This is a genomic window from Pseudomonas sp. LRF_L74, from assembly GCF_965644255.1.
Lineage (GTDB): Bacteria > Pseudomonadota > Gammaproteobacteria > Pseudomonadales > Pseudomonadaceae > Aquipseudomonas.
In genome coordinates this window covers 1-112,912 of record NZ_CBFFRH010000013.1, presented here as the reverse complement: position 1 = coordinate 112,912, position 112,912 = coordinate 1, and the positions used below count along the sequence as shown (strand labels likewise).

Annotated in this window: 111 protein-coding genes (1 of these 111 cut by a window edge); 21 read left to right on the top strand and 90 right to left on the bottom strand. The window is 63.1% G+C overall.

Annotation, left to right across the window (positions count from 1 at the left end):
• Both nirB and nirD read left to right on the top strand, forming a co-directional pair.
• Positions 1-1,744, top strand: partial view of a nitrite reductase large subunit NirB gene (gene nirB, locus ACSZPK_RS24940; RefSeq protein ID WP_437884315.1) — the 3' portion only. It extends 830 nt beyond the left edge of the window; the window shows 1,744 of its 2,574 coding nt (coding positions 831-2,574); its start codon lies beyond the left edge, outside the window; its stop codon occupies positions 1,742-1,744.
• Positions 1,744-2,142 (top strand): nitrite reductase small subunit NirD, encoded by a 399-nt coding sequence (gene nirD, locus ACSZPK_RS24935; protein ID WP_437884314.1) that lies wholly within the window; start codon positions 1,744-1,746, stop codon positions 2,140-2,142. Before nirB ends, nirD begins: the two co-directional genes overlap by 1 nt.
• Here nirD and ACSZPK_RS24930 read toward each other — a convergent pair.
• Positions 2,121-2,786 (bottom strand): M24 family metallopeptidase, encoded by a 666-nt coding sequence (locus ACSZPK_RS24930; protein ID WP_437884313.1) that lies wholly within the window; start codon positions 2,784-2,786, stop codon positions 2,121-2,123. The two genes, nirD and ACSZPK_RS24930, sit on opposite strands and share 22 nt — an antisense overlap.
• Positions 2,787-2,996: 210 nt before the next feature.
• Here ACSZPK_RS24930 and ACSZPK_RS24925 point away from each other — a divergent pair, with 210 nt between their 5' ends.
• The 4 genes from ACSZPK_RS24925 (at position 2,997) to ACSZPK_RS24910 (ending at position 6,008) form a co-directional block, all read left to right on the top strand.
• On the top strand, positions 2,997-4,238 hold the full coding sequence (locus tag ACSZPK_RS24925) for an acyl-CoA dehydrogenase family protein (RefSeq protein WP_437884312.1): 1,242 nt from the start codon (positions 2,997-2,999) through the stop codon (positions 4,236-4,238).
• Between the two features lie 119 nt (positions 4,239-4,357).
• The gene (locus tag ACSZPK_RS24920) at positions 4,358-4,516 is read left to right on the top strand and encodes a hypothetical protein (RefSeq protein ID WP_437884311.1); all 159 of its coding nucleotides are present in this window, start codon (positions 4,358-4,360) and stop codon (positions 4,514-4,516) included.
• Between the two features lie 34 nt (positions 4,517-4,550).
• Positions 4,551-4,961 carry a carboxypeptidase-like regulatory domain-containing protein gene (locus tag ACSZPK_RS24915; protein ID WP_437884310.1) on the top strand — a complete coding sequence of 137 codons (411 nt, stop codon included), beginning with the start codon at positions 4,551-4,553 and terminating at the stop codon, positions 4,959-4,961.
• 156 nt (positions 4,962-5,117) lie between these two features.
• Entirely contained in the window at positions 5,118-6,008 is an 891-nt protein-coding gene (locus tag ACSZPK_RS24910; protein WP_437884309.1) for a prohibitin family protein, read from the top strand.
• A 211-nt stretch (positions 6,009-6,219) separates the two neighbouring features.
• On the opposite strand, the gene ACSZPK_RS24905 is transcribed toward ACSZPK_RS24910, so the two are convergent.
• The 5 genes from ACSZPK_RS24905 to ACSZPK_RS24885 all read right to left on the bottom strand — a co-directional run bounded on the left by ACSZPK_RS24905 (position 6,220) and on the right by ACSZPK_RS24885 (position 12,508).
• Positions 6,220-7,134 carry a D-2-hydroxyacid dehydrogenase gene (locus tag ACSZPK_RS24905; protein WP_437884308.1) on the bottom strand — a complete coding sequence of 305 codons (915 nt, stop codon included), beginning with the start codon at positions 7,132-7,134 and terminating at the stop codon, positions 6,220-6,222.
• A 67-nt stretch (positions 7,135-7,201) separates the two neighbouring features.
• Entirely contained in the window at positions 7,202-9,817 is a 2,616-nt protein-coding gene (nahK, locus tag ACSZPK_RS24900; protein ID WP_437884307.1) for a hybrid sensor histidine kinase/response regulator NahK/ErcS', read from the bottom strand.
• On the bottom strand, positions 9,759-10,910 hold the full coding sequence (nosP, locus tag ACSZPK_RS24895; RefSeq protein ID WP_437884306.1) for a nitric oxide-sensing protein NosP: 1,152 nt from the start codon (positions 10,908-10,910) through the stop codon (positions 9,759-9,761). The genes nahK and nosP overlap by 59 nt, the downstream gene beginning before the upstream one ends.
• A 138-nt stretch (positions 10,911-11,048) precedes the next feature.
• Entirely contained in the window at positions 11,049-11,879 is an 831-nt protein-coding gene (gene queF, locus ACSZPK_RS24890; RefSeq protein WP_437884305.1) for an NADPH-dependent 7-cyano-7-deazaguanine reductase QueF, read from the bottom strand.
• A gap of 83 nt (positions 11,880-11,962) precedes the next feature.
• A complete protein-coding gene (locus ACSZPK_RS24885) occupies positions 11,963-12,508 on the bottom strand; it encodes a cupredoxin domain-containing protein (RefSeq protein WP_437884304.1) in 546 nt (181 codons plus the stop codon).
• Between the two features lie 146 nt (positions 12,509-12,654).
• On the opposite strand from ACSZPK_RS24885, the gene ACSZPK_RS24880 reads away from it, so the two are divergent.
• Both ACSZPK_RS24880 and ACSZPK_RS24875 read left to right on the top strand, forming a co-directional pair.
• Complete coding sequence (locus ACSZPK_RS24880) at positions 12,655-13,329, top strand: heavy metal response regulator transcription factor (protein WP_437884303.1); 675 nt, start codon at positions 12,655-12,657, stop codon at positions 13,327-13,329.
• Positions 13,326-14,651, top strand: coding sequence for a heavy metal sensor histidine kinase (locus ACSZPK_RS24875; RefSeq protein WP_437884321.1), 1,326 nt, complete (start codon positions 13,326-13,328; stop codon positions 14,649-14,651). Before ACSZPK_RS24880 ends, ACSZPK_RS24875 begins: the two co-directional genes overlap by 4 nt.
• 12 nt (positions 14,652-14,663) lie before the next feature.
• Here the strand turns inward: ACSZPK_RS24875 and ACSZPK_RS24870 are convergent, their stop codons facing one another.
• The 3 genes from ACSZPK_RS24870 to ACSZPK_RS24860 all read right to left on the bottom strand — a co-directional run bounded on the left by ACSZPK_RS24870 (position 14,664) and on the right by ACSZPK_RS24860 (position 17,104).
• Entirely contained in the window at positions 14,664-15,443 is a 780-nt protein-coding gene (locus ACSZPK_RS24870) for an ABC transporter permease (protein WP_437884302.1), read from the bottom strand.
• Positions 15,440-16,372 (bottom strand): ABC transporter ATP-binding protein, encoded by a 933-nt coding sequence (locus tag ACSZPK_RS24865; protein WP_437884301.1) that lies wholly within the window; start codon positions 16,370-16,372, stop codon positions 15,440-15,442. Before ACSZPK_RS24865 ends, ACSZPK_RS24870 begins: the two co-directional genes overlap by 4 nt.
• Positions 16,373-16,483: 111 nt before the next feature.
• Positions 16,484-17,104: a glutathione S-transferase gene (locus ACSZPK_RS24860; protein ID WP_437884300.1), complete on the bottom strand. Its 621-nt coding sequence runs from the start codon at positions 17,102-17,104 to the stop codon at positions 16,484-16,486.
• A gap of 188 nt (positions 17,105-17,292) precedes the next feature.
• Between ACSZPK_RS24860 and tsaA the strand changes: the two genes are divergently transcribed.
• Positions 17,293-17,991 (top strand): tRNA (N6-threonylcarbamoyladenosine(37)-N6)-methyltransferase TrmO, encoded by a 699-nt coding sequence (gene tsaA / locus ACSZPK_RS24855; RefSeq protein WP_437884299.1) that lies wholly within the window; start codon positions 17,293-17,295, stop codon positions 17,989-17,991.
• A 214-nt stretch (positions 17,992-18,205) separates the two neighbouring features.
• On the opposite strand, the gene ACSZPK_RS24850 is transcribed toward tsaA, so the two are convergent.
• Positions 18,206-18,703 carry a GAF domain-containing protein gene (locus ACSZPK_RS24850; RefSeq protein WP_437884298.1) on the bottom strand — a complete coding sequence of 166 codons (498 nt, stop codon included), beginning with the start codon at positions 18,701-18,703 and terminating at the stop codon, positions 18,206-18,208.
• Positions 18,700-19,590 (bottom strand): ATP-binding protein, encoded by an 891-nt coding sequence (locus tag ACSZPK_RS24845; protein WP_437884297.1) that lies wholly within the window; start codon positions 19,588-19,590, stop codon positions 18,700-18,702. Before ACSZPK_RS24845 ends, ACSZPK_RS24850 begins: the two co-directional genes overlap by 4 nt.
• Before the next feature lie 155 nt (positions 19,591-19,745).
• Here ACSZPK_RS24845 and ACSZPK_RS24840 point away from each other — a divergent pair, with 155 nt between their 5' ends.
• Positions 19,746-22,058: an ATP-binding protein gene (locus ACSZPK_RS24840; protein WP_437884296.1), complete on the top strand. Its 2,313-nt coding sequence runs from the start codon at positions 19,746-19,748 to the stop codon at positions 22,056-22,058.
• Between the two features lie 163 nt (positions 22,059-22,221).
• Here ACSZPK_RS24840 and ACSZPK_RS24835 read toward each other — a convergent pair whose 3' ends face one another.
• The 11 genes from ACSZPK_RS24835 to ccmA form a co-directional block, all read right to left on the bottom strand.
• Positions 22,222-22,707 (bottom strand): glutathione peroxidase, encoded by a 486-nt coding sequence (locus ACSZPK_RS24835; RefSeq protein ID WP_437884295.1) that lies wholly within the window; start codon positions 22,705-22,707, stop codon positions 22,222-22,224.
• A gap of 86 nt (positions 22,708-22,793) precedes the next feature.
• Complete coding sequence (locus ACSZPK_RS24830) at positions 22,794-23,198, bottom strand: hypothetical protein (protein ID WP_437884294.1); 405 nt, start codon at positions 23,196-23,198, stop codon at positions 22,794-22,796.
• Positions 23,195-24,388 carry a c-type cytochrome biogenesis protein CcmI gene (gene ccmI / locus ACSZPK_RS24825; protein ID WP_437884293.1) on the bottom strand — a complete coding sequence of 398 codons (1,194 nt, stop codon included), beginning with the start codon at positions 24,386-24,388 and terminating at the stop codon, positions 23,195-23,197. Before ccmI ends, ACSZPK_RS24830 begins: the two co-directional genes overlap by 4 nt.
• Positions 24,385-24,864: a cytochrome c-type biogenesis protein gene (locus ACSZPK_RS24820; protein WP_437884292.1), complete on the bottom strand. Its 480-nt coding sequence runs from the start codon at positions 24,862-24,864 to the stop codon at positions 24,385-24,387. The genes ccmI and ACSZPK_RS24820 overlap by 4 nt, the downstream gene beginning before the upstream one ends.
• Positions 24,861-25,394, bottom strand: coding sequence for a DsbE family thiol:disulfide interchange protein (locus tag ACSZPK_RS24815; RefSeq protein ID WP_437884291.1), 534 nt, complete (start codon positions 25,392-25,394; stop codon positions 24,861-24,863). The genes ACSZPK_RS24820 and ACSZPK_RS24815 overlap by 4 nt, the downstream gene beginning before the upstream one ends.
• Entirely contained in the window at positions 25,391-27,379 is a 1,989-nt protein-coding gene (locus ACSZPK_RS24810; RefSeq protein WP_437884290.1) for a heme lyase CcmF/NrfE family subunit, read from the bottom strand. Before ACSZPK_RS24810 ends, ACSZPK_RS24815 begins: the two co-directional genes overlap by 4 nt.
• A 2-nt stretch (positions 27,380-27,381) precedes the next feature.
• Complete coding sequence (gene ccmE, locus ACSZPK_RS24805) at positions 27,382-27,831, bottom strand: cytochrome c maturation protein CcmE (protein ID WP_437884289.1); 450 nt, start codon at positions 27,829-27,831, stop codon at positions 27,382-27,384.
• On the bottom strand, positions 27,828-28,004 hold the full coding sequence (gene ccmD, locus ACSZPK_RS24800; protein ID WP_437884288.1) for a heme exporter protein CcmD: 177 nt from the start codon (positions 28,002-28,004) through the stop codon (positions 27,828-27,830). The genes ccmE and ccmD overlap by 4 nt, the downstream gene beginning before the upstream one ends.
• Entirely contained in the window at positions 28,001-28,759 is a 759-nt protein-coding gene (locus ACSZPK_RS24795) for a heme ABC transporter permease (RefSeq protein WP_437884287.1), read from the bottom strand. The genes ccmD and ACSZPK_RS24795 overlap by 4 nt, the downstream gene beginning before the upstream one ends.
• Before the next feature lie 52 nt (positions 28,760-28,811).
• Positions 28,812-29,480: a heme exporter protein CcmB gene (gene ccmB / locus ACSZPK_RS24790; protein WP_437884286.1), complete on the bottom strand. Its 669-nt coding sequence runs from the start codon at positions 29,478-29,480 to the stop codon at positions 28,812-28,814.
• Positions 29,477-30,121 (bottom strand): cytochrome c biogenesis heme-transporting ATPase CcmA, encoded by a 645-nt coding sequence (ccmA, locus tag ACSZPK_RS24785; protein ID WP_437884285.1) that lies wholly within the window; start codon positions 30,119-30,121, stop codon positions 29,477-29,479. The genes ccmB and ccmA overlap by 4 nt, the downstream gene beginning before the upstream one ends.
• Before the next feature lie 167 nt (positions 30,122-30,288).
• On the opposite strand from ccmA, the gene ACSZPK_RS24780 reads away from it, so the two are divergent.
• Together ACSZPK_RS24780 and ACSZPK_RS24775 are read left to right on the top strand one after the other, a co-directional pair.
• Positions 30,289-31,836, top strand: coding sequence for a flagellar hook-length control protein FliK (locus ACSZPK_RS24780; protein ID WP_437884284.1), 1,548 nt, complete (start codon positions 30,289-30,291; stop codon positions 31,834-31,836).
• Entirely contained in the window at positions 31,833-32,159 is a 327-nt protein-coding gene (locus ACSZPK_RS24775) for an EscU/YscU/HrcU family type III secretion system export apparatus switch protein (protein WP_437884283.1), read from the top strand. Before ACSZPK_RS24780 ends, ACSZPK_RS24775 begins: the two co-directional genes overlap by 4 nt.
• On the opposite strand, the gene ACSZPK_RS24770 is transcribed toward ACSZPK_RS24775, so the two are convergent.
• The 15 genes from ACSZPK_RS24770 to flhA all read right to left on the bottom strand — a co-directional run bounded on the left by ACSZPK_RS24770 (position 32,143) and on the right by flhA (position 46,797).
• Positions 32,143-32,580, bottom strand: a complete 438-nt coding sequence (locus tag ACSZPK_RS24770) for a rhodanese-like domain-containing protein (protein WP_437884282.1) — start codon at positions 32,578-32,580, stop codon at positions 32,143-32,145. The genes ACSZPK_RS24775 and ACSZPK_RS24770 overlap by 17 nt on opposite strands.
• 110 nt (positions 32,581-32,690) lie before the next feature.
• Positions 32,691-33,095, bottom strand: coding sequence for a DUF2802 domain-containing protein (locus ACSZPK_RS24765; RefSeq protein WP_437884281.1), 405 nt, complete (start codon positions 33,093-33,095; stop codon positions 32,691-32,693).
• Between the two features lie 3 nt (positions 33,096-33,098).
• Positions 33,099-33,578, bottom strand: a complete 480-nt coding sequence (locus ACSZPK_RS24760) for a chemotaxis protein CheW (protein ID WP_437884280.1) — start codon at positions 33,576-33,578, stop codon at positions 33,099-33,101.
• Positions 33,579-33,663: 85 nt separating this feature from the next.
• Positions 33,664-34,458, bottom strand: coding sequence for a chemotaxis protein CheW (locus ACSZPK_RS24755; protein ID WP_437884279.1), 795 nt, complete (start codon positions 34,456-34,458; stop codon positions 33,664-33,666).
• Between the two features lie 87 nt (positions 34,459-34,545).
• A complete protein-coding gene (locus ACSZPK_RS24750) occupies positions 34,546-35,334 on the bottom strand; it encodes a ParA family protein (protein ID WP_437884278.1) in 789 nt (262 codons plus the stop codon).
• Between the two features lie 49 nt (positions 35,335-35,383).
• A complete protein-coding gene (motD, locus tag ACSZPK_RS24745; protein WP_437884277.1) occupies positions 35,384-36,262 on the bottom strand; it encodes a flagellar motor protein MotD in 879 nt (292 codons plus the stop codon).
• Between the two features lies 1 nt (position 36,263).
• The gene (locus ACSZPK_RS24740; RefSeq protein ID WP_437884276.1) at positions 36,264-37,004 is read right to left on the bottom strand and encodes a flagellar motor protein; all 741 of its coding nucleotides are present in this window, start codon (positions 37,002-37,004) and stop codon (positions 36,264-36,266) included.
• Entirely contained in the window at positions 37,004-38,101 is a 1,098-nt protein-coding gene (locus ACSZPK_RS24735) for a protein-glutamate methylesterase/protein-glutamine glutaminase (RefSeq protein WP_437884275.1), read from the bottom strand. Before ACSZPK_RS24735 ends, ACSZPK_RS24740 begins: the two co-directional genes overlap by 1 nt.
• A 39-nt stretch (positions 38,102-38,140) precedes the next feature.
• Complete coding sequence (locus tag ACSZPK_RS24730) at positions 38,141-40,378, bottom strand: chemotaxis protein CheA (RefSeq protein WP_437884273.1); 2,238 nt, start codon at positions 40,376-40,378, stop codon at positions 38,141-38,143.
• A 30-nt stretch (positions 40,379-40,408) separates the two neighbouring features.
• Positions 40,409-41,194, bottom strand: coding sequence for a protein phosphatase CheZ (locus ACSZPK_RS24725; RefSeq protein WP_437884271.1), 786 nt, complete (start codon positions 41,192-41,194; stop codon positions 40,409-40,411).
• 19 nt (positions 41,195-41,213) lie between these two features.
• Complete coding sequence (locus ACSZPK_RS24720) at positions 41,214-41,588, bottom strand: chemotaxis response regulator CheY (RefSeq protein ID WP_177480012.1); 375 nt, start codon at positions 41,586-41,588, stop codon at positions 41,214-41,216.
• A gap of 78 nt (positions 41,589-41,666) precedes the next feature.
• On the bottom strand, positions 41,667-42,413 hold the full coding sequence (fliA, locus tag ACSZPK_RS24715) for an RNA polymerase sigma factor FliA (RefSeq protein WP_437884269.1): 747 nt from the start codon (positions 42,411-42,413) through the stop codon (positions 41,667-41,669).
• Positions 42,410-43,243: a flagellar synthesis regulator FleN gene (fleN, locus tag ACSZPK_RS24710; protein ID WP_437884267.1), complete on the bottom strand. Its 834-nt coding sequence runs from the start codon at positions 43,241-43,243 to the stop codon at positions 42,410-42,412. The genes fliA and fleN overlap by 4 nt, the downstream gene beginning before the upstream one ends.
• Positions 43,244-43,338: 95 nt before the next feature.
• Complete coding sequence (flhF, locus tag ACSZPK_RS24705; RefSeq protein WP_437884265.1) at positions 43,339-44,661, bottom strand: flagellar biosynthesis protein FlhF; 1,323 nt, start codon at positions 44,659-44,661, stop codon at positions 43,339-43,341.
• A 12-nt stretch (positions 44,662-44,673) separates the two neighbouring features.
• On the bottom strand, positions 44,674-46,797 hold the full coding sequence (gene flhA, locus ACSZPK_RS24700; protein WP_437884320.1) for a flagellar biosynthesis protein FlhA: 2,124 nt from the start codon (positions 46,795-46,797) through the stop codon (positions 44,674-44,676).
• A 352-nt stretch (positions 46,798-47,149) separates the two neighbouring features.
• On the opposite strand from flhA, the gene sodC reads away from it, so the two are divergent.
• Positions 47,150-47,674, top strand: a complete 525-nt coding sequence (sodC, locus tag ACSZPK_RS24695) for a superoxide dismutase [Cu-Zn] SodC (RefSeq protein WP_437884263.1) — start codon at positions 47,150-47,152, stop codon at positions 47,672-47,674.
• A gap of 58 nt (positions 47,675-47,732) precedes the next feature.
• On the opposite strand, the gene flhB is transcribed toward sodC, so the two are convergent.
• The 45 genes from flhB to ACSZPK_RS24470 all read right to left on the bottom strand — a co-directional run bounded on the left by flhB (position 47,733) and on the right by ACSZPK_RS24470 (position 94,779).
• Entirely contained in the window at positions 47,733-48,869 is a 1,137-nt protein-coding gene (flhB, locus tag ACSZPK_RS24690; protein ID WP_437884261.1) for a flagellar biosynthesis protein FlhB, read from the bottom strand.
• An 18-nt stretch (positions 48,870-48,887) separates the two neighbouring features.
• A complete protein-coding gene (gene fliR, locus ACSZPK_RS24685; protein ID WP_437884259.1) occupies positions 48,888-49,664 on the bottom strand; it encodes a flagellar biosynthetic protein FliR in 777 nt (258 codons plus the stop codon).
• Positions 49,664-49,933, bottom strand: a complete 270-nt coding sequence (gene fliQ / locus ACSZPK_RS24680; RefSeq protein ID WP_437884257.1) for a flagellar biosynthesis protein FliQ — start codon at positions 49,931-49,933, stop codon at positions 49,664-49,666. The genes fliR and fliQ overlap by 1 nt, the downstream gene beginning before the upstream one ends.
• 10 nt (positions 49,934-49,943) lie before the next feature.
• Positions 49,944-50,702 carry a flagellar type III secretion system pore protein FliP gene (gene fliP, locus ACSZPK_RS24675; protein WP_437884255.1) on the bottom strand — a complete coding sequence of 253 codons (759 nt, stop codon included), beginning with the start codon at positions 50,700-50,702 and terminating at the stop codon, positions 49,944-49,946.
• Positions 50,699-51,133, bottom strand: a complete 435-nt coding sequence (gene fliO, locus ACSZPK_RS24670; RefSeq protein WP_437884253.1) for a flagellar biosynthetic protein FliO — start codon at positions 51,131-51,133, stop codon at positions 50,699-50,701. Before fliO ends, fliP begins: the two co-directional genes overlap by 4 nt.
• Before the next feature lie 7 nt (positions 51,134-51,140).
• On the bottom strand, positions 51,141-51,605 hold the full coding sequence (gene fliN / locus ACSZPK_RS24665; protein WP_437884251.1) for a flagellar motor switch protein FliN: 465 nt from the start codon (positions 51,603-51,605) through the stop codon (positions 51,141-51,143).
• Between the two features lie 39 nt (positions 51,606-51,644).
• Positions 51,645-52,613 carry a flagellar motor switch protein FliM gene (gene fliM / locus ACSZPK_RS24660; RefSeq protein WP_437884249.1) on the bottom strand — a complete coding sequence of 323 codons (969 nt, stop codon included), beginning with the start codon at positions 52,611-52,613 and terminating at the stop codon, positions 51,645-51,647.
• Between the two features lie 17 nt (positions 52,614-52,630).
• Positions 52,631-53,170: a flagellar basal body-associated protein FliL gene (gene fliL, locus ACSZPK_RS24655; protein ID WP_437884248.1), complete on the bottom strand. Its 540-nt coding sequence runs from the start codon at positions 53,168-53,170 to the stop codon at positions 52,631-52,633.
• Between the two features lie 213 nt (positions 53,171-53,383).
• The gene (locus ACSZPK_RS24650; RefSeq protein ID WP_437884247.1) at positions 53,384-54,727 is read right to left on the bottom strand and encodes a flagellar hook-length control protein FliK; all 1,344 of its coding nucleotides are present in this window, start codon (positions 54,725-54,727) and stop codon (positions 53,384-53,386) included.
• 59 nt (positions 54,728-54,786) lie between these two features.
• Positions 54,787-55,137, bottom strand: a complete 351-nt coding sequence (locus tag ACSZPK_RS24645) for an Hpt domain-containing protein (protein WP_437884319.1) — start codon at positions 55,135-55,137, stop codon at positions 54,787-54,789.
• Positions 55,138-55,177: 40 nt separating this feature from the next.
• Complete coding sequence (locus tag ACSZPK_RS24640) at positions 55,178-56,869, bottom strand: SpoIIE family protein phosphatase (RefSeq protein ID WP_437884245.1); 1,692 nt, start codon at positions 56,867-56,869, stop codon at positions 55,178-55,180.
• A 5-nt stretch (positions 56,870-56,874) separates the two neighbouring features.
• Positions 56,875-57,180, bottom strand: coding sequence for an STAS domain-containing protein (locus ACSZPK_RS24635; RefSeq protein WP_437884244.1), 306 nt, complete (start codon positions 57,178-57,180; stop codon positions 56,875-56,877).
• Positions 57,181-57,327: 147 nt separating this feature from the next.
• Positions 57,328-57,783 (bottom strand): flagellar export protein FliJ, encoded by a 456-nt coding sequence (gene fliJ / locus ACSZPK_RS24630; protein WP_437884242.1) that lies wholly within the window; start codon positions 57,781-57,783, stop codon positions 57,328-57,330.
• Between the two features lie 3 nt (positions 57,784-57,786).
• Complete coding sequence (gene fliI / locus ACSZPK_RS24625; RefSeq protein WP_437884241.1) at positions 57,787-59,145, bottom strand: flagellar protein export ATPase FliI; 1,359 nt, start codon at positions 59,143-59,145, stop codon at positions 57,787-57,789.
• Positions 59,135-59,926 carry a flagellar assembly protein FliH gene (fliH, locus tag ACSZPK_RS24620; protein WP_437884240.1) on the bottom strand — a complete coding sequence of 264 codons (792 nt, stop codon included), beginning with the start codon at positions 59,924-59,926 and terminating at the stop codon, positions 59,135-59,137. The genes fliI and fliH overlap by 11 nt, the downstream gene beginning before the upstream one ends.
• Before the next feature lies 1 nt (position 59,927).
• Positions 59,928-60,947: a flagellar motor switch protein FliG gene (gene fliG / locus ACSZPK_RS24615; RefSeq protein WP_437884239.1), complete on the bottom strand. Its 1,020-nt coding sequence runs from the start codon at positions 60,945-60,947 to the stop codon at positions 59,928-59,930.
• A complete protein-coding gene (gene fliF, locus ACSZPK_RS24610; RefSeq protein ID WP_437884238.1) occupies positions 60,940-62,739 on the bottom strand; it encodes a flagellar basal-body MS-ring/collar protein FliF in 1,800 nt (599 codons plus the stop codon). Before fliF ends, fliG begins: the two co-directional genes overlap by 8 nt.
• A gap of 17 nt (positions 62,740-62,756) precedes the next feature.
• The gene (gene fliE, locus ACSZPK_RS24605) at positions 62,757-63,089 is read right to left on the bottom strand and encodes a flagellar hook-basal body complex protein FliE (protein ID WP_437884237.1); all 333 of its coding nucleotides are present in this window, start codon (positions 63,087-63,089) and stop codon (positions 62,757-62,759) included.
• A 164-nt stretch (positions 63,090-63,253) separates the two neighbouring features.
• Positions 63,254-64,645 carry a sigma-54-dependent response regulator transcription factor FleR gene (gene fleR, locus ACSZPK_RS24600; RefSeq protein WP_437884236.1) on the bottom strand — a complete coding sequence of 464 codons (1,392 nt, stop codon included), beginning with the start codon at positions 64,643-64,645 and terminating at the stop codon, positions 63,254-63,256.
• Positions 64,646-64,649: 4 nt separating this feature from the next.
• The gene (locus ACSZPK_RS24595) at positions 64,650-65,864 is read right to left on the bottom strand and encodes a sensor histidine kinase (RefSeq protein WP_437884235.1); all 1,215 of its coding nucleotides are present in this window, start codon (positions 65,862-65,864) and stop codon (positions 64,650-64,652) included.
• Between the two features lie 155 nt (positions 65,865-66,019).
• Entirely contained in the window at positions 66,020-67,501 is a 1,482-nt protein-coding gene (locus tag ACSZPK_RS24590) for a sigma-54 dependent transcriptional regulator (protein WP_437884318.1), read from the bottom strand.
• A 193-nt stretch (positions 67,502-67,694) separates the two neighbouring features.
• Positions 67,695-67,991, bottom strand: a complete 297-nt coding sequence (fliT, locus tag ACSZPK_RS24585; protein WP_437884234.1) for a flagellar protein FliT — start codon at positions 67,989-67,991, stop codon at positions 67,695-67,697.
• A gap of 13 nt (positions 67,992-68,004) precedes the next feature.
• Positions 68,005-68,391 carry a flagellar export chaperone FliS gene (fliS, locus tag ACSZPK_RS24580; protein WP_437884233.1) on the bottom strand — a complete coding sequence of 129 codons (387 nt, stop codon included), beginning with the start codon at positions 68,389-68,391 and terminating at the stop codon, positions 68,005-68,007.
• A gap of 78 nt (positions 68,392-68,469) precedes the next feature.
• Positions 68,470-69,879 carry a flagellar filament capping protein FliD gene (gene fliD / locus ACSZPK_RS24575; protein WP_437884232.1) on the bottom strand — a complete coding sequence of 470 codons (1,410 nt, stop codon included), beginning with the start codon at positions 69,877-69,879 and terminating at the stop codon, positions 68,470-68,472.
• A 59-nt stretch (positions 69,880-69,938) separates the two neighbouring features.
• Positions 69,939-70,286, bottom strand: a complete 348-nt coding sequence (locus tag ACSZPK_RS24570; protein ID WP_437884231.1) for a flagellar protein FlaG — start codon at positions 70,284-70,286, stop codon at positions 69,939-69,941.
• A 69-nt stretch (positions 70,287-70,355) separates the two neighbouring features.
• Entirely contained in the window at positions 70,356-71,474 is a 1,119-nt protein-coding gene (locus tag ACSZPK_RS24565) for a flagellin (RefSeq protein WP_437884230.1), read from the bottom strand.
• Between the two features lie 229 nt (positions 71,475-71,703).
• Entirely contained in the window at positions 71,704-76,044 is a 4,341-nt protein-coding gene (locus ACSZPK_RS24560) for a glycosyltransferase (protein ID WP_437884229.1), read from the bottom strand.
• A 1-nt stretch (position 76,045) separates the two neighbouring features.
• Positions 76,046-76,198 carry a hypothetical protein gene (locus tag ACSZPK_RS24555; protein ID WP_437884228.1) on the bottom strand — a complete coding sequence of 51 codons (153 nt, stop codon included), beginning with the start codon at positions 76,196-76,198 and terminating at the stop codon, positions 76,046-76,048.
• Between the two features lie 3 nt (positions 76,199-76,201).
• Positions 76,202-76,993 (bottom strand): class I SAM-dependent methyltransferase, encoded by a 792-nt coding sequence (locus tag ACSZPK_RS24550; RefSeq protein ID WP_437884227.1) that lies wholly within the window; start codon positions 76,991-76,993, stop codon positions 76,202-76,204.
• The gene (locus tag ACSZPK_RS24545; RefSeq protein WP_437884226.1) at positions 76,990-78,129 is read right to left on the bottom strand and encodes a hypothetical protein; all 1,140 of its coding nucleotides are present in this window, start codon (positions 78,127-78,129) and stop codon (positions 76,990-76,992) included. The genes ACSZPK_RS24550 and ACSZPK_RS24545 overlap by 4 nt, the downstream gene beginning before the upstream one ends.
• The gene (locus ACSZPK_RS24540) at positions 78,129-79,247 is read right to left on the bottom strand and encodes a DegT/DnrJ/EryC1/StrS family aminotransferase (protein WP_437884225.1); all 1,119 of its coding nucleotides are present in this window, start codon (positions 79,245-79,247) and stop codon (positions 78,129-78,131) included. The genes ACSZPK_RS24545 and ACSZPK_RS24540 overlap by 1 nt, the downstream gene beginning before the upstream one ends.
• 157 nt (positions 79,248-79,404) lie before the next feature.
• Positions 79,405-80,064 (bottom strand): TIGR02466 family protein, encoded by a 660-nt coding sequence (locus tag ACSZPK_RS24535; RefSeq protein WP_437884224.1) that lies wholly within the window; start codon positions 80,062-80,064, stop codon positions 79,405-79,407.
• A complete protein-coding gene (locus ACSZPK_RS24530; protein ID WP_437884223.1) occupies positions 80,054-81,640 on the bottom strand; it encodes a flagellar hook-associated protein 3 in 1,587 nt (528 codons plus the stop codon). The genes ACSZPK_RS24535 and ACSZPK_RS24530 overlap by 11 nt, the downstream gene beginning before the upstream one ends.
• An 11-nt stretch (positions 81,641-81,651) precedes the next feature.
• The gene (gene flgK, locus ACSZPK_RS24525) at positions 81,652-83,643 is read right to left on the bottom strand and encodes a flagellar hook-associated protein FlgK (protein WP_437884222.1); all 1,992 of its coding nucleotides are present in this window, start codon (positions 83,641-83,643) and stop codon (positions 81,652-81,654) included.
• Positions 83,644-83,652: 9 nt separating this feature from the next.
• A complete protein-coding gene (gene flgJ, locus ACSZPK_RS24520) occupies positions 83,653-84,843 on the bottom strand; it encodes a flagellar assembly peptidoglycan hydrolase FlgJ (protein WP_437884221.1) in 1,191 nt (396 codons plus the stop codon).
• Positions 84,844-84,859: 16 nt separating this feature from the next.
• Positions 84,860-86,035, bottom strand: coding sequence for a flagellar basal body P-ring protein FlgI (locus ACSZPK_RS24515; RefSeq protein WP_437884220.1), 1,176 nt, complete (start codon positions 86,033-86,035; stop codon positions 84,860-84,862).
• 20 nt (positions 86,036-86,055) lie between these two features.
• Positions 86,056-86,751 (bottom strand): flagellar basal body L-ring protein FlgH, encoded by a 696-nt coding sequence (flgH, locus tag ACSZPK_RS24510; protein ID WP_437884219.1) that lies wholly within the window; start codon positions 86,749-86,751, stop codon positions 86,056-86,058.
• A 12-nt stretch (positions 86,752-86,763) separates the two neighbouring features.
• Positions 86,764-87,549, bottom strand: a complete 786-nt coding sequence (gene flgG, locus ACSZPK_RS24505; protein WP_437884218.1) for a flagellar basal-body rod protein FlgG — start codon at positions 87,547-87,549, stop codon at positions 86,764-86,766.
• Between the two features lie 42 nt (positions 87,550-87,591).
• Positions 87,592-88,335 carry a flagellar basal body rod protein FlgF gene (locus tag ACSZPK_RS24500; RefSeq protein WP_437884217.1) on the bottom strand — a complete coding sequence of 248 codons (744 nt, stop codon included), beginning with the start codon at positions 88,333-88,335 and terminating at the stop codon, positions 87,592-87,594.
• 191 nt (positions 88,336-88,526) lie between these two features.
• Positions 88,527-89,837, bottom strand: a complete 1,311-nt coding sequence (gene flgE / locus ACSZPK_RS24495; protein ID WP_437884216.1) for a flagellar hook protein FlgE — start codon at positions 89,835-89,837, stop codon at positions 88,527-88,529.
• A gap of 27 nt (positions 89,838-89,864) precedes the next feature.
• Positions 89,865-90,557: a flagellar hook assembly protein FlgD gene (locus tag ACSZPK_RS24490; RefSeq protein ID WP_437884215.1), complete on the bottom strand. Its 693-nt coding sequence runs from the start codon at positions 90,555-90,557 to the stop codon at positions 89,865-89,867.
• A gap of 12 nt (positions 90,558-90,569) precedes the next feature.
• Complete coding sequence (flgC, locus tag ACSZPK_RS24485; RefSeq protein WP_437884214.1) at positions 90,570-91,007, bottom strand: flagellar basal body rod protein FlgC; 438 nt, start codon at positions 91,005-91,007, stop codon at positions 90,570-90,572.
• 11 nt (positions 91,008-91,018) lie between these two features.
• Positions 91,019-91,450: a flagellar basal body rod protein FlgB gene (gene flgB / locus ACSZPK_RS24480; RefSeq protein ID WP_437884213.1), complete on the bottom strand. Its 432-nt coding sequence runs from the start codon at positions 91,448-91,450 to the stop codon at positions 91,019-91,021.
• Between the two features lie 275 nt (positions 91,451-91,725).
• The gene (cysS, locus tag ACSZPK_RS24475) at positions 91,726-93,111 is read right to left on the bottom strand and encodes a cysteine--tRNA ligase (protein WP_437884212.1); all 1,386 of its coding nucleotides are present in this window, start codon (positions 93,109-93,111) and stop codon (positions 91,726-91,728) included.
• Positions 93,112-94,779 carry a glutamine--tRNA ligase/YqeY domain fusion protein gene (locus ACSZPK_RS24470; RefSeq protein WP_437884211.1) on the bottom strand — a complete coding sequence of 556 codons (1,668 nt, stop codon included), beginning with the start codon at positions 94,777-94,779 and terminating at the stop codon, positions 93,112-93,114.
• Positions 94,780-94,939: 160 nt separating this feature from the next.
• Here ACSZPK_RS24470 and ACSZPK_RS24465 point away from each other — a divergent pair, with 160 nt between their 5' ends.
• Both ACSZPK_RS24465 and lpxH read left to right on the top strand, forming a co-directional pair.
• Positions 94,940-95,434, top strand: a complete 495-nt coding sequence (locus ACSZPK_RS24465; RefSeq protein ID WP_437884210.1) for a peptidylprolyl isomerase — start codon at positions 94,940-94,942, stop codon at positions 95,432-95,434.
• 4 nt (positions 95,435-95,438) lie between these two features.
• Entirely contained in the window at positions 95,439-96,161 is a 723-nt protein-coding gene (gene lpxH, locus ACSZPK_RS24460; protein ID WP_437884209.1) for a UDP-2,3-diacylglucosamine diphosphatase, read from the top strand.
• Between the two features lie 168 nt (positions 96,162-96,329).
• On the opposite strand, the gene ACSZPK_RS24455 is transcribed toward lpxH, so the two are convergent.
• Positions 96,330-97,166: a CvfB family protein gene (locus ACSZPK_RS24455; RefSeq protein ID WP_437884208.1), complete on the bottom strand. Its 837-nt coding sequence runs from the start codon at positions 97,164-97,166 to the stop codon at positions 96,330-96,332.
• Between the two features lie 250 nt (positions 97,167-97,416).
• Between ACSZPK_RS24455 and ACSZPK_RS24450 the strand changes: the two genes are divergently transcribed.
• Positions 97,417-99,612 (top strand): LTA synthase family protein, encoded by a 2,196-nt coding sequence (locus ACSZPK_RS24450; protein WP_437884207.1) that lies wholly within the window; start codon positions 97,417-97,419, stop codon positions 99,610-99,612.
• 48 nt (positions 99,613-99,660) lie between these two features.
• Here the strand turns inward: ACSZPK_RS24450 and ACSZPK_RS24445 are convergent, their stop codons facing one another.
• Positions 99,661-100,803 carry a PQQ-dependent sugar dehydrogenase gene (locus ACSZPK_RS24445; protein WP_437884206.1) on the bottom strand — a complete coding sequence of 381 codons (1,143 nt, stop codon included), beginning with the start codon at positions 100,801-100,803 and terminating at the stop codon, positions 99,661-99,663.
• A gap of 89 nt (positions 100,804-100,892) precedes the next feature.
• On the opposite strand from ACSZPK_RS24445, the gene ACSZPK_RS24440 reads away from it, so the two are divergent.
• Positions 100,893-101,615, top strand: a complete 723-nt coding sequence (locus tag ACSZPK_RS24440; protein WP_437884205.1) for an rRNA pseudouridine synthase — start codon at positions 100,893-100,895, stop codon at positions 101,613-101,615.
• A 7-nt stretch (positions 101,616-101,622) separates the two neighbouring features.
• Here ACSZPK_RS24440 and ACSZPK_RS24435 read toward each other — a convergent pair whose 3' ends face one another.
• On the bottom strand, positions 101,623-102,324 hold the full coding sequence (locus ACSZPK_RS24435) for a substrate-binding periplasmic protein (protein ID WP_437884204.1): 702 nt from the start codon (positions 102,322-102,324) through the stop codon (positions 101,623-101,625).
• A gap of 122 nt (positions 102,325-102,446) precedes the next feature.
• Here ACSZPK_RS24435 and ACSZPK_RS24430 point away from each other — a divergent pair, with 122 nt between their 5' ends.
• Complete coding sequence (locus ACSZPK_RS24430; protein WP_437884203.1) at positions 102,447-103,424, top strand: zinc-dependent alcohol dehydrogenase family protein; 978 nt, start codon at positions 102,447-102,449, stop codon at positions 103,422-103,424.
• A 255-nt stretch (positions 103,425-103,679) separates the two neighbouring features.
• On the opposite strand, the gene ACSZPK_RS24425 is transcribed toward ACSZPK_RS24430, so the two are convergent.
• The 3 genes from ACSZPK_RS24425 to rssB form a co-directional block, all read right to left on the bottom strand.
• Entirely contained in the window at positions 103,680-105,008 is a 1,329-nt protein-coding gene (locus tag ACSZPK_RS24425; RefSeq protein ID WP_437884202.1) for a DEAD/DEAH box helicase, read from the bottom strand.
• Positions 105,009-105,133: 125 nt separating this feature from the next.
• Complete coding sequence (gene rssC / locus ACSZPK_RS24420; protein WP_437884201.1) at positions 105,134-105,628, bottom strand: anti-sigma factor antagonist RssC; 495 nt, start codon at positions 105,626-105,628, stop codon at positions 105,134-105,136.
• Entirely contained in the window at positions 105,625-106,809 is a 1,185-nt protein-coding gene (gene rssB / locus ACSZPK_RS24415; RefSeq protein ID WP_437884200.1) for a two-component system response regulator RssB, read from the bottom strand. Before rssB ends, rssC begins: the two co-directional genes overlap by 4 nt.
• Positions 106,810-107,023: 214 nt before the next feature.
• Here rssB and ACSZPK_RS24410 point away from each other — a divergent pair, with 214 nt between their 5' ends.
• Positions 107,024-107,323 (top strand): PilZ domain-containing protein, encoded by a 300-nt coding sequence (locus ACSZPK_RS24410; protein WP_437884199.1) that lies wholly within the window; start codon positions 107,024-107,026, stop codon positions 107,321-107,323.
• A 40-nt stretch (positions 107,324-107,363) separates the two neighbouring features.
• On the opposite strand, the gene fadD1 is transcribed toward ACSZPK_RS24410, so the two are convergent.
• Both fadD1 and fadD2 read right to left on the bottom strand, forming a co-directional pair.
• Positions 107,364-109,049, bottom strand: a complete 1,686-nt coding sequence (gene fadD1 / locus ACSZPK_RS24405; protein WP_437884198.1) for a long-chain-fatty-acid--CoA ligase FadD1 — start codon at positions 109,047-109,049, stop codon at positions 107,364-107,366.
• A 264-nt stretch (positions 109,050-109,313) separates the two neighbouring features.
• On the bottom strand, positions 109,314-111,002 hold the full coding sequence (gene fadD2, locus ACSZPK_RS24400) for a long-chain-fatty-acid--CoA ligase FadD2 (protein ID WP_437884197.1): 1,689 nt from the start codon (positions 111,000-111,002) through the stop codon (positions 109,314-109,316).
• A 363-nt stretch (positions 111,003-111,365) separates the two neighbouring features.
• Here fadD2 and ACSZPK_RS24395 point away from each other — a divergent pair, with 363 nt between their 5' ends.
• The gene (locus ACSZPK_RS24395; protein WP_437884196.1) at positions 111,366-112,325 is read left to right on the top strand and encodes a lysophospholipase; all 960 of its coding nucleotides are present in this window, start codon (positions 111,366-111,368) and stop codon (positions 112,323-112,325) included.
• Complete coding sequence (locus tag ACSZPK_RS24390) at positions 112,322-112,792, top strand: MaoC family dehydratase (protein ID WP_437884195.1); 471 nt, start codon at positions 112,322-112,324, stop codon at positions 112,790-112,792. Before ACSZPK_RS24395 ends, ACSZPK_RS24390 begins: the two co-directional genes overlap by 4 nt.
• Positions 112,793-112,912: the final 120 nt, after the last annotated feature.

Below are 112,912 nucleotides of genomic sequence, written 5' to 3'. Positions count from 1 at the left end.
TGAGCTGTGCCTGAGCAGCGATCCGGCGATCCATGCCATCGGCGAATGCGCGGCCTGGAACGGCAGCGTGTTCGGCCTGGTCGCGCCGGGCTACCAGATGGCCCGCGGCGTGGCCGGTCAACTGTGCGGCGAGCCGGCCACGCCGTTCAGCGGCGCCGACATGTCGACCAAGCTCAAGCTGCTCGGCGTCGATGTCGGCTCCGTCGGCGATGCCCACGGCGCCACGCCCGGTTCGCGCAGCTACCGTTTCATCGACGAGGCCACGTCCAGCTACCGCCGCCTGGTGGTCTCCGCCGACGGCAAGACCGCCCTCGGCGCGGTGCTGGTCGGCGACAACAGCTACTACGACACGCTGCTGCAATACGTGCAGAACGGCATCGCCCTGCCGGCCGACCCGGCCAGCTTGATCCTGCCGCGTGGCGAGGCGGCGCCGGCACTCGGGGCCGATGCCCTGCCAGCGACGGCGACCATCTGCTCCTGCCACAACGTCAGCAAGGCTGCGATCTGCTCGGCCATCGACGAAGGCTGCAGCGACCTCGCCGGGATCAAGGCCTGCACCAAGGCCGCCACCGGCTGCGGTGGCTGCTCGGCCTTGCTCAAGCAGGTCTTCGAGCATGAACTGAGCGCCCGTGGCGTGGCCGTGGACAAGAGCCTGTGCGAGCACTTCGCCTACACCCGCCAGGAGCTGTACGGCATCGTCCGCGTCGAAGGCATCGAGACCTTCGAGGAGCTGCTCGCCAGCCACGGCAAGGGCCACCTCGGCTGCGACATCTGCAAACCGGCGGTGGGCTCGATCCTCGCCTCCTGCTGGAATCGACCGATCACCGACCCGAAGCTGGTGCCGTTGCAAGACACCAACGACACCTTCATGGCCAACATGCAGAAAAACGGCACCTACTCGGTGGTGCCACGCATTCCGGGCGGCGAGATCACTCCGGACGGCCTGATCGCCATCGGCGCGGTGGCGAAGAAATACGACCTCTACACCAAGATCACCGGCGGCCAGCGCATCGACCTGTTCGGCGCCGAGCTGCACGAGTTGCCGGACATCTGGGCCGAACTGATCGCCGCCGGCTTCGAGACCGGCCACGCCTACGGCAAGTCGCTGCGCACGGTGAAGTCCTGCGTCGGCAGCACCTGGTGCCGCTACGGCGTGCAGGACAGCGTGGGCATGGCCCTGCGCCTGGAGAACCGCTACAAGGGCCTGCGCTCGCCGCACAAGATCAAGTTCGCGGTCAGCGGCTGTACCCGCGAATGCGCCGAGGCACAGAGCAAGGACATCGGCGTGATCGCCACCGAGAACGGCTGGAACCTCTACATCTGCGGTAACGGCGGCATGCGCCCGCGCCACGCCGAACTGTTCGCCACCGACCTGGACGATGCCACGCTGATCCGCAGCATCGACCGCCTGCTGATGTTCTACATCCGCACCGCCGACAAGCTGCAACGCACCTCGGTCTGGCGCGAGTCCCTGGAAGGCGGCCTGGACTACCTCAAGGCGGTGATCCTCGACGACAGCCTGGGCCTGGCCGGAGAGCTGGAGGCACAGATGCAACTGGTGGTCGAGCGCTACGAGTGCGAGTGGGCCAACGCCCTGAAGGACGAGGAGAAGCTCAAGCGCTTCCGCACCTTCGTCAATGAAAAAGGCGGCGATCCGGACATCCACTTCGTCAAGGAGCGCGGCCAGCGCCGCCCGGCCAGCCACGCCGAACTGAAACGGATAGCCGCCGAGGAGGTGGTCTGATGAGCCGCTCGAATGCCAACCGAATGGAGCAATACAACCCGGACTGGCGCGCCATCTGCGCCCGCACCGACCTGGTCGCCAATTCCGGCGTGGTGGCGCTGGTCGATGGCCAGCAGGTCGCCCTCTTCTACCTGCCGGAGAACGCCGAGCAACCACTGTTCGCTGTGGCCAACCACGATCCGAAATCCGGCGCCAACGTCATCGGCCGAGGCATCGTCGGCCAGCTCGGCGGCGACCTGGTGATCGCCTCGCCGCTGTACAAACAACACTATCGCCTGAGTGATGGCAGTTGCCTGGAATATCCCGAGCAGCGCTTGCGGACATGGGCGGTCAGGCTCAATGGCGATACTGTGGAGATTGGTCAAAGGCAGCGGGCTTACGCCAGCAGGTCCTCGTAGAACGCGCCGAACGGCTTCTCGGGGTGGGCGATCTGGATTTCCAGGATCCACAGGCCTACGTTCGGGCAATGCTGGAAATCACCGAGGTCGCCGCCACGATGCACGGCATGGGGAAAATCGCTGACGCGATGGCCCTTGATCTCCAGGTTGAGGCGCCAGCCCATGCGTTCAGCCTGTTGCTGGGCGTACCGATACAGCTCGGTACCGGCCAGCTTGCGTTCGCGCCAGCAGCGCTCGACGTCGTCGTACAGGGTCTTGGCGGCAGCCGCGCAGGCCTGTTTCTCGGCATCGGCACCAGGCGTGGCGAAGGTCGCGCCGGCATCGCCTTCGTGGCCTTGCCAGACGCCGCCCATGTCGATGAAGAAGATGTCGTCCTCGCCAAGGATCGGGTCGCCCTCGGAGCGCTCGTTGAATTTCTTCAGGGTGTTGGCGCCAAAACGTACCAGCAATGGATGCCAGGCGCGCTGCATGTCCAGCTCGGCGAGCACGGCCTTGCCCAGCGCGGTCGCCTCGGACTCGCGCATGCCAGGCTGGATGCGTGCGGCAATCCGCTCGATGGCCTGCCAGGTCATGTGCTGGGCGTGTTTCAACGAAGCGATGTCGTACGGTTGGCCGACTGCTTCTTGAGGGAACGGGGAATTCATCTCAGGCTCCTTGTCATCGTTATGGCACCGAGTATACAGCGAGCCCGGCCGCCGCCCCCATCGTGTTGCTGGACGGACAGCCGATCAACAGGCTGTTCGACGCAGAACAACAGCGCCACCGTGGAAAACAGCGCAGCCCTTGCGCCACGTGGCCTCCAGCCTTCGGCACGGGCTGTGCAATGGTCAGGAAAACCGTCACAGGAGTCCATCATGACCGCCCAGGCCCACGCCCTTCCCGCCCTCTCCACCGGCACCGACTATGACGCGCTGGCCGCTCGCTTCCGCCCGATCTTCACGCGCATCGCCGCAGGCGCGGTGGAACGCGAGCGCAGCCGTACCCTGCCCTATGAACCGATCCAGTGGCTGAAGGAAGCCGGCTTCGGTGCCGTGCGCATCCCGGTCGCCCATGGCGGCGGCGGCGCGTCCGTGCCGCAATTGTTCCGCCTGCTGATCGAGCTGGCCGAGGCCGACTCCAACGTTCCCCAGGCCCTGCGCGGCCATTTCGCCTTCGTCGAGGACCGCCTCAACGCCCATGCCAGCGCGCCCCAGGACATCTGGTTCGAGCGTTTCGTCAACGGTGACCTCGTCGGCTGCGCCTGGACCGAGGTCGGCGCGGTGAAGATCGGCGACGTGATCACCCGCGTCTCGCGCCAGGGCGACAAGTTCGTGGTCAACGGCACCAAGTACTACAGCACCGGTAGCCTGTTCTCCGACTGGATCGACCTGTTCGCCCGCCGCGACGACACCGGTGCTGACGTCATCGCGGCGATCCGTACCCGGCAACCGGGCATCCGCCAGCAGGACGATTGGGACGGTTTCGGTCAACGCACCACAGGCAGCGGCACCTCGACCTTCGAGAATGCCGAAGTCGAGGAAGCCAACCTGATCGACTTCTCCACCCGCTTCAAATACCAGACGGCGTTCTATCAACTGGTCCTCAATGCGGTGCTGGTCGGTTCCGGCCGTGCCGCGGTTCGCCAGATCGCCGCCGAAGTGGGCAAGCGCACCCGTGTCTTCAGCCACGGTAATGCCCCGGCAGCCAGTGAGGATGCGCAAGTGCAACAAGTGGTCGGCAAGGCCTCGGCGCAGGTCTACGTCGCCGAAGCGGCCGCCGAACGCGCTGCCCAGGCCTCGCAACGGGCCTACCTGGCGCGCTTCGGCAACGACGAGCAGGCCGAGCGCGACGCCAACATCGCCGCCGAACTGGAGTCCGCCCAGGCCCAGGTCGGTATCGCCGAGCTGGTGCTGCGCGCCACCAGCGACCTGTTCAATGCCCTCGGCGCCTCGGCGACCAGCACCAGCAAGCAGCTCGACCGCCACTGGCGCAATGCCCGCACCGCCGCGTCGCATAACCCGCTGATCTACAAGGAACGTATCGTCGGCGACTGGGAAATCAACGGCACCGAGCCGCCCTATGTGTGGCAGATCGGCGGCGGCTCGAAGCAGGCGTAAGCGCTAGCTGGAGGCCGCATCGCTACCGTGCACTCACTGTTTTGCCCGCCGACTTGCGGCGGACAGGCACAATCACGACGACCTGCGCTTGCACGTGGCAGCGCACGGCCGTGGGCGTCATGCGTGATGGCTGCCGGCGCGGGCCCTGCCTGGCCAACGGCGAGTCGTTGGCACTATTCTCCACCCGCAGCCGCGCGGAGAGCGAAGCCATCGACAGTTGCGAGCGCCATGGGCTGATGCCCAGGGTACGCCCGCGCCACGGGCCCCGCCGGCGTTGATAACACACCGGAACCCCTGAGGACCCGCACCATCATGCACAGCAAACTGCTGGTCATCGCTACGGCATGCACGCTCTGCGGCTGCGTGCCGATTCCCTACTTCCGCCACCACGCCCCCGAACTGTCCGGGGAAGTGCGCCGCGCCGGCCAGCCGCTGGGCGATGCCAGGATCGAGGTGACCAGCCTGCTCGAAGGCGAGCGGCGCACCACCCGTACAGACGCACACGGCCGTTTCGCCGTGACCGCCATCGAGCAGTTTCGCTTCACCACGCAATTGCTCGGCGACCCGCTGATCCACTATCGCCTGGAAATCATCGATGCCGGCGTCAGCTACCTGGGCTACGAGCGCTTCGCCATGGGCAACCATCTGCCCGCCGTGCGACTCGACTGCGAACTCGGGCGCGCGGCCGATGCGCAGACACCCGCCTGCGAGGAACGGCCCTGAGTCGATCGCCCACGAGCAGCCGGAAAGCTCGGACAGCCATTGTGCCGATCTGCGATCTATCTCCCGTTTTCCCGCATACCTTCAATGTGTGCCCGCCTGGAGCCAAGAAAGCCTTTATAATCCGCGCCCTCTGTTCGCATTCAAAAGGAGTTGTCCATGAAACCAGCCGAAGCCATCGGCATGCGTGTGCCATCGCTGTGGGGCCCTGTTCTGCTAGGCGTCGTCGTACTGGTGCTGATCATCAGCGTGATGAGCAGTTGGTACACGGTCGACGAGAAGGAACGTGGCGTGGTCCTGCGCAACGGCGCCTTCGTGCATGTCGCCGAACCGGGCCTGGGCTTCAAGGTGCCGTGGATCGATACGGTGAAGATCATTTCCGTGCAGAACCAGACCACCACCTACAAGAACGTCCAGGCCTACAGCCGCGACCAGCAGACGGCGACCATGTCCATCTCGGTGTCGTGGCACGTGTCTCCTGAGGACGTCGAACGGGTGTACAAGCAATTCGGCAGCGAGGACGCGCTGGTGGAACGCCTGATCAGCCGCCAGATCGGCACCCAGGCCGAACGCATCTTCGGTGGCTATACCGCCGTACGCGCAGTGCAGGAGCGTGGCCAGCTTGGCCTCGACTATGCAAAAGCCTTCATCGACTCCATTTCCGGGCCAGTGGTGATCGATAGCGTGCAGTTGGAGAACATCGATTTTTCCGATGCCTACGAGCGCTCCATCGAAGAACGCATGAAGGCCGAAGTCGCGGTGAAGACCCGCGAGCAGGACCTGGCCCGCGAGCGCGTCAACGCCGAGATCGCCGTCACCCAGGCCCAGGCCCAGGCCGACTCTTCCCTGGCGCGCGCCCGTGCCGAAGCGGAAGCCACCCGACTGCGCGGCGAAGCGGAAGCCGACGCGATCAAGGCCCGTGCCGACGCGCTGAAGGCCAACCAGGCGCTGGTCGAACTGACCAAGGCCGAACGCTGGGACGGCAAGCTGCCGACCACCGTACTGCCGAACAGCGCGGTGCCGTTCATCGATACCCGCAATCACGAGTGAGGCGTGAATGAGAGTCGGCAGACTGCTTTGAGGCAGGAGCGGACGCCAGCCCTACCCTCAATCGTCATTCCCGCGAAGGCGGGAACCCAAATAAAAAAGCGCTTCTGGGTTCCCGCCTTCGCGGGAATGACGGAAGAATAAGGAATGTCCGCAGTTGCCTCAGTGCAGGCATCCCGACTGGCGTGCTCCAAGACACACGTATCGAAAGGCCTCAATACCCCTTGGCGAACTCCACCTGTCCACGCAACGTTTCGCCACGCTCGAAACGCTGCAGGTTCTCCAGGAACAGCTCGGTCAACGCCGCCGGCTCGGTCGGTGCCGAGGTATGGCCGGTCAGCAACAGGCGCGGCGCGCTCCAGAACGGATGGCCGGCCGGCAACGGCTCTTCACGGCAAACGTCGATCACCGCGCCGGCCAGGTGACCTTCGCGCAATACCGCGACCAGGTCTTCCTCGACCACGGCCACGCCACGCCCGCTGTTGATGAACAAGGCATCCGCACGCATACGGCGCAACAGCGCGGCATCGTAGACATCCTGGGTATCGGGCGTATTCGGCAGCAGGTTGACCAGAACGTCGGCCCATGCAGCCTGCTCGGCGAGCTGAGCCATGCCCAGCACCTGCGTGAAGGGCTCGACAGGTCGCGGCTCACGCACCACGCCGCGCAGCTCGACGCCGAACGGCGCGAGGAAGGCCGCCACCTGCTGGCCGATCTCCCCGGCGCCGACCAGCAGCACCTTCAATCCGCGCAGACTGCCCGGCGAGCGCGCATCCCAATGCCCTTCGACCTGGCTGTGCAGGCGCTCGAGCACCTGGCGACGATGCAGCAACAGGTAGGTCAGCACGTACTCGGCCATCACCTGGCCGAACACGCCCACCGCGCGGGTCAGGCGATAGTCTTGGCGCAGGCCGTCCTCCAGCAACGGCGTGATCCCTGCCCAGGTGGACTGCATCCATTCAGGGCGCAAGCCTTCGCGCAGCAACGGCACCGCGAGTTCCGGCTCGCCCAGCCAGATTGGGCAGCGCGCCGCCTGTTCCAACTGCGTGGTGACCTCAAGCGCTGGCGCCAGCCGCGCCAGAAACTCCAGGTAGATGTGCTGGTCGGACTCCAGTAACAGAACACGCATACCGCTCTCCTCGACAGGCTGAACGGGCATTCTACAGACAGCCATGGAACGTGCGCAGCGCTCGCTCTTATCGACTGGCTGCGTCACGCATCAGCAGGTGGCTGAGGGTGGTCTTGAGCTTCATCGGCTTGACCGGTTTGTGCAGCAACGTGTGGCCCAGCTCGCGCAGGCTCTGCTTGAGCTCGTTGCTGTAGTTGGCGGTAACCATCAGCGCCGGCAACGGCTCGCCGCGCCGGGCATTGATGGTGGTCACCGCCTGCACCCCGTCGCGGCCATCGTCGAGGTGGTAGTCGGCGATCAGCAGATCGGCCTGGGCGTGGTAGTTGTCGACCTGGCGGGCCAGGTCCTCTTCGGACAGTGCCGTGACCACCCGGCACCCCCAGCCCTCCAGCAGCGTGCGCATGCCTGCGCAGATCGCCGCGTCATTATCCAGTACCCAGATACGCGCGCCCTGCAGGCACTCCACCGTCACCGGCAGGGCTTCGGGCTTGTGCTGCAGCACGCTGACACGACGGGTCAGCGGCACCTCGATGGCGAACATCGAGCCCTTGCCGGGCTGCGACGTCACACGAATGCGGTGACCCAGCATGCGCACGATCTTGTCGACGATGGCCAGGCCCAGCCCCAGGCCACGGTCCTGGTGACGCTGGCCGTCGCCGCGCTTGAACTCCTGGAATACCTCGCCGAGTTTTTCTTCCGCGATACCGACACCGGTGTCCCACACCTCGATGGACAGGTTCTGCCCGCGCCGCCGGCAGCCGAGCAGGATACGGCCCTTGTCGGTGTAGCGCAGGGCATTGGTCAGCAGGTTGCGCAGGATCCGCGCGAGCAACTGGATATCGCTGCGCACGCAGGCCGAAGACGGCACGAAATCCAGCACCAGCCCCTCGCTGGCGGCCAGTTGCCGGAACTCGGCGGCGAGGTTGTCGAGCAGATCGCCCACGGCGAAGCCGCTGATATCCGGTTTGATCACACCGGCATCGAGCTTGGAGATATCCACCAGGGTACCGAGCAGGTTCTCCACGTCCTCCAGGGAATTGCTGACATTGCGAATCAGGCCGAAGCTGGCCTCGCCATGCCGTTGCTCCAGCAAGGCACTGGTGAACAGCCGTGCGGCGTTGAGCGGCTGCAACAGATCGTGGCTGACCGCCGCCAGGAACTTGGTCTTGGACAGATTGGCGCGCTCGGCATCCTGCTTGGCCTCGCGCAAACGCGACTCGACCCGGCTGCGTTCGTCGATCTCGCCGACCAGCTTGCCATTGAGGCTGGTCAGTTCGGCGGTGCGTTCGCGCACACGCAGTTCGAGGTTCTGATAAGCCTGGTGCAGCGCCTCGGACGTGCGGCGGCGCTCGGTCACGTCGCGGATCAGCACGAAGATGCCGATCACCTCGCCGGAGGCCAGCCGATTGGGCACGTAGGAACGCAGCATGTAGCGCTGCTGGCCAACCACGTTGGTCTCGGCCATCTCGAAGGTCACGCTCTCGCCGGACAGCGCCCGTTCGACATACGTCTCCAGGCGCCGCCAGTGCTCCTCGTTGTGCACCTCGCGCAGGCTCTGGCCGAGCATGCCGTCACGCGGCCAGTGGTACCACTCCTCGTAGACCTTGTTGGTGAATTCGTAGATCAGGTCGGCGTTGAGGTAAGCGATCAGCGCCGGTACATGGTCGGTGATCAGGCGCACCCAGCGCTCGCTCTCGGCGATCCGCTCGGCCTGGCGGCAGCGCTCGGTGACATCGGTGAAGGTATTGACGAAACCACCGGTGGGCAGCGGATGAGTGCGTACTTCCAGCATGCGCCCGTCGAACAGGCGCTGTTCGCACTCGCCCTGCGCGCCTCCGGCCGGCGTCAGCAGCGGCACTTCGGTTTCCGCCATGACGTCGGCGAACGGACGGTGCGCCTCTATCGGCGCCAGGCCACAGAGATCGAGAAAACGATGGTTCCACAACTCCAGCAGCCCTTCGGCGTTGACCATCGCCACGCCCTGGGACAGGTTATCCATGGCCCGCTGCAGCAACCGCGACTTCTGCGCCAATGCCTGCTCGCGGCGCTGGGTTTCGCTCTGCTTGAGCTCGGTGATGTCGGTATAGAGGATGACCAGCCCCCCTTCGCGGGTTGGCCGCTCGCTGACCTGCACCCAGCGCCCGTTCATCAGGCGAAACACCGTATGCCCTTCGCCCTTGCCACGCTGTTCTTCGACGATCAGCCCGGTGCTGGCCGCCAGCCGCTTGATCTCCGACAGCCGCGTACCGGCGGCGATGCGGGCCCGCGTGCTTGACCAGAACGCCTTGAAGCGGCTGTTGAACAGGACGATGCGCTGTTCCTTGTCGAACAGCACGAAGGCATCGGAAATGCTCTCGATGGCATCGATCAGGTGCTGGTGGGCGGTCTCGGCACGTTGCCGCGCATCGCTCAGCAAGCCATTGCTGCACTGCAGCTCGATCATCGCCTGGTTCAGCGCATCGGTCCGCTCGCGTACCTGTTCGGCGAGCACCACCGAATGCTGGAACGCGGCATAGCCATCGGAGCGCAGCGAGTTGCCCGACTCGATCCGCTCGATCAACGCCGCGTTGATCGTGCGCAGCCGCGAATTCTCCGCCTCCAGCGCGGCCAGGCGCGCCGGCAGGTCAGCTGGCGCGGCGTCCAATGGCGACCCCGGTGAAGGTCTGATTGATGTGCATGCCATTGAACTGTTCCCCGTAGGTGTTGAAGCCGATCACCCGTTGCTCGCGCAGGAAATCCGAAACCTCGGCCATGCGCTCGCCCTCGCCGACCTCCAGGCGGCGCAGCACGCAATCGCAGCCAATGGTCAGCAGCAGCGGCCCGAGCTGGTCGCGCAAGCGCTCGAACAAGCGTTGCAGGTTGGGCATCAGTGGGCCGGTGGTCATCGCGGTGAGGACGATGCCGTTCTCCACCGCGCAATAGAACGTCAGGCTGCCATCGGCATTGACCTGCTGGATCGAGCGCACGTAGTACTGATCCTTGATCCGCACCGCCAGCGGATGGGCGGCGAACAGGCGCATGTCCAGCTCGGCCGGCGTCACGCCGATCAGCCGGGCGTATTCCTCCGCCGCCGGGGCGGCATTGAGCTCCAGTACCCGCCGGGTCTCGGAATCGGCCCGGGTCACCACCAGCTTTTCGGCCAGGGGTTCGATGTGATGGGTGGTGAACACCTCGAAATCCAGGCAGGTGTTGACCAGCAACACCACGGCCGCGCCGCTATGGAACACACCGTCGTAATACACGTGGGTGCAGGTCAGGTGATTGTCGTCGCCAGCCGAGCCGCCGAAGTGCGGGATGCTGCCCAGGGCCGCGCTGAGTGCGGCGAGCACCACCTCCTCGCGACTGGACAGGCCATCGAGCAGGGTCAGGGCGAAGCTGTGATCCTTGATCGGCGCCTGGGCGTTTTCCCGGCAATCGCGCACCAGGTGCTCGACCAGTTGCTGGGCGTCGATCAGGTTGAAGCGGTCCATCTCGTCGATCAGCACGCTGGCGATGGAGAAGCTGCGATGGTCGAAACCTATGGCGCTGACGCAACCCTGCCCGTAGCCCTGCGGGGTGATCTCGCCGGCCGTGGTGCAACCGACCACGCGGATACCGCCGAAGTACTCCTGCAGGCAGGGCCCCAGGGCGTCGAGATCGTATTCGGCGGAACAGAAGAACAGGACGAAGCCCAGGTACGGATGCATGAGCTGGCGCGCAAGGTCCTGGGCCACCGTTTCGCCGTCCCGGGCCTGGGACATGGCGGTGACCACCGCCTGGTTTTCCTGATGATGCATTGCCCTACCCCACAGACCACAACCGCCATGGGGGCATTCTAGGAGGGAGCGGCGGCAGGCCCCCATGCTACTTGGGTAGCACCGCAGGGGGGTCTAAAGTCTTAGCCAGGCAGCTTTAACCCGTGGCCGCTGGCGACCCTATTGCCTGGCCAGCCGCCGATTGTCCGTCTCGACGGCCGCGAGGCTGCGATAAGGATTGATATCCAGGCCGCCACGGCGCACATAACGGGCGTACACCGTCAGTTTTTCCGGACGCGACAGGGCCAGCAAGTCGAGGAAGACACGCTCGACGCATTGCTCGTGGAAGTCCTGATGCTGGCGGAAGCTCACCACATAGGCCAGCAAGCTGGCCGGATCGATCGCGGCGCCACGGTACTCGACCACCAGCGTGCCCCAGTCAGGCTGGCCGGTGACCGGGCAATTGGATTTGAGCAAGTGGCTGTAGAGGGTTTCCTCGACCTGGCGTCGCGGCTCGCAACGCAGTAACTGCGGCCGGGGATGGGAGTAATCGCTGACGGCCAGATCGAGCCCATCGACACAGATGCCCTGCACCTTGCTCACGCCCTGCCCGGCCACCTCGTCGAGACTGCGTACGCGTACCGCGACGGGAGCCGCGGCCACGGCGGACAGGTCGCGTACCAGCACCTCGCTCAGCGCCTCGACACTGGCAAAGGCGGTCTGGTTCAGCGAGTTGAGGTAGAGCTTGAACGACTTCGACTCGATGATGTTCGGCGAATCGGCCGGCACGGCGAACTCGCCGATGGCCACCACCGGCTTGCCCGAAGGCGTCAGCCAGGACAGCTCGTAACAGTTCCAGTAGTCCACACCGTGATAAGGCAGCGCCCCAGCCCGCAAGCCCAGCTCGGCCCACTTGGTCGCGCGGGCAATGGGAAACAACAGCTCGGGGCTGTAGGACGACAGGTACTCGCTGGACTTGCCCAGCGGTGAATGTTCGGCGGGATGCTGCATGACGACGGCCTGGAGAAGCGAAAACGGCGCGCAGTATATCGCCTGGGCGGCGTGGCGCTGAAATACCGACGAGCCGAGGCAGCCTATTTCGCCGGCGCCACCTTCAATTCCCCCACCATCCCGGCCTGGTAGTGCCCCGGCAGGTTACAGGCGAACTGCAGGCCAGCGCTTGCGCGGAAGGTCCAGGTCAACTCGGCGCTCTTGCCTGGCTCGACCATCAGCGAATTCGGCTCGTCATGGCTCATCGCGCCGTGGTCCATGCCGTGCCCGCCATGGCCCATCTGGCTATGGTCCATCTGGCTATGGTCCATCGGTTTGATCCCGGTCGGCGTGATCATCCCGGCGGCCGTCATCTGCAACATTTCCTCCTGGTGACGGGCATGCATCCGCGCATCGCCCAGGCTGAACTCGTGCAGCAATTTGCCTTCGTTGCGCACCACGAAGCGCACGGTCTCCCCGGCTTTCACCTCGATGGCGGTGGGCTTGTAGTAGATATCGCCCAGGATGACTTCGACCGTGCGCTGGGCTTCGGTAGCCTTGGCCGGTTGACCGAAGGAATAACCCTGGCTGTCGGCCAGCGTCGGCAGGCTGACGGCAACGAGCAACGGCATCACGAAACGCGCGAACATACGAACTCCTGGGAACGAAACCGCCACCACGATAGGCTGGCCTGGCTGCCGCCTGGCTGACAGCAACATTACATCTTTGTCAGCTGGGTCCCCTTCCCGCGCCACCTCACGTATAAAGCCGATTCGACCCGCCATCTGCCCATGCCATGAAACTGCTGATCATCGAAGACGAACCCAAGACCGGCCATTACCTGCGCCAGGGCCTGAGCGAGGCCGGCTTCAGCGTCGAGCTGGTCGCCGACGGCCAGCAGGGCGAGCACCTGGCCCTGACCGGCGACCATGACCTGCTGATCCTCGATGTGATGCTGCCGGGCCGCGACGGCTTGCAGATTCTCGCGACGATCCGCGCTGCCGGCCTGCCAGTGCCGGTGCTGCTGCTCACCGCCCGCGATGCCGTGGAAGACCGCGTACACGGCCTGGAAAGCGGTGCCGACGACTACCTGGTCAAACCCTTCGCCTTCACCGAACTGCTGGCACGCGTGCGCAGCCTGCTCAGGCGCAGCCCCGGCATGCCCCAGGAAACCCGCCTGCAACTGGCCGACCTGTCGCTCGACCTGCTGCGCCGCCGCGCCGAGCGCAGCGGCAGGCGCATCGACCTGACCGCCAAGGAATTCGCCCTGCTCGAACTGCTGATGCGCCGCCAGGGCGAAGTGCTGCCCAAGTCGCTGATCGCCTCGCAGGTGTGGGACATGAACTTCGACAGCGACACCAACGTCATCGAAGTGGCGATCCGTCGCCTGCGCAACAAGGTCGACGACGGCTTCGCCACGCCCTTGATCCATACCGTGCGCGGCATGGGCTACGTGCTGGAGCAGCGCTGATGCGCCTGTCGCTGGCCAACCGACTGGCCTTGCTGTTCGCCACCTGCGTGGCCTGTGTGGCACTGGTCGCGGGCTTGCTGTTCAACCGCGCCAGCGAATCGCACTTCGTCGAGCTCGACCGCCAGTTGCTGGAAAGCCGCAGCGAGCTGTTCGGCGGCCTGCTGCAAGGCTCCGGCTACCAGACACGCCTGGAGCAGGAACTGGCGCGCCATGCCGATATCGCCCTGCGCCTGGATGACCGGCAAGGCAAGCCGCTGTTCGTCAGCACGCCTCGCCTGAGCGATCTGCCCGAGGACTCCAGAGCGCTTTACCGCTGGCAGAGCGGGCACAGCGATTATCGGGTCCTGAGCACAGCGCTGGCCGATGGCCGCCAGTTGCGCCTGGCGCTGGACATCAGCCACCACCAGCACTTCCTGCTGCAGATGCAGCACCTGATCTGGCTGTGCATGGGCCTCTCGGCGCTGGCCACGGCGCTGCTCGGCGCCTGGGTCGCACGTCGCGGCCTGCGCCCCTTGCAACAGATGAGTCAGGTGGCCCGCCGCATATCCGCCAGTTCACTGACCACCCGCCTGCCCGAACAGAACATTCCCGCCGAACTGGCCGATCTCGGCGAAGCCTTCAACGCGATGCTCGCGCGCCTGGAAGATGCCTTCGCGCGCCTGTCGGCCTTCTCCGCCGATATCGCCCACGAGCTGCGCACGCCGCTGTCCAACCTGCTGACCCAGAGCCAGGTCATCCTGGCCCAGCCACGGGCGCCGGAGGATTACCGCGAAGCCCTGCTGAGCAACCTGGAAGAGCTGCAACACCTGGCCCAGATGGTCAACGACATGCTCCTGCTGGCCAAGGCCGACAACGGCCTGCTGCCGACGCGCCTGGAGCGTTTGGATGCACGGCAAGAACTGGCGGCCTTGGCCGAGTATTTCAGCCTGGTCGCCGAGGAGCGCGGCATCGTCCTCGACCTCCAGGGCAATGCGCAGGTCATGGCAGACCGCGCCCTGCTGCGTCGCGCCCTGTCCAACCTGCTGGAGAACGCCCTGCGTTTCAGCCCGGCAGGCAGGGGCATTCGCCTGTCCGTCGAGTCGCACGAACGCTTCGTGGGGCTGAGCGTGAGCAACCAAGGCGAGCAGATTTCCAGCGAAGTCATCGACCATCTGTTCGACCGTTTCTACCGCGCCGACCCTGCCCGTCGTGAAGGCGGCGCGGAGCACGCCGGGCTGGGCCTGGCCATCACTCGCTGCATCGCCCGCGCCCACGGCGGCGACGTGCGTTGTACATCGACACCGGACGAAACGCGTTTCACCCTGAGCCTCCCTGCGATCTGAAAACCGAAGGCGTTACTGGCGCATCCCCCGTCCACTCACCAGCAACCGCACACAGGCCACATAAAGCACGGCCGCAGCCACCAGCATGAAGGCGATGGCGATGCCGATGCTGATGTCGGACACACCGAGGATGCCGTAGCGGAAGGCGTTGACCATGTGCAGGATCGGGTTGGCCAGCGACACGGTCTGCCAGAACGGCGGCAGCAGCGCGATCGAGTAGAACACCCCGCCCAGGTAGGTCAGCGGCGTCAGGACGAAGGTCGGGACGATGGAGATGTCGTCGAAGTTGCGCGCGAATACCGCGTTGATGAAGCCGCCCATGGAAAAGATGATCGCCGTGAGCAGCACCACCAGCACCGTCACCCCCAGGTGATGCACCTGCAGGTGGGTGAAGAACAGCGACAGCACGGTGACGATCAGCCCCACCGCCAGGCCACGCAGCATGCCCCCGGCGACGTAGCCGATGAGGATGATGTGCGGCGACACCGGCGAGACCAGCAGCTCCTCGATGTTGCGCTGGAACTTGCTGCCGAAGAAGCTCGACACCACGTTGGAGTAGGAGTTGGTGATCACCGACATCATGATCAATCCGGGCACGATGTACTCCATGTAGCTGAAGCCGCCCATGTCGCCGACCTGCCGGCCGATCAGGTTGCCGAAGATCACGAAGTACAGAACCATGGTGATCGCCGGGGGCAGCAGGGTCTGCGGCCAGATCCGGGTGAAGCGGCGCACTTCGCGGGTGACGATGGTTTTCAGGGCCACCAGGTTGGCCTGCAGTTCCTGACTCATAGCGCCACCTTCGCCAGATTCTTTTCCACCAGGGAGACGAACAGCTCCTCCAGGCGATTGCTCTTGTTACGCATGCTCAGCACCTCGATGTTCTGCGCCGCCAATTGGCGGAACAGCTCGGTGATGCCCAGGCTCTTCTCCACTTGCACTTCGAGGGTGTGGTGGTCGAGCAGCCTGGCCGGGTAGCCCTGCAATGCGGGCGGCGCTGGCAACGAGTCCTTGAGGTCGAGGACGAAGGTTTCCAGGTGCAGTTTGCCGAGCAGGGCCTTCATCGAGGTGTTCTCGACGATGGTGCCGTGGTCGATGATGCCGATGTTGCGGCACAGTTGCTCGGCCTCTTCCAGGTAATGGGTGGTGAGGATGATGGTGATGCCCTGCTGGTTCAGCTCGGTGAGGAAGGTCCACATCGAGCGGCGCAGCTCGATGTCCACGCCGGCGGTGGGCTCGTCGAGGATCAGCAGGCGCGGCTCGTGCACCAGCGCGCGGGCGATCATCAGGCGCCGCTTCATGCCGCCGGACAACTCGCGGGATGCCGAATTGCGCTTCTCCCACAGCCCGAGCTGGGTCAGGTAGCGCTCGGCACGCTCGCTCGCCACGCGGCGGCCGATGCCGTAGTAGCCGGCCTGGGTGGTGACGATGTCGATGACCTTCTCGAACTGGTTGAAGTTGAACTCCTGCGGCACCACGCCCAGGCAGCGCTTGAGCGCCGAGGGCTGGGCGTCCAGGTCGTTGCCGAACACCTTGACCGTGCCGCCGGTCTTGTTGACCAGGGTCGAGAGGATGCCGATGGTGGTGGATTTACCGGCGCCGTTGGGGCCGAGCAAGGCGAAGAAGTCGCCTTCGGCGACTTCCAGATCGATGCCCTTGAGGGCCTGGAAGCCGTTGCCGTAGGTCTTGGTCAACTGCCGGATGGACAGGGCTGAACTCATGAGGAACCCGCACACGGTGGAAAAGGAAAGTTAAATGAGCCCGACGAGGCGTTTTGCAACCACGTCCAGCTCCTGTTCACGCTCCTGGCGCGCAGGATGCTGAACGGACGCTCAGGTCAATGCCGTCATCACCGCCCGCCGATAGGCTGGGCGTTCACCCAGGCGTCGATACCAGGCGGCGAGGTTGGGCAGGTCGGGACGCGCGATGGGCATCTCGAACCAGGCATAGACGAAACAACCCAGGGGGATGTCACCCATGGCCAGCGCCTCGCCAGACAGGTAGGGCTGGCTGGCCAGGGCCTGGTCGGGCACCCGCAGCAATTCGCCGCAACGCGCCAGTGCCGAGGCGATCAGCGCCTCGTTGCGCTGCTCGGGCGGCGTACGCAAGGTGCCCCAGAACAGGTCGCGAAACGGCACCGCCAGGCTGGAGGTGGTCCAGTCCATCCACTTGTCGCCGGCGGCACGCTGCGCGGCATCGCGTGGGTAGAGCAGACCATCGCTGTAGCGGGCGGACAGGTAGCGCACGATGGCGTTGGACTCCCAGAGCAGCAGTTCACCATCCTCGATCATCGGCACCAGGCCATTGGGATTTTTCGCCCGATACTGCGGCTCGTCGACCAGGCCAAACGCACCGCCCGCCTCGATCGACTCGTAGGCCAGACCGATTTCTTCCGCGCACCAGAGCACCTTGCGCACGTTCGAGGAGTTCTTGCGCCCCCAGATTCTCAGCATCGACAGCCTCTCTTGTAAGGATTCACGACCGGGCTGCACCCTACCACGCGAACCGCAAGGTTACAGGCAGGAATATCGATGGTCTTCATCAACGCCATGCATGATTGCGCCACACACAGGTGCGACAGCCGGACGCACGCCGGCCTGATCGGCTAACATGCGCCTACTCATAAGAACACGGCTCTCGCATGACCTATTCCGTCACCCCTGTCGGCTTCGTCCACTCCTGTTTCAAGGAGAAGTTCGCCATTCCCCGCCAACCCTTGCTGGCGCCTGCCGCGCGCGGTGTGCTGGAGCTTGCGGCACCGTTCGACAAGGGCGCCGCGGTAGCCGGGTTGGAAAAAGTCAGCCACGTCTGGCTGCTGTTCCTGTTCCACCAGGCCCTGGAGGACAAGCCGCGGCTCAAGGTGCGCCCACCGCGCCTGGGCGGCAATGCCACGGTCGGCGTGTTCGCCAGCCGGGCGACCCATCGTCCCAACGGCATCGGCCAGTCGGTGGTCAAGCTGGACAAGGTCGAGCCTGGGCGCCTGTGGCTGTCAGGCATCGACCTGCTCGACGGCACGCCAGTGCTGGATATCAAACCCTACGTGCCCTACTCCGATCTGATCGCCGATGCCCAGAACGGCATCGCCGACGCCGCCCCGGAACTGATTCCGGTGGAATGGGAAAGCCTGGCCCTGCGCCAGGCCCAGGCCCATTCACGACGCCTCGGCCAACCGGTCACCGAGCTGATCGAACAGTGCCTGGCGCTCGATCCGCGCCCGGCCTACCAGGTGCCGCAGCCCGACCGCCGCTATGGCGTGCGCTACTGGGACGTGCAGGTGCGCTGGCACTACCCCGAGCCCGGACGCATCCGGGTGCTCGAAGTGGTGCAGGCAGAAGACTGAAAGCGGCCTGCGGCCTCGCTCGAAGCCGATGACCTGTGAGGCTGGACGGCTGCATCGAGGCAAGAGCGGACGTTCGTGCGATGACTGTTACTACGCGTTGTGTTTAGCCGTCATTCCCGCGAAGGCGGGAATCCAGAAGCGCCTTTTATTTGGGTTCCCGCCTTCGCGGGAATGACGGTATAGCAAACGTCCGCTCCTGCCTCGGAGGAGCCTTTCACCCGCTTTTTTCAAGCCTGTCGCTGGCAGCCAGGAATATCGCCACGAGCCGCTCGATACCAGCCTGGTCCGCAGCTGAAAAACGGCCGACCAGGGGGCTATCCAGATCGAGCACACCGATCAACCGCTGACCTTGCAACAACGGCACCACCAACTCGCTGTTCGAGGCGCTGTCGCAGGCGATGTGGCCGGGAAAGGCATGTACATCCTCGACCCGCTGAGTGCTGCGGGTTCGTGCCGCAGCGCCGCAGACCCCACGACTGAACGGAATGCGCGTGCAGGCGACCTTGCCCTGGAACGGTCCCAGCACCAGCTCTTCGTCGCGCTTCAGGTAGAAGCCGGCCCAGTTCAGGCCCTCCAGTTCGGCGAAGAGAAAAGCGGCGAACTGCGCGCTATTGGCAATGAAATCCCGCTCGCCAGCGAGCAACGCTTCGAGCTGCGCGGCCAGCAGGTCATAGCCCCGCAGGCCGCTGTCGGCGCCGGGCAACTCGTTCACGGCGCCACCTTGAGCAATTGCAGCCCCACCCACTGACGGGCGAACTGGTAGGCACAGCGGCCGTTACGGTTGCCGCGCCCGGTCGCCCAGCGAACCGCCAGGATTTCCAGATCGTGGTCCCACTCCCACTGCAGGCCGCTGGGCTTGGCCAGCACGCCGATCCAGTGGCGCACCACCGCCAGGAAATGCTCCTGGGTGAACGGATAGAACGACAGCCACAGGCCAAAGCGATCGGACAGGGCGATCTTGTCCTCCACCGCTTCGCTCGGGTGCAGCTCGCCGTCGACGTGCTTCCAGTTGAGGTTGTCGCTCTCCTTCTCCGGCACCAGATGGCGGCGGTTCGAGGTGGCGTATAGCAACACGTTGTCCGGGGCACGCTCCAGGGAACCATCGAGCACGCTTTTCAGCACCCGGTAATCGCCATCGCCCGACTCGAACGAGAGGTCGTCGCAGAACAGCACGAAACGCTGCGGCAGATCGATGAGCATCTCCACCACCCGTGGCAGGTCGGCCAGATGGTCACGCTCGATCTCGATCAGGCGCAGCCCGGACTTGGCGTGCGCGGCCAGCAATGCCCGCACCAGCGAGGACTTGCCGGTACCGCGCGAACCCCACAGCAACACATGGTTGGCTGGCAGGCCGTCGACGAACTGCTGGGTGTTGCGCGCCAGTTGCTCACGCTGGCTGTCGACCCCGACCAGGTCGTCGAGGCTCAGGTCCAGGGTCACCTCCAGGCCTTGCAGATAGCCACTGCGCCCTTCCCGGTGCCAGCGGGCAGCTACGGTTTTGTTCCAGTCCACATGCTGGCGCGGCGCGGGCAGAATCGGTTCGAGGCGCTCCAGCACCTCCTCGGCACGTTGCAGAAAACTCATCAAGCGTGAATCCACGATCTACTCCTCGTATAAAGTGTCCCTGCATCACCACTCAACATCATGAGAGGCCGCGCGCTCACCGATGGGATTAATGAGTTGCGGTTAGATTCTCAGAAAGGCAGCTTGGGCTATGCTTTGCTCTGCGCCCGGACCCAGGACTAGCGTTGCCGATGGATATATCGCTCACCAATCGCCTGTCGTTCAAACAGGCCAGCATCACGGTCCTGGTGGCATTCATCCTCGGCACCCTGCTCTCCCTGGTCCAAGTAGGTCTGGATTATGCCAGCGAAGACGCAGCGATAGACCGGGAAATCCGCTCCCTGCTGGAAATCAGCCACAATCCGGCGGCCCGCATCGCCTATAACATCGACGCCGAACTGGCCCAGGAACTGGTCGTGGGCCTGCTGCGCTCGCCGGCGGTGATACGCGCGGAAATCATCGACAGCAGCGGCCTGACCCTCGCCTCCGTGCAACGCCCGGCCTCGCGGAGCGGCTATCGGGTACTCAGCGACATGCTGTTCGGCGACAGCCGCCAGTTCGTCGACCAGTTGTTCGTCAGTCACGAGCCCGACGAATCTCTCGGTGTACTGCGCCTGCAGGTCGATACCTATGCCTTCGGCAACCACTTCCTGGAGCGCAGCCTGCTGACCCTGCTCACCGGCTTCGCCCGCAGCCTGCTGCTGGCGCTGATTCTGCTGGTGCTGTTCTATTTCATGCTGACCAAGCCATTGATAAGCACCATCCGCTCGCTCACCGAGCGCGATCCGAAGAAGGATTTCGAACCGATCCCCTGCCCCAGGAACCATGAGCTGGACGAAATCGGCACGCTGGTAGCGGTGATCAATCAGCAGTTGTCGAGCATCCACGATGTCATCGACCTGCGCCGCGAAGCTGAAGATCGCCTGACCCAGTACCTCGGCGAGCTGGAACACATCGTCTCGGCCCGCACCGCCGAGCTCAAGGCCACTAACGCCCGCCTGACCCTCTCCAACAACGACCTGGAAGCCGCCCGGCGGACCGCCCTGGAAATGGCCCAGGCACGCGCCAGCCTGCTGGCCAGCATGAGCCATGAAATCCGCACGCCGCTCAACGGCCTGCTCGGCATGCTCTCCCTGACCCTGGATGGCAAGCTGACCGACGAGCAGCGCCAGCAACTGGCGATCGCCCATAACTCGGGCAAGATCCTGGTCGAACTGCTCAACGACATCCTCGACCTGTCCAAGCACGAAGCCGGTCAGCTCGAACTGGAACGGATTCCTTTCGACCTCGGCACCCTCGCCGAGGATACCGCCAGCCTGCTGTCGCAGAACGCCAGCCCCATGGTCGAGCTGACCTGCCTGGTCGACCCGCGCTTGCCTGCCCTGATCCTGGGCGATCCGACCCGTGTCCGGCAGATCGTCAGCAACCTGCTGTCCAATGCGCTCAAGTTCACCCGTACCGGCCGCGTCGACTTGCGAGTGAGCCCCACGGCCAGCGGCGTTCGCGTCGAGGTACGTGACACCGGCATCGGTATCGCCGCCGAGGCGCAGGCACGGATCTTCCAGCCCTACACCCAGGCCGGCGCAGGCATCACCCGCCAATATGGCGGCACCGGCCTCGGCCTGGCCCTGACCCGGCGCCTGTGCGAAGCCATGGACGGCAAGCTGGTCGTGGAGTCGGTGGAGGGTGATGGCAGCCGCTTCGTTGCCGACCTGCCTCTGCCCTCTCATCAACCCGCGCAACAATGGACCTTCCTCAAAGGCCAGGCCACCACGCTCTGCCACCCGGGCAGTGGCCTGGAAGAACTGCTGGCAGGCTGGTTGCCACACTGGGGCCTGGCTTTCCGCCAGCGCACCCAGGAAGAACTGGGCAACCAGGTCGAGTGCGATCTGCTGATCTGCGACGACAGCAGCCAACTGCCAGGCCTGCGCCGCGCCACCCAGGCGCCGATCCTGCTGGTCACCTCCTATGGCGGCTTGCTCGGCACGGAAGGCAGCGAGCCGCTCGCGCCATTCAGCCAACTGGCCCGGCCGCTGTCACGGGCCGCCCTGTACAAAGCCCTGCAGCAACTGCTGAGCCCAGGGCAAACGGACCAGCCACCAGGCACGACCGATGTCCCCGCCAGCCTGCACAAGGCCCGCGTGCTGCTGGTCGAGGACAATGCGGTCAACCAGATGGTCGCCCGCGGCATGCTGGTCAAGCTGGGCTGCGAGGTAGGCATCGCCGCCAACGGCGTCGAGGCCATCGAGTATTTGCAGGAGAATCCGGCGGACCTGGTGCTGATGGACTGCAACATGCCGGTCATGGATGGCTACGAAGCCACCCGGCGTATCCGCCAGATGGCGAACTGGCCCGAGCTGCCAATCATCGCCCTGACCGCCAACGCCCTGCCCGAGGAGCGCGAACGCTGCCAGGCCGCGGGCATGGACGATTACATGGCCAAGCCATTTCGCCGCGAAGACCTGGTCGCACTGCTGGAGGCCTGGCTGCCGATAGCGCCGTAAGAACCTGTTCACGATCTCGCGAGCTAGAGTAAAACAGGGGCGAAAGTGACCGAGGAAGCAGAGTTTACGAGTTGTAAATGAGCATTCCGAGGTCGCTTTCAACCTTGTTTGGCCGACGCGCAGCAGATCGTGAACAGGTTCTAAGAACCACGCTGCGCACGCCTCACATCAGCAAGGCTTCGATTTCATCGCGCAGCGCCTCGGGCTTGGTGGTCGGCGCAAAACGCTTGACCGTGCGCCCCTCGCCGTCGACCAGGAATTTGGTGAAATTCCATTTGATGCCCTGGCTGCCCAGCAGGCCAGGCGCGCGTTTCTTCAGGGCGACGAACAGCGGATGGGCACCGGGGCCATTGACCTCGACCTTGCGAAACAGCGGAAAGCTGACGCCGAAATTCAACTCGCAGAACTCGACGATGCCCGCCTCGTCCCCCGGTTCCTGGCGGCCGAACTGGTTGCACGGAAACCCCAGTATGACCAGGCCACGTTCCCTGTAGGCCTGCCAGAGCGCTTCCAATCCCTGGTATTGCGGGGTGAAACCGCACTCGCTGGCGGTGTTGACCACCAGCAGGGCCTTGCCAGCGTAGTCGGCAAGGGTCTTCTGCTCACCCTTGATGTCGATGACGGGGATCTCAAGCAACGCGTCGCTCATGGCTGCTACTCCTAGGGAATGGCTGCAAGAGTAGCCAGCGTCCGAATCAGGTCGCAAGTGAACGCTCGATTCGCCGCCTGCGGCCGCTAGCGCGCGTATTTGCGCGACAGCCCCGGCGGAATCTCACTGAGGTCCGCGGCCTGCCACGGCCCATTCGGATGCGACGCCCAGCTCCAGCCATCCGACCAGCGATAGTAGGTGCGATCGCGGTAGTAGGTCCGATCCGGCAGGACGTACACGTTCAACGTCGTGTCCCAGTAGCTGTTGCCGCCCGGTGGCGGTGCGAAGCGCGGGTGCGACGGCAGGCGGGTCGGTGCTGTCGTCGGGGTCACCGGAGGGGTGATGGTCGGCCCGGAACCGGATGGCGTGGCGGGTGGCTGGGTAATTACCTGGCCACCACCTGGCTGAGGCCCGCTGGTGGTACAACCGGCCATGACGGCCAGCAAGGCCAGGCAGGCGAGGTGTTTGAAATGGATCGACTGACGAATCACTGCGGTGTGTCCTGGGTATCGATGATCAGCGTTTGCAGCGCACCGGTGGCGCTGGCGATATCGGCGCTGCGGCCGATCCACTCACCGGCCTTCGCGTCGCCTGCACGGGAGATGCGTGCCACCAGTTGAACCTGGGCGAAGGCAGAAAGTTTCAACTGCGGCATCATCGCGTCGGCATCGGACAGCTCGACTTCGGCAGGCAGATCACTGACTTTCAAACGCTTGGCTGCCAGCGGCATCGGCGGGCCGGAAGCGGCACGGGCGAAAACGAACACCGCGTCATCGGCAGCAGCCTTGTCTTTCACGTTTGGCGCCAGTTCGACACGTACACGCAACCTGTGCTCCGCAGCAGGCGCCTCGACCTTCTCTCCCCGCGCCAGCAATTGCTCGCGTGCCTTCTGGATACCGCCCTCGATGGCCTGGCGTGACGGATCGTTCTCCGGCATCAGGTTGGCCAGCCGTTGCCAATAATCGATGGCCTCGGCGAAGCGCTGGCTCTCGAACGCGGCAATCCCCAGCAGCCCCAGGCTGGTGACTTCCTGCGGATCGGCCTTGAGCGCTTCATCGGTCAGCGTCTGGACCTGCTCGGACCAGGCCTTGCCATTGGCGAAATACAACGCCTGCGCCCATTGCCCCAGCAACTCCGGCGCACGCCCTGCCACGCCTGCGGCCTGCTCATAGGCATGCGCCGCTTCGGCAGGACGGTTCTGCGCCATGTACAGGCGCCCCAGGTAATACCAGGACTCGGCCGAATCAGGCTGCTGCTTCACCGAGGCTTCGAGCCGGGCGGTCATCTCCGGGACAGTCAATTGGCGATTGTCGGCCATGTCCCTGATGGTGCCGAGCGCGCCCCAATGCCAGTAGAGGCCGGCCGCGACCAGCGGCACCAGCAGCGCGGCGATCAGCGGCACCGCGCGCCCAAGCCGGGAGGCACGCCGCTGTTCGCTGTCTTCGGTATCAGCCAGCAGTTCGCGGGCGGCCTCGGCCTGCCCGGCCTGCAACTGCCCGTCGCTCAGCGTACCGGCCTGGCGCTGGGCCTGCAGTTCGGCCAGGCGCTCCTGGTACAGTGCCACGTTCAGCGCGGTACGGTCTTCCTCGGTCTGTTTCTTGCGCCCACGCAACACGGGCAGCAGCAGGAAAGCCAGGGCCGCCAGCAACAGCAGGCCGGCGGCGAGCCAGAATTCGATCATCGGTCTTGGTTTTCCTGACGGTTGAGCAATACGGCGAGGCGCGCGCGTTCATCGGCGGAGAGTTCTCCGCTCGCCGACGCGAGGCCAGCGCGACGGCGTCGGGCCACCAGCACGCCGAGCACCAGCGCACCACAGCCGAGCAGCGCGAACGGGCCATACCACAACAGGTAGGTGCGACTGTCCACGGGTGGCTTGTAGCGCACGAAGTCGCCGTAGCGCAGGACCAGGAAATCGACGATCTCGTCGTCGCTCTTGTCCTCGTCCATCAGGCGCAGGATTTCCCGGCGCAGGTCCTTGGCGATGGGCGCATCGGAATCGGCGATGTTCTGGTTCTGGCATTTCGGGCAGCGCAGCTCTTCGGTCAGGCTGCGAAAACGTTCACGCTCGGCATCGTTCTTGAACTGATTGGCCTCGATGGCCGCCTGGGCCAAGCCGCCGATCATCAGCAACAGACAGGCGAAGAAAATGCGCTTCACGGCTTGCTCTCCAGCGCCTGGTACAGCGGTGCCAGCTCTTCGCGCCAGACCCGCTCGTCGATGGCGCCGATGTACTTGTGGCGAATGATGCCCTGGGCATCGACCAGGAAGGTCTCCGGCGCGCCATACACACCCAGGTCGAGCCCCAGGCTGCCGTCGTTGTCGACCACGTTGCGCTGGTAGGGGTCCTTGTAGTCGGCCAGCCACTTGCGCGCGGCCTCGCTGTCGTCCTTGTAGTTGACGCCGTGGATCACCACGCCGGTCTCGGCCAGGCGATTGAGCATCTGGTGCTCGGCCTTGCAGGTCGGGCACCAGGTGGCCCAGACATTGATCAGCGCCGGGCGGCCCTTGAGGTCGTCCTGGGTCAACAGACGCTGCGGCTCCTTGAGATCGGGCAGGCTGAAGGCCGGCAGCGGTTTGCCGATCAGCGCCGAAGGCAGCTCGCTCGGATCATGGAACAGGCCGCGATAGAGCAGCACCGCCATGCCGAGGAACAGCAGCAATGGGATCAGCAGGACCAGACGTTTCATGCTGCAACCTCCCTCAGCCCGAGTACATCGCGCACCCGCGTTTTCACCTTGACCCGATAGCGCTTGTCGAGTGCCGCCAGCAGGCCGCCCAGGCCCATCATCAGACCGCCCAGCCAGATCCAGCGCACGAACGGCTTGATGTGCACGCGCACCGCCCAGGCACCGTTTTTCAGCGGCTCGCCAAGGGCGACGTAAAGATCGCGGGTAAAGCCTGGGTCGATGCCCGCCTCGGTCATCGGCATGCGCTGCACGGTGTACAGGCGCTTCTCCGGATGCAGCAGCGCCACTTCCTCGCCGTCATCGAGCACGCGGATGGTGCCGCGATCCGAAGTGAAGTTCGGCCCTTCATGGTGCTTGGCGCCCTCGAAGACGAAGCGATAGCCGCCCAGTTCCAGCGACTCGCCCGGCGCCAGGCGCAGGTCGCGCTCGGCACTGCCCTGACTGACCAGCACCACACCCACTGCGCACACGGCCATGCCCAGGTGCGCCAGTTGCATGCCCCAGTAGCTGGAAGACAGGTTTCCGATACCCTTGAGCAAGCCCTTGTGGCGGGTCTTGTCGAGCAGATCGCGCAGCCCGGCGAATACCACCCAGCCGGCCAGCAGGAATACCGCCAGGGCCGCCCAGTGGAAATCGTCCGCCAGCAGGCTCGCCAGCGCACCAAAGGCAACGCTGGCGAGCAGCACCGGCGTGAGCATGCCGAGCAGCCACTTCACCGGCGTGTCCTTCCAGCGCACCAGGATGCCGACCGCCATCACCAGCATCAGCAAGGCCATCAGCGGTACGAACAAGGCATTGAAATACGGTGGTCCGACCGACAACTTGGCGCCATGCATGGCGTCGAGCACCAACGGGTACAACGTGCCGAGCAGGATCATCGAAGCGGCGACCACCAGCACGATATTGTTGGCCAGCAGCAGCGTCTCGCGCGACCACAGGGCAAAGCCCACCTGGCTCTTGACCACCGGGGCGCGGATGGCGAACAGGGTCAGCGAACCGCCGATCACCAGCAACAGGAAGGCGAGGATGAACACCCCGCGTGCCGGGTCGGTGGCGAAGGCATGCACCGAGGTCAGCACACCGGAGCGGACCAGGAAGGTGCCGAGCAGCGACAACGAGAACGCGGCGATGGCCAGCAGCACCGTCCAGCTCTTGAACACCCCACGTTTTTCCGTCACCGCCAGCGAGTGGATCAGCGCCGTGCCGACCAGCCAGGGCATGAACGAGGCGTTCTCCACCGGGTCCCAGAACCACCAGCCGCCCCAGCCCAGTTCGTAATAGGCCCACCAGGAGCCGAGGCTGATGCCGATGCCGAGAAAGGCCCAGGCGACCATGGTCCAGGGCCGCGACCAGCGCGCCCAGGCCGCGTCCAGCTTGCCGCCGAGCAAGGCGGCGATGGCGAAGGCGAAGGCCACCGAGAAACCGACGTAGCCCATGTACAGCATCGGCGGGTGCACGATCAGGCCGATGTCCTGCAGCAGCGGATTGAGGTCGCGACCGTCCTGGGGCACGTTCGGCAGCAGGCGTTCGAAGGGATTGGAGGTGATGATCAAGAACAGCAGGAAGCCGACGCTGATCATGCCCATCACCGCCAGCACCCGCGCCAGCATGACCTCGGGCAACTGCCGCGAGAACACCGAGACGGCGAAGGTCCAGCCACCGAGGATCAAGGCCCAGAGCAACAAGGAACCTTCGTGGGCGCCCCACACCGCACTGAACTTGTAGTACCAGGGCAAGGCGCTGTTGGAGTTGCTGGCGACGTAGGCGACCGAGAAATCGTCAGCCATGAACGACCAGGTCAGGCAGGCGAAGGCGAACAGGATGAAAGCGAACTGCCCCCAGGCCGCCGGTTGCGCCAGGCCCATCCATTGCCGGTCGCCACGCCAGGCGCCGATCAGCGGCAGGCTGGCCTGCACCAGCGCCAGGCACAGGGCAAGGATCAGCGACAGATGGCCGAGCTCTGGAACGAACAGACTCAGGTTCATGCTCAGCCCTCGTGCTTGTCAGGTTGCTGGCCGCTGTCCTTGAGCGCCTTGGTCACCTCGGGAGGCATGTAGTTTTCATCGTGCTTGGCCAGCACTTCATCGGCGATCAGCGCGCCATTGGCGTCGAGCTTGCCGAGGGCGACGATGCCCTGCCCTTCGCGGAACAAGTCCGGCAGGATACCGCGATAGCGGATGGTCACACGCTGGGCGAAATCGGTGACGACGAATTCCACGTCCAGGGAATCGCCACTGCGCTTGAGCGAGCCCTTCTCTACCATGCCGCCAGCACGGATGCGGGTGTCTTTAGGCGCGTCGCCGCTGGCGATCTGGGTCGGGGTGTAGAACAGGTTGATGTTCTGCTGCAGGGCTGAAAGCGCCAGCGCCACGGCGATGCCTGCGCCGGCGACGATGGCGAGGACGATGTACAGGCGTTTTTTGCGAACCGCGTTCACTGCTGGGTCTCCCGGCGCAAACGGCGCGCCTCGTCTTGCAGGTAACGCCGCCTGGCCAGGATCGGCAAGGCGACGTTGAGCAGCACCACGGCTACCCCGATGCCATATGCCGTCCACACGTAAGGGCCGTGTTGTCCCATGGCAATGAAATCGGCGAAAGACGAAAAACTCATGGGCGCCCTCCTGTCAGCCGGCCGATTTCGGCCTTGACCCAACTGCTGCGCGCCTCGCGCTTGAGCACTTCGAGGCGCATGCGCATGAGCAGCACGGCGGCGAAGAAGCAGTAGAAACCGAGCACCGCGAGCAGCAGCGGCAGCCACATGTCGACGCTCATGCTGGCCTTGCCGGTGATCTTGAAGGTGGCCGGCTGGTGCAAGGTGTTCCACCACTCCACCGATTTCTGGATGATCGGGATGTTCACCGCGCCGACCAGCGCCAGCACGGCGCAGGCCTTGGCCGAACTGTCACGGTTACTGATCGCCTGGCCCAGGGCGATGATGCCGAAGTAGAGGAACAGCAGGATCAGCATCGAGGTCAGGCGCGCATCCCAGACCCAGTAGGTGCCCCAGGTCGGCTTGCCCCAGATGGCGCCGGTGACCAAGGCGACGAAGGTCAGCCAGGCGCCGATGGGCGCCGCCTGCTGCAGGGCGACGTCGGCCAGCTTCATCTTCCAGATCAGCCCCACCGCGCCGGCGATGGCCATCATCAGGTAGCAGGACTGGGCGAGGAACGCGGCAGGCACGTGGATATAGATGATCCGGTAGCTGTTGCCCTGGTATTTCTCCGGCGGTGCGAAAGCCAGGCCCCAGACCAGCGCGGTGAGCAGCAGCAGAACGGCGGCGGCAGCCAGCCAGGGCAGCCAGCGGCCACTCTTTTCATAGAACCACTTGGGCGAGCCCCACTTGTGAAACCAGGTCCAATTCATCACGGCAACTCTTTGGGTCCTGCCGCGTTGTCCGCAACGGCATCGGACCTGTTTTTTATTCGCCGACGCTGATCTTCAGCCCGGCGGCGATGGCGAAAGGTGTCAGCGTTACCGCCAGGGCACTCAGACTCGCCAGCCACAACAAATGCCCATCGCTGGGCAAACCCTGCAACGCAGCTTGCAGGGAACCGCTGCCCAGGATCAACACCGGTATGTACAGCGGCAATATCAACAGCGCCAGCAGCAATCCACCGCGCTTCAGGCCGACCGTCAACGCCGCGCCAACCGCCCCGAGCAAGCTCAGGATAGGCGTACCCAGCAACAGTGACAGCAACAGTACCGGCAAACAGGCCATCGGCAACCCCAGCATCAGCCCCAGGGCCGGCGACAAAATCACCAGCGCCAGCCCGGAGAGCGCCCAGTGTGCCAGTACCTTGGCCAATACCAGAAGAGGCAGCGGGTGCGGCGAAAGGACCCATTGTTCCAAAGAACCATCCTCGAAATCGCTGCGGAACAGCCCATCGAGCGACAACAGTACCGACAGCAAAGCCGCGACCCAGACGAGCCCGGGGGCGATGCGCTGGAGCAGTTGGCTCTCTGGCCCGATCGCCAGGGGGAACAGGGCGATGACGATGGCGAAGAAGACTAAAGGATTAGCCAGCTCAGCCGGACGTCTGAACAGCAGGCGCGCTTCGCGGGTGAGCAGGTGCATAAATACGCTCATGCCGTTTTCCGCCCGAGCTCGAGTTCACGATAACCAGCCGGCTTCACACTCAACTGATGGTGCGTGGTGAAAATGACGATGCCGCCACCCGCGCAATGAGCGGCCAGATGGGCTTCCAGCTGCGCCACGCCAGCCTTGTCCAGGGCGGTGAAGGGTTCGTCGAGAATCCACAGCGCCGGCCCGTCGAGATACAGGCGGGCCAGCGCCACGCGTCGCTGCTGGCCGGCCGATAGCGTGTGACAGGGCACGTCTTCGAAGCCACGCAGGCCAACGGCGGCCAGCGCCTGCCAGATCGGCTCGCGGCGGCTGGGCTGATGCAGCGCACAAAGCCAGGCGAGGTTCTCTTCGGCGCTCAATAGCCCCTTGATCCCCGCTGCATGACCGATCCAAAGCAGGCTGCTCTGCTCTTTCTGCGCGCCGACCGGCTCGCCATTGAGGGTTACCCTGCCAGCGCTGGGTTGCATCAACCCGGCCAGCAGACGCAACAGGCTGGTCTTGCCGCTGCCATTGGGACCGCTGACCTGCAACAGCGTGCCAGCCTCGATTCGCAGGCTGAGATCCTCGAACAACAGGCGCCCATCGCGCTCACAAACAAGGCCATCGGCTGCAAGATGCAAAGTGGTCAAGACATGGCTACCCATCGGCGGTTCAAGTCGGCACGGTCGCGGCCGCTATAATGGTGCACATGATCGCGGCCGCTCCGAACGGGGCGGCATTATACATAGCGGGCATCGCCGCGCATTTATCGACGAAGACGCTCCCCTGCGGCACGTCGCCACCTCAACGGTTTTCAGGGTCTGGATCGGCAATGGCAGAAATAGGCAGTTCCCTTCCTGTTGCGCCCAGCTCATCGACCAGTCGGGCAACGGTTTCGGCTGCCGACCTGGCGGTCAAGTTGCTCAAGCCGCTGGATGGCCTCATGGTCGCTGGCGAGACGGCTGACGCCGAGGTCGTCTCGGTCAAGGAGTCCTCGGCCAACAGCTTCCAACTGCTGCTCAAACTGACCCTGGACAGCGGTCGCCAGACCATCGTGGAAGCTGCCGGTAGCCGGGCACTCGCACTCGGTAGCAACGTCACGGTGACCGCCTTGTCGACGTCGCGCCTGGGCGTTGCCCTGCAAGCCAGCGCGACCCAGGCCCTGACCAGCATCGACCTCGAACAATTGCCGGTCGGCACCCAGTTGCAGGGCAAGGTCGTGGCCACGCAGAGCGCGTTGCAAAATGGCGCCCAGGTCGTCTACAAGGCCCTGGTGAGCCTGCTCAATACGCCGCTGGCCGGCAACAAGCTGAGTATCGAATCGCCCGTGCCGCTGCCGCTGGGCAGCCTGCTGACGGCCCAGGTCAAAGGCGACCAGAGCCTGTCCTTCATGCCCCTGAGCGGGCGCCTGGATCAGCTCGCCCTCGGCCAGCAGATGGCGACCCAGCAAGGCCGCCAGGGCTCGCTGGAAGGCTTGTTCAAGGCACTGCAGGGAACCGCCGGCAACGACATGCCGGCGGACGTGCGGGGCAGCATCGACAAGCTGCTCGCGTTGCTTCCGGACGGGGAACAATTGAGCACCGAGAAAGGCCTGGCCAAGGCCCTGGAAAACAGCGGACTGTTCCTCGAAGGCAAACTGCTCAGCGGCCAGGCCGCTGCCCTGCCCCAGGATCTCAAGGCCAATCTGCTGCGCCTGATCGCCCAGTTGCTGCCCAACCTGCCCAACCTGCCCACCGGCACCCCGCCTCCCGCCGCCGCGCTGGCCCAGGCCTTGCCCGCCCTGATGCGCAATGCCCTGGGCAATCTGGGGCAGAGCAGCCTGCGCCAGCAGGCGATGAGTTTTCCGCTGCCATCGCGACTGTTGCAGTCGATGGATGAGGAGGCCGACCTGCAGACCGTGCTGCGCCTGGCCGCGGCTGCGGTATCGCGGTTGCAGACCCATCAGTTGTCGAGCCTGGCGCAAAACGAAGTCACCCCCGACGGCAACCTGCTTACCACCTGGCAACTGGAGCTGCCCATGCGTAGCCAGCACGACATCGTGCCGTTGCAGATCAGGCTGCAACGCGAGGAAGAGCAAGGCAAAGGGGGGACTGGCAAACAGGACAAGAAAGAAATCCTCTGGCGCATCGACCTGGCCTTCGACCTGGCCCCGCTGGGGCCGCTACAAGTGCAAGCGCAGGTGTTGCAGGGGCGTTTCTCCAGTCAGCTTTGGGCCGAGAACGGCCAGACCGTGGCGCTCGTCGAACGGGAGCTGGGCCACTTGCGCGAACGCCTGAGCGCCGCCGGCCTCGAAGTCGACGAGTTGGCCTGCCGCCAGGGCACGCCACCACGCGGGCCGAAAACGCACCTCGAACAACGCTGGGTGGACGAAACCGCATGAGACAACCCAGACAGGCCATCGCCCTCTCCTACGACGGCGCCTCGGCACCGACCCTCAGCGCCAAGGGTGACGACGAACTGGCCGAAGCGATCCTGCAGATCGCTCGCGAGTATGAAGTGCCGATCTATGAGAATGCCGAGCTGGTCCGCCTGCTCGCCCGCCTCGAACTGGGCGACGCGATCCCCGAGGCGCTGTATCGCAGCATCGCCGAGATCATCGCCTTCGCCTGGTATCTGAAAGACAAATGCCCCGTCGGCTTCGAGCAGCAGGACGGCGAACGCGACATCACACCACCTGCCGAAGGGTCTACAGAGCGCCCATGAACGCCAGCAGATCGCCCTTGCCGCCCTTGCCCTGGGGCAGGTCATGGAGTTGCCAGGAAAAGTAGCCGGCGCGGAAATAGAACACCTGGGTGTAGCCCCAGGCCACCGCCAACTGCGAAGCCTGAGCAGCGTGCGGGCAGACATCGCTTTCGCAGTACAGCACCAGTGGCAACTCACGCGGCCAACGCTGATGGGCAAGGTCGCTGAAACCATCGTCGATCGGCAAATGCACCGCCCCCGCCACATGCCCCCACGACCACTGCCGGGCAGAGCGCACATCGACGAACATTGCGCCGTATTCGTACAGGTAACGTGCCTGCATGACATTGATCGTCATCGCGCCCTTGACCTGCAACGGCGCTTCGCTGGCCACGACGGGCGAGCCCAGGCAGCACAGGATCAGCAGAAGAGCAACACGCATGGCAGACCTCCGCGCGAAATCCATGGCTGAGTGTTCAGCTTAGGACCCCGGGTCGTTCGGTCTGGTGCCACCGGTCTGACGAGAGGGCAAGGACAACGAGCTGCCCACGTTTACGAGCGCTTGCGTTTCGCCTGATGGAGCTTGCTGACCAATTCCGCTTCGGCCTTGCTCAAGCCGCAGGAGCTGGCCAGGTCATCGACGCTGGCGCCCATGCCAGCGAGACGTGCGGCCTGGGTGAAGGACAGGCTGGAAGGATCGCGCTGCTCGATCTGGCTGACCTTGTCCGGCAGCGGAGCGACGACCCGGCGCAGTTCATGCAGTTCCTCGCCCATGCGGATACTGCCGGTGAGGTAGGTATCGAGCCGGCGGATCAGTTCCTTGGTCCGCCGCTCCTGCGCGGCGTCACGCTCGGCCTGGGCCTGCACCTGCCGCAGCATGGCCTTGCGCGTTTGCAGGCACACGACCGCCAGCGCGATGCAGAACAGCGCGAGCACGCCCACCGCTATTTCGAGCATGGTTCAGATGCTCTCCAGGTCGGACCACTCTTCCTCGGTCATCATCTTGTCCAGCTCGACCAGGATCAACAGCTCGCCATTCTTGTTGCAAACGCCCTGGATGAACTTGGCCGACTCTTCGTTGCCGACGTTGGGCGCGGTCTCGACTTCGGATTGGCGCAGGTAGACGACCTCGGCGACGCTGTCGACGAGGATACCCACGACCTGTTTATCCGCCTCGATGATCACGATGCGGGTGTTGTCGGTCACCGGCGCGCTGTCCAGGCCGAAACGCTGGCGCGTATCGATCACCGTGACCACGTTGCCACGCAGGTTGATGATGCCCAGCACATACGCAGGCGCCCCCGGAACCGGCGCGATCTCCGTGTAGCGGAGCACCTCTTGGACCTGCATCACATTGATGCCATAGGTCTCGTTATCCAGGCGAAAGGTTACCCATTGCAGGATGGGATCTTCGGAACCTTGCGCAGACGTTTTCTTCATATCCCTCGCCTCGTCGTGAACCGCCCATGGCGGCATGAATCTGTTGTCTATCCGGATTCCTGTCTACACAGGAATCACCCCTCAATCAATGCACACGCCCGGTCTTGCGTGTAGCGCCGCTGGCGATCAGCTCGGCCAGGGCCGCCACATCGACCAGGGCGCACATATGCTCGATCACCGTACCGGCCAACCAGGGCCGCTGGGCCCGCTGGGCCCGCCACTTGACCTCGTCCGGGGTCAGGCGGATCGAATGGCTGACCTGATGCACCGCCAGCCCCCACTCATAACCCTGGACGGATATAACGTATTGCAGGCCGTCGCGGAAATCGTCGCGATAACGCTCGGGCATCACCCAGCGCGCGGTATCCAGCACCTTCAGGTTACCGGCCTGGCTGGGCAGTATGCCGAGAAACCAGTCGGGCTGCCCGAACAATGGTGTCAATTCAGCATCAGCCAGCGGATAAATGGAACCCAGGCAGATCAGCGGCACGGCCAGGGTCAGGCCGGCTACGTCGAACAACAGGCATTCGAACGCTTCTTCCGCCCATTGCGGCCGCCCTTCCGGATCGATGGCCGGTGGTGTGGGCTCCACGATTGGCCGAGGACTGACCTCCTCGACGACCGGAACCCGCAATTCGATGGTCGGCAGCACCAGCGGACGCACCTCGGCCACCTCGACGGCACGCGGCTTGACTTCGGCCAGCACGGGCCTGGGCGCCAGGCGCGCATCGCGGACCTGTTCCTCGAGCACGGCAGCCTCGAACTCTGCAAGGCTGACGCTGCTCGCCTCCAGTTCGACCGCCGCTTCCTGCAACAGCGAGTCCAGGTAAGACTGCAAGGCTAGCTGGGAGCGGTTGGACGTGGTGACGGTGCGACTCATGAAATTATTCCGCAATTGATGGCTGACCGGGTTATCGGCCGCGACACCGAAACACTTGAACACGCCCATTGAGCATAGGCCAGCATTTCACGCTACCTGGCTCGCCGGCTGGGTGGCCAGCAATTGCTTGAGCAACGCCCGGTAGGCGATCACTCCACGGCTGTTGGCATCGTTGCGCGAAGGCACCACACCGGCCCGGCTGGCATCACGCAGCTTGGTATCCACGGGCACGTAGGCCTGCCACAGCTGGGTGGGATAGGCATCGCGCAGCATCCGCAACGTATTCAGCGAGGCCTGGGTACGACGATCGAACAGGGTTGGCACGATCAGGTAAGGCAATGCCTGCTTGCGCGAACGGTTGATCATGTTCAGCGTATTGACCATGCGTTCCAGGCCCTTGACCGCAAGAAACTCGGTCTGCACCGGGATGACCAGTTGCTGGCTGGCCGCCAGCGCGTTGACCATCAACACGCCCAGCAACGGAGGGCTGTCGATGATCGCGTGGTCGAAGTCCTCCCAGAGTTGCGCCAGACTTTTGGCGACCACCAGGCCCAGGCCGTTCTGTCCCGGCGACTGGCGCTCCAGCGTGGCAAGGGCGGTGCTCGATGGCAGTAACGAGATGTTCTCATGACTGGTCGGCAGCAGCAGGCTCCTCGGCAATCCTTCCGGCACGCCGCCCTGATGCAGGAACAGGTCGAAGACGCTGTGCTCGAGCGTGTCAGGGTCGTGGCCGAAGTAACTGGTCATCGAGCCATGCGGGTCGAGATCGACGATCACCACACGCTTGCCCGCATCGGCGAGCAGGCCGGCGAGTGCGATGGAGCTTGTGGTCTTGCCCACGCCACCTTTCTGATTGGCTACTGCCCAGACTTTCATGATTTTCTTCCTCCCGACCGCTCACGCCAGGCCGAGATATTTGACGAACTCATCGAGAAGGCGCCGGATTATTGGCACCCCTGGCTTCAGGTACAGCAGTAGCAGGTTGCGTGCCAGCCCTCTGCAACGCGGGGTCGGCGGGGCTGGCATGGGTGCTGCCCACGCCACTGATGCTGCGCCGGATGTCCAGATTACGGGAAATCACCAATACCACGCGCCGGTTGCGCGAACGTCCATCCTCGGTGTCATTGTCGGCCACCGGCTGGAACTCGCCATAACCTACGGCAGCCATCCGGCCAGGATTCACACCGTCCATCGCCAGCATGCGCACGATACTCGCCGAGCGCGCCGCCGACAGCTCCCAGTTACTGGGGTATTGACCCGTGCTGATGGGCTTGTTGTCAGTGAAGCCTTCGACATGAATCGGATTCTCGTAAGGCGCGACGATCTTCGCCACCTTCTCGATCAACTGGAACGCCATATCATTGGGTACCGCATCGCCGCTGGGAAACAACAGACTCGAATTGAGCTCGATTTCCACCCACAGTTCGTTGGCCCTTACGGTAAGTTGCTGGTCACCAATCAGATCGGCAAAAGCATCGCGCATGCTGTCGGCAATTTCCTGCAGCGGGTCAGTTGCAGGCTTCGAGGCAGCTTCCGAATTCTGATTTTCATCGACCATCGACTGATCGGGCTGGGTGGTACGCGGCCGCTGCTCACCGATGGGAATCGGCTTGATCGAGCGCTCAGGCTCGCTGAATACGCCAACCAGACTCTCGGACAAGACCTTGTACTTGCCTTCGTTGAGCGACGAGATCGAATACATCACCACGAAGAAGGCGAACAGCAAGGTAATGAAGTCGGCATAGGAAACCAGCCACCGCTCGTGGTTCTCGTGCTCTTCCTCGTGCCTGCGTCGCCGTCTCACGTCAATTCAGGAAGCCTTGCAGCTTCAGCTCGATGGAACGTGGGTTTTCGCCTTCGGCAATCGACAGGATGCCTTCGAGGAGCATTTCCCGGTACACCGACTGGCGCGCGGCAATGGATTTCAGCTTGTTACCGACGGGCAACAGCAGCAGGTTGGCGAAGGCGACGCCGTAGATGGTGGCGACGAAGGCCACGGCGATGCCGCTGCCCAGCGCGCCGGGATCGGCCAGGTTGCTCATGACATGGATCAGGCCCATCACCGCGCCGATGATGCCGATGGTCGGTGCATAGCCACCCATGCTTTCGAAGACCTTCGCGGCCTGGATATCCCGGTTTTCCTGGGTGAAGAAATCGACTTCGAGAATACCGCGGATCGACTCTGGCTCGGTGCCATCGACCAGCAGTTGCAGGCCCTTGCGCGCGTACGGGTCGGCCTCGCTGTCAGCGACAGGTTCCAGGCCGAGCAGCCCCTCCTTGCGCGCCACCATGCTCCAGCCCACGACCCGGTTGATACCGCCCGGGAGATCGATATGCGGCGGCAGGATGATCCAGCGCAGGATAGCCAGCGAACGCTTGAATACATTGACCGGCGTCTGCAGGAATGCAGCGCCCAGCGTACCGCCGATAACGATCAGCGCCGCCGGGCCGTTGATCAATGCGCCTACGTGGCCGCCCTCGAGGTAGTTGCCACCGATGATGGCGACCAACGCCAGGCTGAGACCGACGAGGCTCAGTGCATCCATCAGAGGCAGGCCTCGGTCAGGTGCCTGCCAATGTCATCGAGACCGTAAACCGCATCAGCCAGGTTCGCCTTGACCACGGCCATGGGCATGCCATAGATCACGCAGCTCGCTTCGTCCTGGGCCCACACCTGGCTGCCGCCCTGCTTGAGCAGGCGCGCGCCCTCGCGGCCATCGGCGCCCATGCCGGTCAGCACCACGGCCAGCACCTTGTCGGCGTACGACTTGGAGGCGGAACCGAACGTGATGTCCACGCAGGGCTTGTAGTTGAGGCGTTCGTCGCCGGGCAGGATGCGCACCGAGCCACGGGCATCGATCATCATCTGCTTGCCACCAGGCGCCAGCAGGGCCAGCCCCGGACGCAACTGGTCGCCATCCTCGGCTTCCTTGACGTTGATACGACAGAGCTTGTCCAGGCGCTCGGCAAAGGCCTTGGTGAAGGCCGCCGGCATGTGCTGGATGAGCACGATGGGCGTAGGGAAATTGGCCGGCAACTGGGTAAGCACGCGCTGCAGGGCAACCGGGCCGCCGGTGGACGTACCGATCGCCACCAGTTTGTAGGCCTTACGCTTTGGGACTGCTGCGCTCGCGGCAGGGGCGGCAGGTGCGCCTGCAGTCGCCGCTCGTGCCGGAGCGGGAGCCGGTCGCGCGGCAGGCGTGGACGCAGGCGCGGGGCTTGGCGAATAAGTGCTGTAGCGGCGGTTGCTGCGGGCGATGGTATGTACCTTTTCGCACAGCAGGGTCTTGACCTTGTCCGGATTGCGCGAGATGTCCTCGAAGTTCTTCGGCAGGTAGTCGACCGCACCGGCATCCAGGGCATCGAGCGTGACGCGCGCGCCCTCGTGAGTCAGCGAGGAGAACATCAGGACCGGGGTCGGACAGCGCTGCATGATGTTTCGCACGGCGGTGATGCCGTCCATCATCGGCATCTCGTAATCCATGGTGATCACGTCAGGCTTGAGCGCCACGGCCTGATCGATGGCCTCACGGCCATTCGTGGCCGTGCCGACCACCTGGATATTGGGATCGGCGGAAAGAATTTCCGACACCCGGCGGCGGAAGAAACCGGAGTCGTCCACCACGAGGACCTTGACAACCATAAACACTCCTGAGCGGCCGGCACTGCCGGCCGCATACAATCAGATGCGGCGTGCGTAACGCTTGAGCATGCTGGGCACGTCGAGAATCAGTGCGATGCGTCCATCGCCCGTGATCGTTGCACCGGACATGCCCGGCGTTCCCTGCAGCATCTTGCCCAGCGGCTTGATCACCACCTCTTCCTGGCCGACCAGTTGATCGACCACGAAGCCGATGCGCTGGCTACCGACGGTGAGGATCACCACATGACCTTCGAGCTGCTCCTCGTAGGCCGCGCCGCGCACCAGCCAGCGCTTGAGGTAGAACAGCGGCAGGGCCTTGTCGCGCACGATCACCACCTCCTGGCCATCCACCACGTTGGTACGGGAGAGGTCCAGATGGAAGATCTCGTTGACGTTGACCAGCGGGAAGGCAAAAGCCTGGTCGCCGAGCATGACCATCAGGGTCGGCATGATCGCCAGGGTCAATGGCACCTTGATGATGATCTTCGAACCCTGGCCCTTGGCCGAGTGCACGTTGATGATGCCATTGAGCTGGGAAATCTTGGTTTTCACCACGTCCATGCCCACACCGCGACCGGAAACATCGGAGATCTCGGTCTTGGTCGAGAAGCCTGGGGCGAAGATCAGGTTGTAGCATTCGGTCTCGCTCAGGCGGTCCGCCGCGTCCTTGTCCAGCAAGCCTTTCTCGACGGCCTTGGAACGCAGGATCTCGGGGTCCATGCCCTTGCCGTCGTCGGAGATCGACAACAAGATGTGGTCACCCTCCTGTTCGGCGGACAACACGACCCGCCCAGCCCTGCCCTTGCCGGACGCCTCACGCTCCTCAGGACTCTCGATGCCATGGTCGACCGCGTTGCGCACCAAGTGCACCAGTGGGTCGGCAAGCGCCTCGACGAGGTTCTTGTCGAGATCGGTTTCTTCACCGACCAGCTCCAGGTTGATCTCTTTCTTCAGGTTGCGTGCCAGGTCGCGGACCAGTCGCGGGAAGCGGCCGAAGACCTTCTTGATCGGCTGCATCCGGGTTTTCATCACCGAGGTCTGCAGGTCGGCGGTCACCACGTCCAGGTTGGACACGGCCTTGGCCATCGCCTCGTCACCGCTGTTGAGCCCCAGGCGCACCAGGCGGTTACGCACCAGCACCAGTTCGCCGACCATGTTCATGATCTCGTCCAGGCGCGCGGTATCGACACGAACCGTGGTTTCCGCTTCGCTGGCAGCGGTCGCCGGTTTTTCCGCAGCGGCCGGGGTCGGACCCGACGCGGGGGCAACAGCCTTGGCCGGCTGGGGCTTGCTCACCGGCTTGGCCGCAGATGCTGGTGCAGGTTTCGCGGCCTCCGGCTTTTCCGCAGCCGGACGGCTGCTCGGTGGCGTCGGCGGCTGGGCGGTTTTCACCGCCTCTTCGCTGAACTTGCCCTTGCCATGCAGCTGATCGAGCAACGCCTCGAATTCGTCGTCGGTGATATTGTCGCCAGCCGGCTCTGGTGCCACGGCGACGGGTGCCGACGCCTGCGGCTCGGCGAACTTGCCTTTACCGTGGAGTTGGTCGAGCAGAGCCTCGAATTCGTCGTCAGTGATGTCGTCGCCAGCCGCAGCCGGCGCGGATACCGGCTCGACAGGCGGTTTCACGGCAGCGGCCTCCGGGGCCGGAGCCTCGGAAAACTTGCCCTTGCCATGCAGTTGGTCGAGCAGCGCTTCGAATTCGTCATCGGTAATGTCGTCACCGCTGGAAGCAGGCGCCGGCTCGGCGGCGGTCCCCTGCTGCTCGGCACCGATGGCATCGAGCAACTGTTCGAACTCGCTGTCGGTTATATCGATCGATTCGACGACAGGAGCCGGTTCGGGCTCCGGCTGCGCCTCGGCAGCAGGCGCCGAGCGCTCCTCTGCACGTTCCGGTTCGGCCAGGCGCGCCAGGGCCGCCAGCAGTTCCCGGGAGGCCGGTGTCGGCTCGCTGCGTTCACGTACCTGGCTGAACATCTCGTTGACGGCATCCAGTGCCTGCAACACGACATCCATGAGCTCGGCCGTTACGCGACGCCCACCCTTGCGCAGGATGTCGAACACGTTTTCCGCGATGTGGCAGCACTCCACCAGCTCATTGAGCTGGAGGAAGCCGGCGCCCCCTTTCACGGTATGAAAACCGCGGAAAATGGCGTTGAGCAGGTCCATGTCATCCGGTCGGCTTTCCAGCTCGACCAGTTGCTCGGACAGTTGCTCGAGAATTTCGCCGGCCTCTACCAGGAAGTCCTGGAGAATCTCCTCATCGGCGTCAAAGCTCATCGGTGCGCTCCAAAGGCTCTGGTTAGAGCTCTAAAAACCTAGGCTGGACAGCAGGTCATCGACATCATCCTGGCTGGAGGCGACATCCTCACGCTTATCGGCATGAATCTGCGGACCTTCACCCCGGGACGAGGCTTTTTGTTCTTCCTGCTCCTTGCGCAGCGCTGCGTGGTCATGCTCGATACCGGCATAACGATCGACATGGCTGGCCATCAGGACCAGTTTCAACAAATTGCTCTCGACCTCGGTCACCAACTGCGTGACGCGCTTGATGACTTGGCCGGTCAGGTCCTGGAAATCCTGCGCCAACAAAATGTTGTTCAGATAGCCAGAGAGTTTCTGGCTATCACGATCACTTCTGGCAAGAAACAGTTCGATGCGCTTGGCCAGTTCACGGAAGGTATCCGCACTCATCTCGCGGCGCATGAAGCGCCCCCACTCGGCCCCCAGGGTCTTGGCCTCATCGCCCAGATCATTGACCAGCGGCGCGCTCTGCTCGACCAGGTCCATGGTCCGATTGGCCGCCCTCTCGGTCATCTGTACGACGTAGGACAGACGCTCGGTGGCATCGGTGATCTGCGACAGCTCCTGGGAATGAGGGATGTGTGGATCGATCTGGAAATTGACGATCGCATTGTGCAACTCACGGGTAAGCTTGCCCACTTCCTGGTAAAGACCGCGGTCGCGGGCCTCACTGAGTTCCTGGATCAGTTGCGCCGCCTCGCCAAAATTGCCTTTCTCCAGGCTCTCGACGAGTTGATGCGCATGTGTTTTCAGGGTCGATTCGAATTCGCCCGGAGAGTCATCTCTTGCCATAGCGCCCTCGCGACCTACATCAGCCATTAACCCGCTCGAAGATCTTCTCGATCTTCTCTTTCAACACCTGCGCAGTGAAAGGCTTCACCACGTAGCCGTTCACCCCGGCCTGGGCGGCTTCGATGATTTGGTCACGCTTGGCCTCCGCGGTGACCATCAGTACCGGCAGTGTCTTCAGGCGGTCGTCAGCGCGTACCGCGCGCAGCAGGTCGATACCTGTCATGCCCGGCATGTTCCAGTCGGTCACCAGGAAGTCGAAGCTGCCACTCTGCAGCATCGGCAACGCGGTGGTGCCGTCGTCGGCTTCGGCTGTGTTGGTGAATCCCAGATCACGCAAGAGGTTCTTGATGATCCGTCTCATCGTCGAGAAATCATCCACGATGAGTATTTTCATGTTTTTGTCCAAGTCGACCTCCGTACAGTCCTAAACACCAGCGCCCCCGATGGCGTCGCAATCATGAAACCGGCAGCCCTATTGCGCCCGCCACTCTCCCAACCTGGCCCGCAGACGTGCTGCGCACTGGCTGTGCAACTGACTGACACGGGACTCGCTGACCCCAAGGACCTCACCGATTTCCTTGAGATTCAGCTCTTCGTCGTAATACAACGCCAAGACCAGACGTTCGCGCTCCGGCAGGTTGGCGATGGCATCGGCCAGCGCCAACTGGAAGCGCTCGTCTTCCAGTTCATGCAGAGGTTCGGTCTGGGTACTACCAGTGTCTTCATGCAGCCCGCCATGCTCACCGTCCTGCAACAGGTCGTCGAAGCTGAACAGGCGGCTGCCCAAAGTGTCGCCAAGAATGCCGTAGTAATCCTCGAGACTCAATTGGAGTTCGGCCGCAACCTCCTGATCTTTAGCATCTCTTCCGGTTCGCGCTTCGATTGCGCGAATCGCGTCGCTGACCATACGCGTGTTTCGATGCACCGAACGCGGAGCCCAATCGCCCTTGCGCACCTCGTCGAGCATGGCCCCGCGAATGCGGATGCCGGCATAGGTTTCGAAGCTCGCGCCCTTGCCGCCGTCGTATTTCTTGGCGGCCTCGAGCAGGCCGATCATTCCCGCCTGGATCAGGTCGTCGACCTGCACACTGGCGGGCAGGCGGCCCAGCAAGTGGTAGGCGATGCGCTTGACCAGCGGTGCGTAGCGCTCGATCAGTTGGTGCTGGGAATCACGGCCCTGCGCCTTGTTATACATGCGAAGTCCATTGGCTGCTGTCATGCGGTCGATCCCGCGACCGGCTGCTGCACCAGTCGCTCGACGAAGAATTCCAGATGCCCACGCGGGTTGGCCGGCAACGGCCACGTGTCGACTTTCTGGGCAATCGCCTTGAACGCCAGTGCGCATTTCGAGCGCGGGAAAGCTTCGTACACCGCGCGCTGTTTCTGCACGGCCTTGCGCACCGACTCGTCGTACGGCACAGCGCCTACGTATTGCAGGGCCACATCGAGGAAGCGATCGGTCACCTTGGTCAGCTTAGCAAACAGATTGCGCCCTTCCTGAGGGCTGTGGGCCATGTTGGCCAGCACCCGGAAACGGCTCATTCCATAGTCGCGGTTGAGCAGTTTGATCAATGCGTAGGCATCGGTGATCGAAGTCGGCTCATCGCAGACCACCACCACGACCTCCTGCGCCGCGCGCACGAAACTGACCACACCATCGCCGATGCCGGCCGCCGTATCGATCACCAGCACATCGAGGTTGTCGCTGATGTCGCTGAACGCCTGGATCAGGCCGGCATGCTGCATGGGCGAAAGCTGCACCATGCTCTGCGTACCGGACGCCGCCGGGACGATACGAATACCACCCGGCCCCTGGATCAGTACGTCCTTCAGGTCGCACTCACCCGCAATCACATCGGCCAGGGTGCGCTTGGCAGTCAGTCCCAGCAGCACGTCGACGTTGGCCAGGCCAAGGTCGGCGTCCATCAGCATCACGCGTCGACCGAGATCGGCCAGCGCCAGTGACAGATTCACCGACACATTGGTCTTGCCGACGCCGCCCTTGCCGCCGGTCACTGCGATCACCTGTACGGGATGCCTACTACCCATGTTATCTACACACCTTGTCTTGCCTGGACTGGGTATAACGGCCGAAGCGCCGCCACCCTACCTAAACACTAGAACAGAACACAGCGGCAGGCGGTTCAACTCACCCGCCTTGCCGGCTTCTGGTACAGACCGGCGAACATGTCCGCCATGGTCTCCTCGCTGGGCTCTTCCGGCGCCTGCAGGCTGACCGCCCTGCTCACCAGTTGATGCCCGCGTGCGACCTGCAGGTCGTCGGGAATCTTGGGGCCGTCTGCGAGATAGGCTACCGGGAGATGCTGGCTGATGGCCAGTCCTAAAACGTCTCCCAGGCTGGCCGCCTCATCGAGCTTGGTAAGGATACAGCCAGCCAGCCCACAACGCTTGTAACTATGGTAAGCGGCCTTGAGCACCTGCCCCTGGCTGGTTGCCGCCAAGACCAGGTAATTCTTGGCCTTGACGCCACGCCCGGCAAGGCTTTCCAACTGCATGCGCAGGGCCGGATCGTTATTCGGCAGGCCCGCGGTATCAATCAGTACCACCCGCTTGCGCGCCAGAGGCGCCAACGCCTGGACCAGCGACTGGCCGGCATCGACCTGGGTCACCGACACATTGAGGATACGCCCAAGGGTCTTCAATTGCTCCTGGGCACCGATACGGAAACTGTCCATGCTGACCAGCGCGATGTTCTGCGCGCCATATTTCAGTACATAGCGTGCGGCGAGCTTGGCCAGCGTGGTGGTCTTGCCCATGCCGGCCGGTCCGACCAGGGCAATGACGCCCCCCTCTTCCATCGGCTCGGTTTTCGGCGTCTGGATCGCGTGGGCCAGATGGGCCAGCAGCATGCGCCAGGCCTGGCGCGGTTCGTCGACCTTGCCCATGCGCTCGATCAGCGCACGGGAAATATCAGCCGGCAGGCCGATGCGCTGGAAGCGGCGCCACAGGCCGGCCTGCTGCGGGCGACGGCTCTGCATCTGGCTCCAGGCCATCGAGCCCAGTTGAACTTCGATCAGCTCGCGCAGCCCGTGCAGCTCCGAGCGCATCACCTCCAGCGCACGCGGGTCGGCCACGGGAGCACTGGGGGCAACCGGAGCGGGCGCGACGACCGGGCGCTTGGGCGCCACCGCGGATGCCGGCAGCTCAGGCGCGACGATGGATTCGTTGGCGAACAATTGCCCAGCCTTGTGCTCCTCGGCGATGGCACGAGCGGCCAGATCCGCATGGACGTTGGCGATCTTCGCCTGGGTCTTGCGCAGCTCGGCTTCCAGCGCCAGGTTCGGCTGGCTGACCGGCTCGGGCATCTGGTAGTCCAGGGCCGCGGTCAATTCGACGCCACCCGCGACGCGGCGATTGCCGATGATCGCGGCATCGTCACCCAGCTCGTCGCGGACCAGTTTCATGGCCTGACGCATATCGGCTGCGAAGAAGCGTTTGACTTGCATGGCTTAGAACCCTCAGTTCTGGCCCACCGTGGCGACGATGGTGACTTGCTTGTTGTCCGGTATTTCCTGGTAGGCCAGTACGTGCATGGACGGAACGGCGAGTCGAGCGAAGCGTGACAGCATCGGACGAACCGGACCGGCCACCAGCAGAATCACCGGCTTGCCAAGCATTTCCTGGCGCTGCGCCGCATCCACCAGGGAGCGCTGCAGCTTCTCGGCCATGCCGGGTTCGAGGAGGATGCCATCCTCGGAGCCCTGACCGGCCTTCTGCAGACTACTGAGCAATAACTGTTCCAACCTTGGTTCCAAGGTGATCACAGGCAGCTCTGGCTCTAGTCCCACAATGCTTTGCACGATCGCGCGGGACAATGCGACGCGCACTGCCGCGACCATGGCGGCGGGATCTTGACTCTTCGGTGCGACGTTGGCGATGGCTTCGGCGATGGTACGGATATCGCGCACCGGCACCTGCTCCTGCAGCAGGCTTTGCAGGACCTTGAGCAGTGTCGACAGCGATATCAACCCAGGCACCAGCTCCTCGGCCAGCTTGGGCGAGCTCTTGGCCAGCATCTGGATGAGCTGCTGCACTTCCTCGTGCCCCAACAGCTCATGGGCATGCTTGTGCAGCACCTGATTCAGGTGGGTGGCGACCACGGTACTGACGTCGACCACTGTGTAGCCGAGCGATTGTGCCTGGGCACGTTGACTGAGATCGATCCATACCGCCTCCAGGCCAAACGCCGGTTCTTTGGCGGCGATGCCATTGAGCGTGCCGAATACCTGGCCCGGATTGATCGCCAGTTCGCGATCCGGATAGACCTCCGCCTCGGCGACACCGACCCCCATCAGGGTCAGGCGGTAGGCATTGGGCAGCAGGTCGAGGTTGTCGCGAATATGTACCGACGGCATGAGAAAGCCCATCTCCTGGGAGAGCTTCTTGCGCACCCCCTTGATTCGCGCCAGCAATTGTCCACCCTGGTTGCGGTCGACCAGCGGGATCAGCCGGTAGCCCACCTCCAGGCCGACCATATCCACGGGCATCACGTCATCCCAGCCCAGTTCCTTGATTTCCTGGGCCTTCTGCGCCGGCAGCAGTTCCTGCTGGCGCTGGGTTTCTTCCTCGACCTGAATCTTGGCTTGATTCTTCTTGTGCCAGATCCAGTAGGCGCCGGCGGCGGCGGCCAGGCCCAGGCCAATGAACGGCACATGCGGCATACCGGGCACCAGGCCCATGGCGACCATGATCGCCGCGGAAACGGCCAGCGCCTTGGGTGAGGCAAACATCTGCCGGTTGACCTGCTGACCCATGTCCTCGGCGCTGGAGACACGGGTCACCATGATCGCCGCGGCGGTCGACAGCAGCAGCGACGGGATCTGTGCCACCAGGCCGTCACCGATGGTCAGCAACGAATAGATGCGGCCGGCCTCGGAGAAGCTCAGGCCGTGCTGCAGGATACCGATGGCCATGCCACCGAGCAGGTTGATGAACAGGATCAGCAGGCCGGCGATGGCGTCACCACGGACGAACTTGCTGGCACCGTCCATGGAGCCGTAGAAGTCCGCCTCCTGGGCGACCTCGACGCGACGGCGCTTGGCTTCGGTCTGGTCGATCAGGCCGGAGTTGAGGTCAGCGTCGATGGCCATCTGCTTGCCGGGCATGGCATCCAGGGTGAAACGGGCGCTCACCTCGGAAATACGCCCCGCGCCCTTGGTCACCACCACGAAGTTGATGATCATCAAGATGGCGAAGACCACGGCACCGACCACATAGTTGCCGCCGATCACCACCTCGCCGAAGGCCATGATCACCTTGCCCGCGGCGTCATGCCCTTCCTGGCCGTGCAGCAGCACGACACGGGTCGACGCGACGTTGAGCGCCAGGCGCAGCAGCGTGGATACCAGCAGGATCGTCGGGAATACGGCGAAGTCCAGTGGTCGCAAGGCATAGATGCTCACCAGCAGGACCACGATGGACAATGCGATGTTAAAGGTGAACAGCACGTCCAGCAGGAACGGCGGCACCGGCAGCATCATCATGCCCAGCATCACCAGCAATAGCAGCGGAACGCCAAAATTGCCGCGCCCAAGCCCAGCCAGGTTGGTGCGCATATTGCCGATGAGTTGATCGCGATTCACAGCCACTTGGATCCCCCGGAGCATTCAAAACTTTGACGCGAAACCGCGCCGTGACGGGGCAGGAGCAAGAATCCGGCCAACAGGTAAAACTGCGTTCAAGGGCAGCCGCAGCCGGAAGGCCGATCAACAGGGAGGACAACCAACGCCAGTTCAGACTTCCCAACACATCTGGAGAAATTCCCAGCATCGGGAAAGAATATTCGAAACCCGCATTTTCCCTACAGAATGAACGGAAATGCACACATGTATATCCACAATTTGACGAAAATATCTTTGTGAACCTCAGCCATGACCGAGTAGTCTACCTGCCTCCAGGCCCCTATCCAGGGCCTTCACTCCCAAGGAGATGCTCATGAAGAAATGGACCCTTGCCGCACTGCTCGCCTGCACCGCAGTCGGCGCACAGGCCGCCTCGTTGACCGTGGATGTAAACGAAGTCAGCGCCAACGGCATTGGCAAGAAAGTCGGCACCGTCAGCATCGAGCCCAGCGCCTATGGCCTGGTGTTTACGCCGAACCTGTCGGGCCTGAAGCCGGGTATCCATGGTTTTCACATCCATACCAACCCGAGCTGCGAGGCCGGCGAGAAGGAAGGCAAGCTATCGCCCGCCGAGATGGCGGGCGGCCATTGGGACCCGGATAAAACGGGTCGCCATGGCGCCCCCTGGGAAGACAACGCGCACAAGGGTGAGCTGCCAGCCCTGTACGTCACCGACGACGGCAAGGCTAGCCAACCGGTACTCGCACCGCGCCTGAAGTCGCTGGATGAAATCAAGGGCCATGCCCTGATGATCCACGCCGGTGGCGACAACCACTCCGACCATCCGCTGCCACTGGGCGGTGGTGGCACGCGTGCCGCTTGCGGCGTGATTCGCTGACCAGGCCCTAGCTTCAAGCAGCCAGAGCCGCTCCCGGCTCTGGCTTGAAGCTAAAAACCTACTCGTCCCGACGCAGATCCGGCGGAATCGGCAGGTCGCGTAGCGGCACGGGACGCTTGCCCTTGCCGGCGCGGAACTGCTTCAGCTGATACACATAGGCCAGTACCTGAGCCACTGCCAGGTACAGCCCCGCCGGGATCTCCCGATCGATTTCCGTGGAGTAGTAGACCGCCCGGGCCAAGGCGGGCGACTCCAGCAAGGTGATCTTGTGCTCCTGGGCGATCTCGCGGATCTTCAGCGCCAGGAAATCCCCGCCCTTGGCCAGCACCACCGGCGCCTTGCCCTGGGCCGGGTCGTATTTGAGGGCAACGGCGAAGTGGGTCGGGTTGGTAATCACTACATCGGCCTTGGGCACGGCCTGCATCATGCGGCGCTCGGCCATCTGTCGCTGCATCTGGCGAATCTTGCCCTTGACCTCCGGCTTGCCCTCGGAATCCTTGTATTCGTCCTTGACCTCCTGCTTGGTCATCATCAGCTTCTGCTTCGAATCCCATAGCTGGAACGGCACGTCGACCGCCGCGATAAGGATCAGCCCGCAGGCCAGCCACAAGGTGCTCTTACCGACGATCTGCGCACTGTGCATGATCGCCTTTTCCACCGGTTCCTTGGCGATCGCCAGGATGTCATTGGTGTCCGCCGATAGAACCGCCAAGGCCACCATCAGGATCAATACGAACTTCGCCAGTGCCTTGAGCAGTTCGGTCAGGGCATGCAGGGAAAACATGCGCTTGAGCCCGGACAGTGGATTCATCCGGCTGAACTTGGGCGCCAGCGCCTCCGCCGAGAACAACCAGCCGCCCAGGGAAATCGGCCCGGCAATCGAGGCGATCAGGAGCACGATGAGGAATGGTTGAAGGATGGTCGCCGCCATCTTGCCCGCCGACAACAGATACAACGCCATGCTGTCGTCACTCATCAGCACTTCGCGCGGCAGGCTGAAGCTCTCGCGCATGATCGCGATCAGGCCCTCTCCCATGGCAGCCCCGTACATCAACAAGGCAATGGCTCCAGCCATGGTTACAGCCAAGGTGTTCAACTCGCGGGAACGGGCTATCTGCCCTTTCTTGCGCGCCTCTTCCAGGCGCTTGCTGGTGGGCTCCTCGCTCTTGTCGGCGCCACTTTCGGATTCGGCCATGTGGCTATCCCTCCTGCATCAGCGGGCACCCGCCAATTCGCGCAACAATTGCAGAGCCTCCACAGCCAGCGCCTGGAAGTGGGACATGATATCGGCCAGGCCGATCCAGAAGATCACCAACCCCAGGACCAGCGTCAGCGGGAAACCGATGGAGAAGATATTAAGTTGCGGCGCCGCGCGGGTCATCATGCCGAAGGCCAGGTTGACCACCAGCAAGGCGGTGATGACCGGCAAGGCGATCAGCAACCCCGCGGCCATTACCCAGCTCAGCTTGCCGGCGATCTCCCAGTAATGGTTGGTCAGCAGGCCGCTACCTGGCGGAAGGGTGACGAAGCTTTCCGCCAGCACCTCGAACACCACCAGGTGACCATTCATCGCCAGGAACATCAACGTCACCAGCATCAGGAAGAACTGCCCGAATACAGGCACGGAAACCCCGTTGGAGGGGTCGACCATGGAAGCGAAGCCCAGGCCCATCTGGATCGCGATGATCTGCCCAGCCACGGTGAACAGGTGGAAGAACAGCTGCAGGACGAAACCGAACATCACCCCGATCAGTACTTCCTGGCCGATCAGCAGCATGGCCTGGAGGCTGACCAGGTCCACTTGCGGCATGGGCGGCAGGGTTGGCGACAACAACACGCTGATGGCCAGCGCCAGGCACAGGCGTACGCGCATCGGCACGATCTGTGTGCCGATGATCGGCATCACCATCAGCAATGCAGCGATACGGAACAGCGGGAACAGGAACTGGCCAATCCAGCCGCCGATCTGCGCATCGCTGAGTTCGAGCATCAGCCGATGACCTGCGGGATGTTATGGATCAGGTTCTGTGTGTACTCCATCAACTCGCGCACCAGCCAGGGCCCGGCCCAGATCAGGGTAATCAGCATCACCAGCAGGCGCGGCACGAAGCTCAGGGTCTGTTCGTTGATCTGCGTGGCCGCCTGGAACATCGCCACTACCAGCCCCACCAGCAGGCTCGGCAGCACCATCAGGGCGACGATCATCGCCGTCAGCCATAGCGCTTCGCGAAAAAGATCGACCGCTATTTCGGGAGTCATGTGAACCTCGCTACAAGGTGCCGAAACTGCTGGCCAACGTGCCCATGATCAGCGCCCAGCCGTCGATCAGCACGAACAGCATGATCTTGAATGGCAGGGAAATGATCAGCGGCGACAGCATCATCATCCCCATCGCCATGAGGATGCTCGCCACCACCATGTCGATGATCAGGAACGGGATGAAGATCATGAAACCGATCTGGAACGCGGTCTTCAGCTCCGAAGTGACGAAAGCCGGAACGATGATGGTCAACGGAGCCTGATCGGGCGACGCGATATCGGTACGCTTGGACAATCTGACGAACAGTTCCAGGTCCGAGGAGCGGGTCTGCGACAGCATGAAGTTCTTGATCGGCACTTCCGCCTTGGCAATCGCCTCCTGGGCCGGCAATTGCTCGCTCAGGTAGGGTTGCAGGGCTTCGCGATTAATCTGATCGAATACGGGCGCCATGATGAAGAAGGTCAGGAACAGCGCCAGGCCAATGAGGATCTGGTTCGACGGCGTCTGCTGCAAGCCGAGGGCCTGGCGCAGGATCGAGAACACGATGATGATCCGGGTGAAGCTGGTCATGAGCATGAGGAACGCTGGAATGAAGCTCAGCGCTGTCATGATCATCAGGATCTGCAGGCTGACCGAATACTCCTGCTGCCCCTGGCCATTGGTGCTCAGGGTTACCGCCGGGATCGACAACGGATTGCTCTCCGCGCCCAGCGCAAGCGGCGCGGCGATCAGCAGTAACAGAGCCAGCGAGATACGCCAGGCGCTCATGTCTTGTCCTTAGTGTCCTTGCCCAGCAGCTCCATCAGCCGCTGGGCGAATTCCGGCGTGGCCGCCTCGGCATCGGCCAGCGATACGGGCTCCTTGAGCACATGCAGCGGCGTTATCCGCCCCGAGGTCAGCCCGAGCAGCACCTGTTCGCCACCGACCTGCACCAGCACCAGGCGATCACGCGGGCCCAGGGCCTGGGTCGCGACCAGTTTGATCACTTGCCCGCCACGCGGCCCGACCCGCTGTACCCGGCGCATCAACCAGGCCATGAGCAAGATCAGGCCGATCACCAGCGCCAGGCCGAACAGCATCTGCAGCAGTTGGCTGGCAATGTCGCTATTGGCTACCGGGCTGGCTGGCTTCGCCACCTCGCCCTCGGCCGCCATGGCCAGTGCCGGCAGTATCAGGAACAGGATCAGCAGTCTGCGCATCATGGCCTCAGCGCAGCTTCTTGATGCGTTCGCTGGGGCTGATCACGTCAGTCAGGCGAATGCCGAACTTCTCGTTGACCACCACCACTTCGCCATGGGCGATCAGCGTGCCATTGACCAGGACATCCAGCGGCTCGCCGGCCAGGCGGTCCAGTTCGATCACCGAGCCCTGGTTGAGCTGCAGCAGGTTGCGGATGGTGATATCGGTATTGCCTACCTCCATGGAGATGGACACGGGAATGTCGAGGATCACATCCAGGTTCGGCCCGTCGAGGTTGACCGGCAGGTTGCCGCCCTTCGGCGAATTGTCGAACTCCTCCATTGGCGCCCGGGGTGCCGACGGCTTGGGCTCGCCCTGTGCCATCAGCGCATCGATATCATCCTGGCCGGCAGTGTCGCCGGCCTCGGAAAGCGCAGCTGCCCACTCGTCTGCCAGGGCCTGCTCTTCCGGTGTGGTGTTCTCGTCAGCCATCGGTTGTCCTCGCTGGCGTTGAATGATTGAAAAAGCGACTCAGCGGCGCCCGATCGGGTCCAGCACCTGGAAGGCCAGGTTACCCTTGTGTGCGCCGAGCTTGACGTTGAAGGTAGGCACGCCATTGGCGCGCATCACCACATGTTCGGGCATCTCGACCGGAATCACATCGCCCGGCTGCATGTGCAGGATATCGCGCAGGCGCAGCTGTCGATGGGCCACGGTAGCCGCCAGTGGCACCCGTACATCCAGTAAATCCTCGCGCAAGGCCTTGACCCAGCGCTCGTCCTGATCGTCGACGTCGGACTGGAAGCCGGCATCGAGCATCTCGCGGATCGGTTCGATCATCGAATAAGGCATGGTGATGTGCAGGTCGCCGCCGCCGCCATCGAGTTCGATGTGGAAGGTCGAGACCACGATCACTTCGCTGGGGCTGACGATATTGGCCAACGCCGGGTTCACTTCCGAGTTGATGTACTCGAAATTGACGTCCAGCACCGCGTGCCAGGCTTCCTTGAGATCGACGAAGGCCTGGTCCAGCACCATGCGCACCACGCGCAGTTCGGTGGGGGTGAACTCGCGGCCCTCGATTTTGGCATGGCGACCGTCGCCACCGAAGAAGTTGTCGACCAGCTTGAACACCAGCTTGGCGTCGAGAATGAACAGGCCGGTACCACGTAGCGGCTTCATCTTCACCAGATTGAGGCTGGTCGGCACGTACAGCGAATGTACGTATTCGCCGAACTTCATCACCTGCACACCGCCGACCGCCACGTCGGCGGAACGACGCAGCAGGTTGAACATGCTGATACGGGTGTAACGGGCGAAACGCTCGTTGATCATCTCCAGGGTCGGCATGCGCCCGCGAACGATGCGGTCCTGGCTGGTCAGGTCATAGCTCTTGATCGTGCCGGGCTCGGCATCGCTTTCGGTCTCGACCAGACCATCGTCCACGCCGTGCAACAGCGCATCGATCTCATCCTGGGATAGCAGATCCTGAACAGCCATTAGCCTGACTCCCGCCCCTACTGCAATACGAAGTTAGTGAACAGCACCTGCTCGACCACCGGCTTGCCGGTTTCCTTCTGCGCGATCTCCTGGACCGCGGCCGTGGCCTGTTGACGCAGCAACTCCTTACCGACCGGAGTGATCAGGGCGGCGAAATCCTGACCAGAGAACAGCATGACCAGGCGGTTGCGCAACACCGGCATCTGCGCTTTAAGTGCGTCCAGTTGATCCTTGTCCCTAGCCATCAACGCCACGCTGAGCTGCATGTAACGCTGGCGACCCTGATAATTGAAATTGACGATAAAGGCTGGAGCAAGCGGTTCGTAGATCGCCGGCTGCTTGAGCGGAGCGGCGGCCTCGGCGGCATGTTCGGCGGACTTTTCGTCGTCTTTCTTGGCATCCTTGCCGCCGAGAAAGAACAAAGTCGCACCAACGGACAAGCCGATGGCCAACAATAACGCCACCACGATCAGAATGATGAGCTTGAGCTTGTTTTTACTCGCCGGCTTGTCGCCTGCGGCACCCTCCGGGGGCTGAGGTGGAGCTTTCTTCGCCATGCCAAAAATCCGTCACTGATCAGGTTCTTTCTACAGTCAAAGACTTACGAGCAAGTGCTATGCCACGTCCTGAATAAAGGTAGTCGTTCATGGCGGCTTTGACTCAAGGCAGCCGATATACCAAGGCACGCCGCGCCTGTCACTCTAAAACGACAACGCCCGATGCTTTTGATGGCATCGGGCGCGTTTGACCTCACGTGAGCTGGAGCGTGCTCAGGCGTAGTAATCGACCAGGCCACGCGGCGCGGATGTGGAACCGGAGCGGATCTCACTGACACCACCGACCAGTTCCTCAGTGGCGTCGCTCGAAGCACCGCCGCGCCCACCCTGGCGCCGTGAATCGTCGCCACCCTGGGAGCCACGGGCCAGGGACTGGTCGGCCACGTTGACATCGACCTGCCCCATACCGTTGGCTGAGAACATGTCACGCAGGCGATGGGCCTGCCCCTCCAACTGATCACGCACACCCGCGTTGGCGCTGACGAAGGTGACCTGGGTCTGATCCTGATGCATCTGGATACGCACCTCCATGCGCCCCAGCTCTGCCGGATCGAGCTGGATCTCGGCCGACTTGAGGTTCTGGCTGGACAGCCACATCACCCGATCGACTACCGCTTCGTTCCAGCCGCCCTGCTGCATGGCCACCGGCTGCCCCGGTACCACGGTCGTGCGCTGGGCCGCACTGGTCTGCTGGGTAATGGCCTGGCTCAGTGCGTTGAGTTTACTGGCAAGGGCTTCGGCACGATTGTCCGTTTGCAGTTCGGTCTTGCCTACGGACGAATCAACGTCGAGGTCATTGAGCAGATCGGAAAACTCCAGCTTTTCGCTGTTGCCCTCTTCGGTGGTGACGGTATCTCCCGAGAACGCTGTCAGCGCCTGGGCAAAATCCCCCTTGCCGGCAACGCCGTCGGCGACCTGTTCGGCGCCCTTCTGCGCGACCTGGGTCTGCGCCTCGATCTGCAGGGCCATGCGTACGCCCGGCAAGCTATTGAGCAGTTCGACTTGCGGATCGATTTCGGGCTCATCCTGTCCAGAGGTGAGGAACCCACCGCTGGTAGCCGTCACTGTCGCCGCCGACAACATCTCGTCGCCTGCCGAGTCGGGCGTCAGGGATATGGCGCTCTCTTCGATCGGTTGCTCCTGAGAATTGAGCGCCATGAGCAGCAACGGATCGACAATCGAGCCATCATCCGCAGCCGTCTCGTCGCCTGCCTCCTGGCCACCCTCGGCCTTCTCGGCCGGCAACGCCTTGCCGCTTTCGGCAACTTCGGGCTCGTCACTCTCGGTATCGTCGTTCTTGGCGACCTTGCTGTCCCTGGAGTCGCTGGCCTTCGGCTTGTCGCTACGCTCGCTCTGCTGGGACTTGGCGGCAGCCTCCTTATTCTCGGACGTACGGCTGCTGGTGGCCTGGCTCTCCTTGGCGTAGACATCGGCAAAGCTGGACGACTGCTCGCTGCCGGTCTGTGACGATTGTGCGACAGAGGTCTTCAGCGTGGTGGCCTTGAGTTGCAGATCCGGCGCGGAGGACTGAAGCATGAAATCGGGTGCAACGGACATGGATGCTCTCCGTCAGGGATTTGATCATTGACGAAGAGATAGCAAATGGCGGGCCAGAATCAGGAGTTGCCTTGCAACCCATCACGCAATAATGCACGCACGACAGAGAACTCCTCGCCAATCCGGGCGATCAGCCTTGAAGCGCTGCACAACTGCCCGCGCCGCGCGTCGTCCTCGAGCTGACGACAGAGGCTCGCCAGCAAAGGCGCGCCCATGTTGCTCGAACTGCCTTTGAAGCTGTGGGCCGCGAGTTGCAGGAGCTGGGCATCGGCACGCTCGACAGCCTTATGAAGGCTGACCATGCGCTCTTCAGAATCAGCCAGAAACGTCTCGATCAGGGTCGGATACTCATCCTCCATGACCTCCTGCAAAGCGGATAGCACTGTGTTGTCTAGATGGAAATCGGACACCATTACGCTCCGAAGTATGCCATTGCGTTGCCGGTCCGGATTATGCCTGAGCCAACCAGCGGAACTCCACGCTCACCCCGCAACCATCCTCCTGCCATTGGCAATTGGTGGTCAGCTCACGGATCAAGTGCATGCCTCTCCCGCAGAGGCCGTCCTGCCGGGGCTTGCGTTGCAACGCCGCGGCAACGTCGAAGCCCTTGCCACTGTCTTCGACACTGACCCGTAGAACCCCGCCCCGCTCGCCATCGGACTTCAAGCACAGATGGAAGCGCACATACCCCTCCTGCAAAGCAGAGAGTCGGTTGCGGCGCTCCTGATAGTAGCGAGTGAAGCCTTCGGCACTCTGCTTGAGTGCCGACTCCAGCCCCAGCACGCCATGCTCCAGGGCATTGGAGTACATCTCCGCCAGCACGCTGTACAGCGCACTGCCCTGAGGACGCAGCCCCCGTACCTCCAGCAGCAACTGCAGCAGGTAGGGCAGCGGATTGAAGCTCCTGAGGGTATCGGCGCGGAATTCGAAATCGGCCGACCAGTCCAGCGGGCTGTTCTGCCCGGAATCGGAGAACGCCAGCGACGGTGGATACTGTTCGTCGGACGGCATGCCGATCTCGATCATGCTCACATCGTCCTGTGCCGTCCCGCGAAACGCAGCCAAGGACGCCTGGATCCGGTCGAACAGCTCATTGGCCGCGGGCCGTTGCTCGAACACCTCGAGCAAACGCTCCTCGCCATACATCCGCCCCTGGCTGTCACTGGTTTCCAGGACCCCGTCGGAAAGCAGGTAGATGCGATCCTCCGGCGACATCGCGTAAACCTCGCAGGAATCATTGAAAGCGGATGCATCCAGCACCCCCAGAGGCAGGTGCCGGGAGGCCAGGGAAATCCACTCGCCAGTGCTGCCTCGGTACAGGTAGCCATTGGGCAGGCCGCCATTCCAGACCTCGACGACATGTCGCTGCCTGCTGATGTTGAGCAGCGTCGCACAGCAGAAGACGCCGACCGGCAGAACGCGCTTGAGCTTGGCGTTGACCTCGCGGAGGATCTCCGCGATGGAGAATCCCTTGGAAGTCATCGCATAGAACATCTCGGCCATCGGCATGGCGCCGATGGCGGCGGGCAAACCATGGCCGGTGAAGTCACCGAGCAGCACATGCATGCCGCCGGAAGGCTTGAACGCGGCCAACAACAGATCGCCATTGAACAGGGCAAAGGGCGATTGCATGTAGCGGATATTGGAGGCGTTCAGCGCCCCGGAATGCGCCACCTTGTCGAACACCGCCTTGGCCACGCGCTGTTCGTTGAGTAGATGTTCATTGTGCTTGGCGATCAGGTCACGCTGGCGCAGCACCATGTCCTGCAGGCGACGCAGGCGGTCCATGGCGCGAATCTTCGCTTCGAGGATCACCCGGTTGTAGGGCTTGGCCAGAAAGTCGTCGCCCACCTCGAGGCAGCGAGCCAGCGCCTCGCTTTCGCTCAGCGAGGTCAGGAAGATGATCGGCACCAGCGCCTCGCCAGCCAGGACCTTGATCCGTCGGGCGGACTCGAAGCCATCCATCACCGGCATCATGGCGTCCATCAGAACCAGTTGCGGTCGCTCCTGCTCGAACAGGCTCAGCGCTTCCAGGCCGTTGCTGGCGGTAAGCGCACGATGCCCTTGCCGGCCGACAATAGTCGACAGCAGCATGCGATCCGCAGCATTGTCCTCGGCTATCAGAATGGACAGCGCGGGCATGATGGTCAGCCGATCTGGAAGAGTTGCTCGAAGTTCGAGATGGAAAGAATCTTGCGCACATCCGGGTTGCAGTTGACCAACCGTACACGAGCCTGATCACCACCGGCATGATCGCGCAGCAACAGCAGCATGCCGAGCGCCGAGCTATCGAGGTAGGTTGCCCCCTTGAGGTCGACCACATAGCGCTGGGGCGCGCTGCTCACATGCTCGTAGGCATCCCGGAACTCCTGATGGGCCGAGAAGTCGAAGCGCCCCTGGACCAGTATGGTCAATTCCTGTCCGTCGCTTGAAGGCAACGCGCTGATGGCCATGAAGCACTCCTTTGGATGGGAAAGATCGTCCCAGAAAGATTTAGCACTCCGCGCTCCGCTCATCAACTCGGGGACTATCGATAAATGGCTCGTTCAAAGCCTGGCGAAAGAGTCGCTCGCCCGGTTGCGCCCTTGCGTCCCTTGGTCTCAGGGCAATTGCTGGTCGCGCACAGGCAGGCGCTGCGCCAGTTCATCCAGCAGCTTCTGTTCGCGCTTGTCTTCGGCGGCCCGCGCTTCATCGATATAACGCTGCACCAATTTACGCAGGCCTTCGAGACGGGCGTAGCGCTGCTGCCAGACCTCGCGAGCCTTGTTCATGTTCTCACGATGCCAGCCAACGCTTTGCTGCTGTTGTTTGACCGCGCCCTCGAGCTGGGCAAGAAAGCGCTGGTAATTCATGATCCACTGGCCGGAAACACCCTGGCGCCCTTCGTTGATCCATTGCTGCTGGTAATCGCCGCGATAACGCTCCAGATCGCCCAGTTGACGCTCGGCCTTGCCCAGTTGTCCCTGGCACAGGCCTAGCTGGCGGGCGGCCTCACGCTCGGCGCGCTCGGCCATGTCCACCACCGGCGCCAGGCGCGCCGCACGACTGACGGCCATCTATCAGCCTCCAGGTGTCGGCGAGAGGACATGAGCCAACTGCGCCGCGCTTTCCGCCATCCCTTCGCTCTCACGCAAGGCCTGGCGCAGGAAACGCGCCATTGCCGGCTGGCGGGCGATGGCGAAATCGGTGTCGGCATCGCCGCCCGGCACGTAGGCGCCCACGCTGATCAGGTCACGGCTCTGCTGATAGCGCGACCAGAGCTGCTTGAAACGCTGAGCGTTGCGCAGGTGCTCGGGACTGACCACCTGGGGCATGACCCGGCTGATCGAAGCTTCGATGTCGATGGCCGGATAATGCCCCTCCTCGGCCAACCGGCGCGACAGCACAAAGTGGCCGTCCAGCACACCACGGGCCGCGTCGGCGATAGGGTCCTGCTGGTCGTCGCCTTCCGACAACACGGTATAGAACGCAGTGATCGAGCCACCGCCGGCTTCGGCGTTGCCGGCCCGCTCCACCAGACGCGGCAGCTTGGCGAATACCGAAGGCGGATAACCCTTGGTTGCCGGCGGCTCGCCAATCGCCAGGGCGATTTCCCGCTGGGCCTGGGCATAGCGGGTCAGGGAGTCCATCAGCAGCAGGACGTTCTTGCCCTTGTCGCGGAAGTACTCGGCGATCCGCGTGCAGTATTGGGCGGCGCGCAAACGCATCAGCGGCGCATCATCGGCAGGCGATGCGACGACGACGGAACGCTTGATCCCCTCTTCGCCGAGAATCTCGTCGATGAACTCCTTGACCTCGCGGCCCCGCTCGCCGATCAGACCAACGACGATGATCTCGGCCTCGGTGAAGCGCGTCATCATGCCCAGCAGGACCGATTTACCGACGCCCGTGCCGGCGAACAGGCCGAGACGCTGGCCTCGGCCCACGGTGAGCAGCCCGTTGATGCTGCGGATGCCGACGTCCAGTGGCTGGTGGATCGGGTCGCGCTTGAGCGGGTTGATGGTCGGGCCATCCATCGGCACCCAATCCTCGGCTTTCATCCCGCCCTTGCCGTCCAGGGCCCGCCCCGTACCGTCCAGTACACGACCCAGCATCGACATGCCCATCGGCAGGCGACCGGTATCAGGAACCGGCACCACCCTGGCGCCCGCGGCAATGCCAGCCAGGCCGCCGACGGGCATCAGATAGATCTTGCCTGCGGAAAAGCCCATGACTTCGGCTTCGACCTGCACCGGATCATGGCTGTCATCGTTGATCACGATGCAACGGCTACCCAACGCGGCGCGCAGGCCTTCGGCCTCCAGGGTCAAGCCGACCATACGCAGCAGACGTCCCTCCACGACAGGCTGGCTCGGCAAGTTGATCGCCTCGCGATAACCTGCCAGGCGCCTGGCGAAGCTGATGCGCTCAAGGCGCATGTGGCGTATCCAGGTCGACCTCGATATCCGCTTCCGCCGGGCTGGTGGCCTGAGCGCGCTGCTGCTCGAACAATTGCTTGAGCGCCTGGCTCAGACGCGTCTCGATACTCGCATCGATGCGGCTATGCTCGCTCTCCACCCGGCAACCACCGGGCAGCAAGGCATCGTCCTCCATGATCCGCCAGCTTTCCTCGTGGCGCTCACGTAACGCCTTGATCGCATCGAAGTCCTGCGGATTGACATGAATGCGGATGTTGTTCGCCCCCATGGGCAAGAGCTTCAGCGCTTCACGCAGCACCTGACGAATCTGGCTGGAATCGATGCTCAGCTCACGCTGGATCACCTGGCGCGCCATCAGGCCGACCAGCGTCACCATGCCCTGCTCCAGCGCCTGATCCTGATCGGCGATCGGCTGGAACAGTTGCTCCATGACCCGTTCCAGGCTCTGCAAGCGCTCGGCAATGGCTGCCTCGGATTCCTGGCGGGCCTTGAGCTGGCCAGCACGGAAGCCATCCTTCTCACCGGTGGCGAAGCCTTCGTTGTAGGCGTCCTGACGGATCGCTTCGAGTTCGTCGAGCGTCAGTGGTTTGACATCCTCGACTGCGACCTCCTCGATATGGACGGGCTCAGGCTCCGCTTCCTCGCCTATCGGCTCGGGCGGCGCAGGCTCGGCCTCGACGACTTCTTCGCTTTCAGGGTCGAAACTGGGCAAGGCCCAGCGATCGAAGGCACTGACGTCCTTGGCGCGGATCAGCTCGCTCTGGCCTTCCTTGCTCGACATGTCAGATCATCGCCTCGCCGCTGGCACCGCCAAGCACGATCTCGCCAGCATCGGCCATGCGCCGGGCAATGGTGAGGATTTCCTTCTGCGCGCCCTGCACATCGCTGAGACGCACAGGGCCCTTGGCCTCGAGGTCGTCGCGCAGCAGTTCGGCGGCCCGCTTGGACATATTCTTGAAGACCTTTTCCTTGATCGCGTCGTCCGCACCTTTCAGGGCGAGGACCAGGACCTCGGAAGACACTTCGCGCATCAGCGCCTGGATACCACGATCGTCCACGTCCGCCAGGTTGTCGAAGACGAACATGAGGTCTTCGATCTGCGACGACAGGTCTTCGTCCACTTCGCGGATCGAGTCCATGAGCTGGCCTTCGACCGAGCTGTCGAGGAAGTTCATGATATCCGCCGCGCGCTTCACGCCCCCCAGGCTGGTACGCGAGGTACTGGTATTGCCGGAGAACTGTTTCTCGAGGATCAGGTTCAGTTCCTTCAGTGCCGCTGGCTGCACCGTGTTCAGCGACGAAACGCGCAGGACGATGTCCAGGCGTACCTTGTGATCGAAATGGCTGAGCACTTCGCCAGCCTGGTCCGGGTCCAGGTAGGCGACGACGATGGCCTGGATCTGCGGGTGTTCGTAGCGAATCACGTCGGCCACGGCCCGCGGCTCCATCCACTTCAGGCTGTCCAGGCCGCTGGTGCTGCCGCCAAGCAGGATGCGGTCGATCAGGTTGCCGGCCTTGTCCTCGCCCAGGGCAGCGGTAAGCATCTTGCGAATGTAGCCGTCGGAGCCCATGCCCAGGCTGGTCTGGTCGCCGACGGTATCGACGAACTCGCTCATCACCTGTTCGATCTGCGGACGCTGGATATTGCGCATCTGCGCCATGGCCACGCCGACACGCTGCACTTCCTTGGGCCCGAGGTGACGCAATACCTGCGCCGCGTCGGTCTCGCCCAGGGACAGCAGGAGAATGGCAGCCTTGTCGACCTTGGTCAGCTTGGCGGGGGCACCACGATTATCACTCATCGTCGTTGATCCACTCTTTCACGACTTGGGCCACGCGGCCCGGATCTTCCGCCACCAGGGTCTTGATGGCATTCAGTTGCGCATCATACCCCTCGGACGGGCTGGGCAGCATAATGCTTTGCGGTCCGCCGAGGCTGACGCGATCGGAGGCCAGCTCACCCTCCAGGCCACCCATCTCGCCCAGTTCCACATCACCGTCACGCCCCTCCTCGCCAGCGCCGCCTTTGCCGCCGCCGGTGATGTTGTTCAGCACCGGACGCAACACGAACCACACAAGAATCAGAATAAGCAGTGCCGGGAACAGTTGCTTCAGACCGCTCATCGCCATCAGGAACAGCTCGCTCTGGTACCAGGGCGTCTCGAAGCTCTCGCCGATATCGGGAGAGAACGCGGCGTTGATCACGCTGACGCTATCGCCACGGCTGGCGTCGAAGCCCACGGCGTCCTGCACCAGGCGCGTGAAACGCTCGAGATCGGCAGCGCTCCACGGCGTATGTGTGACCTGGCCATTCTCGGGGTTGACCTTGACCTGGTCGTCCAGCACCACGGCAACCGACAGGCGACGCAAGCGCCCCTGTTGCTGCTTGGTGTAGCTGATCGAGCGATCCAGTTCGAAGTTGCGCGTCGACTGGTCACGCTTGTCGGTCGGGTACGGCGCCAGCATCGGCTGGCCGGTGGCTGGGTCGGTGATCTGCTGGCCATTGGAATCAAGCAATGGTTGCCCAGGCTGCACCGGGCCGGCCGCCGCGGCCGGGCCTCCCGTGGCCTGCTGCGGCGCGGTAGCGGCGCCCGGCGGCTGGTTGCTGACAGCACCTGGGATGCCCTGAGTACCTGAACTGGTAGAGCGCTGCTCACTGACCTGCTGCTCGCTACGCAAGGCCGGTTGATCGGGATTGAACATTTCCGACGTCGACTCGACAGCGCTGAAGTCGACGTCCGTGGATACCTCGGCCTTGTAGCGACCGCTGCCCAGCACCGGCTGCAGGATATTGTGCACGCGCTGGGTGAACATGCTTTCCATGCGCCGGCTGTAGTCGAACTGCTTGCCGGCCATGGTCAGCTCGGACAGTTCCTGCTGGTCGGACAGCAACTCGCCCTTCTGGTCGACCACGGTGACCTGGGACTTGGTCAGCTCCGGCACGCTGGTCGCCACCAGGTTGACGATGGCCATGACCTGGCTCGGCTCCAGCGAACGCCCTGGATACAGCTCGACCAACACCGAAGCCGTTGGTTTGCGCTCGTCGCGGACGAACACCGAGCTTTTCGGGATGGCCAGGTGCACGCGGGCAGCCTTGACATTGTTCAGGCTGGAAATGGTCCGCGCCAGCTCGCCTTCCAGGCCACGGCGGTAACGAGTCGCTTCCATGAACTGGCTGGTGCCCAGCCCCTGATCCTTGTCGAGGATCTCGAAACCGACGTTGCTGTCGGCCGGGGCGATGCCTGCGGCAGCCAGGCGCATGCGGGCACGCCCCAGGTCCTCGGACTTGACCAGCAGCGCACCGGAATTCGGCTCGACGGTATAGGCGATATCGGCGGCACTGAGTGTCTCGACCACCTGATTGGTGTCCATGCCATTGAGGCTGCCGAGCAACGGCCGATAGTCCGGTTGCTGGGACCAGAGCACCACGGCGAAGCCGATCGCCACGCTGGCGGCGAGACCGACCAGCAGGCCGACCTGACGCAGCACCGGCATGTTCGACAGGTTTTCCAGGAAAGCCAGGCCAAACAGGGGCTTTCTCGGCTCGCCCGGGCCAGGCTGTGCGGGTACGTTTGCAGGGACTGCTTCAGCCATCGCTCAGATCCGCCCTGTTAAACCGACATCTGCATGATGTCTTGATACGCCTGGACCAGCTTGTTGCGAACCTGGGTCGCGGCCGCGAACGACACACTGGCTTTTTGCGATGCGATCATCACGTCAGTGATGTCCACGCCCTTCTGCCCCATCTCGAAGGCAGTCGCAAGCTGGTTGGACGCCTGCTGAACCTCATTCACCTTGCCCACGGCCTGGCCGAGCATATCGGCAAAGCTCGGCGCGCCGACTTCCGGCATTGCGCTGACCTGGGGTTTCTGCCTGGCCATGGCATCCATTTGCATGGAGCGCATTTCCAGCATGAGGCGATTGAATTCGACACCTTGGCTCATGACCTTTCCTCCGACCGCGTTTTTTTGACGCTTCGCGGTTTACGAACAGGTATTTGCAACAAGGGTGCCAATATGGCGAGGCGCCGAAAGCAGCCTTTAATCGAAGAAAAAGAATAGCAGATTCAATAACTTGAAGATTACGGCAGAACACCGGCACACAGGACTCAGGAGGCGTACAGGTAAGCCTCCACATCCATGCCGGCGTCACGCATCTGGGCCAGCTTGTAGCGCAGGGTACGCGGGCTGATGCCCAGCCGTTCGGCAGCCTCTTTGCGCCGCCCTCGCTCGGCACGCAAGGTATCGATGATCAACTCGAACTCGCGGCGACGCAGGTCCTCGCCCAAGGCGCCGGCGGCATCGAGCGGAGCGGCCTGGACGGGTGGAGCCGATGGGGCGGCCAGCACCTGGGAAGTCATTGGCATATCGATGGGCGCGGTCAGGCACAGGTCCTGAGGCTGGATCATGCCGCCCTGCTGCAGGATCAAGGCACGCTGGATCGCGTTGTCCAGTTCACGGACATTACCTGGCCATGGATGGGAGACCAGGCAGGAACTGGCCTGCGCGGAAAAGCGTATCGGACCATGGTTCATTTTTTTGACGTGTTTGGCCAGCAACCGTTCGGCCAGCGGCAGGATGTCCGCCGGCCGCTCACGCAGGGCTTTCCAGGCCAACGGGAATACCGACAGGCGATAGTAGAGATCCTCACGGAAACGTCCGGCCGCCACTTCGCCCAGGAGCTCACGGTTGGTGGTCGCCAGTACGCGAATGTCCAAAACGATGGGCTTGCGCGCCCCGACTCGCTCCACTTCGCGCTCCTGCAGCACGCGCAGCAACTTGGCCTGTAGCGCCAGGGGCATTTCGGAAATCTCATCGAGCAGGATGGTGCCGCCATCCGCCAGTTCGAACTTGCCGGGCTGGGCCGCGATCGCCCCGGTAAAGGCGCCTTTCTCATGACCGAACAGGGTTGCCTCCAGCATGTTGTCCGGAATCGCAGCGCAGTTGATCGCGATGAAAGGCTTGTTGGCACGCGGCGAGTGCTGATGAATGAAACGCGCCAACACTTCCTTGCCCGTACCGGACTCGCCGGAAATCATCACGGTCGAATCGCTCTTCGCCACCCGCGTCGCCAACGCCAGCAACTGCACGCTTGCCGGCTCGAAGGCAACCGGCCCTTCGGCGTCGCCAAGCGCGAGATAACCCAAGGCGTGACGCGCGACCAGGTCCAGCAGCGCCTTGGGCTCGAACGGCTTGACCAGATAGTCCACCGCTCCCTGGCGCATGGCCTCGACCGCACGCTCCACCGCGCCGTGGGCGGTCATCAGCAATACCGGCAATTGCGGATGACGCTGGCGAATCACAGCCAGCAACTGATGGCCATCCATCCCCGGCATGTTCACATCGCTGATGACCAGGCTGAACGACTCAGTCTGCAAGGCAGCGAGCGCCGCCTCGGCACAATCGACCGCGACGAAGGCATGGCCGCCAATCTGTAGGGTATCGGCCAGCGCTTCACGCAAGGCACGGTCATCTTCCACCAGTAGGATGCGGGCAGTCATGGGCTTACTCCTGCTGGGCCGGGAGAGTCGCGGGGATCAACGGCAGCGACAGCACCGCACAGGTGCCACGCCCGACACGCGAACGAATGCACAACTGTGCACGATGGGCCCGGGCCACAGCCTGCACGACGGCAAGGCCCAACCCGGTCCCCGTGGCTTTGGTGGTAAAGAATGGCTCGCCCAGGCGTTTGAGCGTAGCCCTGTCGATCCCAGGGCCGTTGTCGCTGACACTCAGGCGCAGCGTGTCGCCCCGTGCGTAAAGATGAATCTTCATGTTCGCTCCGCGCCCGGCAGCCTGGATCGCATTCTCGACCAGATTCAAAACAGTACCGACCAGCATGTCACGGTTGCACAGCAGTTCGGCACCCCGCGCATCGCACTGCCAACGCACATTGATACCGTCCAGATGAGGCTCGGCGGCACTGCGCAGGGCGCGAAACAAAGCAGCGGGAGCCAGCCTGTCGGTCATCGGCAACTCGCCACGGGCGAACACCAGCATGTCACGCACTTGATGTTCCAGTTCGTGCAGGCGCTCCTTGAGCCGCCCGGCAAACCGTTGCTGCTGCTCCTCGGGCAACTGCTGCTCGCACAGGTGACTCGCATACAGCAGTGCGGCAGAAAGCGGCGTGCGGATCTGATGAGCCAGCGAAGCGACCATCTTGCCCAGGGAAGACAGACGCTCGTGACGCGCCAATTCATCCTGCAGGCGACGGGTTTCCGTCAGGTCATTGAGCAGAATCAATTGCCCGGGCTCACCATTCAATGAACGCGTGGCGATGGACAGACGACGCCCATCCTTTAGCGAGACTTCATGACCATCATCCTTGCGCGGCGCGAAATTGCGCGCGATGACCTCACGCCACAACGCCCCCACCAGCGGCTTGCCCAGCAACTGGCAGGCGACAGGATTGGCCTCGCGGACCAGACCCTGGCCATCCAGCACGATCACCCCGCCGGGCAACAGATCGAGCAGGCTTTGCAGGCGCAGCGCCAACCGCTCCTTCTCGGCCAGTTCCTGCATGCGCTGAGCACTGACCAGGGCGAGCTCGCCCTTGAGCTCACTGACGCGAGCCTCGAGCATGCTGTAGGAAGCATTGAGCTGGTCCGACATCTGGCTGAACAGGGAAAAGGCCTGCTCCAGCCCACTGCCAACGATTTGCTCGGCAGCAGCGGATTGACTGTCGTCGGACTGCTCGGGGTGCTTGGCTCTGCTACTCATGCGCATCTCTCAGGTGGCCGCCCGTCAATAGACGGTCGTTCAGTGGAGCTGTAGCAATCGCCATGCCTAAAAAATATTTGTCTATTTTCAGATACTTGAAAAAACAAAGCCGAAGCTGTGTCAAAGCTCCGGCTTTTTGCGCGGCACGACGGGATTCAGTCGTCTTCGTCGACCTCTTCGTCGCGCCGGCTCATTCCATACTTGCGCATCTTCTCCACCAAGGTGGTCCGACGAATGCGCAGACGCTCTGCGGCACGCGCCACCACGCCACCGGCATCGTCCAGCGCCTGCTGGATGAGGCCCTGCTCCAGATTGCCCAGGTAATCCTTCAGATCGAGCCCCTCTGGCGGCAACATCGCCGTTGCCGCCGCGGCAGCCAGGCCAGCGGCCCCCACCGCCGCCCGCTCCTCGAACTTATCGCGCAGCCCTACGGCGGCCAGTTGCTCATCATCATCATCGACATGACGGAACTTCTTTGGCAGCTCACCCACACCAATGACGCCATAGGGATGCATGATCGCCATGCGCTCGACCAGGTTGGCCAGCTCACGCACGTTGCCCGGCCAATCATGCCGGCACAGCGACATGATCGCCGCCGAGTTGAAACGAATCGAGCCACGCTTCTCGAACTCCATGCGCGAAATCAGCTCGTTCATCAGCAACGGAATATCTTCCACCCGCTCGCGCAGTGGCGCCATCTCGATCGGGAACACATTCAGCCGGTAGTAGAGGTCTTCACGGAATGTCCCCTCGCCGATCATTTTCTCGAGATCCTTGTGCGTCGCCGCGATGATGCGTACATCCGCACTCTGCGTCTTGTTGCTGCCGACGCGCTCGAAGGTCCGCTCCTGCAGCACGCGCAGCAGCTTGACCTGCATCGGTAGCGGCATATCGCCAATCTCGTCGAGAAACAGCGTGCCGCCGTTGGCCAGTTCGAAGCGACCGGCGCGACTGGTGATCGCCCCCGTGAACGCGCCCTTCTCATGACCGAACAGCTCGCTCTCCAGCAACTCTGCCGGGATCGCGCCGCAGTTCACCGGCACGAACGGGGCTTCACGACGCCTGGAGTGGTAATGCAGGTTGCGCGCCACCACCTCCTTGCCAGTTCCCGACTCGCCAAGGATCAGCACGCTGGCCTCGGTGTCCGCCACCTGCTGCATCATCTGCCGTACCTGATGGATTGCCCGGCTGGTACCGACCAGACTGCGGAACAGGTTGGGTTCGCGATGGCGACCGCGCTCACGGGCCTGGTCGTTCATCTCGCGATAGACCTGGGCCCGGTGCAACGAATCGAGCAGCTTGTTGTAGCTCGGCGGCATCTCCAAGCTCGCCAGCACGCGACGACGCAGGTCCTCAGGCCATTCGGCAGGCGCCACTTCATCGATCATCAACAACGGCAGGTTCTCGTCCCAGGCAGCAAGCTGCTTGAGCAAGTCGAGAGGCCCTCCTTTGAGCAGCACATCACCGAGCAGGACGGAAAGGATGGTTCGGCTGGAGTCCAGCGCCTCCACCGTCGCCTTCCACTCGGAACTGGCGCAGGAAAGCGGTTCCTCACCGAGGAAATTGAGGATGACCGCCAAATCCCGGCGTCGCTCGCTATTGTCGTCTATCAGCAGGATCTTGGTTTCGCGCCACATCATGTTCAGTTCTGACTCGCGAGCTTGAGTTGAAAGCTGCCGAAACCCTTCGGCAACATCGGCAATTGGCCACTAGTAAAATCAAAAAACAGGGCAGGGTCAATTTTATGACGAGTCTATCGTGCGCTTTGTTTGTTTGGATGAATATAGACAAAACCCCGCATTAAAGCGGGGTTCGAAGAGGCGGAAGAACTCAACCGAACAGTTGGTAGACCTTGGCGCCTTGGCTGGACTTGCGGACCTGTACCAGTTGATCGGCAAGGCTCTGGCGCTCACCTCGGCAGGCCTCAATCAACTCTCGGTAAACGTCCAGCAATCCTTCCATCCGTGCCTTGAGCCTGGGTTCGTCCCGGCTAGGGGCGAGCATCACGCTCTCTATGGTCTCCCGGCATTGCAGGTCGAGGGCCGCAATGGACTCCCAGTCCTGATTGCTCAGTGCATCACGCAGGAACTCGCTGGCATCTTCCAGCATTCGTATGGGCGATTTCATTCAAGCTTCTCCGTCACACCTGGGGCTCGATACCATCCCAGCCGGATTTGATGACCTGTAAAAGATCGCAAGCCTCTTCCAGCTTGCCCGGATCGTTGTGCAGGTTCGCCTGTAACAGACACATGTGCATGTAGGCATACAGCGCTGCAAGTCGCTCTGCCAGTTCACCGCCAGACTTCAGGTCAAGGCTGTCGCGCAACCCGCCGACGATGTAGATCGTCTTGCCGATCAGTTGCGCCTTCGCAGCCATCTGACCGCGCTCCAACGCCCCCTTGGCCTGATACATGCGCGTCAGGGCACCCTCCATGAGCATCTGGATCAGCCTATGTGGGCTGGCTTGGTAGATCTGCGATTGGACATCCACCACCTGATACTGCCGCAACGCGAGCGTAGCGTTCATATGTACGATTCCTCGAAGAGTGAAGCCATGTTCTTACATACCCATGGTATCGGCACTCGTCGGGGAATCTTTAGGGCTTCAGTCGTCGGAACTGTTCAAAGCATTGAGCGTGCTCAGCACGCTTTCGCTGGTGGCGGACAGCGTCGCGATCAGCGTATCCATCGCGTTGTACTTGGCGTACAGCGTCTCGGTCAGCTTGTCGATTCGCGTGTCCAGGGTAGTCTGCTGCTCGATCAGGCTGGCCAGGTTCTCGTTGATCGTATCCGTCTGCTGGTCCAGCAGGCCGTCGGTCTTGGTGTAGATTTCCAGGCTGTTGTAGAGCGAGGAAAGCAGGCCGTCGCTGCCAGTAAAGAAGCTCTCCAGATCGCCCGAGTAGGTCTCCAGGGCACTTTCCAGCTTGTCGGAATCGATGCTCAGGGTGCCATCGGTCGCGGTGGTGATGCCCAACTGCGACAGAACCTTGAGCGAGCCACTGCTATCGGAGACGTTCACCAGCAGATTCTGCAGGCTGCGCAGGATCGAGCGCGTCGACGAGTCCCCGGTGAGCGCCCCAGCCGTGGTGGCCGTAGTGGTGTTCCCATCGTCGTCGGTACTGGTGGTCGTGGTGACACTGGTCAGGCTGGAGATCGAACTGACCAGGGTGTTATAGGCGTCGACGAAGCTCTGGATGTTCTCGGTCAGGGTATCGGTATCGGTGGCCACCGTGATGGTGGTGTCGCCGGTGGCCGTGAGGGTGAAGCTCAACCCTGACACCGCGCTGTCGATGGTGTTGCTCGAGCTGGTCATGCTCAGCCCATCGAGGGTGTACTGCGCATCGCTGGCCAGGGTCAGGTAGCCGCCGGAATCCGAGGAGTACGCCGCCGTACCGTCGATGGCCAGCGCCGACAGGCTGTCGTCACCGGTTGTCGAAACACTGATATCTGTGCCTTCGCCCGTGGTGGTGGAACTCAGGACCAGGCGCGAGCCGCTGGAATCGGTGATGATGTTGGCGGAAATCCCGCTGCTGCTGGTCAGCGCGTTGATGCTGTCGCGCACATCCGACAGGCTGGCGCCATCGGACACCTTGACCGTGTAGGTACTGCTCCCCTGGCTGAGGGTGAGCGTGCCGCTGCCGAAGCTTTCGCTGGAGTCGACGTACTGCGTGGCGACCTTCGAAGAAGTAGCCAGGCTGGTGACGCTGAGACTGTAGCTGCCAGCGGTGGCGCCGGAGCTGGCGGTCGCACTGGCGACGTCGCTGTCGGACGATGACGCCGTCAAGCCGTCGAAAGTCGTCGAGGTGTTCAGGGTCGCCAGGGCCAGTTGGAAGTCGGACAACGCGCTCTTCAGCGTGCCGACGGCCGAGAGCTTGGTGGTCTGCTTCTCGGTCTGCGTATCGATCTGGTTCTGCTTGGCGGACGTCTGGCTGGTGACCAGAGCATCGACGATGGAATCGATATCGATACCGGAACCCAGACCGGTCGAAGTAAGGGTCGAACTGATGGTGGACATGTCCCCCTCCTGGTCAAAAACCTGACGAACTTCATGCTGTATAGCAAAACCCGAGCCAGTTATACGCGCTCGCTGAACAGCAGGTTGCTGGCTTCCTTGAAATTGGCCGCCAGTTTTACCAATACCTCGGATGGAATCTGCCGGACGACTTCGCCGCTCTCGCTGTCCGTGACCGTGACCACTGTCATCCCTGCGTCCTCGTTGAAGGAGAACTCCAGGTTGCGATGCACCGACTGCACGGCGCTGCGGATGTCGTCCAACGCCTGAACGACAGACGCACTGTCCGGTGTCGCCGCTTCACTGTCCGGCAGATACCTGCCGTCATCGACGCTGGAAACCGGCGAGAGCTTGCCGGCGGTGGAATTCCCAGCCACCTCGGTGGAGGACGCTACAATGGTCAGGCTCATGATCCGTCCCTCTTTTTCTGGAAGCGCGGGAAGGGCGCCATGCGCCCTTCCCTAACCTCCGACTTGTGGTTACTGCAGCAGTTGGAGTACCGAGGAAGGCAACTGGTTGGCCTGGGCCAGTACCGCAGTCGCCGCCGACTGCAGGGTCTGCTGCTTGGTCAGTTCCGCGGTTTCCGCCGCGAAGTCGGCATCCTGAATGGTACTACGCGCCGAGGTTGCGTTCTCTGCGATGTTCTGCAGGTTGGAGATGGTGCTGTCCAGGCGGTTCTGCACGGCACCGAGGGCCGAACGCTGGGTATCGATCTGCTTGAGCGCATCGTCGATGACCTGGATGGAGCGCTGGGCGTTGGAGGCCGAGAGGATATCCAGACTCTGCACGGTGCCGCTGGTGGTGACTGCGGTACCGCCGCTCACGTCGCCGGTGATCGCCGAGCTGGCACTGAGGTTGATGGTGTTGCCGCTGGCGGTCGCGGTGATGCTGCTGATGTTGCTGTTCAGCGAGGCGACGATGTCGTTGGCGGTGGCGCCGGAAGCGTAGGCCACCTCGTAGGTCTTGCCGCCCACGGAGAGCGACACGGTACCCGAGGAGGTGGTGCCGCTGGTGGTGGCGTCGAAGGTGATGCTGCTGACGGTGCCGGTAGCGATCGTCGAGGAGCCCTTCAGCGAACTGGCGCTCATGTCGTTAAGGGTGAAGCTGACGGTTTCGTTGGCGTTGGCGCCGACCTGGAAGGTCAGGGTGCCGTTGGTACCGGCCGAGCCGTCGAGCAGGGTGATGCCCGAGCTGCCGCCGCCGAAGGTGGTGGTGTCGGAGATACGGGTCAGTTCGGCGGTCAGCGATTCGAACTCCTGGTTAAGCGACTCCAGGTCATCGCTGCTGTTGCTGCCGTTGGCGGCCTGCACGGAAAGAACGCGCATACGTTGCAGGATGTTGGTGGATTCCTGCAGGGCACCTTCCGCGGTCTGGGCGATGGAGATAGCGTTGTTGGCGTTGTCCACAGCCTGATTCAGGCCATCGACCTGGCTGGTCAGACGGTTGGAGATCTGCAGACCGGCGGCATCGTCCTTGGCGCTGTTGATTTTCAGGCCGGTGGACAGGCGAGTCATCGCGGTGTTCAGCGCGCTGCTGGCGGTGTTCAGGTTTTTCTGGACGTTCAGCGACGCGATGTTGGTATTGACGGTAAGGGCCATGACGAGAACCTCGTGGTGTGGGCTTGTACAACTCCCGGCCTTGGCAACCGCCCGGGATGGCCTAGAGAGCTTTCACTGGTTTTATCGTCCCCACCGGAAAATCCTTTAGCGTTTTTTTCGATTTTTTTCCAGCGGGTTTATCGGAGCCACTTCAGCCACGGTTTCATCGAGAAATTCGTGTCTGAAGCGGTACACCGCCCGACCGATCCCGTCGAAGCGATCCGACCATTCAATCCGCCAGCCAGGCACGCTGCCAGGCTTGCAGGTGCTCACCCTCTAGCATCCAGTCGCGAAGCACCGCCGCGCGCAGGGCATCTCCAGCGCGGGCGCAGGCGTCGAGGTCGGCGAGGTGCATGCGGATCGCCTCCAGCCAGGCGCTTGGGTGGTTCTTCACCCGGGTGGCCGGCAGTTCGCCGCGATAGCAGAGGATGTCCGTGCAGACCACTGGGAAACCGCAGATGCCGTACTCCAGCAGACGCAGGTTGCTCTTGCATTCGTTGAACAGGTTTTCCTCCAGCGGCGCCAGGGCCAGATCCAGGTTCAGGCCAGCCAGCCTGGCCGGATACTGGTCGATGGGCACCCCGGCATGCACTTCGTGGACGTAGGGACGCAACGCCTCCGGACACATGCCGAAGAACACCCACTCCACCTCGGTGGCCAGTTCGCGCACCACCTCGACGATCAGTTCCAGGTCGCCGCTGTGGCTGGCACCGCCGGCCCAGCCAACCCGAGGCTTGCGCCCGACCCGGCGTTGCGCGAGGCCGCCAACCTCGCCCCACCAGTCGAGCGGCAGGCGGTTTTCCACCACACGGATATCCGTATGCAGATCCTTGAAGGCTTCGGCCAGCGGCGCGGTGGACACCACGAAACGGTCACACTGGGCCACCGCCCGGCGCAGCAGTTCGCCGACGTCCTTGGGCATGTGCCCACGGTGCATGCTCTTGCTCGGCAGGTCGACCAGGTAGTCGTCCAGTTCGTAGACCTTGAAGGCTTGCGAGTATGCCTTGGTATTGCACAGGGCTTCGTACTGCAGGGGGAACAGCTGGCGCTGGAACACCACGCTGTCCGGGGCGATGCGCTCCATTTCGACCACCGAGAACAGCCGCTCGCTCAATGCGCCGTCGATCAACCCGGCGTCACTCAGCGCGGCGAAGGGTTTCATCACCCGGTAGTTGCCACAGCCGTAGGGGTCCGCCGCGTGCCCCAGCACGAAGGGTCGCTGGCGCTCGGCGAAGGGTTGCCAGCCAGCCTCGGCGCGATGGTCGAGAGCGAAGCCGATGCCGTCCAGGCTGAGGTTCTTGTTGTAGGCAGGATCGTGCGCCAGCTTCGTCAGCCATTTGCGGTACATCGCCGCCTGTTCGCCGCGAAAGCGCTCGACCTTGGCCTCCAGCGCGGTCTTGTCCACCGTGTTCTGGCTGACGTTGGCCTCGTGCACCAGCGCCGCGTAGGGCGTCCACACCGTCAGGTAGCCAGCCGCGCCGACCTTCAGGCACAGGTCGACGTCGTTGTAGGAGACCTTGAAGGCCTCCTCATCCATGCCACCGACCTCGGCATAGACCGATTTGCGGATCATCAGGCAGGCGGCGGTCACCGCACTGTAGTTCTGGTCGATCTGCAGGCGCTGCATGTAGCCCTTGGAGGCCATCGCCTCGCCAATATAAGGATGGTCGGCAACCCCGCGCAGGCCGAGTACCACGCCGCCATGCTGGATGCGCCCGTCCGGGTAGTGCAGCTTGGCGCCGACGATGCCCACCTCCGGGCGCCGGGCGTGGTTGAGCAGCGCGTCCAGCCAGCCACCATCGACCACCGCGGTGTCGTTGTTGAGCAACACCAGGTATTCCCCGCGCGCCTGGCTGGCGGCGAAGTTGTTGATCGCCGAGAAGTTGAACGGCTGCGGGTAGCGCAGCACCCGCAGTTGCTCGCTGGCCATGCGCTCGATAGTGTTCAGCCAATCGAGCGTCTGTTCCTGCTCGCTGGCGTTGTCGATGATCAGCACCTCGTAGTTGCGGTAGCGGGTCTTCTCCAGCAGGCTTTCCACGCAACGGCGCAACATTGGTAACTGGTCCTTGGTGGGGATCAGGATGGAGACCAACGGTTGCTCGGCGAAGCGGTAGATCACCCGGTTGATCATCCGCAGCGGCCCCGCTTCGATCCGATGCGGTACGCCAAGGCGCTGCAGGTGGGCGGCGACCAGCGGCGCCACGCGGGACACCACACCGCTCTCCAGCAGCCATTGGCCTAGGTGTTCGTGCTGGTGCACCAGCACTTCAGCAAGATGGCCGACGCAGGGCAGCCCGCGGCTTTCGACCAGGCGCAGCAGCAGATCGTGCGGGGCCAGTTCGGCGAAACCGGTGGTAAAGCCGCCGGCGTCCAAAAAAGCCTGGCGCTGGAAGGCCAGAGCCCGGCCGACATAGGGGTAGCTGCGCAGCATGTCGAGGTTGAAATCCGGCTTGAACACCGGCTCGTCGCCATTGCCGGCATGCCAGCGGTCTTCGTCGCTATAGCAGCAGAGCATGCCGGGACGCAGAGCGATGCGCTCGGCGAGCAGCAGCAGAGCGTGCGGGTCGAGGACGTCGCCGGCGCGCAGCAGGTAGAACCAGTCCACGCCGATCTGCGGCAACAGTTCGTTGAGCTGCCCGAGCCAGTCGCCGCCACGCGGCAGCCAGAGCAGGTTGTCGGCCGGCTCGATGCCCTGCGGCTCGCGATCCGAGAGCACCAGCACCGCGCCCGCCGCATATAACTGTGCGTGCAGGCTGGCCAGGCTGCGTGCCACTAGCCCCTCGCCGGCATGGGCATCGTCCAGCACCACCAGGATGCTCGGCTGGTCGGGCCAGGCGGCGAGCCTGGCTGACAAGCCATCGCGTTGCGCCTGGCCCAAGGTACGAGTGGTCAGCCAGTGACGGTAGAGGGTGGCGCGATCCAACGGACGCTGGCCCTGGGCGAAGACCAGGAAGAATCGCTCCATCGCATGCGCCAGGGTGCCTTCGACCTGGCCCTGCTCCACCTCGAAGTCTTCGCTGCGCAAACCGAGCTTGAGCAGCGGCTCCAGCCCTTGCAGGCGCGCGTAGAACATGCTGCCGGCGAAAAACTCGCCGCCCAGCACGTAGTCTTCGGCAAGCCCGGAGCGCTGGGCGAGGTCCTGCAGGTACTGGTGGTTGTTGCCCTTCAGGTACTGGGCGATCGGCAGACGGTAGCGCTCCGGGCCGACCATCTGCAGGTTGTCGTCCTCGACGAAACGCCGCAGCGTACCCTGGAAGAAGACTGGCTCCAGCAGCGTATCGTAGAGCTCCTGTGCCCACGCCTGCCCGGCGCTGTCCAGGTGCAACGACTTCTTGGTGTGGAGCTTCAGGACAAAGCGAATGCCATCGCGCCGCAGGTACGGCAGCACGCGCAGGAACGGCAGGATGTCGCGCCCCCGGTTGTCGACGCGAAACAGGGAGAAATCCAGCCCGCTGTCTTCAAGATGTCCGCGGACGGCCTCCTCCTCGTTGCCTGTACAGGTCACATAGAGATGCAGCGGCTCTTCAAACCGCTCTAGGCGCTCCAGAATCGTCTCCAGCACGTCGGGATAGAAGGCATGCAGCACGACGCCAAGCGGCGGTTGTCCATCCTTGAAACGGGGAAAACGCTCGAACAGCACATTTCCCTCACTCAGGCTCTCGCCCTCCCCTCCACCCTGGCCAGAGGCCGCTTCGGCGATCCGGCGCTGGTTGTCGCGCAACAGCGGATGCAGACCGAACGCAATCGGCTCTGCCCCGCTGGTCAGCGGCCGCCGCCGGACACTTCCCCCGAGCCCCGAACGGTAGAGGCCCAGCGCATGCACTTGGGCGACGAAGTTCGCGCGCCCCTGCTGGAAGAGTTCGGCCATGTCCGCCTGGTTCTGACGCTGGGCAGCATGACGACGGAAGGACGACAGCGCCTCATGCAGATAGACCAGGTCGCCATGCCGGAGCAGGTTCACGTATAGCGCAAGGTCGTTGATCGCACGGATCACCACACCATTGAGGGCACACAGGTCGGGAGCCTTGTCGATCAGCTGGGAGCGCCGGAACATCACGGTACTGGGCTCGCCAATGAAGTTCACGGGCCAGTCGGCCAGCAGAGCGATGACGTCCGCCCCGGACAAGCGCACATCCTCGCCGAATATCTGGCTGGTTTCGAGAATGTCCGGCTGCCGTTCGCCGGCCGCATCGATCACCTGCCGCCGGGAGGTCACCAGCGCTATGTCCGGCTCGGCCTGCAGAACGGCAGCCATGCGCGCTACGCAGTGAGGCGCCAGCAGATCGTCGTCGTTGAGGAACTTGATCAACTCGCCGGAGGACTCTTCCAGGCAACGACTGAGGTTGTGCAGGCCGCCCAGTTGCCGAGGGTTGTGCACATAGCGGATGGGCACACGGCTACCTGTGGCCAGCCGCTCGACGATCAGGCGTATGCCGTCATCGCGGCAGTCATCGCTGACCACGATTTCCAGGTTCGGATAATCCTGAGCGAGAGCACTCTGCAACGCGGCTTCGAAGAAACGCGGGCTATAAGCCGGGATAGCGATGCTGACCAGGGGTTGGCGGCTCAATTCAGGATCCTCGCTTGTCGATTTCGATGAGGTAGGCATTAGGCGCGACAGGGCTGTCGATGCTCTCCGGCGAGAAGCGCAGCAGCAGCGTCGAAAGCGCTCGCAGCAACGCGTCATCATGCGGACGTCGAGCGAGCAATTGGACGAACACCATGGCCTACACCAGCTTGAACAGGGGACGAAGGTAGAACTCGCTCAGCAGACCGTCACGGCCAAGGCGATCGCAGACCGGCGCCTGTTCCCGAGCCGCTTGCCAATCGAACACCTCGATGCGGCGGGAATCGGGGTCCAGAACCAGCCCGACATGCTCCACGCGCCAACCAGTGCCACGCAGGGCCGTCTCGACGTAATCTAGCTTCTCCAGCAAGGCATTGCGTCCCGCCACGGGCTGGTGGATATCGCCGCCCCAGTTGAAGCCCATCTGGTAGAGCAGGCACCCCGCACTGGGACGTAGCGCGGCCAGAAAACGCTGGATGTAATCCAGCAGTGCCTGCCGATCCGCTACCACGGACACATCGAAATCGACACCGGCATGGTGCAGCACGTTGAACAGCAACAGGGTATCGAAGCGCGTGGGCATATCCTGGGCGACCCGGTAATCCAGGGCGGTCTCAACCACCTCCAGGTTACTCAGGGCGAATTCGACGGCCAGCGCGCGAATGAAGGCGGCACTGCTGGCATCGATTTCCCAGGCGACGCAATGGCTATCCGGATACTCGTGAGCCAATGTAGCGGCGAAAAGTCCCGTATTCGCGCCGACATCCAGTACTTTCTGCCGACTGAAATCGAAGTGCGCCCGCAGATAGTCGAGGCGTCCGTGATCGGCTCGCCAGCGAGGATTCACCGGTACATCGACCCCCAGGGATTCCACCACGAAAGCCGGCAGCGGCTGATAACAGGCATGCTTGCCTGAATGCATGTAGAGTTCGAGCAGTTCTTCTTTTGTCATCTCTGCGGATCCGGTTTCCTGAGTTCGGAAAGAAACAATCTGAAGCTGTCGCCCGCGAACCAGACATCGCAACACGGAAGACGCCAGAGAAAACGCCGCAATACACGGCACGGCTCGTCGAAGAAACGCATCTCGCCACGACGCTGGCCAACGAAGCCACCCAGCCAGAAATAGCGACTACGGCGCCAGATACCCAGACTCAGAACGGCCTTGGAAGGCTCTGGCGGGCAGCCATCGCCGAGCACCAGCCAACGCGCGGCGAAACCGTTCTCCAGGGCCAGTTGCATGGGACCCCATAACCTGGGATTGGCCTCGATCAGGTAGTCCCGTCCGGCACTGCGCATCACTTCGAACATGATGAACCCACAGTAGTCCGTTTCCTCCAGCATTGCGCGCAGACGTCGATCCGTGTCCGAGTCGGGACACTCGACCAGTTCGGCGGCGACAATGGACTTGCCAGCGGCCTGCTGCGCCAGGTTGCGCTGATACAGAGCGGCGATCCCGCCGCTGTTGCGAAAATAAAGGTAGTAGAAACTCTGCCCATCGATGTAGCGCTGCAGCATATGGAGTGCCGGCGAATAACGCGCGGCATGCTGCTGGAACTCCGCGGGCGAACACACGAGCAACGGATACAGCCGCTCACCTTCGGCAGAGAACTCAGAACGCGGTTTCAGCACGAAGGGCAGATAGCGCGCCTCATAGGCGGGGTACTCCTGCGGGATCGTCAGTCCGGCGCGTTGTGCCGCTGCCAGGCACTGCTCCTTCTCGGAAAAATGCAGATAGGTGCGCTCGGGGACGGCGATCCCGTGGATACCGTGCTGCCGCAGCCAGTCGGCCATTCCCAGCAGAAGGCGATTGATGGACTCGGCACTGGGTGCGATGAACAGACGCCGCGCCGGGAAAGCCGCCTGGATTCGCAACAGTATCTGGCGGAATTCGTCCGCATCCAGCAGTTCCTTGTCCCGCCGCGCGAAGATCCAGCGCCGATAGCGGGTCTTGTACAAGGGGTCTCGGACGCTACGGGCGACTAGGCGAAAGGACACGCCGTCGCGCAGCAACGAACGGCAGAAGGCAACCACGGCACGCTCGTTGGCTCCGCCGAAGATCACCACCAGAGGCGCGCCGGCATCCGCCATCAGGCGTTCCCGCTGATGTTCAGGAGCGGCTCCAGCGCGGAAATCACCCGCTCGATATCCTCATCACCCAGCCCCAGGTGGAACGGCAGGCCCAGCAGGCGCTCGGCAAGCTGGTCGACAACAGGCAAGGCACCGCGAGCATAGGCCTGGAACGCCGGGTGGCCATGCAGCGGCGGACAGTACCAGCGACGACTCTCGATGCTCTGTCCCAACAGTTGCAACTGCACCGCGCGTGCGCAGATTCCTTCCGGCATCAGTACCGGCAGAAGGCTGTACACGCCATCGGCCGGTTTACTCTGGAATGCCAGCCCTGGCAGACGCTCCGCCAGCGTCGCGACGTAACGCCGGTGCAAGAGACGGCGCGCCTCGGCGATCGCCGGCCAGCCATCCAGCGCCGCGAGGGCGACCGCCGCATGGTATTCGCTCATTTTCCCATTTTCGCCAGGCTCGAACACCAGCCCGCCGCTGTGCGCATCGATGCCGAAATTGCTCAAAGAACGTACGCTTTCGCTGTAGGCATGGTGACGCGAGGCGATCAGCCCACCCTCGCCGCCGCCAAGGGACTTCGTGGCGTGCAGGCTGAATGCGACCTTGGTGGTCAACCCCACCTGCTGATTACCCCAGGCGCCTGCGGCATCGACCACCACCGGGATGCCGGTTTCCGCGGTGAACAGATCCCAGGCCGCCACATCCTGCGGGCAGCCATAGGTGGCCACCGGCATCACGGCATCGAACGGCGCATCGGCCAGACAGGCCCGGGCGATTTCCGGGGTCAGCAACCAGTTGCCCGGGTCCACGTCGGCAATCAGCGGCACCAACCCCGCCCGAATAATCGCCGTCGCCGTGGCAACGAAGGTCAGCGCAGGCACCAATACCTGGCCGCCCTTGCGCAGCTTCAGGCCTTCCAGGGCTATCTGCAGGGCAGAAGTACCGTTGGCCATCGTCACGACGTGCACCTGTGCGGGTTCGCGACTAAAGGCACGCGACAGGCGCCCCTCCAGTTCGGCTACCAGCGGGCCAAAGTTGGTGTACCAACGGTTATCGTCGATCTGCCGCCAATACGGCAGAATCTGCTCGACCTTCGGGAGTTCCGGCACCAGCAGTTTTATGTTCTTCATACTCAGCCTTGGCTCGCCGTCAGAAAGGTTTCACTGTTGCGCACCGCCACGCCAAGCGGCGCGCCCATTCGTTCCTGCGCCTTTCATGCGATTACCCTGTCAATTTCTTGTTCTTGCAGCGCTTGCCGAGTGAGGAAAGCAAGATTCGCTCCAGAACCTACAGGCCGAAGTTGAAGGCCACCGAGATCCGTGGCCGGCTGCCACGGTAGCGGCGCACCGCGTGCATCAGCCAGGAGGGGAACATGGTGAAGGTGCCGCTACGCGGCGCCAGGGTGGTCGAGCAGCCGGCGGCCACGCAGCCTTCGATGCGCATGCGCAAGTCAGGATTGTAGACCGACGGCACCAGGCCGCGCGGGTCGATGAACTCCAGTTCGCCGCCGACCTCCTCGCCCTCCTGCGCGCGGCCATCGTCGACCCAGTAGACCCCCGACCAGAATGCCCCCGGATGGCCGTGCAGGGCATTGCTCTGGCCAGCCTCGTTGACGTTGGCCCAGGCGTTGTAGCGCCAGGTGAAAGCGGGTTCGATCAGGCCGTGCGGCGGCGCGTAGACGGCGGTCAACTGGCTGGCGAAAGCGTTGGCGAAATCCGCCAGGCAGCGACCGGGCTCGCCGGCCCAGTCGACGAAGTCGTGGCTGGACTGCCAGCCGCCTTCGTTGCTGTGGCTCACCCCCGGCTGGGCGTCGCGGCGCGCCAGGATCACCTCGCGCAGGGCGGCGTTGAGCGCCTCGGCCTGGGGGTGGGCGAGTTGCGCCACCGGGGTGACGAACAGGCGCTTGATCTCGATCGCCGCTGCATCGAGCGCCACCTCAGATTTCATTGAACAGGCTCAGTTGCGAGACCTTGACGAAGGCTGCCTGGGCCGCTTCCAGCATGGTCTGCTGGAGCAGCAGTTCGGAGGCCGCGGCGGCCATGTCGGTGTCGCGGATCGAGGATTGCGTGGTGCTGTTGACCAGGCCCAGGCTCTCGTTCTCGACACCCAGGGTATCGATTATGTTCTGCCGCGCGCCGATGCTGGACACCGCCTTGTCGACTTGCAGCATGCCGTTGTCGATGTTGGTCAACGCCGAAGCCACCGCGTCGCGGACCGTCAGTTGCGCCTGCGGGTCGTCCTCGGTGGAGGTCTGCAGCGCGGTGCGCAGGTTGGCGATGGTCTGCAGGATGTTCTGCGTCTCGTTGCTGCTGGCGTCGACGCTGAAGGTATCGCCAGCGGCAGCGGCCGAGCTGATGGTCAGGTCGACGCCGGCGACGCTGATGGTATCCGGGTAGCTGCCGCTCAGGGTGCCGCTGGCCATCGGCGTGCTACCGGAACTGGTGGGCAGCGCGTAGACCTCGTAGTCGGTGGCACTGGTGAATTTGACCAGCACCCCGCTGTCCGGGAAGGTGGTGGCGTAGGCCGTCTCGTCGCTGACCGTGGCGCCGGTGATCTGTGCCGTGGAGCTGTTGCTGGCGGTGCGGGTGACGCTGAAGGTGTCCGGCTTGACGCCGAAGCTGAAGCTGTAGCCGGAGACCAGGCTGTCGAGGTCGCTGCTGTCGTCGCTCGATTGCAACGAGACGTCGAGGGTCAACTCAACGCCGCGGAAGGAGATGGTCACGCCGTCCTCGCTGGTCTCGTAGCTGCCGTTGCCAGTGACTTCACTGGTGACGTCGTTACCGTCCTTGTCGAGGATCTGGAACTGGCTGCTGCTGACCACGTTCAGGGTGTACGGCGAGCCGTCGCGGAAGCTCGCGTTGTAGCTCTTGTCGCTGGTCACCGTGCCTTGCGAGAGGAACACCCGCTGGGTGCCGTCGGCGTTGGGTTCGGTGGTCAGGCTCGACTCGGTGCGGTCGGCGTTGGTGGCGCTCTCGAAGACGCTCCAGCCGCTGTCGCTCATCACCAGGTTGAGGGTGTCGGAGACCTGCACCGAGAGGCTACTCTGGTCGCCCTGGTAGCTGTAGCTGCCGTCGGGGTTCTTGATGAACGGCTGGGTGCCGCTCTTGCTGCCGCCGAAGATATAGTTGCCGTCGGCGTCCTGGCTGTTCATCAGCGACAGCAGTTGCGACTCGATCTCTTCAAGTTCGTCGGCAATGGCGCTGCGATCCTCGTCGGTCAGCGAACCGTCACCGGCCTGCACGGCCAGCTCGCGGGCACGTTGCAGGACGTTGGTGATGGTGCTGAGGGTCGACTCCTCGTTGCTCAGCGCGTTGGTGGCGGTGGTCATGTTCGCGCTGTACTGGTCCAGACGGGTCTGCTGCTGCTCCAACTGCAACAGGCGCGCCGCGCCGACCGGATCGTCGGCCGGGGTCTGGATGCGCACACCGCTGGAGATCTGCTCCTGGGTCTTGACGATGTCGGCGTAGCCGTTGGTGTAGCTGGAGACGCTCGACGAATACATCTGGGCGGTGGAAATGCGCATGCTGGCCGTCCTCAGAAGGATTGGATAAGGGTGTTGAAGATGGTCTGGGCGATCTCGATGACCTTCGCCGAGGCCGTATAGTACTGCTGGAACATAATCAGGTCTGCGGCCTCTTCATCGAGGTTGACGCCGGACATGGACGAGTAGTTCTCCTCGGCGATGCTGAGGATGGTGGCGGTCGCCGTGGCGTCCAGTTCGGCCTGGCTGGTCATCGCGCCGACCGTCTCGACCAGAGAAGCATAGGCGTCGGTCATGCTGCTGGAGCCCACACTGGCGGACGTCTGCAATGCCAGCAGGGCCAGTGCGTTGGTGTTATCGGACTGGCCATCCGAGTTGAACGACACGGTGAAGCTGTCGCCGCTCGCCGGGGAGCCGGAGAGGGTCAGTTCGAAGGTGAAGTCGCTGCTGGCGTCGACACTGATGCTCAGGGTGTTGCTCTGTCCGGGAATGATGCTGCCGGTACCGATGCTGTTGCCAGAGGAGTCGTAGACCGTGTAGCCCTGGGTGCCGTCGCTGGCCGCCGCGTCGAAGATCAGCTTGACCGGCAGGCTGCTCTCGATGCTGCTGGCCAGGTCGCTGCTGGCGGTGCTGTCGTAGATGTCCAGCTCGGTGGTCAGGGTCACCGTGCCGAGAATACCGCTGCCGTAGTTGGAATCGCTGGCGCTGACGGTCAGTGGCGAGGCCAGGGCGATGTCGTCGCTGTCGGTCATCACCACCGAGATCGTGCCGGCCGCGTTGCGGGTGGGCATCACCGTGAAACTGTCGCCGGCCGCCACGCTGCCGCTGCCCAAGCTGAGGGTGAAGCCGTCGATTTCCGCTGGCGGGTCGTCGTCGAGGCTGTAGGTGCCCATGTCGGTGTTGTCGGACAGGCGCTTGACGCTGTACTCGGTGGCGCTGATGAAGGTGACTTCGTAGTCGCTGGTGCTCAGCGCGCTGCTGTCGCTGATGGTCACGTCGAGGTTGGCCGAGCTGTCGCTGTTGCCGTCCTGGCCGATGCTGCGCTGGCTGATCAGATCCGCGCTGTTGATATTGGCGAACAGCAGCGAACCGAACTCGCCATCGAGGTCGAGGCCCTGGGCCAGCTGGCTGTCGATCGCGTCGGAAACCACCAGGGCCAGGCGGCCCAGTTCGTTCAGGCTGGTGTCCAGCACTTCGTCACGGTAGCGAATCAGGCCGGTGATCGAGCCGCCCGAGACGCTGTTGGTGACGTCCACGCTGGTCCCACCAGGCAGGGTCAAGGTCAGCGAGTAGCGGCTCGGGTCCTCCTCGCTGGCCGAGGCGGACAGCGTCGACACGCTGGTGCCCACCACCAGCGGCTGGCCGGAACCGAGGTAGACGTTGTAGGCGCCATCCTGCTCGACCACCGAGACGCCGACCAGCGACGACAGTTCCTTGACCGCCGCCTCACGGGCATCAAGCAGGTCATTGGGGGTCGCGCCGCTGGCTGTGGCGGCGACGATCGCCTGGTTGTACGAGGCGATCTGCGAGGCCAGCGTGTTGACTTGGTTGGCCGAGGCGGCGAGTTGCTGGTTGACGTAGCTGTTCTGGTCCTGCAACTGGCTGTAGATCGAGTTGAAACGCTCGGCCAGCGAGCTGGCGCTGGTCAGCAGCAAGGCCCGCGCCGAGCTGTCGGTGGGGGTCGCCGAGGCGGTCTGCAAGGCGTCGAAAAAGCTGCTCAGCGCCGAGCTGATACCGGTGGTGCTGTCGGCGAGGATCGAGTCGACGGTGCTGATCGAGGTGTAGTAGGTCTGTGCCTCGGCATCCAGCGCGGTGCTGCTGTTCAACTGATTGGACAGGTACTGGCTGTAGATGCGCCGCACGTCGGCCACCGTGGTTCCGGTGCCGACGTAGGCCACGCCGATGGAGACCGAGGCCGAGGCGACCTGCGATACGGTCTGCCGCGAATAGCCGTCGGTGTTGACGTTGGAAATGTTGTTGCCGGTGGTGCTCAGTGCCGTCTGGGCGGCCGTGAGGCCCGACAGGCCGATGGAGATCAGGCTCATGTAATTTCCTTAGCTCCTCTGCTGGGGGGCGTCGAGGGCGGCGACCGTCTGGTAGACGCTGGGTATCTGCCGGGCAATCTGGTTGACCTTGTTCGCATAGCGCGGGTCGGTGGCGTAGCCCGCCTCCTGCAACTCGCGCATGAAGCGCTCGGAGTCGCCACGAGCCCCCAGCGCATCACTGTAGCGGCCGTTGTCTTGGAGGAAATCTACATAGTCGTGGAAGCTCTCGGCATAGCTGTCGTAGGCGCGGAAACTGGCCTTCTCGGTCACCGCCTGGCCGTCGACGAACTCCCGGGTGTTGGCCTGGGCGCTGTCGCCGCTCCAGCCGCGCGCCTTGATGCCAAACAGGTTGTTGGCGCTGGAGCCGTCCGACTGGCGCACCATGTGCTTGCCCCAACCGGTTTCCAGGGCGGCCTGGGCGACCAGATAGCGGGCGTCGATGCCGAGCCGCTCGGCAGCCTTCTGGGCCATCGGCAGCATGGTCTGGATGAACTCCTCCTTGCTGGCGAAGCCGTTCTGGCTGCTGCTGCCACTGCTGGCGGTGTCGCTGGCGCTCGACGCGGCGAGCTGGCTGCCGCGCTGCGCCGTCGCGCCACGGCGCAGGCTGGCGAACGCCTGGCCGTCGCTCGTCCCCGCGCCCGTATCTGTGCTGGTGCCGCCAGCGGTGCTGCCGTTCTCCGCAGTGGCGGCCAGGCGCTGGGAAATCGAGCCTGGCAAGGCCAGGCGGCGGCGGTTGAGAGCCTGGCTGTCGTCGCGTCCGGAAGAGGCCACGGAGTCGCTGCTCGATGGCCACAGCGAACGCCCACGCAAGGTCCGCGCCGGGTCGCTGGTGCTGGCGCTGGTGGCGGCAGATGCCTCCGTGGTCGCCGTCGTACCGAGGCCCTTGCCCAGTTGCCGCTCCAGCACCTTGGCCAGGCCAATGCCCTTGCCGCTGCGGGAGATGCCGACGGCCATCTGCTGGTCGTACATTTCCTGAAACTGCTGGACCGTCTGGCTGTTGAACGGGCTGTTTTCATCGGCCAGCACATTGCTCGCCGAGCGCATGGACTTGAGCATTTCGCCGACGAACAGGGACTCGAACTCCTGCGCCACCTTCTTGACGTTCTCGCTGCTGGCGCTGTTCTTGCCCTTCATCGCGGCAAGCCGGTTCAGATCAGTGAAGACCCCGGAGTCCAGTGACGATGCGGATCGCGAATTCATGAGCTACTCCTAGTCGTCAGATGACGATCAAGTCGGCCTGCAAAGCGCCGGCCTGCTTGAGGGCTTCGAGAATGGCCATCAAGTCGCCGGGAGCCGCCCCGACCTGGTTGACCGCCCGAACGATCTCGTCCAGGGTGGTTCCCGGGGCGAACTTGAACATCGGCCTGGCCTCTTGCTCGGCCTTTATCGAGGAATTCGGCACCACCGCGGTCTGTCCGCCGGAAAGCGGGCCGGGCTGGCTGACCGTCGGGTCTTCGCTGATCGTTACGGTCAGGCTGCCATGGGTGACCGCGGCGGGCGATACCCTGACGTTCTGGCCGATGACGATGGTCCCGGTGCGCGAATTGATGATCACCTTGGCGACCGCCTGGCCGGTGTCCACCTCGAGGTTTTCCAGGATCGACAGGTAGTCGACCCGCTGGTTCGGATCGAGCGGCGCGCTGACCCGCACCGAACCGCCGTCCAGCGCGCTGGCGACGCCTGGGCCGAGCAGGCCGTTGACCCGGTCGACGATGTTCTTCGCCGTGGTGAAGTCGGGACGGTTGAGGTTCAGGGTGAGATAGTTACCCTGCTCGAAACCACTCGGCACCGCTCGCTCGACGGTGGCCCCGGAAGGAATCCGGCCGGCGGACGGGACATTGACGGTGATCCGCGAGCCATCCGCGCCACTGGCATCGAAGCCACCGACCACCAGATTGCCCTGGGCCACCGCGTAGACGTTGCCGTCAATCCCCTTGAGCGGCACCATCAACAGGCTGCCACCGCGCAGGCTCTTGGCGTTGCCGATCGACGAGATGGTGACGTCGATGGTCTGCCCCGGCTTGGCGAACGGCGGCAGCTCGGCATGGACGGACACCGCGGCGACGTTCTTCATCTGCAGGTTGCTGCTGTTCGACGGCACCTTGATGCCGAACTGGCTGAGCATGTTCTTGAAGGTCTGTACGGTGAAGGGCGTCTGGGTCGTCTGGTCGCCAGTGCCGTTGAGACCCACTACCAGGCCATAGCCGATCAGTTGGTTGCCGCGCACGCCCTGGATGCTGGCGATGTCCTTGAGCCGCTCGGCACGGACCAGCGGGCTCAGCAGCAAGCAGGCGAGGACGAGCAGCGTCAGCCAGCCGCCTGTGCCGCGCCGCCGAGGGTCACGGTGCCCGGCAGCGGGCAGCCGGTGTGCGAACGAGGTGGGCAGGTTCATGGGCATCTCGGCAGTCTTTCTCAGAACGGGAACAGCGGACTGTTGAAGAAGCGGCTCAACCAGCCAGGCTGGCTGGCGTTGGCGAACGCCCCGGTGCCCGAGTAGGTGATCCGTGCGTCAGCGATGCGCGTCGAGGAAACCGTGTTGTCGGTGGCGATGTCGTCGCTGCGCACCAGGCCGGCGATACGGATCATTTCGTTGCCGGTGTTGAGCGTCAGCCATTTCTCGCCGCGTACCACCAGTACGCCATTGGGCATCACCTCGGCGACGGTCACCGTCACCGAACCGCTCAGGCTGTTGCTTTGCGCCGCCGCGGCATCGCCCTGGTTACTGCGTGTGCCGCTAAAGCTGGTATCCAGGCCCATCTTGCCGCCAGTCAGCGGGTTGGTGGTCGACACGCCACCGCCGAACAGCGAGGTCAGGCCAATGCTCGCCGAGCTGTCCTTGCTGATGTCGGAAGTGGCGCTCTTGCTCGCCTGGGTGGCCTCTTCGAGGGTGATGGTGATCACATCGCCGACCCGGAATGCCTTGCGATCGTCGTACAGGTTGCGCTCGAAACCGCTCTGGAAGATCGCCCCGCCGGTCGCCGAGGCCGGCAGCGAGGTGCGCGGCAGCACTGGCGCGTAGTAGGCATCGTCCTGCTTGGGCTCGGGCGCAACGCAGCCAGCCAGAGCAGCGGCGCAGGCGGCAAGGGTCAGAGAAATCATTGTGCGCATGACCGTCACCCGCTACAGATTCTGGTTAATGAAGGAAAGCATGCTGTCGGCCGCGGAAATGACCTTGGAGTTCATTTCGTAGGCACGCTGGGTGGTGATCATGTCCACCAGCTCTTCGACGGTGTTGACGTTGGAGGTCTCCAGGGTGTTCTGCAGCACCGTGCCCAGCCCGTTGAGCCCCGGCGTTCCGGTCTGGGGCGCGCCGCTGGCGGCGGTCTCGGCGAACAGGTTGTTGCCCAGCGGCTGGAGCCCGGCCGGGTTGATGAACTTGGCGACTTCGATATTGCCGATGGTGGTCACCGCGGAACTGCCGGTAGTCGTCACCGACACGGTGCCGTCCTCGCCGACGGTGAAGGTCTGGGTATCGTCCGGGACCACGATGGCCGGCTCCAGCGGCATGCCATTGGCGGTCACGATCTGGCCATCGGAGTTGAGGTGGAAGGTGCCATCGCGGGTGTAGGAGATGGTGCCGTCGGGCATGGTGATCTGGAAGAAACCATCACCGTTGATCGCCATGTCCAGGGGTTGGTCGGTGGTTTCCAGGGAGCCCTCGGTGAAATCCTTCTGGGTGCCGACGATGCGTACGCCCGTACCCAATTGCAGGCCGGAAGGCAACTCGTTGTCCTGAGTGCTCTGCGCGCCGGGCTGGCGGCGGACCTGATAGAGCAAGTCCTGGAATTCGGCACGGTCGCGCTTGAAGCCCGTGGTGGAGACGTTCGCCAGGTTGTTGGCGATCGTCGTGAGGTTGAGGTCCTGGGCAGAAAGGCCGGTCTTGGCAACCCACAGTGCGGAAATCATCGGCTGCTCCTCGCGCCATCACGGCGCGGCGCTGTTGCTGAATCAGTTGAATTTGAGAATGTCGCCCATCGCCGAGGCATCTTCCTCGGCGGTGCGCATCATCTTGATGTGCAGCTCGAACTGCCGTGACAGGGCGAGGATCGAGGTCATCTCCTCGACCGCACTGACATTGCTGCCCTCGACGAAACCGGAGACCACGCGCACGCTGGCGTCGGCCTCTGGCGCGGGCTGGCCTGCCTTCATGTGGATCATGCCGTCCAGGCCCTTCTCCATCTGAGTCTGGTCCGGGTTGACCAGACGCAGCCGGTCGACCACGGCGATCACCGAAGCCGCCTGCCCTTCGGCACGGATGCTCAGCGTGCCGTCCTCGCCGATCTCGATCTTCGAGGCCGGCGGCACGGCAACCGGCCCACCATCGCCGAGTACCGGAGTACCGTTGCCAGTACGCAGGATGCCGAGGGCATCGACCTGCATGCTGGCGGTGCGCTCGTAGGCCTCACTGCCATCGGGAGCCTGGACGGCGATCCAACCATTGCCCTGCACCGCCACGTCCAGATCACGCCCGGTCTCCACCAGGGGGCCCGGCGTGAAATCCGTACCGGGGCGTTCGCTCATCGCGTAGACCCGCGACGGAAAACTGTCGCCGAACACCTGCATCGATCTGGATTGCTCCAGGTCACGGCGAAAACCACTGGTGGAAACGTTCGCCAGGTTATTGGCATGGGCCCGCATGGCAGCCGCGTTCTGGCTCGCCCCGGTCATGGAGACATATAGCATCTTGTCCATCGTTACCTCTCCCGCGTCGGATATTTGCTGCCATCGGCCATTTTCATTAGTTAAAGCAAACATCGGGCCAAAAAATAAAATCGTTTTATTTCATTGACTTATGCTTGCCACATGAACATCTTGCCGGCGTCGAAGGCAGAATCCCGTCGCCTCGGGCGGCGCCATGGCCATCGGCATGGCGCCGTCTGGCATCAAGTCATCTGGATAATGGTCTGGGCCAGGGTGTTCTCGGTTTCGATGGTCTTGGCGTTGGCCTGGTAGTTGCGTTGCGCCACGATCAGGTTCACCAGCTCGGCGGTCAGGTCCACGTTGGAGTCTTCCAGCGCACCGGAGGTCAGGCTGCCCAGGGTGCCGGAACCCGGCACGCCGATGACCGGCTCGCCCGAGGAAGAGGACTGCGCCCAGGCATTGTTGCCCAAGGCAGTGAGCCCCTGGGTGTTGGCGAAGTTGGCCAGCGCCACCTGGCCGATGAGCTTGGACTCGCCGTTGGTATAGGTGGCGAACAGTTGCCCTTCGCTGTCGATCGTCAGCCCCGACAGCTGGCCGGTGGCATAACCGTCCTGGCTGACACTGGTCACCGCGAAGCTGGTGGACGTCTGGGTCGTGGAGGTCAGGTCCAGCGTGATGCCTGCCGCCGCTGCCGCCGCGCCGTTGCTGCCGTAGGTCACCGGGTCGGTGGTGCTGTCGGTGACGGTCGCCGGCACCCAGTTGCTCAGGGTGATGGAGCCATCGGCATTGACGGTGAAGTCGCTGCTGGTGGTGGAGGTCAGCGCCCCGGAACTGGAGAAGGTCATCTCCGCGGAGTACGGGTCGGTACTGGTCGGGTCGGCCGGGTTGCGGCCGTCGACCAGCACGTACATGGTCCACTCGTTGCTGGCGTCCTTGGCGAAGTACTGGGTCAGGGTGTGCGAGTTGCCCTGGCTGTCGTAGATGGTCGCGGAGGTCGACCAATTGTAGCTGGTCGAGTCGCTGGAATCGAACGGCGTGGTGGTCGGCACCGAGGCCGCCGAGTTGAGACTCAGGGTCTGGTCGACCTCGGTGGTCGCCTTCGGCGTCTGGCTGGAGGTGTCGACCTGCAGGTCAGTCAGCACCCCGGAAACGACGCTGCCGTTGGCGTCCACCGCGTAGCCCTGCAGGTTATAGCCCGAGCTGTTGACGATGTAGCCATCGGAATCGGTGCTGAAGGTACCGTCGCGGGTATACACCTGCGAGCCGTTGCCGCTCAGCACGAAGAAGCCGTTGCCGCTGATTGCCAGGTCCAGGGTCGCGCCGGTGGTGGTGATATTGCCCTGGGTGAACTGCTGGGACACCGCGGCGACCTGCACGCCGTTGCCGGTCGAGTTGCTGGTCGAGCCGAGGTTCATCGAGTTGGCGTAGAGATCGGCGAACTCCGCCCGCGACGACTTGAAGCCGGTAGTGCCCACGTTGGCGATGTTGTTGCCGGTGACGTCGAGATCGGTGGTCGCCGCCTGTAGCCCGCTGAGGCCGACATTGAAGCTCATCTGGTTACTCCTCGCCGGGAAGCCGGCTCATTTGCTGATCGTTTGCACATCGGCAAGCAGGACGCTATCGCCGGTGGCCAGGTTGAGGGTCATGTCGCTGGCATCGGTGCCGAGGGTCACGCTGTTCACTGTCACCGGCAGGTAGGTGGTCAACGCGGTACTGGTCCCGTCGATGCTGGCGCTGGCGACAAAGCTGTAGGTGCCGGAATCCACGGTCGCGCCGCTGGAGTCGGTGCCATCCCAGTCGAATGCCACCGTCCCACTGGCCTGGGAACCCAGCTCCAGGGTGGTGACCAGGGAACCGGCCTCGTCGTAGACCGATACGGTCACGTCCGAGCCGGAGGACGGCATCACCAGGCTGCCGGTGATTCCCGCCGAGGTGTCCACCAGCGTCTCGTCGGTCGCGACCGACACCGTGGTGCCGACCAGCGACGAGGCCTGCAGCGCCTGCGACGACTGATAGCTGGAAAGCAGCGACTCGGCCGTGGTGTTGAGGTTGCTCAGCGACTCCAGCGAACTGAACTGGGCGAGCTGGGACACGAACTCGGTGTTGTCCTGCGGGTCCAGCGGGTTCTGGTTGGTCAATTGGGTCACCAGCAGTTGCAGGAATTCATCCTTGCCCAGGCTGCTGGTGCCCGTGCTGCTGGAGCTGGAACTGCTGGTCGTGCTCGTGCTAGTGGTCGAACTCAGGCTCGACAGCACATCACTGGTAGTAGCCATTCACGGTTTTCCTCACTGGCCGAGTGTCAGGGCTTTTTGCATCATCTGCTTGGTGGTGTTCATGATTTCTGCGTTGGTCTGGAACGAACGGCTGGCGGAAATCATGTCGGCCATCTCCTCGACCACGTTGACGTTCGGGTAATACACGTAGCCCTCGGCGTTGGCCGCCGGATGGTTCGGTTCATAGCGCGCCTCCAGCTCGCTCTGGTCCTCGACCACACCGAGTACCTGCACCCCTGCCCCCGCGACATCCTGCTCCTCGAACAGCGATCCCTGGCTGGTGCCCTCCTGGTAGAGGGTGGAAAACAACGGATGACGGGCGCGGTAGGTCTGGTCGACGCTGGAAGACACCGACTCGGCGTTGGCGATGTTGCTGGCCACGGTATTCAGACGCACGGTCTGTGCGCTCATACCCGAACCGGCGATGTTGAAGATACTGGCGAGAGACATGCTGAGACTCCTTATTCACCCCGGATTGCACCGAGCAATCCCTTGAATTTGCTATTGAGCAGGGTAAAGCTGGCCTGGAACTGCACAGCGTTCTCGGCGTACTTGGCCTGCTCGACCTGGGCATCGACGCTGTTCTGGTCGAGCGATGGCTGGTAGGGGTTGCGATACAGCAGCCCTTCCTCGCCCAGGCCTGCGCTGCCCGTACTGACCTCGATATGACGGTCATTGGTATGGGCCATGGCGAAGCTGCCGGCATTGGCCGTCGTACTGCCCTGGGCTTTCTGGTTCTGTTCGGCGAGCACCGAGGCGAAGTCGATATCGCGCGCCTTGAAGTTGGGGGTGTCGGCATTGACAAGGTTGTTCGCCAACACTTCGGCACGCTGGGTGCGGAAGCTCAGAGCCTGTTCATGGATGCCGAGTGCATTAGCGAAGCTGATACTCATGACCTGAAACCTTTGCCGTCACGCGGCCATGGTTGCCGCACATGACTTTTAGCAAAGCTCATGCCACAAATATTTATCCTTTGATTTCAAAGGCTTGACTGAAACAAGAGCGCCAAAAAAACGGCAAGCGGCAAGCTTTTACCGCCGAGTGACAGAGCGGGTTGCCACTTATCTGGCACCACCACCCTCGCGCCCTGTGCGCGACGCTGACGGACTCGCGCCAGGCGATGCAGTGCAGGAGCAGGGAGACGCCTGGCCCCCTGCTCCCGATTGGATTACTCCGCCAACCGCCAGGTCGTACCGCCCTTGCCATCCTCCAGCACCACGCCCATGGCAGTGAGCTGGTCGCGGATACGGTCGGACTCGGCCCAGTTCTTCTCGGCGCGGGCTTGCAGGCGCGCGGCGATCAGGGCTTCGACCTCGGCCGCATCGACCTTGCCTTCGGCGCCCGCCTTGAGGAAAGCATCCGGCTCCAACTGCAGCACGCCGAGCAGGCCGGCCAGCATCTTGAGCTGGGCGGCCAGGCCAGCGGCCGCCTGCAGGTCGGATTCGCGCAGGCGGTTGACCTCGCGGATCATTTCGAACAGCACCGCGCAGGCTTCCGGCGAGTTGAAGTCGTCGTCCATCGCCGCGGTGAAACGCTCGATGAACGCCTCGCCGCCAGCCGGCGCCGCTTCGGGCAGGCCTTTCAGGCCGTTGTAGAAGCGCTCCAGGGCGCCTTTGGCTTCCTTGAGGCTTTCTTCCGAGTAGTTGATCGGGCTGCGGTAGTGGCTGGACACCAGCAGGTAGCGCACCACCTCGGGATGGTACTTTTCCAGCACCTCGCGAATGGTAAAGAAGTTGCCCAGGCTCTTGGACATCTTCTCGCCGTCCACGCGCACGGCGCCGGCGTGCATCCAGGCATTGGCGTACTGCTTGCCGGTGGCCGCTTCGCTCTGGGCGATCTCGTTCTCGTGGTGCGGAAACACCAGGTCCGGGCCGCCGCCATGGATATCGAAGGTTTCGCCCAGGCAGCAGGTGGACATCACCGAGCACTCGATGTGCCAGCCCGGACGCCCGGCGCCCCACGGCGACTGCCAGCTCGGTTCGCCCGGCTTGGCGGCTTTCCACAGGACGAAGTCCAGTGGGTCTTCCTTGATTTCGTCGACCTCGATGCGCGCGCCGATCTTCAACTCGTCGATCTTGCGTCGCGACAGCTTGCCGTAGGTTTCGAACTTGGTGACGCGGTAGTACACGTCGCCGTTGCCTGGCGCATAGGCGAAGCCCTTGTCGATCAGGGTCTGGATCATCGTGTGCATGCCGGCGATGTGGCCGGTGGCGCGCGGCTCGATGTCCGGGCGCAGTACGGCCAGGCGGCCTTCGTCTTCGTGCATCGCCGCGATCATGCGCTCGACCAGCGCCTCGAACGGTTCGCCGTTCTCGTTGGCACGCTTGATGATCTTGTCGTCGATGTCGGTGATGTTGCGCACGTAGGTCACGTCATAGCCGCGATGACGCAGCCAGCGGGTAACCACGTCGAAGGCCACCATCACCCGCGCATGGCCGATGTGGCAGAAGTCGTACACGGTCATGCCGCAGACGTACATGCGCACCTGGTTATCGATCAGCGGCTTGAACGGTTCCTTGACCTTGCTCAGGGTGTTGTAAATGCTCAGTGCCATTTACTGCCCCCAGGAATCGCGCAGCGTCACGGTGCGGTTGAATACCAGCGCATCGGCTTTGGAATCCTTGGCATCCAGGCAGAAGTAGCCTTCACGCTCGAACTGGAAACGATCATCGACACTGGCCTGGGCCAGCGACGGCTCGGCGCGGCAGCCCTTGAGCACCACCAGCGACTCGGGGTTGATGTTGTCGAGGAAGCTGCCACCCTCTTCGGCCTTCTCCGGGCTGGCCGAGCGGAACAGGCGGTCGTACAGGCGCACTTCGCACTCGACGCTCTCGGCGGCCGGCACCCAGTGGATCACGCCCTTGACCTTGCGCCCCTCGGGGTTCTTGCCCAGGGTGTTCTCGTCGTAGGAGCAGTGCAGTTCGACGATGTTGCCGGCAGCGTCCTTGATCGCCTCGTCGGCACGGATCACGTAGCTGCCGCGCAGGCGTGCTTCGCCGCCCGGAACCAGGCGCTTGAAGCCGTCCGGTGGGGTTTCCTCGAAGTCACCGGCGTCGATGTAGATCTCGCGGGAGAACGGTAGCACGCGGGTACCGATGTCCTGCTTGGGATGGCGCGCCAGTTCCAGATTCTCGACCTGGCCTTGCGGGTAGTTGGTGATCACCACCTTGAGCGGCTTGAGCACACACATGGCGCGCGAGGCATTGGCGTCCAGGTCTTCGCGGATGGCGAACTCCAGCATGCCGATGTCCACCAGGCCGCCAGCACGGTTGACGCCGATCATGTCGCAGAAGGTGCGGATCGAGGCCGGGGTGTAGCCACGGCGGCGATAGCCGGACAGGGTCGACATGCGCGGGTCGTCCCAACCGTTGACGTGGTTCTCGTCCACCAGTTGCTTGAGCTTGCGCTTGCTGGTGATGGTGTAGTTCAGGTTGAGCCGGGCGAACTCGTACTGGCGCGGCTGCGCCGGCACCGGCAGGTTGGCCAGGAACCACTCGTACAGCGGACGGTGATCCTCGAACTCCAGGGTGCAGATCGAATGCGTGACGCCTTCGATGGCATCGGACTGGCCATGGGTGAAGTCGTAGCTCGGGTAGATGCACCACTTGTCGCCGGTCTGGTGGTGATGGGCGTGGCGGATGCGATAGAGGATCGGGTCACGCAGGTTCATGTTGCGCGAGGCCATGTCGATCTTGGCACGCAGCGAACGGGCGCCGTCCGGGAACTCGCCGGCCTTCATGCGGGCGAACAGGTCGAGGTTCTCTGCGACGCTGCGCTCGCGAAACGGGCTGTCCTTGCCGGGCGAAGTCAGGGTGCCACGGTACTCACGGGCTTCGTCCGGGGTCAGGTCGTCGACATAGGCCTTGCCGGCCTTGATCAGCTCGACGGCCCAGGCGTGCAACTGGTCGAAGTAATCGGAGGCGTAGCGCTCCTTGCCGGCCCAGGAGAAGCCCAGCCACTCGACATCGGCCTTGATCGCGTCGATGTATTCCTGGTCTTCCTTGGCCGGGTTGGTGTCGTCGAAACGCAGGTTGCACTCGCCGCCGTATTCCTGGGCCAGGCCGAAGTTCAGGCAGATCGACTTGGCATGGCCGATGTGCAGGTAACCGTTGGGCTCCGGCGGGAAGCGGGTGATGATCTTGGCGTGCGTGCCGGCATCCAGGTCGGCCTGAACGATGGGACGCAGGAAGTTGGCGGCTTTTTCGACGGTGGGCTTGCTCATGGTGTCCTTAGCGAGTGCGGATCGCGGCACAGGGTAGGCCGGTCAAATCAAAGCCCGTATGATAGCGGACCCGTCAACCCCCTGACAGTCACAAAGCGGTTGCCGTTATGGAGAGTGCCTGCTGCCCTCCTCCCCGCACCAATCGAGAGCGATTACCGAAATGATCAAGCTGCACACCAACCACGGCGTCATCACCCTGGAACTCTTCGAAGACAAGGCCCCGGAAACCACGGCCAACTTCAAGGAATACGTGAAAAGCGGCCATTACGACGGCACCGTGTTCCACCGCGTGATCAGCAACTTCATGGTCCAGGGCGGCGGTTTCGAGCCGGGCATGAAGCAGAAGCCCACCAAGTCGCCGATCAAGAACGAAGCCAACAACGGCCTGTCGAACAAGGTCGGCACCGTGGCGATGGCCCGCACCATGGACCCGCACTCCGCTTCCGCGCAGTTCTTCATCAACGTCTCCGACAACACCTTCCTCGACCACACCGCGCCGACCACCCAAGGCTGGGGCTACGCCGTGTTCGGCCAGGTCACCGAAGGCCTGGACGTGGTCAACGCGATCAAGGGCGTCGCCACCACCATGAAGTCGGGCCACCAGGACGTGCCGGTGGAAGACGTGATCATCGAGAAGGCCGAGGTTATCGAGTAATTCGATGATCCTGCTGATCTCCGATCTGCACCTCGAAGAGAAACGCCCGGACATCACCCGGGCGTTTCTGCTTTTTCTCGAGACGCGCGCCGCCCAGGCCGAAGCACTGTACATCCTCGGCGACTTCTTCGAAGTCTGGATCGGCGACGACGGCATGAGCCCGTTCCAGCACCGGATCGCCCAGGCCCTGCGCAAACTGGGCGATGGCGGCACACGCATCTACCTGATGCACGGCAATCGCGACTTCCTCATCGGCCGCGCGTTCTGCCGCGAAGCCGGCTGCACATTGCTGAAAGACCCGACCCTGGTGCGCTTCAACGGCGAACCGGTACTGCTGATGCACGGCGACAGCCTGTGCACCCGGGATGTCGGCTACATGAAGATGCGCCGCCTGCTGCGCAACCCGCTGAGCCTGTTCATCCTGCGCAACCTGCCACTGGCGACCCGCCACACGCTGGCGCGCAAGCTGCGCAACGAAAGCCGCAGCCAGACACGCATGAAAGCCAGCGACATCATCGACGTCACGCCTGACGAGGTACAGCGCGTCATGGCACGCCACGGCGTGCGTACCTTGATCCACGGCCACACCCATCGCCCTGCGACACATGAGCTAGAAGTCGATGGCCAACCGGCACGACGCATCGTGCTTGGTGATTGGGATCAGCACGGCTGGGCCTTGCAGGTCGACGGACAAGGCTTACATCAGGCGCCTTTCTCACTCGATTGATTGGCTTTCTCTTGGGCTCCCGCCTTCGCGGGAGCGACGGGGAATGGCCCTTTCTGCCGAACCCGAGATAACCGTCATTCCCGCGAAGGCGGGAATCCAAAAAGCCGAAGGGATTGATGAGCAATGGCAACTTTCAGTGCGACTTTTGAGGCACAAGAGCCCTGATATTCAAACCAGCTCGATACGGTCGTCGTGAATGGCGATCAGGCCCTGCTTGAACAGGCCGCCGATGGCTTTCTTGAAATTGCCCTTGCTCACCCCGAAGGCCTGGCTGATCGCCTCGGGCGGGCTCTTGTCGCTCAACGCCAGACTGCCGCCACTGTCTCGCAGCTTGGCCAGGATCTGCTCGCCCAGGTCATCGGCAGCGGCCTGGCCAATGGGCTGAAGGCTCAGGCTGATCTTGCCGTCGGCGCGCAACTCGCGAATGTAGCCGGTCTCCTGCATGCCGCTGCGCAGGAACTTGAACACTTCGTTCTTGTGGATCAAGCCCCAATGGCGACCGTCGATGATCGCCTTGAAGCCCATGTCGGTCTTGTCCGCGACCAGCAACTCGACCTGCTGGCCGACCACGTAGCGCGCCGGCGTCTGGTCCAGGTAACGATCCAGCCGCGCGGTGGCGGTGATGCGCTTGGTGCGCCTGTCGAGATAGACATGCACCACGCAGTAGTCACCAACCTGCAGGGGCCGCTTCTCTTCGGAGTGCGGCATCAACAGGTCCTTGGACAATCCCCAGTCGAGGAAAAGGCCAATGCGATTGATATCCACCACCTTGAGGCTGGCGAAGCCGCCCACCTGCACCTTGGGTTTCTCGGTGGTGGCGATCACCCGGTCTTCGCTGTCCAGGTAGATGAACACGTTCAGCCAGTCGTCTATCTCGATTGGCTCGCCCTTCGGCACATAGCGCTTGGGCAGGAGGATTTCACCATCGGCACCGCCATCCAGATAGAGGCCGAAGTCGGTGGTCTTGACCACCTGCAAGGAGTTGAAGCGCCCAATCAGAGCCATGTCGATCACCCTATTCGCGAGGGCGCGCATTCTACCCGTTGAGGAGCATCCGCGCTTGCCCACCGATCACGTGCCAGGCAGCTTCCAGGCTGCATTCGTAATGCGTTGAACAGGTTCTTACACGATTTGCGCCAAACTAGACACCTTCGATGCTGGCGCCTAGCACACACATGTTTCAGAATCGCGACAATCATTCAGGCCGCTCTGTTGAAGAGTATGGATTCTCTCTGCCCGATCTCAGGAGTTCCCTTTGCGACCATCAAGCCGTAGATCCTTCACGCCGCTGGTCTCGTGCCTTGCGCTATTCACGTTGTTCATCCTGATCCCGGTCGCCAGCCGTTACCTGCTGGGCTGGTCGGACTGGAGCGGCTACCTGTCCGACATCGGTTTCGGCAGCCTGCTCCTGCTGCTGTGCTATCGGCGCCCGCTGCTGGGGACGCTGCTGGTATTGATCTGGGTGGTATTCACCATCAGCAATGCCGAACTCATCACCGCAGTGGGCCGCATGCCGGAAGCGACCGACCTTGCATTCCTGGTCGATCCCCAGTTCCTCGGCCACTCCACCCAGGGCAGCGGCATCGGCCACCCGCTATTCGCCGCCGCGCTGGTCCTGGTCGCCCTGCTCGCCCTGGCCTTCGGACGCAAGCGTGGGCCCATCATGCCGCGTCGCGCCTACCTGATTCCGGTAACGCTGCTGGGTGCTCATGCCGTGCTGCAATACGCAGTACCCGAGGAGAGCGATCTTTGGCAGCAATACAATCTTCCACACAAACTGGTGGCCGAAGGCATCAATGCCCTGCAATCCCAGGCGCAAGACTGGCTCGAGGGAGGAGACCTTGACCAAGCACCGGATATCGACGCCCTGGCCTTGCTCGACCTGAACGGTAAGCCACTGCTGCCCAAGGGCGGCTCCGCGCGCAACGTGCTGATCATCACCATGGAAGGCATCCCCGGCGCCTACATCACCGGCAGCCGCGAGGCCCTGCACAGCAGCTACACGGAGAACCCCATGCCGCGCCTGAGCCAGTGGGCCGAGCGCGGCATGCTGACCCCAGACTACGTGCTGCATACCCACCAGACCATTCGCGGCCTGTATGCCATGCTCTGCGGTGACTACGACAAGCTCGATTCCGGCACACCGAAAGGCGTCGAACTGCTGAACAACCCGATGCGCAACCAGCAGTGCCTGCCGGCGCAACTGCGCAGCCAGGGGTTCAGCACGCATTTCCTGCAAGGCGCGGGGCTGCGCTTCATGGCCAAGGACCAGATCATGCCGCACATCGGCTTCCAGCATACCTACGGGCGCGACTGGTTCCGCAACAAGCCCTACCTGGAATTTCCCTGGGGCATGGATGACAAGGCCTACTTCGAAGGCGCCCTGGGGTATGTGGAGAAACTGCACGGACAGAAACAGCCGTGGATGCTCACCCTGCTGACAGTAGGCACCCACCAGCCCTACTCCGCGCCGAGCGACTACCTGCAACGCTACCCCAGTGCCAAGCAGGCCGCCGTCGGTTACCTGGACGATGCCGTAAGCGACTTTCTCGACAACCTCGACAAGCTCGGCGTGATGAAGGACACCCTGGTCATCGTCACCTCGGACGAGTCCCACGGCATCGAGAACCTGCGTCTGGCCTCGGCCTGGGGCTTCAACCTGATGCTCGCGCCCGAGAAGGACGGCCTGCCCAGAATCCACCAGGGCGTCTATGGCCACGTCGACCTGACCGCCTCGATCCTCGACTACTTCGCCCTGCCGATCCCGGACAACATCTCCGGCCGCTCGATGTTGCGCGACTACGACACCCCACGCGACATCATCTCCTACACCAACGGCATGCTGCGCCAGCATGACGGGCAGACCTTCACCGAGTGCAATTTCCAGCATGTCTGCCGCCGTTATGCCAGCCGGGGCTTCATCACCGAACAGGCGCAGTACCTGGGGCGGGTCAGCGGCAGGCAGGCGCGCCTGGTCAGCCAGCGCGCCCAACTGCTGGACCAGTCCATCAGCGGCGGCCAGGTCGGCCTGCATTACCAGTTCGCCACCCGCGAGCCGATTCAGCTAAAGGGCAAGGTGCGTGACGATTGGGCAGACAACCTGATCGGCGCCCAGTACCTGGAAATGCCCAAGGGCACCCGCACCCGCGTCACCCTGAGGATCGAGGCCCTGCGCATGGATCGCCACGGCGCCACGCTGCACCTGCTAACCAAGGAGTTCGAGCAGGACGTCGCCATCGAGATTCCGCCGATCCCGCTGCTCAAGCGCGGCCAGCCTGTCGAGCTGAGCTTCGATTTCGACAACCTGGAGACCCGCAAGGCGTTTTCCTTCCACCTGACCGGGGAAGGCCATGGCGATATTCGTATCGACGACTTCAGCGTGGTCACCGAGCCGCTGCCCGTGGAGCTGGTCGCTGCCCAGCAGGACGAAGAAGACACCGTTACGCAGTGAAGCAACATGCCGGAGATCGAAAAAGGCCTCCGGCATCGCGCTCTTCGTTTATTTAGCCTTCAAGCCCAGCCGCAACAGCTTGCCGTCACTCTCGTCGGTCAGCACATAGAGATAACCGTCCGGCCCCTGGCGCACATCGCGAATGCGCCAGCCTTCATCCGTCAGCAGGCGCTCCTCCCCCACGACCTTGTCGCCATCCAGGGTCAGGCGAATCAATGAGCGATCGGCCAGAGCACCGATGAACAGGCTGTGCTGCCAAGCTGGAAAGCGCTCGGCAGAATAAAAGGCCATGCCGGAAATTCCGGGCGACTTTTCCCAGACATGGTGAGGCGGCTCGGTGCCCTCGACCGTCTTGCCCTTGGCTTCAGGAATCGGCAACAGGCTGTAGTTGATGCCATGGGTCGCCAAGGGCCAGCCGTAGTTCTTGCCAGGCTGCGGGATATTGATCTCGTCGCCGCCACGCGGACCATGCTCATGAGTCCAGAGTTGGCCAGTCCAGGGATTCAGCGCGGCGCCCTGCACGTTGCGATGACCGTAGGACCAGATTTCTCTACGCGCGCCCTGTTGACCGACGAAAGGATTGTCAGTCGGGACTCTACCGTCAGGCAGCAGCCGCACCAGCTTGCCTTGCAACTTGTCCAGTTCCTGCGCCGTTGGCCGCTGATTGTTCTCGCCCTGGGTGATAAACAGGTAGCCCTTGTCGAATACCAGGCGCGAGCCGAAGTGCGCCCCGCTGGACAGCTTGGGCTGCTGGCGATAGATCACGCTGAAGTCTTCCAGCCGACGCAGGTCAGCGCTGAGCCGACCACGCCCGACAGCGGTTCCGGCCTTGTCGCCACTGGCATCAGCCTCGGCGAAGCTGAGGTAGACCAGACGATCCTTGGCGAAATCAGGAGACAGCAGCACATCCAGCAGGCCACCCTGACTACGGGCAAATACTTTCGGCGTGCCAGCGAGCGGCTCCGACAATCGCCCCTGCCCGTCGAGCAGGCGCAGGCGCCCAGGCAGCTCAGTGATCAGGCTGCCCTGAGCATCGGGCAAAAAAGCGATGCTCCATGGGTGTTCCAGGCCACCAGCGACTTCGGTAATGTCCAAAGACCTCGACTCGCGCTCTACCGGCGCCGCAGAAACCAGCAGCGGTATTCCCAGCAATAGGCCACACAGGCCTCCACGCAACAGCGACACGCTCATCGTGCTTCCTCCTTGCAATCAGGATGAACAGTCTTGTCGGCCTGCCGTACGGGTACAATGCCGATTCATTTCCTGATGTGACACCCGCCATGACTGAAGCAGAACGCCTGTCCAAACGCCTGATCCAGCTGCTGTCCTGCTCACGCCGCGAGGCCGAGCTGTACATCGAGGGTGGCTGGGTGACCGTCGATGGCCAGGTGGTCGAACAGCCGCAGCGGCCGATTCGCGATGAGAAAATCGAGCTACTGCCCGGTGCGGTCGCCCAGACCATGCCGCCGGTGACCCTGTTGCTGCACAAACCCGCGGGGCTCGGCTGCGGCCAGGGTGCCAACTCGGTCCTGCAATTGCTGACCCATGCCAACCGCCTGGCGGAAGACCACAGTGGCATTCGCCCGCTACAGCGTCATCTGCAGCGCCTGGAACTGCTGACCCCACTGGAAACCGATGCCAGCGGCCTGATCGTGCTGAGCCAGAGCCGCTCGGTGATCCAGTTGTTCAAGGACAACGGCAATCTCACCGAACATGAATACGTGATCGAAGTGTCTGGCGACATGGCGGCAAACGGGCTGAAGAAATTCGCCCATGGCATGGCCTGGAAAGGGGTCGCGCTACCGCCCTGCAAAGTGAGCTGGCAGAGCGAAAACCGCCTGCGCGTCGCCGCCAAGGGCGTGCAACCGGGGCAACTGCGCTTCATGTGCGAAAGCCTCGGGCTTCAGGTCATCGGCATCAGGCGCCTGCGCATCGGCCGCGTGGCGATGGCCAAGCTGCCGGCCGGGCAGTGGCGCTACCTGAGCCCCAGCGAACGCTTCTGACACGTCCTCATTCACGGCGATAACGCTGCTCGATACGCGCGTACTCACCATTCGCCTCGATGGCCCTGAGGCCCTGATCGAAGCGCTTGCGCTGGCTGTCGTCGCGAAACCCGACGCTATAAGGCGTGGGTGGCAGAAAGCGATACCAGGTCAGCGGCTGCTTCACGTCGACCTGTTCACTCGCCTCCTGGTTGAAGTAATTGAAGATCCATGGATCGACCAGGATCACCTCGATACGCCCGCTGTAGAGCAAGCGATTGCGAGTCACCGACTGAGACTCCTCTCGATAACGCGGATTGTCTCGTGCCATGGCTTGGAACTCGGGGCCGAGCATCAGGCGGGCGTGCTGAAAGGTACTGATCGAATACGCTGCCAGGTCAGCGATGCTATCGATCCGATAGCCACGTGAAGCCAGTGCGGCCACTGCATTCTGGTAACGAATGTAGGTCTCGGAATAATGCGGCGCAGCCCCGTCGGAGGGGTTGCTGGTGGCAATCGCATCCAGCTCGCCGCGCTGCAGCAACAGGCGCATGCGTTCAGGCGGGGCGAAAATGGGATCGACCTCGAACCCGGCATGCCGGGCCACCGCGTCGATCAGCTCATACTCCAGACCGCGCCGCTCGCCCTTGAACACATAGGGCGGCCGGTCCAGACCGAAGCCCACACGCAGTGGCTCCGCGCACACGGCCGAAGCGATCAGCAAAAGCACAAAAACAGCCAGCCACCTGGCCACGCAATTCCTGTTCATCATCACCGCATATGCCTGCCGATTCACCCACTCATGGCCCTGTAAGACTAGACTGTGTACCGCGCAAACCCGGAGAAATCGACATGCTCAAAGCCGAATATCAGCAACGCGGTGCCATTCCCCAGGATGTGATAGAGGCCGTAGGACTGCAGTTGCCCACACTGCGCAGCGGCCAGGTACGAATCAAGGTCCTGGCCGCGCCGATCAATCCGTCCGACGTGCTGACCCTGACCGGCGAATACGGCATGCTGCCGCCGCTGCCCGCCGTAGGCGGCAACGAAGGCGTCGGCCGCGTCGAAGCACTGGCTGAAGACGTGACGAGCCTCAAGGTCGGCCAGACCGTGTTACTACCGGTGGGCAGCGGCACCTGGGTCAGCCACCTGAATGCCGATGCCAGCAAACTGATCCCGCTGCCGGATGCCGACCCGCAGCAACTGGCGATGCTCACGGTCAACCCACCGACCGCCGCACTCCTGCTCAGTGAATTCGTCGACCTGCGGCCTGGCGACTGGGTGATCCAGAACGCCGCCAACTCGGGAGTAGGCGTTTACCTGATCCAGTTGGCGAAGATTCGCGGCTACAGGACGGTCAACGTGGTGCGGCGTGAATCGCTGATCGCCGAACTCAAGGACGAAGGCGCCGATGTGGTGCTGCTCGATGGGCCGGACCTGCATAAGCGCGTGCGCGAAGCCACGGGCGGCGCCTCGATCCGCTTGGGCATCGATGCCGTTGCAGGCACCTCGACCGAACACCTGGCCAACTGCCTCGGCGAAAACACTGTGCTGGTCAACTACGGCCGTATGAGTGGCGGCGCCTGCCAGATAGCCCCCAGCGCCTTCATCTTCCGTGACATTACCTTGCGTGGGTTCTGGCTGGCCAAATGGTTTCGCCAGGCCAGCCAGGCCGAGCAGACCAAACTGTTCGGCGAACTGATCCAGTTGATCGCCAGCGGCAAGCTGAAAGCACGCATCGCCGCCACCTACCCGCTGGAGCGGATCAAGGAAGCCGTGGCGGCCGCCGCCGCTGGCGAGCGGGATGGGAAGATTCTGATCGTGCCGTAGGCGATGCGAGGAATCCGCCTTGAGGGCCAAAGCGGACATCGAGATTTTTACCGTCACTCCCGCGAAGGCGGGAGCCCAGAGACAAAGACGCTTCTGGATGACTCCCCTTCGGGCCAGCGCAAGCGCTGTTCAGCGATGGAGCCGCTGTCCCACCTTCGCGGCAATGACGACTCTACGCAGCGATCATCGGACAAATGTTCGCTCCTGCTTCGAAACAGCTACCCAAGCTGAAACCTCAACGCTCCGGCAGCGCGATCAATCCGCGCTGGCGGGCTTCTTGCGCTTCAGCGGTGCCAAGCCGTCCTGACTGACCACAGCGGATGGCGCGTTGTTCGGTCGGGCCGAAGGTTTGCGCTTTGCTGCGGCCTTCTTGACGTCTTTCTTGTCGCCAATCTTTTTCTTCTTGGTCCCGGCAGCCTTGCCCGAGGCCTTGAGGTTCTTCGGCCCCTGGTAGCTGCCCTTGAGCTCCTTGATCACCCGGCGCTCGAAGCGCTGCTTGAGGTAGCGCTCGATGCTGGACATCAGGTTCCAGTCGTTGTGGCAGATCAGCGAAATCGCCAGGCCATCCGCTCCAGCCCGCCCAGTGCGGCCGATACGATGCACGTATTCGTCGCCGGAGCGCGGCATATCGAAGTTGATCACCAGATCCAGGCCGTCGATATCCAGGCCGCGAGCCGCCACGTCGGTGGCGACCAGCACACGGTTGGCCCCCTGGCTGAAGCGTTCGATGGCCAGCTTGCGATCCTTCTGGTCCTTCTCGCCGTGCAGCACGAACGCCTTGAACTCGTCGGCCACCAGATGCCCGTACAGGCGGTCGGCCTGGGCCCGGGTGTTGGTGAAGATGATCGCCTTCTGGTAGGTCTCGTTGCTCAGCAGCCACTGCACCAGACGCTCCTTGTGCATCGGATCGTCGGCGGTGATGACCTGCTGGCGAGTGGTTTCGCTCAGCTCGCCAACGCTATTGAGCTTGAGGTGTACCGGGTCACGCAGGACACCAGCGACCACCTCGCGTAGCGCCGCACCGCCAGTGGTGGCGGAAAACAGCAGGGTCTGGCGGCGGTTGGCGCACTCGACGGTAATGCGCTCGATGGCCTCGGCGAAGCCCATGTCCAGCATGCGATCAGCTTCATCGAAAATCAGCACCTGGACAGCCTTGAGATCGAGACTGCCAGCGTTGAGCTGCTCGATCAGACGTCCCGGCGTAGCGATCAGGATATCCGGCAGTTTGCGCAACATCGCCGCCTGAACCTTGAAGTCCTCGCCACCGGTCACCAGGCCCGACTTGACGAAGGTGAACTGGGAAAAACGCTCCACCTCCTTGAGCGTCTGCTGGGCCAGTTCGCGGGTCGGCAACAGGATCAACGAACGAATCTCCACCCGTGGCTTGGCATCGCCGATCAGGCTGTTGAGCAGCGGCAGCAGGAACGCAGCGGTCTTGCCACTGCCGGTCTGCGCGGTCACCCGCAGGTCACGCCCCTCCAGCGCTGGCGGAATCGCGGCGACCTGCACCGGCGTCGGCTCAGCGAAATTGAGCTCGGCAACGGCCTTGAGCAGGCGCTCATGAAGGGCGAATTGGGTAAACACAGGCATACCTCGATAATCGGATCGAAAAACAGCGGCATAGATTAGCCGTTCTACCGCGCAAAAGCCCGCGGCCAGAATGCAAAAAGCCGCAACGGCTGCGGCTTCTCAGGTTGTGCGGGGTGAACTCAACCGCGTTCGAGCGCACTCACCAGGTCATGGAAGGCTTCGCGGTTGGACTCGTTGAGCCCCATGAGAATCCGGTGGGCTTCCAGCACGCGGGTGCGCACCACATCCTCCGACTGGTCCTGGGAGGGCAAGTCATCGAGGCACTCGGGGCACGGCACCGGCTGGTCGACGATGTTGAACACCTGGTCGAAGCCCATGGATTGCAGCAGGCGCGTGATGTCCTCGTGGGTCGTGACCACGGTGGGCAACAGGCCAACCTTCTGCCGCGACAGGATCGACAGCTTGGCCAACAGGCCCAGCGTGGTGCTGTCGATGCTGCGGGTCTCCGTCAGGTCGATGACGATGGCGGAGAAATTCAGTGACGTGAATATTCGTTCGATCGTGGCATCCAGGGCCGAACACAAGGTCAGGCGGATCTCGCCGATGAACTTCAGGACGAAGGTGCCATCTTGTTCGGCGAACTGGATTCTACCGGGGCTATTCCCAGGATTCATGCAAGGTTCCTGCTCAACACCAGCAAGGCGATATCATCTGGCATCTCGCCCAGGTTGGCCAGTCCGAAGACACGGCGCAAACCGTCGAGTTTGCCGCCAGCCGCACACACCAGCTCTGGCAGTGCGGTCTCTTTCTCTTTGAGTGTATCGCCCGGTAAAAGGTCAAGAATGCCATCCGACAGGAGGGTCAGGCTGAAGGACTGCGGCAGCTCCAGCACCTGGTCGGAATAGGTCGCCTCCTGGAACAGGCCGACCGGCAGGCCACGCCCTTCCAGGTAGCGAGCGGAGCCTTCGCTGAACAGCACGGGCAACGGCAGATGCCCGCCGATGCTGTAGGTCAGGTGGCCGCTTTGTTCATCGATGACGCCGCCAAGCATGGTCACATGCTTGCCCAGCTTGGTATTGATCAGGCCACGGTTGATATGGCCGAGCACATCGGACGGCTTGAATTCGGGCAAGCCGCCGTTTCGCCGCCACTCGTACAGCAGGCGGGTGGTCATGAACTTCAGCAGGACGGTGACGAAGGCCGAGGATGCGCCATGCCCGGATACATCGGCCAGATAGAACGCCACCCGGTGATCGTCGACCCGGAAGTAATCGACGAAGTCTCCCGAAAGATACAGCGAAGGAATGATCTGGTGGGCGAATTGCAGGTCGTCGATGCTCCACGGCGTGTTCGGCAGCATGTTCATCTGCACCTGACGCCCGGCGTTCTGGTCTTCCTGCAGCAAATGCAGGCTGGCCTGCAATTCGCGGTTGGCCTTCTCGAGCTTCTCCCGGTAGCGCTGGTTTTCCTGGCGCAGATGCGCACGGTCCAGGGCCCGGTGCACCGAGTGTTCGAGCACGGCGAGGTCTTCGAGCGGCTTGATCAGGTAATCGGCCGCACCAAGGCGCAACGCCTCGACGACGTCGTTCATCACGCCGGCACCGGAGACCACGATCACCGGGGTATCCGAGCTCAGGACGTTGACCCGTCGGATCAGCTCGAGGCCGTCCACTTGCGGCATGCGCAGGTCGCAGATGATCAGATCCGGGCGCTCACGCTCGAACACTTCCAGCCCTTGCAAGCCGTTGGTCGCCTGCAGGACCTGGAAACCACTGTCGTCGAGGTAGGCAGCGATGCTGACGCGCACGACTTCATCATCATCAATAATCAACAGCTTGGCGCTGGGATTGTGCATGGGATATCCAGGCAAACGACGCCGGAGAAGTTTGACGATTCAGCGCCGGGAAGCCCCGGGGCGCCGGCCCACAGTCATTTCAAGGCGCAGACGGTACTCCCATCCGCCAGTCGATTCAAGCGCGTGCCGATTGTCGCTGGCCGCCTTTACACCTGAAATCTGCGAGGGTTATAACCCTCCGGACAATCCGTATAAGACGAAGGGGTCAGGATTCATGAGCCAAAGTGATCGTGCGTACAGCGAAAAACGCGACTTCATCCGCATGCGCCTGGAGTCTCCGGTCACCCTTTACCACGAGGGGCGTGCGATACCCGCGGTGTGTCTCGACCTTTCCAGCACCGGCATGCAGATCGAAGCCGACTGCATCCTCACCCCCGGCGACAAGGTGAAGGTGCAGATCGCCTCTGAACACAACGAACTCAAGGGGCTCGAAGCACAGGCCGAAGTGGTGCGCATCGTCGAGCAGGAAAACGGTCGTAAATCGATAGGCCTGGCAATCCTGTCCATGAGCTGAAACGAAAAAGCCCGTCGAGCGGGCTTTTCATAGAGCGGGATCAGGCCTTGGCCTTTTTCAGCTCTTCGTCGCGCAACTCGCGGCGCAGGATCTTGCCGACGTTGGTGGTCGGCAAGCTCTCGCGGAACTCCACGGCGCGCGGCACCTTGTAGCCGGTGAGGTTGGCACGCATGTGCTCGATCACCTGCTCCTTGGTCAGGCTCTGGCCGGGCTTGACCACCACGAAGACCTTGATCGTCTCGCCCGATTTCTCGTCAGGTATGCCGATGGCCGCGCACTGCATGACGCCCGGCAGGGTGGCCAGCACGTCCTCCAGTTCATTGGGGTACACGTTGAAGCCCGAGACGATGATCATGTCCTTCTTGCGGTCGACGATACGCAGGTAACCGTCGTCCTGGATCACCGCGATGTCGCCGGTCTTCAGCCAGCCCTCGGCATCGAGGATCTCGCGCGTGGCCTCCTCGCGCTGCCAGTAGCCCTTCATCACCTGCGGACCTCTCACGCACAGCTCGCCACGCTCGCCGAGCGGCAACGCATTGCCCGCCTCATCGATGACCTTGCATTCGGTAGAGGGCACCGGAATGCCAATGGTACCGATCTGGTAGGTGTCGCGCGGGTTGACCGAAACGATGGGGCTGGTCTCGGTCATGCCATAGCCCTCGCAGACAGGACAGCCGGTCACCGCCTTCCAACGCTCGGCGGTCGCCTGCTGCAAGGCCATGCCGCCAGACAGGGTGAGTTTCAGGCCGGAGAAATCCAGGCCGCGGAACTCTTCGTTGTTACACAGGGCAACGAACAGGGTATTGAGGCCGACGAAGGTACTGAACTTCCAGTTCTTCAACTCCTTGACGAAGGCCGGCAGGTCGCGCGGATTGGTGATCAGGATGTTGTGGTTGCCAGTCAGCATCACCGCCATGCAGTGAAAGGTGAAGGCATAGATGTGGTACAGCGGCAGCGGGCAGACCACGACTTCGCAGCCGTCGCCCAGGTTGGTGCCCATCAGCGCCCTGGCCTGGAGCATGTTGGCGACCAGGTTGCGGTGGGTCAGCATCGCGCCCTTGGCCACGCCCGTGGTGCCACCGGTGTATTGCAGCACGGCGACCTCGGAGCTGGCCGGATTGGCCTCGCGCAACGGCCGGCCACGGCCACGGGCCAACGCCTCATTGAGCGGCACCGCCTGCGGCAGGCTGTAGGCGGGCACCATCTTCTTCACATGACGGACCACGAAGTTGACCAGCAGGCGCTTGAACAGCGGCAGCATGTCGCCCACCTCAGTGATGATCACATGCTTGACGCCGGTCTGCGGCAGCACCGACTCAGCCAGGTGCGCCATGTTCGCCAGGCAGACCAGCGCCTTGGCACCGGAGTCGTTGAACTGGTGCTCCATTTCGCGGGCGGTGTAGAGCGGGTTGGTGTTGACCACGATCAACCCGGCACGCATGGCGCCGAATACGACCACCGGGTACTGGATCAGGTTGGGTAGCTGCACCGCGATACGATCGCCTGGCTCCAGGCCGGGCAGGCTCTGCAGATAGGCAGCGAAGATACCGGACAGCTCGTACAGCTCACCGTAGCTGAGCGTCTTGCCCATGTTGGTGAAGGCAGGCTTGTCGGCAAAGCGTTGGCAGGACTGTTTCAGGATGGCCTGAATGTTCGGATACGCGTCGGCGTCGATCTCGGTGGGCACGCCAGCCGGGTACTTGTCCTTCCAGAAGTTCTCGGTCATGGAAACCTGCTCCTGAGCATCATTTTGTTCATGCCGTGCAAGACGGCTTCTTGTTGTGGCTTGCCAGCCTTCGAAACGGCCTGTGCCTTCGCTGTCAGCAACGAAATCCAGGCAGCATCATTGGCAAAAAACGCCGCCGAGAGTAGCAGCTTTGCCGTCGCGCGCGCCAGCACCAGAGCATGCCATTCCGGTCAAAAAAGTGACCACATACAACAAACCAGTCACAAACCATACCCTGAGGCGAACAGCTCTAGGACGAGCCTTTCAGCCCTCCTCGCGCAATTCGCGGCGCAATATTTTTCCCACGGGCGTCATCGGCAGCGACTCGCGCAGCACGATCTGCCTGGGCACCTTGTAACCGGTGAAGTTCTCCCGGCAGAAGGTTTTCAATTCATCGACACTGACACCGCCTTCGCGAGGCACCACGAAAAGCTTCACCGCCTCGCCTGATTTTTCGTCGGGAATGCCGATGGCCGCACAGTTGGCGACCTTGGGATGGGTCATCAACACGTCTTCGATTTCGTTGGGATACACGTTGAAGCCGGAGACGATGATCATGTCTTTCTTGCGGTCGACGATGCGTACGAAGCCATCCTTCTCGATCACCGCGATGTCGCCGGTCTTCAGCCAGCCTTCGGCGTCCAGCACCTCGGCGCTCGCCTGGGGGCGCTGCCAGTAGCCCTTCATCACCTGCGGCCCACGCACGCACAGCTCTCCGCGCTCGCCGAGCGGCAACTCGCGCCCTTCATCATCGATGACCTTGAGCGCCGTGCCCGCCACCGGGATGCCGATGCTGCCCATTCGCGCCGAAGCGCCATAGGCATTGGTGGTGACCACCGGCGAGGTTTCGGTAAGGCCGTAACCTTCGATCACGTCGCAGCCTGTCAGGGCCTTCCAGCGCTCGGCCGTGGCCTTGATCAGCGCCGTTCCGCCGGAATTGGTGACCTTGAGATGGGAAAAATCCAGGCGCTTGAAATCGGGATGTTCCATCAACGCCACGAACAGCGTGTTCAGACCGATCAAGGCCGAGAAACGCCATTTCCCCAGTTCCTTGATGAAAGCCGGGATATCGCGGGGATTGGTGATCAGCACGTTGTGATTGCCGCTGACCAGCATACCCAGGCAATGCACGGTGAAGGCATAGATGTGGTACAGCGGCAGCGGTGCGATCATGGTCTCGCCCCCCTCGTCCATGAGTGGCTTGCCATCGTCGGCATGCTGCTGCAGGCAGTTGTGCACCTGCAGCATGTTGGCCACCAGGTTGCCGTGGGTCAGCATCGCGCCCTTGGCAATGCCAGTGGTGCCGCCGGTGTATTGCAGCACCGCTACATCGTCGAGACCGGCAGCCACCCCGCGCGGCGCGGGGCCTCGCCCTTCATGCAACACGGTCCTGAAGGAAACGGCCTGGGGCAACTGGTAATCAGGCACCCTCTTCTTGACCTTCTTCACCAGCGTGTTGACCAGCCAGCCCCTGAGCCTGGGCATCATATCGCCCAGCCTGGCCTCGATCAGGTAATCGATCTCGCTATCGGCCAATACCTCCTGCACCGACTTGCCGAAGGTGTTCAGGTACACCAGTGCGCGCACGCCGGCATCGCTGAACTGATGGCGCATTTCCCGGACACTGTAGAGCGGATTGGTATTGACCACGATCAGCCCGGCACGCAGCGCGCCGAATACGGCTATCGGGTACTGCAGGACATTGGGCATCTGCACGGCGATACGATCGCCCGGCGCCAGGTCGGTGTTCTTCTGCAGCCATGCGGCGAACGCCGCGGCATGCCGCTCCAGGTCGGCATAGGTCAGCGTAACGCCCAGGTTGCTGAACGCCGGCCGCCCGGCAAACCGCTGGCAGGAGCGCTCGAACACCTCGACCAGCGAATGATAGGCCTGGAAATCCAGCTCGCTGGACACCCCAGCCGGACGTTTCGCATCCCAGAAGTCAGGTTGCATTGTTGTTATCCCCTTGACTTGACTCCCCTTCCCCGGAACTTAGCAGGCACGTCGGGCCCTGCAAATGAAACAGGCGTTTCATTGATTGGATGAATGTTTCACCTGTCCGAAGACTGAAGTTCGTCGCCTCGCCAAATGGCCGGCCTAGCAGGCGGTGTGAAAACGTAGCGAGCGACGGTCAGGCAAGGCAAAAACCGGCGAAAAAGCGCAGTTTACGCGTTGTAAATGAGCATTTTGACTGGGCTGGCATTCCAGCCGGTTTTTAACGCCGCATGACCGAGCGCAGTAGTTTTCACACAACCTGCTAGGCGACTGATGACCCCCTATGCACAATGCAGATACTTTCCGCGATGGATGGATATCATGTGCCACGAGGCCTTCAGCCTGGCCGCCAGCGACTCGACCGACCTGCTGGTCAATCGCTGGTACAACGACAGCGCGCCACGCGCGGTGCTGATGATCGTCCATGGCATGGCCGAGCACGCCGTGCGCTATGCGCGGTTCGCCGAAGCACTGCTCGACGCGGGCTTGCATGTTTATGCCCATGACCAGCGCGGACACGGCCGTACCGCGCAGCAAGGCATATTGGGCCATCTGGCCGATGAAAACGGCTGGGCCAAGGTCGTCGAGGACCTATCCAGCGTCAACCACCACATTCGCCAGCAATACCCCAGCGCCCCGATCCTGCTGTTCGCCCACAGCATGGGCAGCTACGTCGGCATGACATACCTGTTGCAGCACTCCAGCAGCGTGAAGGGCGCGATCCTGTCGGGCTCCAACTATCAGCCCACCAGCCTTTATCAGGCGGCGCTGCTGATCGCGCGCTTCGAACGCTGGCGCCTCGGGCCTAGAGGCCGCAGCCAACTGATCGACTGGCTGTCGTTCGGCAACTTCAATCGAGCCTTGCGCCCCACTCGCACGGCATTCGATTGGCTCAGCCGTGATCGCCAGGAGGTCGACCGTTTCCTGGCCGACCCGCTGTGTGGCTTCAGTTGCACCACCCAGTTGTGGATCGACCTGCTGCAAGGGCTTCGCCAGATCACGCCGCCACGGCATCTGGCTCAGATCGACGCCAGCCTTCCGCTACTGATCGTCGGCGGAGAAAGTGACCCGGTGAGCCAGGGCGAGCGTCTTGCCGATCTGGCAAATGCATTGCGCCAGGCCGGCCTGCACCGTGTGGAATTGAAGCGTTACCCCGGTGCCCGCCACGAATTGCTCAACGAAACAAACCGTGACGAGGTCATTCAAGACCTCATCGCCTGGATGAACGAGGCGCTCGCCACGGGTACGAAGCGCCCAACCCACGACAAGGAACCTACATGACCCAGGTCAGCAACACGCCCCACGAAGCCCTTGAGGTCGGCCAGACCGCCAGTTACGTCAAGCATGTGGAAGAACGCGACATCCTGCTGTTCGCCGCGATATCCGGCGACTGCAACCCGCTACACCTGGACGCCGAATTCGCCGCCCAGACGATGTTCAAGGAACGGATCGCCCATGGCATGTTCAGCGGTGCCCTGATCAGCGCCGCAGTCGCTTGCGAGCTACCCGGCCCCGGTACCATCTACCTCGGCCAGACCATACGCTTCGCCCTGCCGGTCAAGCTCGGCGACACCCTCACCGTACGCTTGGAAATCCTGGAAAAACTGCCGAAATTCCGCGTGCGCATCGCCACCCGCGTGTTCAACCAGCGCGACGAGTTGGTCGTCGACGGCGAAGCGGAAATCATCGCCCCGCGCAAGGCCCAGACCGTGACCATGAAGGAAGCGCCGAAAGTCACCCTGGGCTGACGCCTCCGACCCAAGTTCCAGTCGGGCTTGGGTCGACCCGATAGCAGGATCGGGTAGGAGGCGGGGTCGCCCCCGCCGTCCTCCCACACCACCGTACGTACGGTTCCGTATACGGCGGTT

Excerpts from the sequence above, each read along its gene's own strand:
- ACSZPK_RS24835 (WP_437884295.1), bottom strand. The coding sequence starts at position 22,707 with ATGAGCGACGCGTTGCTTGAGATCCCCGTCATCGACATCAAGGGTGAG.
- ACSZPK_RS24490 (WP_437884215.1), bottom strand. The coding sequence starts at position 90,557 with ATGGCTACTACCAGTGATGTGCTGTCGAGCCTGAGTTCGACCACTAGC.
- nahK (WP_437884307.1), bottom strand. The coding sequence starts at position 9,817 with ATGGCATGCACATCAATCAGACCTTCACCGGGGTCGCCATTGGACGCC.
- ACSZPK_RS24570 (WP_437884231.1), bottom strand. The coding sequence starts at position 70,286 with ATGAGCCTGACCATTGTAGCGTCCTCCACCGAGGTGGCTGGGAATTCC.
- ACSZPK_RS24535 (WP_437884224.1), bottom strand. The coding sequence starts at position 80,064 with ATGAAATCTGAGGTGGCGCTCGATGCAGCGGCGATCGAGATCAAGCGC.
- fliL (WP_437884248.1), bottom strand. The coding sequence starts at position 53,170 with ATGGCGAAGAAAGCTCCACCTCAGCCCCCGGAGGGTGCCGCAGGCGAC.
- ACSZPK_RS24910 (WP_437884309.1), top strand. The coding sequence starts at position 5,118 with ATGAAACCAGCCGAAGCCATCGGCATGCGTGTGCCATCGCTGTGGGGC.
- sodC (WP_437884263.1), top strand. The coding sequence starts at position 47,150 with ATGAAGAAATGGACCCTTGCCGCACTGCTCGCCTGCACCGCAGTCGGC.
- ACSZPK_RS24640 (WP_437884245.1), bottom strand. The coding sequence starts at position 56,869 with ATGCCCGCGCTGTCCATTCTGATAGCCGAGGACAATGCTGCGGATCGC.
- rssB (WP_437884200.1), bottom strand. The coding sequence starts at position 106,809 with ATGCACAATCCCAGCGCCAAGCTGTTGATTATTGATGATGATGAAGTC.
- flgC (WP_437884214.1), bottom strand. The coding sequence starts at position 91,007 with ATGTCTCTCGCCAGTATCTTCAACATCGCCGGTTCGGGTATGAGCGCA.
- fliM (WP_437884249.1), bottom strand. The coding sequence starts at position 52,613 with ATGGCTGTTCAGGATCTGCTATCCCAGGATGAGATCGATGCGCTGTTG.
- fliG (WP_437884239.1), bottom strand. The coding sequence starts at position 60,947 with ATGAGTGATAATCGTGGTGCCCCCGCCAAGCTGACCAAGGTCGACAAG.
- fliA (WP_437884269.1), bottom strand. The coding sequence starts at position 42,413 with ATGACAGCAGCCAATGGACTTCGCATGTATAACAAGGCGCAGGGCCGT.
- fliD (WP_437884232.1), bottom strand. The coding sequence starts at position 69,879 with ATGTCCACCATCAGTTCGACCCTTACTTCGACCGGTCTGGGTTCCGGT.
- ACSZPK_RS24735 (WP_437884275.1), bottom strand. The coding sequence starts at position 38,101 with ATGGTTGTCAAGGTCCTCGTGGTGGACGACTCCGGTTTCTTCCGCCGC.
- flhF (WP_437884265.1), bottom strand. The coding sequence starts at position 44,661 with ATGCAAGTCAAACGCTTCTTCGCAGCCGATATGCGTCAGGCCATGAAA.
- fliN (WP_437884251.1), bottom strand. The coding sequence starts at position 51,605 with ATGGCTGACGAGAACACCACACCGGAAGAGCAGGCCCTGGCAGACGAG.
- flgJ (WP_437884221.1), bottom strand. The coding sequence starts at position 84,843 with ATGAATTCGCGATCCGCATCGTCACTGGACTCCGGGGTCTTCACTGAT.
- ACSZPK_RS24500 (WP_437884217.1), bottom strand. The coding sequence starts at position 88,335 with ATGGACAAGATGCTATATGTCTCCATGACCGGGGCGAGCCAGAACGCG.
- ACSZPK_RS24550 (WP_437884227.1), bottom strand. The coding sequence starts at position 76,993 with ATGACAAAAGAAGAACTGCTCGAACTCTACATGCATTCAGGCAAGCAT.
- fliF (WP_437884238.1), bottom strand. The coding sequence starts at position 62,739 with ATGGCTGAAGCAGTCCCTGCAAACGTACCCGCACAGCCTGGCCCGGGC.
- fliO (WP_437884253.1), bottom strand. The coding sequence starts at position 51,133 with ATGCGCAGACTGCTGATCCTGTTCCTGATACTGCCGGCACTGGCCATG.
- ACSZPK_RS24455 (WP_437884208.1), bottom strand. The coding sequence starts at position 97,166 with ATGGCTCTGATTGGGCGCTTCAACTCCTTGCAGGTGGTCAAGACCACC.
- ACSZPK_RS24880 (WP_437884303.1), top strand. The coding sequence starts at position 12,655 with ATGAAACTGCTGATCATCGAAGACGAACCCAAGACCGGCCATTACCTG.
- flgE (WP_437884216.1), bottom strand. The coding sequence starts at position 89,837 with ATGAGCTTCAATGTCGGCCTCAGCGGGCTACAGGCGGCGACCACCGAT.
- ACSZPK_RS24905 (WP_437884308.1), bottom strand. The coding sequence starts at position 7,134 with ATGCGTGTTCTGTTACTGGAGTCCGACCAGCACATCTACCTGGAGTTT.
- ACSZPK_RS24465 (WP_437884210.1), top strand. The coding sequence starts at position 94,940 with ATGATCAAGCTGCACACCAACCACGGCGTCATCACCCTGGAACTCTTC.
- ACSZPK_RS24635 (WP_437884244.1), bottom strand. The coding sequence starts at position 57,180 with ATGGCCATCAGCGCGTTGCCTTCAAGCGACGGACAGGAATTGACCATA.
- ACSZPK_RS24750 (WP_437884278.1), bottom strand. The coding sequence starts at position 35,334 with ATGAAAGTCTGGGCAGTAGCCAATCAGAAAGGTGGCGTGGGCAAGACC.
- fliP (WP_437884255.1), bottom strand. The coding sequence starts at position 50,702 with ATGAGCGCCTGGCGTATCTCGCTGGCTCTGTTACTGCTGATCGCCGCG.
- ACSZPK_RS24590 (WP_437884318.1), bottom strand. The coding sequence starts at position 67,501 with ATGTGGCGCGAAACCAAGATCCTGCTGATAGACGACAATAGCGAGCGA.
- ACSZPK_RS24470 (WP_437884211.1), bottom strand. The coding sequence starts at position 94,779 with ATGAGCAAGCCCACCGTCGAAAAAGCCGCCAACTTCCTGCGTCCCATC.
- ACSZPK_RS24555 (WP_437884228.1), bottom strand. The coding sequence starts at position 76,198 with ATGGTGTTCGTCCAATTGCTCGCTCGACGTCCGCATGATGACGCGTTG.
- flgK (WP_437884222.1), bottom strand. The coding sequence starts at position 83,643 with ATGAGCCTGATCTCCATCGGCCTGTCGGGCCTCACGGCCGCCCAGACG.
- fliT (WP_437884234.1), bottom strand. The coding sequence starts at position 67,991 with ATGAAATCGCCCATACGAATGCTGGAAGATGCCAGCGAGTTCCTGCGT.
- ACSZPK_RS24650 (WP_437884247.1), bottom strand. The coding sequence starts at position 54,727 with ATGTCCGTTGCACCCGATTTCATGCTTCAGTCCTCCGCGCCGGATCTG.
- ACSZPK_RS24390 (WP_437884195.1), top strand. The coding sequence starts at position 112,322 with ATGACCCAGGTCAGCAACACGCCCCACGAAGCCCTTGAGGTCGGCCAG.
- nirD (WP_437884314.1), top strand. The coding sequence starts at position 1,744 with ATGAGCCGCTCGAATGCCAACCGAATGGAGCAATACAACCCGGACTGG.
- fliH (WP_437884240.1), bottom strand. The coding sequence starts at position 59,926 with ATGTCGAGCAAGGAAGGCCAGAGCGAGCTGATCCGCGCCAAGGACGTC.
- fliS (WP_437884233.1), bottom strand. The coding sequence starts at position 68,391 with ATGAACGCTACGCTCGCGTTGCGGCAGTATCAGGTGGTGGATGTCCAA.
- tsaA (WP_437884299.1), top strand. The coding sequence starts at position 17,293 with ATGACCTATTCCGTCACCCCTGTCGGCTTCGTCCACTCCTGTTTCAAG.
- ACSZPK_RS24815 (WP_437884291.1), bottom strand. The coding sequence starts at position 25,394 with ATGAAACGTCTGGTCCTGCTGATCCCATTGCTGCTGTTCCTCGGCATG.
- queF (WP_437884305.1), bottom strand. The coding sequence starts at position 11,879 with ATGCAGCATCCCGCCGAACATTCACCGCTGGGCAAGTCCAGCGAGTAC.
- rssC (WP_437884201.1), bottom strand. The coding sequence starts at position 105,628 with ATGAATCCTGGGAATAGCCCCGGTAGAATCCAGTTCGCCGAACAAGAT.
- ACSZPK_RS24720 (WP_177480012.1), bottom strand. The coding sequence starts at position 41,588 with ATGAAAATACTCATCGTGGATGATTTCTCGACGATGAGACGGATCATC.
- fleR (WP_437884236.1), bottom strand. The coding sequence starts at position 64,645 with ATGACTGCCCGCATCCTACTGGTGGAAGATGACCGTGCCTTGCGTGAA.
- ACSZPK_RS24530 (WP_437884223.1), bottom strand. The coding sequence starts at position 81,640 with ATGCGCATTTCCACCGCCCAGATGTATTCGTCGAGCGTCTCCAGCTAC.
- ACSZPK_RS24780 (WP_437884284.1), top strand. The coding sequence starts at position 30,289 with ATGGCAGAAATAGGCAGTTCCCTTCCTGTTGCGCCCAGCTCATCGACC.
- ACSZPK_RS24930 (WP_437884313.1), bottom strand. The coding sequence starts at position 2,786 with ATGAATTCCCCGTTCCCTCAAGAAGCAGTCGGCCAACCGTACGACATC.
- fliE (WP_437884237.1), bottom strand. The coding sequence starts at position 63,089 with ATGAGCCAAGGTGTCGAATTCAATCGCCTCATGCTGGAAATGCGCTCC.
- ACSZPK_RS24915 (WP_437884310.1), top strand. The coding sequence starts at position 4,551 with ATGCACAGCAAACTGCTGGTCATCGCTACGGCATGCACGCTCTGCGGC.
- flgG (WP_437884218.1), bottom strand. The coding sequence starts at position 87,549 with ATGATTTCCGCACTGTGGGTTGCCAAGACCGGCCTTTCTGCCCAGGAC.
- ACSZPK_RS24925 (WP_437884312.1), top strand. The coding sequence starts at position 2,997 with ATGACCGCCCAGGCCCACGCCCTTCCCGCCCTCTCCACCGGCACCGAC.
- ACSZPK_RS24565 (WP_437884230.1), bottom strand. The coding sequence starts at position 71,474 with ATGGCCCTTACCGTCAATACCAACATCGCGTCGCTGAACGTCCAGAAA.
- ACSZPK_RS24445 (WP_437884206.1), bottom strand. The coding sequence starts at position 100,803 with ATGAGCGTGTCGCTGTTGCGTGGAGGCCTGTGTGGCCTATTGCTGGGA.
- flgH (WP_437884219.1), bottom strand. The coding sequence starts at position 86,751 with ATGCGCACAATGATTTCTCTGACCCTTGCCGCCTGCGCCGCTGCTCTG.
- ACSZPK_RS24870 (WP_437884302.1), bottom strand. The coding sequence starts at position 15,443 with ATGAGTCAGGAACTGCAGGCCAACCTGGTGGCCCTGAAAACCATCGTC.
- ccmI (WP_437884293.1), bottom strand. The coding sequence starts at position 24,388 with ATGATCGAATTCTGGCTCGCCGCCGGCCTGCTGTTGCTGGCGGCCCTG.
- ACSZPK_RS24755 (WP_437884279.1), bottom strand. The coding sequence starts at position 34,458 with ATGAGTCGCACCGTCACCACGTCCAACCGCTCCCAGCTAGCCTTGCAG.
- fliR (WP_437884259.1), bottom strand. The coding sequence starts at position 49,664 with ATGCTCGAACTCAGCGATGCGCAGATCGGCGGCTGGATTGGCCAGTTC.
- fadD2 (WP_437884197.1), bottom strand. The coding sequence starts at position 111,002 with ATGCAACCTGACTTCTGGGATGCGAAACGTCCGGCTGGGGTGTCCAGC.
- ACSZPK_RS24545 (WP_437884226.1), bottom strand. The coding sequence starts at position 78,129 with ATGGCGGATGCCGGCGCGCCTCTGGTGGTGATCTTCGGCGGAGCCAAC.
- ACSZPK_RS24725 (WP_437884271.1), bottom strand. The coding sequence starts at position 41,194 with ATGGCAAGAGATGACTCTCCGGGCGAATTCGAATCGACCCTGAAAACA.
- ACSZPK_RS24885 (WP_437884304.1), bottom strand. The coding sequence starts at position 12,508 with ATGTTCGCGCGTTTCGTGATGCCGTTGCTCGTTGCCGTCAGCCTGCCG.
- ACSZPK_RS24430 (WP_437884203.1), top strand. The coding sequence starts at position 102,447 with ATGCTCAAAGCCGAATATCAGCAACGCGGTGCCATTCCCCAGGATGTG.
- ACSZPK_RS24740 (WP_437884276.1), bottom strand. The coding sequence starts at position 37,004 with ATGGATGCACTGAGCCTCGTCGGTCTCAGCCTGGCGTTGGTCGCCATC.
- ACSZPK_RS24865 (WP_437884301.1), bottom strand. The coding sequence starts at position 16,372 with ATGAGTTCAGCCCTGTCCATCCGGCAGTTGACCAAGACCTACGGCAAC.
- fadD1 (WP_437884198.1), bottom strand. The coding sequence starts at position 109,049 with ATGACCGAGAACTTCTGGAAGGACAAGTACCCGGCTGGCGTGCCCACC.
- ACSZPK_RS24440 (WP_437884205.1), top strand. The coding sequence starts at position 100,893 with ATGACTGAAGCAGAACGCCTGTCCAAACGCCTGATCCAGCTGCTGTCC.
- ACSZPK_RS24840 (WP_437884296.1), top strand. The coding sequence starts at position 19,746 with ATGGATATATCGCTCACCAATCGCCTGTCGTTCAAACAGGCCAGCATC.
- ACSZPK_RS24775 (WP_437884283.1), top strand. The coding sequence starts at position 31,833 with ATGAGACAACCCAGACAGGCCATCGCCCTCTCCTACGACGGCGCCTCG.
- fliI (WP_437884241.1), bottom strand. The coding sequence starts at position 59,145 with ATGCGCCTTGAGCGCATCAGCTTCGCCAGGCGCCTGGCAGGTTATCGC.
- ACSZPK_RS24760 (WP_437884280.1), bottom strand. The coding sequence starts at position 33,578 with ATGAAGAAAACGTCTGCGCAAGGTTCCGAAGATCCCATCCTGCAATGG.
- nosP (WP_437884306.1), bottom strand. The coding sequence starts at position 10,910 with ATGCATCATCAGGAAAACCAGGCGGTGGTCACCGCCATGTCCCAGGCC.
- flhB (WP_437884261.1), bottom strand. The coding sequence starts at position 48,869 with ATGGCCGAATCCGAAAGTGGCGCCGACAAGAGCGAGGAGCCCACCAGC.
- ACSZPK_RS24515 (WP_437884220.1), bottom strand. The coding sequence starts at position 86,035 with ATGAACCTGCCCACCTCGTTCGCACACCGGCTGCCCGCTGCCGGGCAC.
- ACSZPK_RS24595 (WP_437884235.1), bottom strand. The coding sequence starts at position 65,864 with ATGAGTAGCAGAGCCAAGCACCCCGAGCAGTCCGACGACAGTCAATCC.
- flgB (WP_437884213.1), bottom strand. The coding sequence starts at position 91,450 with ATGAGTATCAGCTTCGCTAATGCACTCGGCATCCATGAACAGGCTCTG.
- ACSZPK_RS24765 (WP_437884281.1), bottom strand. The coding sequence starts at position 33,095 with ATGCTCGAAATAGCGGTGGGCGTGCTCGCGCTGTTCTGCATCGCGCTG.
- ACSZPK_RS24410 (WP_437884199.1), top strand. The coding sequence starts at position 107,024 with ATGAGCCAAAGTGATCGTGCGTACAGCGAAAAACGCGACTTCATCCGC.
- ACSZPK_RS24920 (WP_437884311.1), top strand. The coding sequence starts at position 4,358 with ATGCGTGATGGCTGCCGGCGCGGGCCCTGCCTGGCCAACGGCGAGTCG.
- fliQ (WP_437884257.1), bottom strand. The coding sequence starts at position 49,933 with ATGACTCCCGAAATAGCGGTCGATCTTTTTCGCGAAGCGCTATGGCTG.
- cysS (WP_437884212.1), bottom strand. The coding sequence starts at position 93,111 with ATGGCACTGAGCATTTACAACACCCTGAGCAAGGTCAAGGAACCGTTC.
- lpxH (WP_437884209.1), top strand. The coding sequence starts at position 95,439 with ATGATCCTGCTGATCTCCGATCTGCACCTCGAAGAGAAACGCCCGGAC.
- ACSZPK_RS24860 (WP_437884300.1), bottom strand. The coding sequence starts at position 17,104 with ATGCTGAGAATCTGGGGGCGCAAGAACTCCTCGAACGTGCGCAAGGTG.
- ACSZPK_RS24395 (WP_437884196.1), top strand. The coding sequence starts at position 111,366 with ATGTGCCACGAGGCCTTCAGCCTGGCCGCCAGCGACTCGACCGACCTG.
- ACSZPK_RS24730 (WP_437884273.1), bottom strand. The coding sequence starts at position 40,378 with ATGAGCTTTGACGCCGATGAGGAGATTCTCCAGGACTTCCTGGTAGAG.
- ccmD (WP_437884288.1), bottom strand. The coding sequence starts at position 28,004 with ATGAGTTTTTCGTCTTTCGCCGATTTCATTGCCATGGGACAACACGGC.
- ccmB (WP_437884286.1), bottom strand. The coding sequence starts at position 29,480 with ATGAGCGTATTTATGCACCTGCTCACCCGCGAAGCGCGCCTGCTGTTC.
- ACSZPK_RS24770 (WP_437884282.1), bottom strand. The coding sequence starts at position 32,580 with ATGCGTGTTGCTCTTCTGCTGATCCTGTGCTGCCTGGGCTCGCCCGTC.
- ACSZPK_RS24810 (WP_437884290.1), bottom strand. The coding sequence starts at position 27,379 with ATGAACCTGAGTCTGTTCGTTCCAGAGCTCGGCCATCTGTCGCTGATC.
- fleN (WP_437884267.1), bottom strand. The coding sequence starts at position 43,243 with ATGGGTAGTAGGCATCCCGTACAGGTGATCGCAGTGACCGGCGGCAAG.
- ACSZPK_RS24540 (WP_437884225.1), bottom strand. The coding sequence starts at position 79,247 with ATGAAGAACATAAAACTGCTGGTGCCGGAACTCCCGAAGGTCGAGCAG.
- ccmA (WP_437884285.1), bottom strand. The coding sequence starts at position 30,121 with ATGGGTAGCCATGTCTTGACCACTTTGCATCTTGCAGCCGATGGCCTT.
- fliJ (WP_437884242.1), bottom strand. The coding sequence starts at position 57,783 with ATGGCCGTCAGTCGTGCGGCGCGCCTGGCGCCGGTGGTGGACATGGCC.